This window comes from Photobacterium ganghwense, assembly GCF_017329545.1.
Taxonomy (GTDB): Bacteria; Pseudomonadota; Gammaproteobacteria; order Enterobacterales; family Vibrionaceae; genus Photobacterium; species Photobacterium ganghwense.
Map to the genome: position 1 here is coordinate 2,417,875 of NZ_CP071325.1, position 115,343 is coordinate 2,533,217.

The window sequence follows — 115,343 nt, forward strand, 5'->3', positions numbered from 1 at the left end:
GACGATTTACTGTATATTAATACAGTAGTTTTTATCTAACAAATTTATTCTTGATTTATTGCCTATACTGATATGGCGATCAGTAGTCATGGCCTCGGCGCACTCTAATAATTCGAATGCTATGGTGTTGTGACATGCATCAATTCCCATACATCACTGACCATAGTTGGCATATCTATAGTTCTAATCCGCCATATTTGGCGAGTAGTGACGGAGTTTTATGCCTGAAAAAAACCGACATACCGACCCTATCATGTTGTTTTTCATACAAGAACGACTACAACAACGGAAAACCCAAAAGGTACTTGCCCGTTTATCTGGCATCGAATACCGCATGTTGCAACGTTTGGAACAAGGCGAACGACCCATAGATATTCGCCAAATGCGGTTACTTTGCGCGGCGCTCAACGTTCCTTTCTCCCATGTTGCATTGCACGAGACGCTCACAACGTATCGACACGAACTCATCCAATCGCTTCCGGCCAGCATTCGCAATGAGCTGCTAGACCTCATCCACTCGATTCACCAGGAACTGGAAAAGAAACGAGCTTGATACCTACGTTATGATGAGTTGCTAAACGCGCAACCCCTAAAAATGTAGATTGCATGAAAATAATTGAGTTGTGTATGTCGAGGTTGCGACATTGCCAACGATTGGAAGGTATGTTAGCGCCAGTGGTTCTGGCGCTGCATCAACATAAAAATGTTATGAATAGTGTCGTGAAGTGGCCCATTGGAGCGTTATTGTGATTCTGTCTTTACCTTTGGTATTAAACTACTCCAAAAAGAAAAGAGATTATTTCTCAATTCCTCAAATGCATCACGTATATTCCTTAGGTCATGAATATACAAGCGAGCACCTTCAGATGGATTACGAGGATCAGCTATAAACATTCTTCTCGTCTCATTATCGTTAAAGCGACCATAATAGACAGTGTTATGAGCTAATTGATTTCTACGACGTGATTTCTTTGAAGACTCTTTGTAGAGCTTATTCCACAACTCTCTATCACACTCTTCGACCTTTGAAGAATTTTTCACAATAGCGTCCACTAAGTCTAGTTTGATGCGAAACCCATTAGTCGAGTAAAAAGCTGCAGAGGCTGCATGATAATCATCGACTTGAAGTAAGAGCATATATAAAGATAAAAGGCTACTTTCCACACCAGACCAACATGCCATACATTCAGCATAAAGAGTGTAAAACTCTGTATAGTCTTGAATCTCTGGTCTCATAGTATGGGCTTCATCACGTTCAGAAGTCGAACCTAACGGCATAAAGTACATTCAATTTCTCCTCATTTTCACAACACGCATGTCTTACACTACCGGGTGACATATTGGTACCTGGAAATGGCTTAGACTACGTAAGTCGTAAAGAAACTTAAGTTAGGCAATCAGTATCACACAAAGCCAACTGGCAAACGAGATTTATGGGCATCCTAATGTTGTTCTTATGCTAACGGCCAATCGCTTTCCAACTCAGGGAAGAACGAAAGGTCTGGTTGTTGGTATTCATCTTTTACTTGCTCAGGTTGGGTAAATAGTTGGTCCCACCCCTCAAAATCCATCCATTTCAGATCATCTGCAGGTGCACGGCTGACTTCGACAAGCTGTGCTGGGCGTTTATTGCCGTGTTCATCTACCTCCGCAGGGCGGATTTGAAGACTTGTCTCGTTATCTACTTTTAGTGAGCTGCCTTTTAGCAATGCAGTTAAGGCAAACTCATCAATATTTGGTGGGCTACTCGCCAATATTTCATTTGGAGCTAATAACCTGGTTAGCTGATCGCAGACCTGTACTTTCTCGGGCTCCGTACAGTTATTGACAGAACTCCGAGAGGAGCCAGAGGCTCCAGAAAGAACAAGAGCCCCCGCTTCAGCTTCTTCGTCAACCTTGGATTTCTTCTTAATCGTCCAGACCTTGAGGCGTGTTTTAACCACTTCATCTGGTGTTTTGAACCCTTCCAACTTGCGAACGGTTTCGCCGTGTGGAGAGGCAAAAGGAAGCTCTTGATATACGTTCACGATCAGCAAATCTTCACGCTTAACGAATGGGCCTCCTTGCCCCATGATGTAACCTTGCCAGTTACCATGGTCGGCAGCTATTAGAGTGTCGGTTATGCTTGCATCATCGGTCTTGATGCGTGATTGGTAGCTGTTTCCGATCACTTCCATCAATTCTTTATTGGTAATCAGCTTACTAGGCTTAATTGGGCCTACTAAATCGCGCTGCAGCATTGAATAGATAGTGAGTAGATCAGAACGCTCCTGCATGAAGAGGTATTCCATGAAGGCTTTTTTGTTCTGATTGGCAAAGCGGCGCAGCTCCCGGTAAGTGGTAACAGGTGCACCACCAAAGAACTGAAACTGGCGAATGTTCCAGCGGCTTTTCCATGCGCTGACATTCTTCGCCATATCCTTCACGGCTTTGCCAGTTTCGTCCGACACTTCGCCGTCCATGGCATAGCCGTCGATATTCTTTGAAATGTATTTGGCAATGTACCCGGTGGCTGTCCCTCTTTCAGGATCGATTTCACCCACATCGCAACGGGCTTTGTGGTCAAATACACCTGCTTTATTGAATAGCTCTTGCTTGTCTTCTTTGGTGGCGTAATCAATAAAAATCTGTGTCACTTTCGCTTTGTCTTCTGGCTTTACCCAAAGCAACAAATGCCAGTGCGGAGTACCATCATGATGAGGCTCAGCCACGCGCACCCCAAACCAGCGGATTTCATCACGGCCAAGCTTGGCGCGAATTCGCTGCCACACATTGTTTAGGTACGATTGCGCTTCACGCGGGCTGGCACCATTCCAATGGTCAATGAAGCCGCCTTTCTTATAGCTATTGTGATACTTGGCTGGCGTGGTCAACGTCAGGAACAATCCCTGCAGCCCCAGCTCATTACCAATGTCTTCACATCCACGACAACGCACCATCAACTCATGGCGACGAATAGCCGGGTTCGCCACGCTTTTTAGCACCATGTCTTTCAGCTCAGCTTCTTCCCCGGTCTCTTCATCAAACAAAATGGTATTTTGAATTGCATCCCAGTTACGCTTTTGCTGTTCTTTATATTCACGGACACAATCCCACGAACAGTAAGGTGATGCCTTGCTGGACACTTGCCCCATCGCAATGGCGAGATGTTCACGCATAATTTTGCGCAATTTAACCAAGCGGCCTAACCACCACTTTTCACTGATCATCTTGGAAATGTCTTGCAGAGCAGATAGCTCGGTTTGATTTTTGTATTTACGGGGAGCCTTTACACCAAACTGAGTGACAAACTCAGCAAGCAACTCATAGCCGGCTACTACCGCATCTTCTACTTTTTCATGAGCTTCGCCTTGCTGCTTGGCAAAGAACTGGTAACGGCTGTTCATGATCTGGGATATTTTGAACGCCATTTCTCTTAATTCATCTTGCTCCAGTTCTGCCAGAATCCGGCTTTTCACTGGTTTGCGGTTGCGCTCTGCCTTGTCAAAGTCAAAACGCATCTGCTCTTTTTTGTGCTCTGGGTTCATGTGTGCAAAGTCGTTGTGCTCAGTGTCGTCGTGTTCGTCACTCAGCAAAGCAACCTTTTGGGTTGTCGGTAACTTTTTGTATTTAGCAAGCACCATGCGCACACGCTCACTCGCAGGACGCATTTTTTCACGCAGGAAGGTGTTAGCCTCTGCTCGGCCACCGCCTTTACCTTTTTTATTGAAAATATTGATGTAGCGAGTAGCAAAGTATTTCGTCAGGTAATCTGGCAGATCAGCAAAATACCCCTGGCGCCATGCATGGTCGTCTGGGTTTACATCGTATAACTTGCGCTCAGTGACGCTCATGCCTTCCGGTTCGTGTTCGAATACTGGTGGTTCTGGGGCAACCTCGACTACCTTTGGCTTTTGCGGATAAACGTGCAAATCCCCCCATCGCTGACAAGCAAGGGAGGCTGCACGTTTTTGTTCTGTGGTGAAAGTGATTTGCTCAGCCATTAAGACTTAATACCTTCAGGAGTCCAACCGTGAATATCACGTTGGGTTCCAAGCGCTTCGGCCTTAGTTTCTCCTGCTAGCAAGCCCTCAATTGTGCTTTGGCAGTACAAGCAACCGCAGAAATCTCCACCACATTCGCACTGTTCTTCGCTGTTGTGGCGTGCATCGGTATAAGGTTTCAGCTTTAGGCAGTCTTGGCAAAGGACGTGTTTTGGATTGCTCATGCTGCCACCTCATGACCAATTGAAACGATATGGCTCAAACCTTGCGGAATATCGAAGCGGTTGCCGTTGTCCCAGATAAACCAAGCGTATTCGCAAGAATCAGAACCGCCACCCACAAAACGGGGACGAGGCACAATGATTGGGCACTTTGGTGGAAAGCCGATTTCGAACCAAAAAGGCAGGCGCTTTTTAGAGCCGAGGTAATTAACACGCTGCAAGTAAGCCATCGTTCCATTTGGTGCCAACTCGCTCAGACTTTTGCGAATGAACTCCTCCGTTAGTGAAAACGGAGGGTTGGTTATGATCACGTCCTGAGAACCAAAGTCTGTGGTCAGGTAATCAATACCTTTTGCAATTTCAGCAAATAACTTTTGGCTATCTGGCAACTCAATCTTGTCAAAGATCGCACCTGTACCGTAGCAAGGCTCTAAAAACTTATCAGTTGGGCGAAGCGTTAACTTCGCCAATAGAGCGTCGACCACTTCCGGTGGTGTTGGATAGAGTTCGCGTGGTTGCACTTTTCCGTTGGTAGAGCTCATTTGTCACCCTCCCCAATAGTGCTAAGATATGTGTTGGCTTCTTCGATAAAGACACGACCACCTTCGACGGTCAGTTGACTGTCTCCGATAGTGTGACCAGAAGATCGGATAATGTCATAGCCCGCTTCAATGCAATCGCAGGTTTCTTCCAGGCGATCACGCAGGTACTCAATCAATTGCTTCGCTTTGCTATGAGTGGCGTTTTTGAGTGAGAGAACACACCAACCTTCTTCCAGACCGTACTGACCACCATGAAGTACATGACAGATTTGGGTGTTCATCTCCTGTCCGGTGTAATGGCCGTTTTCATCGATTTCACGCAGGTTCAAGCAGTCACCAACCTGGTAGTTGCGGTCGTTAAATCGAACTTCGTGTGTTTTGCGTCCGGCCAACACTTCGGTGAAATGAACAGATTGAATCTTCAGTTCGTGGAGAGTGAAATTGCTCATGCTTCCACCTCTACTTTTGCTTCGGCTTCTTCACGCGCTTCAATGATCAGATCTGTTAGCTGGCCTTCGATAAATAGAAGTTGTTCTAGTGCATCTTTGCTTTCTAAACGGACTTCCTCATCTAGTACCTTGCTATCGCGGCGGTAGTCATTTGATTGGTAATCTGTGTTAGCGGGATTCGCATAGACTCGTAATTTATTCACATGCCCAGAAAAGTTCGTGAATACATGAATCACATCCACATTCGCCATAGCCAACGCGTTGATAGCGTTCACAATGTCAAATACTTCTCTATCTGTATTCAATCCACTAAGTAGCTTCTGTTTACTTGCCAGTGCTTCGGCAGGTAAATCGGTGTGACCAATTGAACCAACATTTCGGTTAATCACTTGGTCTATTAGGTTTCGTGCTTCGGTTAGTTTTTCAAATGAATTCATCTTCTATGCTCCTACGCTAAGACGAAAAAAAGCCCCCTGTTACAGGGGCAAGGCTGGCTAGGTTGTTAATGGGTACTACTGAACTGGTAGTGTTTTAGGCGGCGAACATCACCAAGCTTGTTATCAAATCCGACTGTCATTTCTTTCAGGTACTTCATACCCTTACGGATTTTCTGCAGCTCTAAATCATCAAAAGACTCAAACTTACGCTGATAGTCTCGAGCTGGCAGGCCCCCTGCGATAAGCACCAAACCACGGCTCTTTTCTGGCAGCCGATTGAACATTTCACGCAGTTTGTTTCGCGTAGCTTGACCGTTAAAGTGAGCCCTACACGCGGTAATGCTTTCTTGTGCACTAGGGGCTTTAAGTTGGTGCTGCTGTTGTTGGGTAGCTAACTGGTTCATGATGGCTCCTTAGGCTAAGCCTGGAATAGGTGCACCATTAGCCAGAAAATCTGTGCCAAATTGCATGAGTGGCTGCAGGCCTGTGGTGCGGTGTTCAAGGTCATTGATAAGCAAAACCAGATTGCCCAAAGCGGCTTGCGCCTTGGCTAAGGTTTTGCGTTTAGTAGATCGCGGTAAACGCTCTGCGGTGCACATGGCTAACGCATCGCTAGAAAGCTCACCAGAATGGGCGTTTAGCTGAAGAACCCTTTCAAGCAAGTTCAGTTCATCTTCATCTTTTGGAAGTGGAATGGTTACAACACCATCATTGGCAAATAACGTGTTTACGATTGAGTAGTCGCCAGAAACGCGGCTGATTAACGCCAACTCAACCGGCTTAAGAACATGCGGTTGATTTGGGTTCAGCTTGTTGCGAAGCATTGTGCCATTTAGCTCTAACTTTCGGGCTATCGCTTCAACATCGTGATTGACGACAAAATCACAACAAGCTGCATCAAAAGTTTGTTGTTTGAGCTCGCGTAATACACACATTGAGTTATTTGCGTCCATAACCAATACTCATTTAAAGAAGAAAGGAACGAGAACGAATGACCAGCCGATGATATTCAGCCAAAGCGGACATTTGTTTGGGTAGTTTTCTTCCCAAGACTCACTCATTGCACTTTGCTGAGTGAGTTTGGTTTTAGGTGGGATAGCAGGGCTCATACTTGTTGCTCCGCTGCACGTTGGTAGAGTTTGACTAGGTTGATAAGAACGCTGCCGCTTCTTCCTTTCTTCTCCAGAACTGGGATTTCACCTGCAGTGATAGCGCGGTCTAAGGAAGATGAAGACCAGCCAGTGCGACGGATAAACTCTTTTTTAGTACAAAAAGGTGCGTCTACCGCTATTTGAATAGTTGCCATAAGTGGTATCCTACTTGTTTGTGTTTATTTGATGGCGATTGAGTGAGATTGATTAGCCATCATTGGTGTTTGAGTAATTATTTGATCAAATTTACGCATTAAACAAGATTTATTTATACTTTTGCGTAAATCATCTTCGAAATTTGATCTGGATTACTGTTTTAAGCCATTTGAGCTATAAGGAATTGACCCAATGAGCAGAATCCCTGCAAAAATTCCGCCATTTGACTACCTAAAAGGCAGAGAATTTACTGAAAAGCTAAAAAAAGTTACGGGATGTAAGACTTATGAGTTAATGAGTGACTACTTTGGCGTGCCAAACTCAACATTCTCAACTTGGCATACTCATAACCGAACTGGTTGGGAGCTAATTATTAGGACACACCTAGCAACTGGTGCATCTGTTCGATATATGGCTCTTGGTGAAGGCGAACCATTTGATGACGGGGCATCGAGTACGCTTACATCTCAAGAAATGCAAATATTCAATCTGGTTGATGGGACGTTAGTTGAAGCAGGAATAACTGCATTAGATCTAGTCACGCTTGACCGATTTGGTCTAAAACCGTCTTTCACTCAAGTAATTGAGGACGACTCAGGTATCTATTACATAAACAAAGAGTCAACAGATCCCGTAGCAGGTGACTACCTCATAGACATTGATGGCCGTCTATCAATTAATTACTTACAGAGACTACCTGGTAAAAAGCTAGCAATTGCTTTTGGAGCTTCAACTATTGAAGTTGCAGAGGAAGATATAAAGGTACTTGGGCGAGTCTCAATGGAAATGAAGAAAAAATAAGAACGTATAGGGTAGCCAAGAAAATATGAAGTACATTTTGCTTGCGTCAATAATTGCATTTTCAGCAACAACAAATGCTGAAGATAGCTCTCTAGAGAGTTTGAGTGATTGCCAATACTCACAGAAAATGCTCACTGAAGTCTCTCCATATATAGATAAAGCTACAACATTGCTTACACAGAATTCAGATTACCGCCAAGTAGCCCAATGGAGAGTATCCACATTCAACCCCGCGTTTTCGGATATCAAAGAAAAATACAATCTACCTCCATCTGCATATACCACCGACCAAAACCGCAAGATTTCAGGAGTTGTATACACCGAATTTGTAGGAAGATTAAGTCTGTTTGTTCAAGAGATTTATAACCATGCTCGTAATGGTGGCGATAAAAGCAAAATCAAAGAACAGTGGGGGTTTATGAAAGAAGCAGCAACTACGTACGCGAAAACTTGTGAATCTAACTCGTAGTAGAACAGATCATGACAGTTCGAAAGTTAGAAGACGGTAACAAGAAACCATGGATGTGCGATGTCCGTCCAAATGGCCGTAATGGTAAACGTGTAAGAAAACGCTTTGCGACTAAAGGTGAAGCACTTGCGTATGAGAAGTTTGTTTTAAAAGAAACCGACGACAAACCGTGGTTAGGTGAGAAAAGCCAAACTCGTAGCTTGTTGGATATGATCGACTTATGGCAAGAACGCCACGGCCAATCACTTGCTCATTCCAAATACACTTACAATAAGTTGAAGGTTATGGGCTTGGCATTAGGCGACCCGCTTTATCATAAGCTCACGGCAACGATGTTTACTGAATACCGCACTCGCCGCCTTGCAGGTGAAGTGGCAGATTTGAATGGCCGAAAGGTTGAAGTGTCTTTTCGTACTTGCAACAACGAACAAGATCTTCTGAACGCTGTGATTGTAGAGCTGCAGCGCATGGGAGAATGGAAAGGTGAAAATCCTTTGAAAGCTGTCCGCCAATTCAAACTGCATGAACCTGAAATGGAATTTCTCACCGTTGAGGAAATGCAGAACCTTATCACTAAGGCAGAAGCACACGAATTCCATGATGACATGCATAAGATTATTAAACTTTGTTTGGCTACAGGTGGTCGCTTTCGCGAAGCATCCCGACTAACGGGCGCTCAAATCACAAAATACAAAGTAACGTTCACTCAAACGAAAGGTAAAAAGAATCGCTCGGTACCGATCAGCCCCGAACTTTATGAAGAGATTTACAAGGAAGGCTCTGGCCCATTGTTTAGCATTGGCTATTCGACCGTTTACCGATTCATTGTGAGAAACGTTCCACGACTAAAACAGCAAGCGGCCCACGTTCTGCGCCACACTTTTGCGTCTTACTACATGATGAACGGTGGCAACATCATCGCCCTGCAACGAATCCTTGGTCATAGCGATATTAAGCAGACCATGCGATACGCGCACCTCGCCCCAGATCACCTAGAAGATGTGGTTACAAAGAACCCGTTAGTGAATGTTTGGAATTCTCGACCCCATTGAATATTACATGGTTTCGAGGTTCAGAATTAGCACTAACATGGCATTAAATGAAAAATCAAGTTAACTAAAAGAAGGCATTTATCAGTGTTTAATTCATTAGCTAAGAAGGAAAATGGCATGTTAAGCAGTCTCGGTGGCCCCGCAATTCTAATTTTTGCTGGTGCACTCATAAGTGCAACTGGTGCAATATGGGCATCCATTGAACAAACTAAAAATGAACAGGCTCTTAGAAAAAAGAGTGAAGAAATTGCCGATCTAAACAAGGAAATTTCTAAATCTATTACAGGTGGCGATAGCTTTCCTTATTTATTACCTTCATCTCAATCTGGGACTAGCTATCCTGAATCATTAATGATAATTAATGAAGGCAAACATCCTCTCTACGATGTAAATTTACATGTTGTCGATATTGATGAGCTTGAAACCGAACTAGCTAAGCCTAAGGGGCAATCAAACTTATTGAATGTTGGTATTAATGTGGAAGTAGGTAATGTTTCACCAGGTGTAGCTGTGTTTTCTGGGATATCAATGCACGAGAAAGACTATACAAGATTAACCATTCAATTCAGCGCTAGAAATGGCCACTTTTCACAAGCTCTGCGGATTATAAAGGTCGGTAGTGAGTACAAGACAGCATTCAATGTAACAAAAGATGGAGCATCTATAGAGACAATCTTTGAAAAAATAGGCGAAGGTTACCCCCTTAATGATAACGGTGAAGTTAATTGGTAAAACAAGCAAGCCATTTATAGTTCTCCCTCTGTTATATAGCTTTATTTCAGTTCCTTCCCCCCCCATGCGTGGACACTTTAGTGTCCACATTGTGTCCACAAACTTTCAGAATATAGATAAATATTGATGATTATTGATTAACAAGCCTTTGATAAAGCCCCGCCAATCCTGATACGGCCTAGCCCCTGCTGGGATGGTTCAAAATGTGGTCTTCCCAGTCAATCACATCAATTTCATACACCACTTTATCTCGCACAGACTCATTGGCTGCATGCATCGCGTCTTTAGAGCCGGTCAGCAATGGATGCCACTCCGGTAGCTCCTTACCTTCAGCAAGCAGACGATAGGCGCACGTGTCCGGCAACCACACGAACTCATCGATGCGCTCTCGGGTCAGTTTCAGGCACTCTTCGCCGGATTCAAAACGATTCGGGTAATCACGACATGAGCAGGTTTTATCATCCAGCAGGCTGCACGCTACATTGGTGTAGTAGATTTCGTCGGTATCGTCATCGATCAGTTTATGCAGACAGCACTTACCACAGCCATCACACAGGGCTTCCCACTCCTGATCGGTCATGTCCTTTAAATCTTTTTCTTGCCAATAGTGTGTCATCACGAAGCCTTTTTCTTGCCTTTAGTTGCCTTGCCAGTTCAACCTTGCACTTGGTTTTACCCAAGCGGTTATTCTGAACCCGATAGACATAAGTTGAACGCGGTTTTATAGCCCCCGAGCCAACAAAGTTCAAGCAATTCCGTTCCGCAAAGGGTTTTCTGATGCTGTAATAATAGTCATTATTATTTATCAGCAAGATCGCTTCCCAATTCGTGATAATTTTTGATCCGTCACGCTGGGGGTGGTAAGTTGCGCAGCCGTTTTACTAATTGTAGGTGTGTGATGGAGTGTCGTTTAGGATGTGGGGCATGTTGTATTGCGCCGAGTATTTCATCTCCGATACCAGGAATGCCAAAGGGAAAGCCTGCGGGCGTACGCTGTGTTCAGCTCAATGACGATAACCTGTGCAAGCTGTTTGGCAAGCCGGAGCGTCCGGCCGTTTGCCACCAGTTCAAACCGTGCCCTTCACTTTGCGGTACCACAAATGCCCAGGCACTGGCTAACATCACAGAACTGGAAAGCATGACTTAATGTCATGCTTTCCCTGTGCATTATCGCTCTCAGAGTACTCAACGATGTACTCAACTATCCATTTTGCCGGTCAGAATTCGTAATGCCTGCTTGGCATGCTCAACGGCCTGATGGCCAGAGTAAGTCAGATAGCCTCCGTCCGGTTGCGTCACCAATCCTTTGTCAAACAGCCGCTGTGCCGCTTCAACCATCTCCAGCGGTGCATCACTGTGGACTTTGATCCCTTCCAAATCCGAATGCATCGGGAACTTAATTAACAGGTTCATTTCACTAACCAATTCTGTTGTATATGCCATACGCTGCACTCTATGTTTTGTTTACCTGATATAAATACTAGTGGCTGACGGCGAGAAAAGTAGGTGAATAGATCAATGCTGATTCATTTAATGCCTGATTCAACTTAAAAAACGCGACCGTGTCACACCTTGTTCGCACACATATTGTGCGCAATTGTTTTATAAACAAAAAATCGCAGACAGAAAAAATCAGGCATAAAAAAACCGCCTCAGGGGCGGTTTTTATAGATTGAGTGATTGATTAAGCCTGGATGCCAACAATCAGCCAAGGTGCATTTGGCGTTTGCAGATCGCGCTCTAGGTGCCAGACATCGGTGATGTCTTCTTCCACACCTTCGATACGATCTTTATAACGTCCTGAGAATTTAATACTCAGGTGGGCCATATTCGCATCGTAGTCAGCGCGAACCAGCTCAGCATCCACGTACATCACTTCTGTGTGTTGCTCACCGTCCAGCTTTGCACGTTCCGCAGCCAGATCGTCAAACAGTGCCGGACTGACGTATTCACGAATTTTCTCCAGGCGATTCAGGTTCCACGCTTCTTGCAGAGTGCGGTAATGTTCGCGAGAGCCATTCAGGAATGCCTGCATGTTAAAGCCAGGAGGCAGGTTAAACGGCACATCGCTGTCGGTTGATGCGTATTCAGGTTGAGCCGCACCACCAAATGGTGCATTTTGCTGACGGTATTGTGCCGTTTGCTGTGGCTGCTGAGGTGAGTTCCCCGCATACGCTTCACGATGCCCCATCGGCGTCGATTTGGCGCCACGCATCGCTTTAAACAGTTTAAAGATCACGAAGGCAATCAGGCCGATAATCAGAATATCCATGAACTGGATACCGTCAAACGCACCACCGAAGAATGCTGCCAGCAGGCCGCCGGCCAGCAGACCACCGAGAAGCCCGCCCATCAGGCCTTTCTTGGTACTGGATTTTGTAGTTTGGTTCGAAGCAGGCTGTTGCTGCTTCAGCGTGTCCGTTTGCTGCGGTTGCTGCTGTTTCACCGGTGCTGTTTTATAGCTTTTACCGATTGACTTACCGCCACCAAACTTCTTTGCCTCAACATGCGGTGCAGCGAATGACACCGTCAGAATCAGGGCAAATACTGTAAAGATGCGTTTCATATTAATGAATACCTTTGCCTTTAGTGGAGACTGCATCGTAAACGGCTGTATTGGAAAGTCAATAAAACCCTGCCGGCAAATTGTTACTAATATTGATCAAAGGATGTAGCACATAAGGATGGCATGAGACATTAGGAGACTTTGAGCATACTCGACTGTAATATGCTAATAATGAAAACAATTTAGGATTTTTCCTGCATTTGTTCATAACCAAAGCGGCTTTTAGCCTTCTTTTAACCGGCCTTTAATAAGGAAACAACATGCAAGATACACATAGTAAGCTGATTGGCTACCTACTCTGGATTTTCGGATTCCTGGGTGCACACCGCTTTTACTACGGCCGTCCGGTAACCGGGACAATCTGGTTTTTCACTCTGGGTCTGCTGGGTATTGGCTGGCTGATTGACCTGTTCCTGATCCCTTCCATGGACCGTGAGGCTGATCTACGTTACCAGAGCGGTGATATTGACTACTCCGTAGCCTGGCTGCTGCTGACTTTCCTGGGCGTGTTCGGCGTGCACCGTATGTACATGGGTAAATGGCTGACCGGTATACTGTATTTCCTGACTTTCGGCTTCTTCCTGATTGGCGTACTGGTGGATTTTTGGACGCTGAACGAGCAGATTTCTGTGAAGAACCGTGAAAAACAGCTTGCCTGATTACTAGACAGGTCGCAAAGCCTGAAGAAAGTATTTGTTGATTGTGCTGTAAAGCAGGATGATTTTCTTCACAAACTGTCACTATCTTAACCGATTATTAACAGATGACAGTACAGATGCTTGACCTGAAAGGTTGATTCAAACTAAAATATCGAACATCGTTCTATAATTAAAATATACTTCCGCGCGGTCGACTAGACGGAGTTATCGCTACCGCGCAGTGGGTTCTTACACAACAAGATTTATTCGAGAAGAGTAACATTTCAATGGCAAGACGAAACGACCATACTCGCGAAGAGTTGGTAAGCATGACACTGGAGCAAGTCAAAAACTTTCTCGCTGAACACCCGCACCATGAACTGAGCCTGCGCAAAGTCGCGGCTATGATTGGTTACGTGCCGAGTACCTTGGTCAATGTTTTTGGGAACTACAACCTGCTGCTGTTGCACGCTGTAGCCCAAACGCTTGATGAGCTTTTTGCGGAAGCGGAAGCGGAAATGAAAAAAGCGACTTCACCGGAAGAAGCGCTGCAAAAACTCGCCTATTGTTACCTCGATTTTGCTTCTCGAAACCCATATCGCTGGCAACTGATTTTCCAGCACACCATGAATGGTGAAGAACTGCCAGAATGGCAATCGGCCCGGATCAATAATATGACCGGTATGCTGGAATCACTGATTAGCCAAATCAACCCGGAGCAAAGTGCAGAAGATGTACTCGCAAACAGCCGCGTGCTGTGGTCCGGTGTTCACGGTATTACCCTGCTGACCGTCGATGACAAGCTGTTCACCTCAACGCCTGTTGACGGCAAAGCCTTGATTGACAATCTGCTGACCACGTATCTTAATGCCTGGAAAGCTTAAACGGAGTTAAGCATGTCAGGAAAGTCCCAATCTCGCCTGCTGACGCAACGGCGATTTCTTCCGTATTTCCTTACCCAGGCATTTGGGGCTTTCAATGACAATGTCTACAAGAATGTCCTGCTGATCCTCATTGCCTTTGCACCGGCTGGTACGCTTCCTGTGAGCTCAGATTTGATCATCAATCTGGCTGCCGGTTTATTCATCCTGCCTTTCTTTCTGTTTTCAGCCTCTGCCGGAGTCCTGACCGACAAATATGACAAAGCCACGATCATGCGAATCGTTAAAATGGCTGAAATAGTCATTATGTCGCTGGCCGCTATCGCTTTTATCAGCGAACAGTACATGATTTTGCTGGTACTGCTGTTTTTGATGGGCACCCAGTCTGCCTTCTTTGGCCCGGCCAAATACGCACTGTTGCCACAGCACTTACAAAAAGAAGAATTAGTATCGGGTAACGCCTTGGTGGAAACCGGTACATTTCTCGCCATATTGATGGGAACACTGCTCGCTGGTGTCATCGCGAACCAGGCTGGCGCTACTTACATTGCCGCTGTCAGTGTGGTCGCCTTTGCCATCATCGGTTACTTTTGTTCACGCTGGATACCGTCTGCCAAACCCAGTAACCCGGATATGGTCTTTACCTGGCGGCCGATCTATCACACCCGCCATACCCTGGCGATAGCCCGCAAAGACAAGACCGTTTTTCAGTGCGTACTAGGAATTAGCTGGTTCTGGTTTCTCGGAGCCTGTTACCTCACCCAATTTCCAAATTTTGCCAAACTGCACCTCGGTGGTAGCGCAGCCGCAGTCTCTATCCTGCTGACCCTGTTTTCTGTCGGCATTGCCATTGGTTCACTACTGTGTGACAAGCTCTCCGGTCACCGGATTGAGCCGGGTATTGTGCCACTGGGCAGTCTGGGGATTACAGTATTCGGTGCAGGACTAATGTTTGCCACACCAGATACCCTGCCTGATTCACTCAGTGTGATGGAGTTTATTACCCACCCGGAACTGATCAGTGTTTTTGTGAACCTGACCCTGCTGGGTGTCTCTGGCGGCATTTTCATCGTACCTTTGTATGCCATGATGCAGCACCGTGCCCTGGAGCAAGAGCGGGCTCAGATCATTGCGGCTAACAATATCTGGAACGCCATTTTTATGGTGGCCAGTGCAATTTTCGCTATCCTCTGCCTATCTGTCCTGACGTTCTCCATTCCGGAATTTTTCCTGATTCTGGCTGTACTCAATCTGTTAGTGATGGCTTACATTTATACCCAGACACCGGACTTCTTCTGGCGCTTTCTGGTGTGGCTGGTCAGCCACACTATGTATCGGGTAAAACATCAGGATTTGGCTAACATTCCGGCCAAAGGTGGCGTGCTGATTGTCGCAAACCATGTCAGCTATATGGATGCGCTGTTACTGGCCGGAGCATGTCCGCGGCCGATTCGTTTTCTGATGGATCAAGATATCTACAACATTCCGTTCATCAAAACCTTCTGCAAAGCCTGTAAGGTGATTCCGATTGACGCGACCGATCGTCGCTCAGTCATGAAAGCCTTTATCGAAGTCAATAAGCGGCTTGAAGACGGCGACGTAGTCTGTGTTTTCCCGGAAGGTCGCCTGACTCACGACGGTGAAATCGGCCCGTTCATGCGCGGAATTGATTTGATCACCAAGCGCTCTCCGGTACCAGTCGTGCCCGTGGCATTACAGGGATTGTGGGGCAGTATTTTCAGCCGTGAAGGCGGGCGGGCGTTGCTCAAGTTGCCGAAACGATTTTGGTCAAAGGTCAATATCATTGTCGGCACACCGGTTGCAGGTGAAGACGCAAGCAGTACCAATCTGCGTGAAACGATTCTGGCTTTGCGCGGCGAACGCCGTTAATACTGGGTTAAAGGCTCAGGCTCAGGCTTGATGATTGACGGCAGAAATAAAAAAGCGAGGCTCCCTCTTTGTGGAGCCTCGCTTTTTACTGGTTAAATACGATAGCCAAAACCGATACTGGATATCTCCTCTCACAGAAAAAATCCCTGCATCAGAAGTCCATACCGAAAGCCCGCCTCCAATAGCGATCGTCAAATAGCCGCTTTTATTTTAATAGACGCTTTTATCGAGCCTCTAAACAGCATATCTCGAGAAGCAAGACGAGGCTCAGACCAAGCAGTCCTGATAGACCGCCCTTTCACTTTCCAGCCACGCTTTCAATGCCACGCGCGACAGCTTTATCCCACTGCCGGACAAATGCGCCGGAATAGCCAAATACTCGACCGGACGACGAAACGCCGTTACCTGCTGCGCCATATACGCTCGCAATTGTTGTTTTCGTTCCTCGTCTAGCGGGCCAACAGTTCGAATCAGCGCCAGCGGGCGGTGTCCAAATTCCGCATCTTCGACAGGTAAGACGACCGCTTGTGTCACATCAGGATGTTGCAGCAACACTTTTTCAATGTCTTCCGGCTGGATATTTTCACCGCCGGAGATAAACATGTTATCGGCACGACCCAGAATATGCAGTTCACCGTCTTTCCAGCAGGCCAAATCGCGAGTCGCAAACCACTCGTCTTCGGCAATCGGGAAAATGGTTTGCTGGCGGTAATAGCCCAGACACAGCGTCTCACCTTTGACCATCACCTCACCGTCCACCAGCGTCAATTCCCGGTTAGGCAATACCGTGCCGACACCGCTGCTGTCATCTGCGGGTTTGGCAGTCACTGTAGACGCCATTTCCGTCATACCATAGCCACACCAGCACTCTATCCCTGCCTGACGGGCTTGCTGAGTCAGGCTTACCGGAATCATCGTTCCTCCCAGAAGGACTTGTTTTAACGCCAACGACGTCGTCTCAGCAGCATCCAACAAGCGCTGAAGCTGTGTCGGCACCAGAGATGCATGAGTGACCTGCGCCAGCGCAGCATCCAGCCTTTCCGGTGCACAGACATCCAACCGGGCTCCCCGCGCCAGCCAGCGCCAGATAATGGCCATCCCGGAGATATGAAACAATGGCAACGAGAGTAACCAGCTGTCTTCCGCATCAAAAGGCAGCCAGGCCAGCAATCCTTCTGCACTCGCCAGATGCGTTTGGGCAGAATGAACAACGGCTTTAGGGAAACCGGTCGAGCCGGAGGTCAGCGTCAGCGTGGCGGGACGATGCAATTGCCAGGTAACCGGCACCATTCGTGAAGCATCCGGCGGTAACAACTGAAGGCGGGTATACCCCGAGAGATCCAGCACTGATTTAGCGGGATACCACACAAAGTCACAGTGCAAAGCTGCAAGCTGAGCATCCAGCTCAGCCTGACTCAGGCGCGGATTAATACCGACGAAGCGTGCCCCGACCCGCAATACCGCCAAAAGCAGCCAGACTGCCTGTAAGGAGTTCGGCGAAACCACGGCAACCAGCTGATCCCGTTTGAGGCCCTGCTCAATCAGCCCCTGTGCGTACTCATCAACCCGCTTGGCGGTTTCATGCCAGCTGAACTGCTGCCCTTCACAATGTATTGCCACAGCCGCCGGGCGCTCAGTCGCCCAATGCTGCCACGGCCAGGTTGGAAACGTTTCAGTTGTTGCCGCTGCCATGATGCGTTCTCTCTATTGGTGCCAGGCAACCGGACAGGCATTCAGTGGTGTCACCGGCAGTTCACAGCCAGGCCAGGCCACTTCCAGTTGCATCTGGAATAATTGCATGGTGTCCAGTCCCGGAATAACATCAGGCGTCTGCCAGGCAGCCAGACGAGCCAGTTGATTCAGTCCCAGGCTGGACTCTAAACTTGAGCTAATCACTGCGGTCAGGCCAACTGCATGGGCCTGCTCAATCAGCGACAAACATTTTTGCACGGAACCCACCAGCGTGGGTTTGATGATAATCGCGGCGACGCCAGGCTCGGCTTTTACTTCAAAGCCCGGATCACGCACGGTTTCATCCCAGGCGATATCAATACCGGTTTCATGAGCGAAAGCCAGACTTTCTTCCTGTGTCTGACACGGCTCTTCCAGAAAGGCAATTTGCGCACGATGTGCTGGTGCCACATACTTGGCAAACTGCCGAGCTTTCAGCGGGGTCCACTGCCGATTGGCATCAAGTCGCAGACGCAGTCCGGGAATGGCCTCGATAAACATATTCGCCACCATGCCATCTCGTACCGCTTCATACAGCCCGACTTTAATCTTAGCGATCTTCTCGCCCGGCATCTGATTTAATGCCACCACCAATTCATCCGGGTCACCACTGCAAAGCGGCGCCACTTGGTAGTTACCCTCATCCGGCAACATCCCCATCAGTTCCATCTCCGCCATACTCAGGCCAAAAGCGACCGATGGTAATGCGTCGGACAGGCACAATGCTTTCCCGCTCACCCAATCAGCCAGTAATGCCTGAGCCTGCTGGCCGGCTTCTTCGGAACTTTCCAGACTGAATTCAGGCAACGGCGCAATTTCACCGTAGCCCGTTTTATCTCCGTCTTTCATTTCCACGATCCAGCCGTCACGGGTAACCAGACGCTGGTTACGTAAAATAACACCGGAGTCCATAGGGAGTTGGTACTGATAGAGTTTCGCGCTACGCATCGTTTCCTTCCACTTGTCGAATCTGATTGAGGATTTGCCTGATTGCCGTAGCGACGCTGTCGGGTTGTTCGGCATGGGCATTGTGCCCGGCCTGTTGAATCACCGTCAGAGATAATGCCGTTTGTCTCGCCAATTGCCGGAATTTGTCGTCCTGCTCACCGCACAGGTAATGAACCGGAACGGATAATCTCATCAGGTCAGACAATAACTGGGGTTGTTTTGCCAGCGATGTTGCCAGCATCATATGTGCTACAGCTAAACCAAGGTTATCACTGCGTTTAGCAATTAAACTTTGTCTTTGGTCATGATTTAATGAGGAAAACACCGGCTGCTGATACCAGTCAGCCAGTGCCTGTTCAATCGGCTCTTGGGTAAAACGTTTTGCCCAGCGCTGATCATTGTGCCAGCGTGCTGCCCGCTCGGATTCCGGCAAGCCGAAATGCCCGCCTTCCAGGATGATCCCCGCCAGCTGCCCGTGACACTTGACGTCGCCGGACTCCGCCCCATTGCGTGAATCGGCGACGAGGCTGTCAGAAGGACACATGGCAAGTTGGCTCTGACAAGCATGATACATCGCCAAACGCGCGCCCAGCGAGTAGCCCACCAGCACATAGCGACCAATTCCGCGCGCAGCCAACGTCTCGTTAAGCTGTGCATTGGCCTCAGCAAAGTCTGCAACCTGAATAAATCGACTGTGACCGTGGCCTGGCAGGTCAACGGTCACACAGGAGTAGAAAGGGGAAACGGCATCGACGACCCGACGCCAGTCCCGCCCGTTTCCCAGCAGCCCATGCAGGAAAACGAGCGTTGGGGTGGCTGATGGTTCAGCGCCCCCGGCCTGAAAGGTTTCAGAGTAGAGCGGCATCACGCACCTCAGCAAACAGCGCTTTTACCAGCGCCCCGCTTTCGCCCGGTGGCGTTTGTACTTCAATCAGGGTTGCCCCCTGAGTCGTCAGTCCTTGGCGGCAGGCCTGCTCTGCTTCTGCCAACGTGGTAGGACTGGCATAGTCAAGCCCGAACATGGCAGCCGCGTGACGAAACGACAGGCCGTGTGGCATCCGGTACAAGCTCTCTTTCTCACTTTCCGGTACCGGCAACAAATCGAAAATTGCCCCGCCATCATTGTTGGTCACCAGCACAACCACAGGTGCCGTGGCTTTGGCAAGCAACGCCAGCGAGTTGAGGTCGTACAGCAGTGACGTATCCCCAATCAGGCACAGTAACGGAGCCTTTCTTCCTCGCTGTACGCCTGCTGCCGTGGCAATCAGCCCGTCAATACCGGAAGCCCCGCGGTTAGCAAAGGTGGCGATATCCGACATTTTGGCACACATATCCAGCAGACGAACAATCATGCTGTTACCAAGGAAAAGCTCGGCACCTTCCGGCAGCCAACGGGTCACATTCGCCGCCAGACTAAGCTCATTTAATGCATTCTGCTGGCCGATAATCCGATGGAGCCGCTCTGATGCCCCCTTGAGAGCATCAGCCCAGCCGTGATGCTGAGGATCACAGTCGGCCCGCAACACCGCCTGGCTGAATGCCGAAATATCCGCCTGAATGCGACGGGTGCAGCGATAGCTTGGGTCAAGCGGTACCGCTAATGGGTCCACCAGCCAGTAATGCTGCCACTGATGCAGGTCAATCCAGTGCGCCAACCGTTTCGAGACCAGGCGACCGCCAAACTGCAGCACAACTTCCGCTTGTGACAACAACGCCGAACAGTCTGCGTTTTGCAGCCAGACATCAAAACCAGCCCACTCACTGTCGCCACAGGCCTGCGGGTCAGCCAGAAGAGGCCATCCCAGTTGCTGCGCCAAAGTCTGAACTAGCGCATATTCACCCGGGGCGAGCCGACCGGCAATCACAACGCCTTTTTGGTTCGCGCATGCCTGCCATGACAGCGCAATATCATCGCCGCGGAAAACCTGGTTGTTTTGGTATTGTGTGTAAGGCTCTGCCGACGTCTGCCAGAAAGAGAGCGGTGCCAGATAGGCAGAAAAATCCTCTGAACCACCATACAGCGGTTCCGGATAATGACAGTTGAAGTGCACCGCCCCCGCACGCAGTGCCTGCTGATACATCACTTTATCAATGGTCGTCAGCAGCCAGGCAGGATTGATTTCCAGTGATGGGGTCGGCAGCTCCTGAAATTCGGTGACATGACTGGAGAAAATGCCGTGCTGGCGAATCGCCTGATTAGCTCCACATTCGATCAGCTCTTCAGGCCGATCGGAGGTGAGCAGCACCAGCTTTTCACCGGTCAGTCCGCTTTCAGCCACTGCCGGCAACAAATTAGCGACCGCGGTTCCCGAAGTCACAATCACTGCGACCGGCTCTAAAGTCGCTTTAGCCAGCCCCAGTGCCATAAACCCGAGTCCCCGCTCATCAAAATGCGTGTGCAGGGTGAGTTTGTCATTGGCCGCGGCGGCCAGCGTCAGAGGGGTGGAACGCGATCCCGGAGCAATACACACGTGGCGTACGCCAAGACGGGTCAGTTCTTCAAGCAGCAAGCCAGCCCAAAGCTGATTGAGGGCGGCACGATATGCCGGAGGTTGATTCATGCCGTTTTCCGCTCTTTTTCCAGACATTGTACTGAGGGTATTGATGTCGCATCACAGTCATCCGACGCCTGCAGCAAGCTGCACAGGGTCGAGGTTTTTCTGTCCAGCTCCTGCCACTCACTGTCAGCGGTCGAGCCCGGCACAATGCCGGCACCGGCAAACAGGTGCAGGTCATCCCCCATGATCAGGGCGCTGCGGATCGCCACACAGAACTCAGTACGTTCACGACTCAGAAAACCGACCGAGCCACTGTACCAGCCGCGGGCAAACGGCTCATGATCCTGAATAAACGACAGGGCCTTATCGCGCGGCAAGCCGGCGATAGCGGCGGTCGGCTGCAGGCTTTCCAGCAGATCCGCGTTATCAACACTGGCTTTCAGGCGGGCATCAATCCCCCGCTTCAGGTGCTGCACCTGACGCAGCCGAATCAACTCCGGGGTTTGAGCGACCGTCATGCTCTGGCAGCAATCGCGCAGGCGACTGACAATGTCATCAACCACCAAGCTGTTTTCATAACGGTTTTTGCTGTCTTCCAGCAGCCAGCGGGCCAGTTGGTTATCTTCCGACGGACTCTGTCCCCGCCCGATGGTGCCGGCCAGAGCTTCCGTGTGCAGGGCTTCCCCCTGACGCAGAAACAGACGTTCCGGTGTCGAGCCGACAAAACAGTGTTTGGCGTCCAGCGCCATCAGGAAATGAAAACAGTGTCGGTTATTGGCACGACTGGCTTTCAGAAGCTGAGCCGGCGCAACCGGCCGATCCAACGTCAGTGTGGTTTTACGTGCCAGCACGACTTTTTCGAATTCACGCTGGGTAATGGCGTCGAGAGCCTGATCAATCATGGCAGACCAGCCATTAAAATCAGGCGTAAACGTACGCGCCAGAATTTTACTCTGGATATCGGCGACCGGTGTCGCTTCTGTACGGATCTTACTCAGCGTAGCAAGAACGGTTTCTTCCTGCTCAGGCGTCACATTGACAGCCAGTTGCCAGGTGTCATCCTGACGGCTGAGCTCAAGCACCGGCAAAAAGAAAAAAGAAGATAAACAACGCTGATTCCGGGAGGTACGTCCGTCAAAAGACCGACCGCCCCAAATTCGCTGCTGGGAAGCCAGTACCTTTTCTGCCGCTTTAGGATCGGTAAAGGTCTTGATCTGGCCCAGAGCCACAACCTCTTCCCGGCTGTCACGCGATTGCCAATAAAACTTCGGAAACAGTGGCTGAGATTCCAGCCAGTCAATCAGATCAGTCTCAGCCGGCAGATCCAGCTGTACTGTAAAACGTTGGGCGTGATCAGCATTGTGTCGAATTTTCTGCTGCAACAACGCAACGGCATGTTGTAACGCGGTCAAGGTAACCTCACTCAGCTCGCAAGCGCTTGTAAAGGCTCATCCATGGCTGATAGTAACACGGCTAATTGATTAGCATAATTATCCCGGAATGGGTGGCGGGGTATCCCTGTTAAGCCCGTCATTTTTCCCTATCCTGAATCACGTATTCTACCCCAGATAACCTATTCTGACTAATAAAGTCATGATTTAACACGTTCCTTCACATTCCGTCACAACGTTAACATTGGTGACGAAAAATCCAGCGATTCCTTTCTTTGTAACATAATATTCTGCCGACAGAGGGAAAGCAGCGTCATTTTTGACTTCAGGCAGGGTATTCCACCTATTCGACCAGAATTTAATTATATGAAACTCTATATTTCGCTATTTTTACCTGTAGGGTATTTATTTTCTGCTTCTTCATAGTGTAATTTGTGGATATTCACATTATCAAACAGGGTACCTATCAATGCACAATATTGGGATGTCATCCAAACTCAATAATGTCTGTTACGACATCAGAGGGCCTGTCCTCAAGCATGCCAAACGTATGGAAGAGGAAGGACACAAAATCCTCAAACTAAACATTGGCAACCCGGCCCCGTTTGGTTTTGACGCCCCGGATGAAATCCTGGTTGATGTGATCCGTAACCTGCCGACATCGCAGGGTTACTGTGACTCAAAAGGTATCTACTCTGCCCGTAAAGCCGTCGTGCAACACTACCAGAAGCGTGGTCTACTGGATCTGGATGTAGAAGACGTTTATATCGGTAATGGTGTTTCAGAGCTGATCGTGATGGCCATGCAGGCTCTGCTCAACAACAGTGACGAAGTTCTGGTGCCGGCACCGGATTACCCGCTGTGGACAGCCGCTGTCTCATTGTCAGGGGGGAAAGCCGTTCACTATATCTGTGACGAAGAATCAGACTGGTACCCGGACCTGGACGACATTCGCAGTAAAATCACGCCCAATACCCGTGGTATTGTGCTGATTAACCCGAATAACCCGACGGGTGCCGTTTACAGCCGTGACTTCCTGCTGGAAGTGGTGGAAATTGCCCGCCAGAATAAGCTGATCATCTTTGCCGATGAGATTTACGACAAAATCCTGTACGAAGGGGCTCAGCATACTTCTATCGCCCCGCTGGCTCCGGACGTGTTCTGTGTGACGTTCAACGGCCTGTCTAAATCCTACCGCGTCTGTGGTTTCCGGGCGGGTTGGATGGTGCTGTCCGGTCCGAAACACCTGGCAAAAGGCTATATTGAGGGGCTGGAAATGCTGTCCTCGATGCGTCTGTGTGCTAACGTACCGATGCAGCACGCGATTCAGACGGCACTCGGTGGCTATCAGAGCATTAATGAACTGATCCTGCCGGGAGGCCGCCTGTTAGAGCAGCGCGACAAAGCGTACGATCTGCTGACCTCAATTCCGGGTGTGTCGTGTGTGAAACCTAAAGGCGCCCTCTATCTGTTCCCGAAACTGGATCAGAAGAAGTTCAACATTATTGACGACCAGCGCATGGCGCTCGACTTCCTCACGCAGGAGAAAGTTCTGATTGTCCACGGCACCGGTTTTAACTGGCCGAAGCCAGACCACTTCCGTCTGGTGACACTGCCGCGGGTTGATGACCTGGAAATGGCGATGGGTCGCCTCGAACGCTTCCTGCACGGTTATCGTCAGTAACCGGATCATCCGAGCTTTCCGCCGGTTTATACGTAGCGTTTGATCTCACAGTGAAGCCCCGATTATCGGGGCTTCACTGTATGTCCTTCGGGATCATACGCAACGCGACCCCCATCACCGCGCATATCAGGAAGAATTCTGTTCCTCTGGTGAATATTTCTGTTACTTTTAAAACGTTAGCCTGAATTCCCCAAGAAGTACCGATATGAAACAAAGTCACTTTTTTGCCCACCTTGCCCGCATGAAACTGATCCAACGCTGGCCACTGATGCGTTGCGTTGAAACAGAGAACATTTCAGAGCACAGCCTGCAAGTTGCTTTTGTCGCCCATGCCCTGGCACTGATTAAAAACCGTAAGTTCGGCGGGCAGACCAACCCGGAGCGTATTGCGCTGCTTGGCATGTTTCACGACTGCAGTGAAGTACTGACCGGTGACATGCCCACTCCTATCAAGTACTACAACCCGGCCATTGCCGAGGAATACAAAAAAATTGAGCTGGCCGCCGAGAAAAAACTGCTGTCGATGCTGCCGGAAGAATTTCGCGACGACTATGCGCCGCTGCTCGACAGTCAAAAAGTCTGTCAGGAAGATTATGCGATCGTGAAACAGGCTGACAGCCTGTGCGCCTACCTGAAATGCCTGGAAGAGCTGAATGTCGGCAACCATGAGTTTGCGTCAGCGAAAAAGAACCTGGAGCAGACCCTTGCTACTCGCTCAACGCCGGAGATGCAATACTTTTTAGAAACCTTCGTGGAAAGCTTTAACCTCACCTTGGACGAGATCAGCTGATGACCCCGATTACCCTCAATTCGGCTTTCAAGGATATCTGGGAAGCGCGCAAGAGCAACGAACAAAAGATGCGCCGTAATGACCATCGTTCAGCCTACCAGCGTGACCGCGCCCGGATTCTGCATTCCGCCGCGTTTCGGCGCCTGCAAGCGAAAACCCAGGTGCATGGTGCCGGCCACCATGACTTTTACCGCACCCGCCTGACTCACTCACTGGAAGCTTCGCAAATTGGCACCGGTATTGTGGCTCAGCTCAAAATCAAACAGCCGGACTTTCGTCACCTGTTGCCTTCCAACAGCCTGATGGAAAGTCTGTGCCTTGCGCATGATATTGGCCATCCGCCCTTCGGGCACGGTGGCGAAGTTGCCCTGAATTATATGATGCGTGAACATGGCGGGTTTGAAGGCAATGCCCAGACGTTTCGCATTGTCACCCTGCTGGAACCTTACACCGAACACAACGGGATGAACCTCTCGCGTCGTACCCTGCTGGGACTGCTGAAATATCCGGCATTTATCAGCCAGACCCGGGCCACGGAGTTGCCTGCGGATGTGCACCATTTTCGTCACCTGAAAGCCAAAGACTGGTATCCGGCCAAAGGTATCTACAACGACGACAGCGAATTACTGCACTGGGTACTGGAGCCGCTTTCGACTCATGACCGCGAACTGTTCAGCCTGATGCGGGCAGAGCGCGGCCATCCCCGGGAGCACCTGAAAACCCGGTTCAAGTCGCTGGACTGCTCCATCATGGAACTGGCCGATGATATCGCATATGGCGTACATGATCTGGAAGATGCCATTGTGATGGGAATTGTCACTCGAGAACAATGGCAGGAAGCCGTTGCCAGTCGATTGGCCGATTGCGGCGAACCCTGGCTGGAAGAGCGAATTGGTTTACTCAGCGAGCAGCTGTTCGGCACTCATCACCAGCGTAAAGATGCCATTGGTGCCATGGTCAATGCGTTGCTGACGTCCATCCATATCGCGCCTGCGATTCAAAATGGCATCGACAGTTTTGAAAACCCGCTGCTACAGTGGAATGCCTTTTTGTCTGAGCCAATGGAGTCTGTGCTGGATGTGCTCAAGCAATTTGTCAGCCAGTACGTGGTGCACAAGCCGGATATCCAGTTACTGGAGTACAAAGGTCAGCAACTGGTAATGGAGTTGTTTGAAGCCTTTGCGTCCGACCCTGAGCGGCTGCTCCCGGAAAACACCCGCGAGCGTTGGCGCCAAGCCTACGATCTTGGCCTCAATGATCACCGTATCATCGCCGACTACATTTCCGGTATGACGGATGGATTTGCCCAGCGCCTGTACAGCACCCTGTTCCAGCCAACCTCGGCCGGAAACCTGATTGGAATGGACGGTCAGGGTTTCTGATCCTCCGTTACACATGGACAGGCTAATTCAATAGCAAAAAAACAGGCGCCACAAAACGGTGCCTGTTTTTATGTTGGCCCATTACATAAACCTGCTCGTTACCGCCATTTACCGGAATCTCAATGGGTGTCTTCGTGTTGGCCTTTACCAGTGTCATGCCGACTGTTTTTACAACTGCCTGTGCAAGTATCAGAGCCAGTCTCTTTATCTGTCACTGTGCCCGAGTAATTACACTCAAACACACCTTCAGGCATTTGGCGGATCTGGAAATCAATCATCCGGTTAAACACATCGAGCAGCGGAGTGAACTTCTCAGGATCATTTTCAAGTGCCGACAGCGCCAGATATCCGGCTTCTACGGTTGAGACCCCCTGATCTTTCGGGGACTTGCGAATACGGTAGTTGCCTTCCGCCGCCATATCGAGCGCCACCGTTGGCAGCTGGCGTAAATTCGCAGAAAGCTGCCACATCTTATACGCTTTCTTCCAAGTACCATCCAATAAGATCAAGGTGCGGCGCTTAGGGCTAACCGATGATTCTGGCTGAGACGCCAGTTGGCTGATTGGCCAAGCCCCTTCCCCTGGGTAGACAACCCAGGCTTCCCGATCCGGCTCTGCCAGCAGAGCATTGATTTCAGCGTGTCCGGAAAAGTCTTCGCCAACCCAAAGCCGGGCATTAGGCAGTGACAAGGTCAGAATGCGCGCCGTACCAATTGCCCGTTTTACTTCAGACGGGTGTTGTAATATCCACAACTCAGTTTTAGCATCAAGGACTTGAATCCAGCGGCAGATACAGGCCTTTCTGGCTTTACCGCACTGTTCACAATATCGACTCATAGGGGTTAACTTGTCTGTTCGTTTTTTTATCATCCTTGCGATCAGTTTCCTGGCATTGGCACAACTGCCAGTGATTCAGCCTATCCTTGACTGGCAACGCAATGCTATCGACCACGGTGAGATTTGGCGACTGATTACGGGAAATCTGACTCATACTAACTGGCCACACATGATAATGAACAGTCTGGCGTTGGCAATTATAACTTTCATTTTCCGCCGCCATCTCACCCCAGCCATTCTGCTGAAACTGATTCTGGGGCTGTCCTGCTGTGTCGGATTATCACTGCTTTGGTCTGACATGAACCGATACGCAGGATTATCCGGTGTGTTACACGGGCTGTTCGCTTGGGGGGCTATCCGAGATATTGAGCAGGAAGACAAAAGCGGTTGGTTACTGCTTGCTGGAGTCACCGCTAAAGTACTGTGGGAACAATGGTTTGGTGGTTCAGCCAGTTCAGCAGCCCTCATCAATGCCCGGGTTGCAGTAGAAGCACACCTTGCTGGAGCTGTGGCAGGCACAATCTGGGGGACTTGCCACGTATGGACCAAAAGGCACTGGCTTCGCCGTTCCTGAAGCCATCTGCATAAAGATAACTGCACTTTCGGCATAGCCAGTACCTGATTTGATTAAAGACAGCCGTTAACTACACAAAGCAATATGTTGTCTGCGGAGTCGAGAAGCCTACTGATCTACGGAGAAGCTCACGGCTCTATACCGTAATTCAGATACACCATGTTAAAGCTGAATACGGTCACGATTTTTGTCCACCGTCGCCGGCCCAATCCCCTTCACTTCAGAGAGTTGCTCAATCGATTCAAACTGACCATGTGTATCACGGTATTCGATGATACTGACAGCTTTCTCAGGCCCTACACCCAGCAAGAGTTTGTCCAGCTCTTCGGCATTCGCCGTATTGATGTTGACCGTAATTTCAATGCCTTCATGCTTGTTGTCATTGGCTTGTGCCATACCCAGCGGCAGACCGGCAACAACTACGGCCAGTACCAGTGCTTTCAACGTCGTTTTCATTATGATCTCCTAAAAGAACAGTCGTAGCAGGATTTGCTCTGCATAAAATGAAAAACTCTCGCCGCACCGTAAATCGAAATGCGTTTCCACCAGTCCAAAAAACGACGGGCCGCACAAGGCGGCCCGTCGATGAACTTATTAGTTACAATTAGTTTGCAGTTGAATCAACCGCGCTGTAACTCACTTCTGAGGTATCACGCAGCACTTGCAGGGTTGCCATCACATCTTGTTGTGCCAGCATCTGCTCAAGCTGTGTTGCCAGCTGGTTGTCAGTCGCGACCGAAGACACATCAGCTTCAATGACTTTATCCAACGCAATCAGCAGGATGTTGCCTTCTGCATCACGGGTAACACCGTAAACAGATTTGCCGTCCTGAGGTTTTGCCAGTGCAAACGCTTCCTGAGCAATCATGCGATCTTCGCCCATGCGTGAAATAGTCTTGGACGCGGAGAACGCCAGACCGTCTTCAGCCAGCATCTCTGTCTTACCGTCACGCAGAGAAGCAAGCAATGCATCGGCTTTGGCCTGTGCCTGCTCTTCGCCTTTCTGTACGGCCAGTTGCTGCTTCACTTTTTCAGAAACATCTTCAAACGGCAGCACCATCTCATCGCGGGAATCATTCACACGAACAACCACGATATGTTCAGGGCCGACTTCAATCACATCTGAGTTCAGACCGTCTTCACGCACTTCAGGGCTGAACAGCGCCTGCAGCACGGCAGGATTTGCCAGAACGCCCGGGGCGTCAGACTGAGAAATGAAATCCGTGGTCTGTACTTTGGCATTAACCGCTTCTGCAGCGTCTTCCAGCGAATCAGGCATTTCAAACGCTTTTTCTGCCAGTGCAGTTTGCAGATCGTAGAAAGCTTCCGCGGCACGCTGTTCACGTACTTCCGCCAGAATTTCATCACGAACATCTGCAAAGGCTTTCACCTGCGGAGCCTTGATATCGTCCAGCTTGATGATGTGGTAACCGAAGTCAGACTCCACAACGTCAGAGATATCGCCTTTCTGCAGGGCAAATGCGGCTTCCTCGAAAGCAGGATCCATCACACCGCGCTCAAACCAATCCAGCTTACCACCTTCCTGACCGCTGAAGGTGTCATCAGAAGATGTCTTTGCCAGCTCAGCAAAGTCAGCACCTGATTTCAACTGTGCCAGCAGTTGCTCCGCTTTTGCTTTCGCTTCGCTGCCTTTACCCTGAACCAGGATGTGACGAGCCAGGCGCTGCTCAGCAGTACCAAACTTACTCTTATGTTCTTCGTAGTAAGCTTTGGCATCTTCATCAGAAACTGTCAGCGTGTTTTTCAGGTTGTCACCAGACAGCTCAATGTACGCTGCTTTCACCTGATCCGGACGCATGTACATTTGAGGATTCTGCTCGTAGAACGCTTTCGCTTCGTCATCGCTGACGTCTACGTTTTTAGTAAATTCCGCAACGTTCAGAGTCAGCGTACGAATATCACGCTGTTGCTGCTCAAGCTTGGTCAGCGCAGTCAGTTCATTGCTCAATGCAAAGTCACTGCCCTGAATCGCAATCAGGAACTGCTGACGCAGCAGATCCGTACGCATGGACTCAGCAAACATATCCGGAGTCATACCGGCGCGACGCAGCAGCATGTTGTACTGTTCGTTATCAAACGCACCGTCACGCTGGAATTCAGGCATGGACAAAATGGTCTGACGTACCTGCGTATCAGAAATACGCATACCCAGTTCTTCCGCACGCTGCTGAATCAGCAGGTCATTGACCATACGGTCCAGCACGTTGCGACGGAACTGCTGTACGTAAGCCGGGTCGCCCATCAGAGTTGAAAAGTAATCACCCAGTTGCGATTGCATGCGATTACGTTCGTTCTGGTAAGCCGTCTCGAATTCGCGCTGGCTGATTTCCTGACCATCAACTTTAGCGGCAAATTGGTTACCGCTGCCAGCCAGGTAGCTTCCCACCCCTGCAAACACAAAAGAAAGAATAATCAGACCAAGAATAATCTTAACCCAAATGCTGTTTGCGCCTTCGCGCATTCGCTCCATCATAATTTGCCGTATCTCCTACTGATTCGATCTGGCATGTTACACCAACCGGAATAAGCCCAACACAGTTTGCCGGTGTTTCCACCCAGGCTTACCCGTTGAGTGATGAGTAAAGAATGCAAACAGGCCAGAGCCTGAATATCACACCACTTAAAGTAAAAAAGCGCATCGACCCGATGCGCCTTTAGCTTTTACCAAGTTGCCAGCTTTGACAACCAGGAATTTTGTTTGTTCCTACAAACTTGGGTCTGCCCCTTAGTTTACAGAATCTTTCAGCGCTTTACCTGCTTTGAAGCCAGGAACTTTAGCCGCAGCGATCTGGATTTCTGCGCCAGTTTGCGGGTTACGGCCAGTACGAGCAGCGCGCTCACGTACAGAGAATGTACCAAAGCCAACCAGAGAAACCTGATCGCCTGATTTCAGGCTTTCAGACACTGCTTCAATGAAGGCATCCAGCGCACGGCCTGCAGACGCTTTTGAGATATCCGCATTTTCGGCGATTTTGTCAACTAGTTGTGTTTTGTTCACGATCTCATCCCCTCTATGAACATTTCCGCTTGCAGCCTTTTGGCAAACAGTGCATCACGGATAAAAAATACCAGGTCTAATTATATCAAGTCATCGCCCAAATTGGCGCGGAAGCATTGATATTATTGAGCTAACGGCAAATTAGACTTAACTTATAGCCACACAAAAAAACGCTGACAAGGCTTTTTCTCCCTGAAAGCGTTTTTTCATTACTTAACTTTGCTGCATGTCACTGTTTTGAACGTTTACCAGCTCGATGCCTGATGGATTATTCTGAAGCGCCACATTCAGCACTTCATCAATCCAGCGTACCGGACGCACTTCCAAATCCGCAATCACGTTATCAGGAATCTCTTCCAAATCACGCTCATTTTCTTTCGGAATCAGAACGGTCTTGATGCCGCCACGGTGTGCCGCCAGCAGTTTTTCTTTCAAACCACCAATCGGCAACACTTCACCACGCAAGGTAATTTCACCGGTCATTGCCACATCACCACGTACCGGGTTGCCGGTCAGGCTGGATACCAGTGCCGTACACATTGCAATACCAGCACTTGGGCCATCCTTCGGTGTAGCCCCTTCCGGAACGTGAACGTGAATATCACGCTTCTCGTAGAAGTCAGGTGAAATGCCCAGACGCTCTGCTCGAGTACGAACTACGGTCATTGCCGCCTGAATCGACTCTTGCATCACATCGCCCAGTGAACCCGTGTAAGTCAGTTTGCCTTTACCCGGCATAGATTCGGTTTCAATGGTCAGCAAATCACCGCCCACTTCCGTCCACGCCAGACCAGTAACCTGGCCAACACGATTGTTTTCTTCCGCTTTACCGTAGTCAAAACGCTGAACGCCCAGGTAATCTTTCAGGTTAGCCTGATTGATAACCACTTTCTTGGTTTGCGGATTCAGCAGAATCTCTTTCACGGCCTTCCGGCACAGTTTGGAGATTTCGCGCTCCAGACTACGCACACCCGCTTCTCGGGTATAGTAGCGGATAATACCGACCAGCGCCGAATCATCCACTTCCACTTCACCCGGCTTCAAGCCATTACGCTTGATTTGCTTATCCAGCAGGTGACGTTTGGCAATGTTCAGTTTTTCGTCTTCGGTGTAGCCCGACAGGCGAATCACTTCCATACGGTCCAACAACGGGCCTGGAATATTCATGGAGTTAGACGTTGCCACAAACATGACGTCTGACAGGTCGTAGTCCACTTCCAGGTAGTGGTCGTTAAACGCATTGTTCTGTTCCGGATCCAGAACCTCCAGCAGAGCGGAAGCCGGATCGCCGCGCATGTCAGATGACATTTTGTCAATCTCATCCAGCAGGAACAGTGGGTTTTTCACCCCAACCTTGGCCATTTTCTGAATCAGCTTACCCGGCATCGAGCCGATGTAGGTCCGACGGTGACCGCGAATTTCCGCTTCATCACGTACGCCGCCCAGCGCCATACGCACATACTGACGGCCGGTTGCAGCCGCAATAGACTGACCCAGCGAGGTTTTACCAACACCCGGAGGCCCCACCAGACACAGAATCGGTCCTTTCAGCTTATTGATACGGGTCTGAACAGCGAGGTACTCAAGGATACGCTCTTTCACACGCTCCAGACCGTAGTGGTCAGCGTTCAGAATTTCCTCAGCCTTCGCCAGGTTTTTCTTCACTTTAGAGCGCTTGTGCCATGGCACGCTAAGCATCCAATCGATGTAGCCACGAACCACGGTTGCTTCCGCTGACATCGGCGACATCATTTTCAGCTTCTGCAGTTCCTGCTCTGTTTTCTCACGAGCTTCGGCTGGCATCTTCGACTCTTCGATTTTCTTCTTGAGCGTTTCGAATTCATCCGGTGCGTCATCCAGCTCACCCAGTTCTTTCTGGATCGCTTTCATCTGCTCGTTGAGGTAGTACTCGCGCTGGCTCTTTTCCATCTGCTTCTTCACGCGGCCGCGGATGCGTTTTTCCACTTGCAGCAGATCGATTTCCGATTCCATCATCGCCATCAGGAACTCAAGGCGTTCCGTGACATCAACGATTTCCAGCACTTTTTGTTTGTCAGCCAGCTTCAATGGCATGTGAGCTGCGATGGTATCCGCAAGGCGCGCAGCTTCATCGATCCCGTTAAGTGAGGTCAGGACCTCCGGCGGGATCTTCTTGTTCAGTTTAATGAAACCTTCAAACTGGCTGATAGCGGTACGAACCAGGACTTCCTGCTCGCGCTCGTCCATCTCTTCCGTTACCAGGAACTCAGCATCTGCCACGAAGAATTCGTCATCACGCAGATTTTCAACACGGGCGCGCTGCTGGCCTTCTACCAGTACTTTTACCGTGCCGTCTGGCAGTTTAAGCAGCTGCAGGATCGTGGCAACTGTACCCACGTTGTACAAGTCAGTGATCGAAGGTTCGTCAGTCGCCGCTTCTTTTTGGGCCACCAACAGAATTTGTTTGTTGTCTTCCATTGCCGCTTCAAGGCAACGAATAGATTTATCCCGGCCTACGAACAATGGAATGACCATGTGCGGGTAGACCACCACATCTCGCAGTGGCAGAACGGGGATCTCAAGGCGTTCCGAACGCTCCAGGTTCATATTATTCTCTCTTCCGTTCAATCTCTTTACTGAGTATATGGGGGCAAGGGAGCAAGATTCAACGGGATAACGTGCAGAAAATAAAAAAGGAGGCGAAAGCCTCCTTTTTTTATCCAGACTGGACAGAAATCACTCAGCACCTGCTGCCTGACTTTCTGTGTTCTCATAAATCAGCAGAGGCTCAGATTCGCCCTTAATCACTGATTCATCAATCACAACCTTGCTGACGCCTTCCGCAGACGGCAGTTCGTACATGGTATCCAGCAGTACCGCTTCCACGATTGAACGCAGACCACGCGCACCGGTTTTACGTTCCATCGCTTTACGTGCGATAGCCACCAGCGCATCCTCACGGAACTCAAGCTCAACGTTTTCCAGCTCAAGCAGTGCGGCGTATTGTTTGGTCAGGGCATTCTTCGGCTCACGCAGAATCTGAACCAGTGCATCTTCATCCAGCTCGTTCAGGATCGCAGTGACCGGCAGACGACCGATGAATTCCGGGATCAGACCGTATTTCACCAAATCTTCCGGCTCAACCTGCTCGAACAAGTCGCTCAGAGTACGGGTTTCGTCTTTCGAGCGGACATCCGCGCCGAAACCGATACCGGTGCCGGTTGCCACACGCTGCTCAACCACTTTATCCAGGCCAGCAAACGCACCACCACAGATAAACAGAATCTTGGATGTATCAACCTGCAGGAATTCCTGCTGCGGGTGCTTACGACCACCTTGTGGCGGTACAGAAGCCACCGTGCCTTCGATCAGCTTCAGCAGAGCCTGCTGAACGCCTTCACCCGACACGTCGCGTGTAATCGACGGGTTATCGGACTTACGGGAAATCTTGTCAATTTCATCAATGTAAACAATACCGCGCTCTGCTTTAGCAACATCGTAGTCACATTTTTGCAGAAGCTTCTGAATGATATTCTCTACATCTTCGCCCACATACCCTGCTTCCGTCAGAGTGGTGGCGTCAGCCATTGTAAATGGCACGTCAAGCATGCGTGCGAGGGTCTCAGCCAGCAGTGTCTTACCACTACCCGTTGGACCAATCAGCAAAATGTTACTTTTGCCAAGCTCAACCCCTTCACTGTTGGTGTCACCATTGCGCAGGCGTTTGTAGTGGTTATATACCGCTACCGCCAGTACTTTTTTCGCATGGTCCTGACCAATCACGTATTCATCCAGGTTTGCACGAATTTGCTGTGGTGTCGGCAGTTCGCTACCTTCTCGCTTAGGCATCACTTCTTTGATTTCTTCGCGAATAATGTCGTTGCACAAATCAACGCACTCATCACAAATATAAACAGAAGGGCCTGCAATCAGCTTGCGAACTTCATGCTGACTTTTACCGCAGAAAGAGCAGTACAGCAGTTTTCCACTACCGCTCTCTTTTCGCTTATCTGTCATTCGCTAACCTCTTTTCGGGTTTTACCCCATCATTGCCTTGTTTTGAGTGTATAACAACTCAGGTTGTTTTGCTCCGTAAGGAAACATTTCCCACCGGAGCAAATCATCAGTTGTTACGCTGGCTCAAAACAGCATCGACCAAGCCGTATTCCACCGCTTGCTCAGCCGACATAAAGTTATCACGATCTGTGTCTCGTTCAACCACTTCCAGCGGCTGACCCGTATGGTCGGCCAGCAGGTTGTTAAGACGATTCTTGATCGTCAGGATTTCCTGAGCATGGATCTGAATATCGGATGCCTGACCCTGGAAACCGCCCAGAGGCTGGTGAATCATGACACGAGAATTCGGCAGGCAGTAACGTTTCCCTTTAGCACCGCCAGCCAGCAGGAAGGCACCCATAGAGCAAGCCTGACCCATACATACTGTGCTCACGTTTGGCTTGATGTACTGCATGGTGTCATAAATAGACATACCTGCAGTTACTGAACCACCTGGTGAGTTAATGTATAGGAAGATATCTTTATCCGGGTTCTCGGATTCCAGGAACAGAAGCTGGGCAACAACCAGATTAGCCATATGATCTTCAACCTGGCCGGTCAAGAAGATCACACGCTCTTTTAACAGTCGGGAATAGATGTCGTAGGAACGTTCACCACGTGAAGTCTGCTCGACCACCATAGGAACCAGCGCATCCAAAATCGGCGACATAGCGTTTTTGTCTTGGTAGCTCATAACGTTATTTCCCTAAAATAAATGGCCCGAATGAAATTACTCTCACACGGACCATTGTTAGCAGAAGATTTGAAGTAAAGTCAAATCTCTACAGTAATTTCAGCAAATTAAGCAGCTGGTTGGTTCATCAGCTCGTTAAAGCCAACTTCTTTCTCAGAAACCTGAGCTTTCGCCAGCAGCGCGTCGATTGCTTGCTCTTCCAGAGCAACGTTACGCATGTTGTTCATCATTTGCTCGTTTTGCTCGTAGTAAGCAACAACTTCTGATGGATCTTCGTATGCAGAAGCCATTTCAGCGATGATTGCTTTAACGCGCTCTTCATCAACTTTCAGCTCTTCAGACTTGATCACTTCACCCAGCAGCAGGCCAACAACTACGCGGCGCTTAGCTTGCTCTTCGAACAGCTCACGTGGCAGTTCAGGTGCGTTCTGAGCGTTGCCGCCGAAACGTTGAACAGCTTGCTGACGCAGAACATTGATTTCCTGATCGATCAGAGCAGCAGGAACAGTGATGTCGTTTTGCTCAACCAGACCGTTCAGCACCTGATCTTTGATGCGAGCTTTAACAGCTTGCTTCATTTCACGTTCCATGTTCTTGCGAACTTCTGCTTTCAGACCGTCAACAGAACCGTCTTCGATACCGAATTTAGCAACGAACTCTTCAGTCATTTCTGGCAGTTCCTGCGCTTCAACTTTGTGCAGTTTGATAGCGAAAGATGCTGCTTTACCTTTCAGGTTTTCAGCGTGGTATTCTTCTGGGAAAGTCACTTCTACAGTGAACTCTTCGCCAGCTTTCTTACCAACGATACCGTCTTCGAAACCTGGGATCATGCGGCCCTGGCCCATTGCCAGTGCAAAACCTTCAGCTTTACCGCCTTCGAACTCTTCGCCGTCGATAGAGCCAGTGAAGTCGATAGTTACGCGGCTGTCTTCAACTGCTGCTGCGTCAACTTCTTTCCAAGTTGCCTGCTGCTTACGCAGAGTATCCAGCATCGCTTCAACGTCTTCGTCTTTCACGTTTACAGTTGGTTTTTCAACTGCGATTTTGTCCAGACCAGACAGTTCGATTTCTGGGAATACTTCGAAAGACGCTTTGAATACCAGGTCTTTACCTTCAGCGATTTCTACTGGAGTGAAAGTTGGTGCGCCTGCTGGGTTAATTTTTTCTTTTACGATTGCTTCGATGTAGTGACGCTGCATCACTTCACCCAGAATGTCCTGACGTACAGATGCGCCGAACATACGAGCAACCATTTTCAGCGGAGCTTTACCTGGACGGAAACCATCGAAACGACGATTCTTCGCGATTTTCTTCAGTTCAGCGGCTACTGCATCTTCGATGTTAGCAGCTGGTACTGTGATAGTTAGTTGGCGTTCTAGACCTTCAGTGGTTTCAACGGTAACTTGCATTTTATATAACCTCAAAACTTACTCAGTTTGTCTGAGTGATGTTGCCGATCAGCGGCGCTGACGGTGGCATCCTTTCGTGTTATGGCTGACGCTCGTCAAAACCATAACGCCTGAATTCTGATAATTTCTGTTCTGCCGGCCTAAACGCCAATGAGCCAGAAATTAAAAACGCGGTATTATAGCGATCCTGTGCCTGCTCGTCGAGACAGCTACACCGCACCGCAATTTGACCATTCACACAAGATAGGGGCAAAAATTCCATTTACAAGAGAAAAGCGTAAAAAAATCGCGCCTAATTAAGATTTTTTGAGCACGTCCTGAAATATTCGTACTAAACACCATCCAAACGCTGCAATTTACACCACCTGTTTTTGTCTTCCACCCTGACCGGTTGCTGAACTTTTATACATCTGAGTACGTATGATTTCTCAAATCGTGGTTGTTCATAGTGCTCCACCAGCAGCTCTTAAGATTGAGAACTGTTAGGCCACCGCTTAACCAAGTCGACAGACACTAATAAAATTGCACCTAAGGCCAATGCGAACAAGAGGTAAAGCCATGACCAGGCCAAAAACCAAACTAAACGTTAATGACCCTCAACGCTTTCAGACAGGGTCTGGCAGATAAGTTATTGTAAATAAAAACGTATGAATCAATGAATACCAATCAGGTTTTGTAAATGAGTGCCACAATGGGATTCAGAACGTTCAAAAAGTAAGGATGGACACATGAGCCGGCGGGCTGATGCGGTGAAGAAGGTGATGATTGTCGGCAGTAGCGGTGGAATCGGTATGGCCTTGGTGCGTTATTGTCTCGAAATCGGCTGCCAGGTTGCCGCCCTTACCCGCTCCCCATCACCGGCTTTGGCTGCATTGCAACAGGCTGTACCCAACAGATTGGCGATTGTTGAGTGCGATTTGCTTGATCATCAACCGCAAGTAGAAGCACGCCTGTCACTACTTTTTGCCCGATACGGATACCCTGACTGGATCATTAACGCTGCTGGTTTCCTGCATGCTGGCACCACATCGCATTCTGATTTGCACAAAGGGCTAAAGGATGGGCTAAACAAAGGTGCCAGTGTTGCCCACATTAAGAGAGAACCACTTAACCAAAGCCGAATTCCCACAGCTTCTACTCAGCCTCAGATATCACAATGCCAGATGCCGGAAAAACGCTTGTCAGAGATCACGCCAGCTTTCTTAGAGCACAATCTTCGCGCCAACCTTTACCTCAGTATCGCGCTTGCTCAGTGTTGTGATAATCTGCTTCCCCGCTGTACACCGTTCCGGTTTGCCTGTTTATCAGCGATGGTGGGATCAATCGCCGATAACCATTCGGGAGGCTGGTACAGTTACCGCATCAGCAAAGCTGCGCTCAACATGTTTCTCAAAACACTGAGCCTCGAATGGCAACGCCAGTTTCCTAATGCCTGTGTGGCGGCCATTCATCCGGGTACGACCGACACCCAGTTGTCGGCTCCCTTTCAATCGCGTATTACGGCAAGCAAATTGTATTCGTCGGACATTTCGGCCCGGCGGATCGTCAGTGTGATCGAGTCACTGACACCGGAGCAAAGCGGGCGCTTCTATCACTGGGACGGGTCAGTACTTTCCTGGTAATCCCGTTGCGGCAATGAACAATATCCACCTATCAACACAGACGCTTAGTGCTTGTAAATCAAAAACTCGCCTTTTCCTACCGGAACCAGTGCTGTGTCAAATCCGGTCTCCTGTATGAAGTAATTCATAAAAGGTTGCAGCTCTTGTTGATGGGAAATGGCGTTGTCGCACACCAGAAGGCCCCCGGATGCCAGCAACCGTGTCAGGTCCGGCAGCATGGTCATATATGCACTGCGATCCGCATCCAGGAAAATAAAATCAAACGGTGTGGTCAGAATGGTGAGCAGCGCCGTGGCATCCCCTTGCATGATGTCAATGCGTTCCGCCAAACCCGCCTGCAGAAAATAGTGCTGTGCCTCTTCGATCTTATGCGGATTATGCTCCAGCGTTGTTACCATGCCCGATGGCCCTAATGCATTCGCCAACCACAGTGTCGAGTATCCATTGGATGTCCCGATTTCTAATACCCGCCGAGCACCGCTGGTTTTAACCAATACCTGCAACAGCTCTCCTGTGTCCTTGGTGATATTAAGATATTTTCGCGCACGCTCGGTTTCCGCAGCGTCGTTTTCAAGTCCTTTGCGTTCAATATCCGTCAGCAATGATTGTAAATCCCTAGCCATCATCCGTATCCTTTTTAAGCAACCTGCTCAGCCGTGTTTATAACCAAACCTCGGCACCAAACACTATTCGAGCGCCCGGTGCGCCCCGCAGCAAGAATAGCCTCCGATTTCCTGGCTCCTGTAAAAATTCCTTCAGGTTGAGACCCTAGCCACACATTCCACCAAAACAATCACTCCCCCTCACACCCAATGAATAAGCGTGTTGAAAAATATATTGATTAACAAAATGTTACACATGCCGAGCGCGCCACTTTAACGGGTGACCGACCCAAAAATATCAAAAAGAGAATAAAAGGTGACGAGAAGTAACGGAATGGCCAAAGGACACATGCCAGTAACACAGGAGACAGAAAAAGCGATGGCAGTGAAATACGACTTTCGAGTTGCTTCCCGGAGCTGGAGATATAGAGGGGAGGAAAAGACTATACAGGGCAGCCGCATGACAAGGCAGTCGCATAACGATGATGCCCCGGAAGAAATGAAAAAGCCGCAGCAGGAAAACCTGCTGCGGCTCGAAATGCATGGCGCGCCCTGCAGGATTCGAACCTGCGACCACATGCTTAGAAGGCACGTGCTCTATCCAACTGAGCTAAGGGCGCACACTGCGTAACGCTGAGTTACGGGTCGGGATTATACGTTGCCGAAAATTAACGTCAACGTCTTTCCCCCTATTTTACGAGTATTTGCCATCAAGTGTTTAAACAAAGAGCAATGTGTCGGGGAAATGGTAATCTAATACGACACATCGTTTAGGTAGGCCACACCATAGATTAATCACCAGGATAAGTTCGTAGTGGCAAGCAAACAGAACAGGCTTGTAACAAAATCGTTAAACAAAGTACAAAACACCAAAAGCAAACGTTTGCGCTATAGATCTTACTCACATTCTCTGCGACAATAGCGCCCAGATACACGATTGGTTATCACCGCTCAATGCAGAAACTGCTTTCCTTTCACTCTGCAGTGTTAGTTATGCTGTCGATACCCAATTGTTCAATCAATTACCGACCAAAGGAAAAACATGGCCGCTCAAATTATTGATGGAAAACTAATCTCACAAACGGTTCGTCAAGAAGTTGCCGCTCGCGTTAAGGCTCGTGTCGCTGCTGGACTGCGTGCACCTGGTTTAGCTGTTGTGCTGGTAGGTAATGACCCTGCATCGCAGGTTTATGTCGGCAGCAAGCGTAAAGCCTGCGATGAAGTCGGCTTTCTTTCCAAGTCTTTCGACCTGCCGGCGACGACCACGGAAGCTGAGCTGCTCACTCTGATTGATGAGCTGAACAGAGACAAGGATATTGACGGGATTCTGGTGCAGTTGCCTCTGCCTGCCGGTATCGACAGCACCAAAGTCCTGGAGCACATTGTGCCTGAAAAGGATGTGGATGGCTTCCACCCTTACAACGTCGGCCGTCTGTGTCAGCGCATCCCGAAACTGCGCTCTTGTACCCCGAAAGGGATCATGACGCTGATGGAGCGCTACAATATTCCGGTACGCGGTAAACATGCCGTCATCGTGGGTGCCTCAAACATCGTAGGCCGTCCAATGACACTGGAGCTGCTGCTGGCCGGTGCCACCACCACAACTTGCCACCGCTTCACTCAGGATCTGGAAAATCATGTTCGCCAGGCTGACATTCTAGTCGTTGCCGTCGGTAAACCTAACTTCATTCCGGGTGACTGGATTAAGGAAGGCGCGACAGTGATCGATGTGGGCATTAACCGTCTTGATGACGGTAAGCTGATTGGCGATGTGGAATACGATGTTGCGCGTGAAAAAGCCCGCCACATTACCCCGGTACCAGGCGGTGTCGGCCCGATGACCGTTGCCACGCTGATTGAAAACACGCTACTGGCTTGCGAACAATACCACGGCGACTAAAAGCGCTGGAAAGACCGAAACCGGACGCTTAAACCTGATGCAGTTGTACCCGCCCCAAGTACGGGATCTTCAACTGGTTCAAACATTAGCCGGATCAAACATTAACTGGATCAAAAAAAGCGAGAGGCATCTGCCCCTCGCTTTTTTATGTAATCTGAATCAACAATAACCTGACGGGCGTTTTGTCTGCGCGCTACCCGCAGACGACAGTCTTACAGTTCAGTCTTCAGAGATTGCAGATAAGCTTTGAAATCTTCACCTAGCACATCATGGCGCAGGCCGTATTCCACAAACGCCTTCATGTAACCCAGCTTGCTGCCACAGTCGTGGCTCTTACCAGACATATGGAAAGCATTGACCTGCTGCTTTTCCATCAGCATATCAATCGCATCTGTCAGCTGAATTTCATCACCAGCGCCAACTGGTGTGCGTGACAACAATGGCCAGATCTCTGCCGGCAGGATATAACGACCAACAATAGCCAGGTTAGACGGTGCTTCTTCAAGAGCCGGTTTTTCAACCACTTTGCTCATCGCTGCACTTTCACCCGGTTTCAGCTCTGCCCCGCCCACATCGGCGACACCGTAGCTGGACACCTCTGACATCGGCACAGGTTCAACCATGACCTGGCTGATCCGCGTTTCATTAAAGGCATTCACCATCGCAGCCATATTCTCACGGCGCAGATCGCTGGCAGCATCATCCAGAATGACATCCGGCAGTACCACAGCAAACGGCTCGTCACCGACCAGCGGATAAGCACACAGTACAGCGTGACCCAGGCCTTTCGCCTGCCCCTGACGCACATGCATAATGGTTACGTCTGGCGGACAAATCTTCTGAACTTCATCCAGCAGCTGACGCTTCACACGTTTTTCCAGCGTGGCTTCCAGCTCGAACGAGGTGTCGAAGTGGTTTTCAATGGAGTTCTTCGACGAATGGGTTACCAGAACAATTTCCTTGATACCTGCCGCCACACACTCGTTAACCACATATTGAATCAGTGGCTTATCAACGATAGGCAACATTTCTTTCGGAATGGCCTTTGTTGCAGGAAGCATTCGTGTACCTAGACCAGCAACAGGGATCACCGCCTTACGAACAGAGGAAGTTTTATGCATTATGTTGTTCCATATTTCAATTGTCCCGGCAACTATATCAAAGACTCACGCGCTTACCGAGTCCGGAACTAAAGTTTAATTAAATCTTCGTTCTGAACACTCACCTTCACTGGACGGCCTAACAAGTTGATCAGCATAAAAGAACGCTTCTCTCCGTCCGGTTCCTGGTAAATGGCTTCAATGCCTTTAAATTGTCCCTGGGTCAGTTTCAGCGTGTCGCCCGGTTTAGGCAGGTTGGTCAATTTGGCTTGCTGCTCTTCCGAATCCTCGTTCATCATCAGGCCGTAAATCAGGTCCGGTGACACCACCTGAGGCTTCGCTCCCTGACGAATAAAGTCAGCCACGCCACGTGTTGAACGTACTGTGGTATAGCTGATCGCCTCGGGATCAAAGTACACAAACATGTAGCTCGGAAACAAAGGTTCAAAATCGGTTATCCGCTTGCCACGGATGATTTTTTCTACCGTAACCTGAGGGTAGTAGCACTCAACCCCTTGACGATCCAGATTGATCACCGCTCGTTCTTGTTCACTCCGCTTACAATACAAAAGGTACCAATCTTTCATGCTCGTCTCTGTCCATTCTCAAATTTTTCCGAGCTGCCATTATAGTTTTTACAACCTAAACGACAAACAAATAGTCATTCACCTGCCTCAAATCGGCTAAAAACCGCCCTTTTCACACCAAATTTGTAACAATAATGAATAAAACATCATTCACAACACATAAAACTAAAAATAATCAAAAAATCGAAATTTAATAAATAAATAACCGTTTATTACGAGATTTGTAACAAATGTCGATAGGGAAATCTGAAATTTCAGTTTTGACCGGTTTTCATACAAGCTCTTTTGTATCAATATGTTATCTCGTTTAGATTTTGTTTTGATTTTGTAAAGATTTGCAGTTTATTAATTTGTCATTTATAAATAGCTCCGCATTTGCAAACACAAATCCAACCATTCTTAGAGAATAATTATGAGCAATCTTAAAAGTGGGACCCTGTTGGGCCATCCAAAAGGTTTGTTCTTGCTGTTTGGAACCGAACTGTGGGAACGCTTTTCATACTATGCTATGCGTGCCATCTTGGTACTATACCTCACAGATAAAACCATCAATGGTGGTTTAGGCTGGACAACGCAGGACGCACTGAATCTATATGGTATTTATACTGGCCTGGTTTACATCACTCCTTTAATCGGTGGCTGGATTGCCGATAACTTCCTGGGCCAACGCCGCTCTATCATCATTGGCGGCCTGTTAATGGCACTGGGTCAGTTTACCCTGGCACTACCAAATGACATGGTAGGCACTCACTCTGTTTCGGCCTTCTATCTGGGTCTTGCCCTTCTGATTGTGGGTAACGGTCTGTTCAAGCCGAATATCTCGACTATGGTAGGTGACCTGTATCAGGAAGGCGATCACCGCCGTGACGGTGCCTTCACCATTTTCTACATGGGCATCAACCTGGGCTCACTGCTGGCTGGTATCATTGCGGGTTCTGCATCTGCTGCTTACGGCTGGAAAGCAGGCTTCCTGACTGCCGGTATCGGTATGCTGATCAGCCTGGTGACTCAAATGGTATTTGCTGAGCGCCTGCTGGGTAACATCGGTAAAGTGCCTGCTGCAAAGCGCGCTGCTGAAATGAATGAGTCTGGCAAAAAAGAGCCACTGACCAGGAAAGAACGCGACCGCCTGAAAGTGATTATGATCATGGGTATGTTCGTGGTAATTTTCTGGGCAGGTTTCGAGCAGGCCGGTGGTCTGATGAATATCTTCTCGCAGCAGTACACTGACCGTATGCTGGGTGACTTCGAAGTTCCGGCTGCCTGGTTCCAGTCACTGAACCCGTTCTTTGTTATTACTCTGGCTCCAATCATCGCGTCTATCTGGGTGAAAATGGGTTCTAAAGAGCCAGCGTCACCGGTGAAATTTGCTCTGGGTCTGTTCTTCCTGGCTGCTGGCTTCCTGTGTATGGTTGGCGCGGTACTGGAGCAAGGCGGTGATTTGACCGTGAAGACCTCTATGATGTGGCTGGTCGGTGCATACTTCTTCCATACTCTGGGTGAACTGTGCCTGTCTCCAATCGGTCTGTCTCTGGTCACGAAACTGGCTCCGCTTCGCCTGGCTTCTCTGATGATGGGTGCCTGGTTTGGTTTCAACGCAGTGGCAAACTACGTAGCAGGTATTATCGGTGCCCACGTAGGCGAAGCCGGTCCGATGGCTATCTTCAGTGGTATCGCGATCGCAGCTACTCTGTCTGGTATCCTGCTGCTGATGTGCTCGAACAAACTGATTAGCTGGATGCACGGTGCAGAAGGCTACGTTGAGAAAGACGAGTTGGCAGACGCGAAACCTGTCGAAGCCTAAGCTCAGATATCGATTCAGACGTCCCATCGCCACTGGCCAATACTTTCCGGCACAAAACGTGGCTTAAGATGAGGATAGGATTGAGAATAAAAAAGCGAGAGCCGGGCTCTCGCTTTTTGCTATGTGTGTTTTACGTTGTGATTTGTACTTTGTTTTGTGAATCCAGCAGGGAAAACGACCTACATCACCACCCAACCATCACTATCAAGCCATCACCATCCAGCCATTACTATCAAGCCATTCCTCGGCGTTTCAGAGTCAAACTGAAACTGGTGGTGCCGGTTTCGCACAGAGATAGACGCCCCCCGGAATCGGCCAGTTGGAGCGTCACACTGGCGTTTCGCCGGGCATTATTTCCCAACCATGAACGGGCTTGGATGAGCTGATCACCATCACTGGTTTGCAACATGGCAGCCAGACCCGTCGATACAATAGTGAGAGTCCTGTCGGTGGCATCAAACTGACCGAAAATCGCCCTGATCGGTGAGGCATAGCCTGAATTGAGCATGCCCTTCTCTATCAGCTTGATCAAATCACTCAGATCATACCCTTCCGCCATCCGTGTGCGGAGAAAGTCATTAAAAAAGGCACGAATCAGCAACGTGGTTGCGGTACCGTTATCATCGCCCGAGGCTGAATCCACCACATAGAAAGCCAATCGCCCGTCCATCAGCCAGGTATAATCAAGCAGCACAGGCTGTACATCAGCGGGTTGCAACACACAGTAATTGAGCTGCCAGTCACCCTGTACAGACTCTGTATCCGGCATCAGCCCCAGCAGCAATTCACGGGCTGCGCGAGGATTGGTTTTCAGCTCCTCAATGTGCCACTCCAGCTCTTCATCAATGATGGCTTCGTCATCAACACTCACCCACTGGCTTGAAAATCCGGACGCCCCGGTGATGGAATCCTGCGACTTCAGCACAGAAAGAATCGCTGACTTCAACACCATGATGTTATCCAGCGGTTTAATCAGAAAATCTTTGACCCCGTGGCGCAATGCTGTTGCCACATCCGACATATTCCCGGTACCGGAAATCACGATGATAGGCACCATCGGGTACTGCAACGATACTTCTTCCACAAACTCCATACCGGTGACGACCGGCATTGCCAAATCACACAACAGGACATCAGGCATCCCTTCGCGGAGCGCACGCAAACCTTCCAGGCCATCTTCCGCTTCCCGAACCCGGCAACCTTCATTATTTAAAAACCCAGTCAGCATCATTCTGAAAACCGGGTCGTCCTCGACGATAAGCACGTCTTTACCTTCAAGCAACTTTGACTCCCCTGACGATCTGTACCGATGACTGTCCATTGTGTTGGCTAAATCAGGATGCAATGAATAGCTACTCATAACACTTCGCTACGCAGTGAACTTAACAAAAGCATAGGCCTGATTCTGCCAATAGTCAGTCAATTACAGTTATATAAATAACCAACAATTCTTTTTGTTAAATTCATCAAAATTCAACACCTCCAATCGTTCCAACGTGAAATACTGGAACTTGAGGCAGCTTTTATTCGATAACTATCCGTTTATTGACCCATTCCAGTGTGTTATCTCGCAACCAGATAACTTAGGTCTGCGACTCTACGGGTATGCCTGTGAAGCTTGACCTGATACCCAAGTATTCTGGTCTTTTCGGGAAACCGCCAAAGAGTCAATGGCATATCGAGAAAATTATCGATATCTTGATTTATAGCAAAACTTGTAATGATAACGACATCTTTTGACACATTTTGTTATACAATTCTCGATTATTAAGTTTTCAGTGATGTAGAGTGATGAAGCTTGACGATTTGAATTTATTCCGCATGGTTGTGGAAAACGGGAGTTATACCGCAGCATCTCGCAAAACTCAGGTTCCCGTAGCCACTCTGACGCGGCGTATTCAGGCACTGGAAGAATGCCTGAACATTCGCCTGCTGAACCGTCATGCACGGAAACTCTCCCTGACGGAAGCCGGTCAAAAATTTTACGATGACTGCAGCCCGCTGCTTCAGCGTCTGGTGGATACCGCCGAGCATATCAGCGAAGAATGTAAAGGCGCTGCTGGTAAGCTGAAAATTGCGGCACCATCAAACCTAACCAAGGTTATGCTGCAGCCGCTGTTTAATGCGTTTATGCGTGAGCATCCGGCCATCAATATTGAGCTTTCCATGAGCAATGATCCGGAACTGCTGGATCCAACCGACTGGGATGTCATTTTTCGGGTCGGGCCGCAGCGTGACTCCACCCTGATCGCTCGTAAAGTCAATGCAGTGAAAGACATTCTGGTGGTTAGCCCGGAATACCTGAAACATCACCCGGAGCCAAAGCATGCGCAGGATCTCCACCAGCACCCGTTGCTGAAAGGCAAACCTCTGCTGCGATGGCGCCTGACTGACTGCAATGGCGAAACCATCACCGTCAGTGACCGTGGCCGTTTCGAAGCTAACGAGCTCAATGTTGTCCGCGAGGCATGCATTGCCGGGCTGGGCATTACCCTGATGCCCGATGTCATGCTGGAACAATACATTCAGACTGGCGAATTAGTGCAGATCCTGGATAACTGGTCATCCAATCCGCGGGATGTTTACCTGATGTACAACCACCGCGATTACCAACCAGAAAAGCTGCGCCTCTTTATTGAGTTCGCCAGCGACTACTTCAAGCTGTAGCCCCCCTTTTGCAGCAGGTTTAATCTCAAACCTGCTGCATGCCATTTCTTGCCAAGCCCTCCAACCCCGACTAAATGTTATTAATACTGGCATGATAACGCCTTCAGGCCGCTACCTGTTCGTTGCAACTTGCAACGATAGCCAAGGTGAATTGAGCAATAAACTGAATTGTTCAATAGGCGTTTTCAAGAACAGACGGAGAAGAACACTAAAGATTGGGGAGCGTGTTCTTTGATAGTGGAAATGTGCAGCATGCACAGCACAACGAGGAAACGTTATGATTCTGGGACATTTATTCGGATTGTATACCCATCCCAAGCAGGAATGGCGGGCCATTGACAAGGAGCATGAAGGGATTCAGGGCAGTTTGAGCCACATTATGCTGATTGCTTTGCTGCCACCGATTTTTGCTTTCATCTCCAGTGTGTTTATCGGCTGGCGAATTGGTGTTGGGGAACCTATTTACCTGACCCAAGGCAGTGCGCTCGGCATGTCTGTCGCGATGTATTTTGCGCTGATTGCCGGTGTGTTTGCGCTGGCTTACCTGACTCACTGGATGAGCCACACTTTTGGTTCTACCCCGACATTTACTCAGTCTTTAGAACTGGCAGCTTACACCGCCACCCCACTCTTTATGGTAAGCATCGCTGCTATCTACCCACAGCTTTGGTTTTTGATGCTGGCCGGATTGATTGGCGTAGCCTACTCGGTTTACCTGCTTTATACCGGTGTGCCAATTCTGATGCACATTCCGGAAGAGCGAGGATTTATCTACTCCAGCTCTATTGTCACCTGTGGCTTGGTACTGCTGGTATCAATCATCGCCGGCTCTGTCATCCTGTGGAATATGGGACTCGGCCCGCAGTTTAGCTCTTAGCTCGACATTTTTCCGCAGGCAATGACTTGCGAGCAATAAAAAACGGGAGACACTGAGTCTCCCGTTTTTATTCGTTGCAGCAAGCATGTACTTATCTTTACACGCCTTCGTTGTGCAATTCCAGATTCGCCAGATCCTGCTGGATCTCGCGCTGGGTTTTCGCATCTTCACTGCGCAGTGACTGCAGGTAGTCCAGATACGCCTGATCGATATCGCCGGTTACATAAGTGCCACTGAACACGGACGCTTCAAACTGCTGGATGTCCGGATTTCCTTCGGCAACAGCAGCCACCAGATCGTCCAAGTCCTGGAAAATCAGGCCATCGGCACCAATCATCTTACAGATTTCGTCCACTTCACGACCGTGCGCAATCAGTTCATTGGCACTTGGCATATCGATGCCGTATACGTTCGGGAAACGAACTTCTGGTGCTGCCGAGGCCAGGTACACTTTGCGTGCGCCCGCTTCACGAGCCATCTCAATGATCTGCTCTGATGTGGTACCACGAACAATGGAGTCATCCACCAGCAGAACATTTTTATCTTTGAACTCAGAACGGATCGCATTCAGTTTACGACGAACTGACTTACGACGCATTTGCTGCCCTGGCATGATAAACGTCCGGCCGACATAACGGTTTTTCACAAAGCCCTGGCGGTAAGGCTTATCCAGCGTCTGTGCAATTTCCAGCGCACTGTCACACGAGGTTTCAGGGATTGGAATCACCACATCGATATCCAGGTCGCCCCACTCGCGCTTGATTTTCTCACCCAATTTCTGCCCCATACACACACGGGCACTGTAAACGGACACTTTATCAATGAACGAATCAGGACGGGCAAAGTACACAAACTCGAACACACAAGGGTTCAGAGCCGGGTTATCGGCACACTGTTCAGTAAACAGCTGACCATCAAAAGTCACAAATATGGCTTCACCCGGGGCAACGTCACGCATGAAGTCAAAACCTACAGCATCCAGTGCCACAGATTCCGATGCCACCATGTATTCAATCTGGCCATTCACTTCACGCTTGCCCAGACACAACGGACGAATGCCGTTGGGATCGCGGAATGCCAGCATGCCGTGACCGATAATCATAGACACCACCGCATAGGCACCGGCGACGGTACGGTGTACTTCACGGACAGCTTCAAAAATCTCAGCCGGAGAAATTGGGTATGATTTAGCACCTTCCAGCTGGTAAGCCAGAACGTTCAGCAGAACTTCGGAGTCGGAGGTGGTGTTGACATGGCGGCGGGCTATTTCGAACAGTTTCTCTTTCACTTCGGCAGCATTGGTCAGGTTGCCATTGTGCGCCAGTGAGATACCGTAAGGGGAGTTGACATAAAACGGCTGCGCTTCAGACGCGCTAGAGCTGCCTGCGGTCGGGTAACGGACATGGCCAATCCCGACATTGCCCTGCAAACGCTGCATGTGTTTAGCTTCAAACACATCGCGTACCAGGCCATTTGCTTTTCTCAGACGGAAACGATTGCTTTCCAGGGTAACAATACCAGCCGCATCCTGGCCACGGTGCTGCAGCACGGTCAGTGCATCATAGATAGACTGGTTTACCGGGGTAGAACCCACGATTCCGACAATACCACACATGTCCTAAATCCTCGTCACGCTTTCATAGTCGCTTAGTTAAATTTCAGCGGGTATCCCGCGCCTGCCGGATCCCCGCTGAAACCTGTGTCCTTGTAACTATCAGTGGCCTTTGCCAATCTGATCCCTAATCTTGGACCAGACGCTGTCAGATAGCGCCTGGTAAAAAGCTTGATGTGTCCTTGAGGTAACTGAAGAACCATTCAATGACGACTTTGAACTGAGGGATCAACTGTGACTGTTGCATCCAGTCAGCCTTAGCAAACCCGGTGAAGGCGTCAATGAAAAACAGTATCGCAGCAACAATCAAAACGCCGCGTACCCCACCAAACACAATACCCAGTACCCGATCAGTTCCGGACAGGCCGGTTTTCTGAACCAGTTGGCCGATCACGTAGTTGACGACCGCGCCGACAATCAACGTGGCAATAAACAGGGCGGCGATAGCGCTACCGTTACGCAACATTTCATCCTGAATGTTGGTGAAGTAGGCAGCCAGCTGGGTATAAAAGTTACTCGCGACAAAAAAGGCTGCAAACCAAATCACGAGCGATAAGGCTTCTTTCACAAACCCTCGGATCAAACTGACCAGAGCAGAGAAGCCAATTACGCCTAAAATTACGTAATCAATCCAGATCATCATTTATTGTATTCTTCTTGTTGGAGCGTATTCTAACAGAAAAAATGCTAACGCAAACGTTTTCCTAAGGGTTTAGTGGATTAAATCTGAGCAATCGACCTTTTAATCCGGTTAAATTTTCTAACTCATTGAGCTGGCCGGATAACTTCTCTTTCGAGACATCAGGCCCCACTACGACCCGAGCCAAATCGCCCTTCTTAGGCTGTTTCGGGAAAACATGCGCCTGAAAACCGGCTTCACGTAAACGGCCTACCAGCGAATGGGCGTTATCAAAATTGCGGAACACACCGAGCTGAACGACCCAGCCGCTGTCCTGGTTACCCACTTGCGGTGCCGTCTCCGGCACGGGTGCCACCTTTACCGGTTGCTCTGCGACCTTAGCCGTTACCTTCTCCGTTACCTTTGGTGCCTCAGTTTTTACGGCCGGTCTGGCTTCCGGTTTTGCTTGAGAAACTTCAACCGCCGCTTCCCCATCGTCAATCACAACGGTCACCGGCTCATCCGGCAGAGAAACGTCTGCGAATTCCGGTTCAGGTATGGTTTCAAACTCTACCTCCTCGCTCATCTCAGGTTGCAGAGGAATGCTGGCAAACTGCTCCTGATAATGTTGCTTTTTGCCGTCAAACAAATCCGGCAGGAAGATAACGCCAATAGCAACAAGGATAATAGTGCCTATCAGGCGGCTCTGAAATTTACTTGCCACAATCACTCCTGTTTGTTTACTTCTATGTGACTGGAAATCTGTCCGACAGTGTAAAAGGAGCCAAATACAATTACCACATCCTGAGGCTCCGCCTCTGTCAATGCTTTGTCATAAGCCGCTTCCGGTGAATCGAAGCCCACCGTCTCTGCCGGTAGATGAGCCAGAATCTCAGACGCCGAAGCCGCGCGAGGTCCCGTCAGTGATGCCGGATACCAGCAATCAACCACCCCTTTCATTTCAGCAACCGTAGACGCAATGTCTTTGTCATGCAGCATAGCAACCACAGCGTGAATACGCCCTTTCGCTTCTTTTTGCTTGATCACCGTCAGTTGACGGGCAAAGTACTCTGCAGAATGCGGGTTATGTGCCACATCCATAATGATCAATGGGTGCTCGCCCACTCGCTGCATACGGCCCGGCAGAGACGCACTCGCCAGCCCTTCGACAATGTGTTGGTCAGCAATATCCAGCTCAGCAACAGCAAGGGCCATCAGCGCGGTGGCGGCATTGGGTAACGGCAGTGACGGAACCGGCAGGTTTTCCAGCGTAAATCCGCCGCTGTGCCACGTCCAGCTGTCCTCTGTCAGCGCGTAGTCAAACTGGTAGCCCACCTGATACAGCTTGGCTCCAATGTCGTCAGCATGCGCCGGAACCGTCGCCGGTGGATTAGGCTGGCCACAAATCGCCGGTTTTCCGCTCCGGAAAATGCCGGCTTTTTCATAACCAATCACATTGATGTCATCGCCCAGCCAGTCAACGTGATCAACGGCAAGACTAGTGATCACAGAGACATCATGTTCTGCGATATTGGTGGCATCCAGACGACCTCCCAGCCCGACTTCCAGAACCACAACGTCAACCTTGTTGGTCTGGAACAACCGTAAAGCGGCCAGTGTGCCGAACTCAAATAGGCTGAGGCTGATATCGCCACGCTGCTGCTCAACAAAAGCAAACGCCTCGCTGTGGGCTGCATCCGGCAGTTCGCTGCCGTTAATACGCACGCGTTCGTTGTAACGAACCAGATGCGGCGAGCTGTATACGCCGACCGAGTAACCGGCTTTAAGGAGAATGGATTCCAGAATGGCGCAGGTTGAGCCTTTGCCATTGGTCCCGGCGACCGTGATCACCCGGTTAGCCGGTTTCGTCAGCGCCGCTTTTTGCGCGACGGCCTGCACCCGGTCTAATCCCAGATCAATCGCACTGGTATGGAGCTTTTCGAGATAAGAAAGCCATTCGGCTAAAGGAGAGGTTGCTAGAGGTGCTGTCAATCCGGACATTCTTCTTTATGTTCAGTCAAACCAAAAATATGGGCTCTAATTTAACACCTTATGCGCAGATGCCAAACTGCTGAACCGACATCGGGGAAGAAAAGCCCGTAAATGTCCGTACAGATACAACAAACGGGGCATTCGCCCCGTTTGAATATACGTTGTCAACCAACAAAGAAAAAGGGTGCTCAGAATTACTCTTGAGAGCCTTCCGCTGGTTTCGGCTCTTCTTCTGCCACTTCGATGACAGGAGCAATGACCGGCACCACCATCGGTGATTCTGCATTAGTGAGTTTAGCCACCATGCCACCGATACGCTGGCGCATTTCACGACGGTCAACAATCATGTCAATGGCACCGTGTTCCAGCAGGAACTCACTACGCTGGAAGCCTTCAGGCAGCTTTTCGCGTACCGTTTGCTCGATAACACGCTGGCCGGCAAAACCAATCAGTGCTTTAGGCTCACCAATATTGATATCACCCAGCATCGCCAGACTTGCTGATACACCGCCCATCGTCGGGTCAGTCAGTACAGAAATGAACGGCAAACCTTTTGATGACAAACGCTCCAGTGCAGCACTGGTTTTCGCCATTTGCATCAGAGACATCAGGGCTTCCTGCATGCGGGCACCGCCACTGGCAGAGAAACACACTAGTGCACAGTTGTTTGCAATGGCTTCGTCAACCGCACGCACAAATTTCGCACCAACGACAGAACCCATCGAACCACCCATGAAGGAGAATTCAAATGCACAGGCGACCAGTGGCTGGCCCAGCAGTGTTCCTTTCATGGCGATCAGAGCGTCTTTCTCACCGCTACTCTTCTGCGCGGCAGATAGACGATCTTTATATTTCTTCGAGTCACGGAACTTCAGCTTGTCTTTTGGCTCCAGCTCCGCCGCAATTTCTTCCTGGCCTTCTGTATCGAGGAAGGTTTCCAGACGCTTACGCGCCTTCATGCGCATGTGGTGGTCACACTTCGGGCATACGTCGAGGTTACGCTCCAGATCAGCGTGATAAAGCACTTGTTCGCAAGAAGTACATTTGGTCCATACCCCTTCAGGGATAGACGCTTTGCGGGAAGAAACAATATTGCTTTTTGTAAGGATCTTTTCCAGCCAGCTCATGAATGACCTTTTATGTTCTTAATTTCCCTGCCAATCAGGTGATATACCATAAGCCAATGCGGCAGAGAATTACAAATTCGTTAAATTTCCGAGGTGGAATTAAAGCATAAACTTGTCAGTCTGTAGATAAAAAACTGGTATTACAAGTTGACTCCGACACACCCACCCCAAGGCTGTTGACGCCCTGTTGCAACCTTTTTGTGATTAATCCGGCAGAAATAGCGGACCAATCGGTGCTCGTGGCAACTCAAACTCCGCCGGATAATCGACATCAACCAGATAAAGACCTTCCGCCTTTGCTGTTGCCCCTGCCAAGGTACGATCTTTTTGTTCCAGCAGCCATTTGATCCACTCAGGTTTTTCTTCACCTTTGCCGACTTTGATCAGGCTGCCGGTAATGTTACGTACCATATGGTGGACAAATGCATTGGCTTTAATGTCAATAATCACAAAGTTGCCCTGTCGGCTGACGTTGAGATGCATCAGGTTTCGCCATGGGCTTAATGACTGACAATGCACGGCGCGAAAAGAGGTGAAATCATTTTCACCGAGCAGATACTGACCGGCCTCGTGCATCAGTTTTTCGTCCAGCTCACCATGGTAATGGCTGACACCCTTGCCCAGAATTGCAGGACGCAATGCATGGTTGTAAATAATATAGCGGTAACGTCGCGCCGTCGCACTGAATCGGGCATGGAAATCGTCATTGACCTCCTTTGCCCAACGAACCGCAATGTCTCCCGGCAAGTGGGCATTTGCTCCCATGCTCCAGGCCACCAGCTTACGGTTTACATTGGTATCAAAATGTACCACTTGTCCGGTGCCATGCACCCCGGCATCCGTCCGTCCGGCACACTGTACTTCAATCGGGTGGTTGGCAATTTTACTCAGCGCCTTTTCCAAACGCTCCTGAACACTGTCTACTTCGCGCTGGCGCTGCCAGCCGTAGTATTTTGCTCCGTCGTATTCAATACCTAACGCAATTCGCATAATTTACTTCGTTCTGTCGGACGGCTCTCAGCCGGTGTTACAAAGGGAGGGATTATAGGGAAAAAACCGCTATGTAGCGAGGGGCGAGATACAGCCGATTACAATTAACGTCGCGAATACAGCCCATCCATTCAGCCCTAAGGCGCAATGTAGCGGCCACAGAGACGGCCACAGATAAAAAACAGCCCCTGCACGGCAACGGGCTGGCCCCATCAGTATCGGACGCCTCAACAATAAAAAAACGGGCTCTGTCTTGCAGAGCCCGTTTGCAGATTATTCAATGTCTTACATCGTTTCTGGCAGAGTATGCTGTCAGGCCGAAATGCGAGCCAGTAGGGCTTTGGCTTCCTGCTGCAGCGCGCTGTCAGCACGAACTGCGATTTCCTCCAGCAGCCCCATCGCCCCTTCCTGATCGTTCATTTCCAGATAAGCTTTCGCCAGATCCAGTTTGCTGGCGTATTCGCCACCACTGTCGACATCATAATCGCCAACATTCGCCAGAACATCCGGGAATTCGTCCAGTCCCACCTCAAGGTTCAGCGGTGCATCATCCAAATCAGCTTCCGACTCCGCGATATCCAGATCTTTCATCAATTCATCAATGCTGATATAGCCCTGACGGTTGAAAGACGCTGCGTCGTTTTCGCTGACCGTGTTTACTCCATTCGCGGCAGACTGAGACTCCGGTTCTTGCCCTGCAGAATCTGATGGTTCAGAGACCAGTTCGCTGTCCGCTTCGCTTTCTCCCCAGCTTGCGGCCAACGCTTCGGATTCAGAAATCAGAAGCGATGCTTCGTCATCATCCAGCAGTGTGGTTTCATCAAACGCTGCCACATCCTGATCATCCATTGGCGGCTGCACACCCCAATCTTCGCTTTCCAGCTCAGGATCCGGATTACTCGCCGTCCAAATAGCTTGATCTTCTTCGTTCCAGTCCGGTTCAACGTTATCGACCGTGGTATCTGCGGCAAAATCGGCAAACAGCTGCTCACGTTCCAACTCGGCTTCACTGACCTCTGGCAGAGTAATGTGAGTATCAGGTTGGGCCACATCCGCGAGGCTAACATCTGGCTGGCTTTCAGCCCTCATTCCTGAGTCAGGTGCTGGCTGATGTTCCTGAGCAGAACTGGCGTCGGCTTTTTCTGACATCATCGCAGCGGGCTGCGCCACATTATGTGCTTCCGCCAACGGGTCAAACAGCAAAGCATCCATATCAAGACCAGCGGTATCGACCAGCTCTTCATCGAGCGGAGGCATCGCCGATGCGGTTTGAGCCTTTCCTGACACCGCCATTGCTTCTTCAGCCCCCGGATCCCGCATCACTGTGTCATGCGACAACTCGGTGGCCGTCTGAGTGATATCCCGCAAACCGCTTTCCAGCTCGAATTGCTCCAGCTCATGCTGCTCATCAAACGAAGCCTGCAATGCGTCATCTTCACCAAACTCAGGCAGTGACGCCGGATCCAGCGTTTCAAACTCAATATCCTGACGACCATGGATAGAGTACGACTCTTCCAGACGTTCTGATAATTTTTCTGCCGCTTCAGAGCCAACAATCGCAGCCGTGGCCTCTTCCGTTACGTCAGCGGTAACCTCTTTGGCAATCTCTGGTTGCGGTTGCTGATGTGCCGCGGGCTCAACCGCTTCCGCAGCTTGCTGCAGCTGACGCACGATATTATCGAGTACGGCCTGCTCTTCTTCATCACTGATATCCGGGGTTGCCAGCAACTCTGTTTCAGCTTCCGGATCATTCCACGCGGCTTCTTCGTCAAACTCTGGCAAATCATCCAGATTCAACGGTTCAGTGGTGCCAAAGGCAGCAGGTGCTTCAGACTTCCGGCCAGGTTCATCAGACGCCAGAGCCTGCTGCTCTACGTCAGCCAGGGCTGTTTCTTCATCGAAAATCGGGAAGGCATCGTAGTCATCGCCGGTAAGCACAGGTTCATCAGCAGCACGCTCTGCGATGTCCATCGCTTCCTGCTCATCCAGAGACTCAAGCAGCTGATCGACAGTTTGGCCTAAAGTTTCAACGTCAGCCCCTGCTGTCTCGCTCGCTACAGAACTGTCCAGCAGCGCTTCAATGTCTGCCAGATCCTGCTCAAACGCCTTTGTTTCGACCGTATGCGGCTGAGACATATGTGATTGAGACAGATCTGATTGCGGCAAACTCGAAGAAAGCTGTTCATCCGGCAACGCGTTCGAATCTACGTCATTCGTCGCAGTCTCTTGAGCGGCTAAACCGTCAAGATCCAAACCTTGAATATCCAGACCTTTATGAGCGAGACCTTCACTATCTACATCTTGAACATCTGCGTCTTTTTGACGGACGGCATCTTTAGCATCAACGCTTTCAGCATAAACAGCTTCATCATCGGCGATTCCTTGATCCGCGCCATCTTCATCAGCGCCAGTTACCGCTTGCGTCTCTTCTTTAATGTCATCGGCTTCAGGTTCTACAGCAACGGATTCAATAGCTACAGGTTCAGCCGTGTCAGATTCCGGCGCAAAACCGTCGGACTTCTTAGCTTCCGGTTCAAGTTCCGGCTCAAACAGTAATTCCGACTCAGTTGCATTGAGTTCGGCTGCGCTGTTCTCGTGCGCCCAATCATCGGATTGAGAATCGGCCAGAGCGGCCAGTTCCTGATCCAGCCAGGCTTCTTCATCATCAATGTCCAGCTCAGGAACAGGGCCATCAATCAGTTCATCCAGCAGCGCGGTGCTGTTTTCATCCAGTTCAATATCCGGTACGTCGAGCGGATCCTCGTTATCGATCAGTTCATCCAGCAGTGCGGTACTGTCTTCTTCCAGTTCAATGTCGGCAGACAGCCCGTCATCTTCATCCTCGACCAACTCATCGAGCAGTGACACACTGTTAGCGTCCAGCAAATCATCAATATCGTCCTGAGCCGTGGCCGTCAGTAATTCTGCATCTGCCAGCGCCTGATCAATGGCAGACTGCTGCTTTTCTTCCTCTGCCAGAGTGAAAATAGCGTCTTCTTGGGCGGCTTTACTCTCAGTATCAATGTTGGCCAGGCTGGTATCCGCAAGATCAGCATCACTGCTAAACCCGGCAAACAGTGCATCCAGATCATCCTGATTGATAACATCATCTTTATCGGCACGGAGCGTCGCACTGTTTTGTTCTGCCACTGAGTCAGCATCTTCCAGCAGATCGTCCAGCATTGACTGATTCAACAATTCGTCACTGTTGTCGTCGGTGTCCAGAGAGAGATCAAAGCTGTCTTCATCATCGTCATCGGATCGCAGCGATTGCTCCCACATTGCTGCAAGAGCTTCATCTGAGCTACTGTCCGCTTTCTGATCTAGTTCATCCAGCGCTCGCTCCATGTCCTGCAGGCCAATGGCTTCATCATCCCCTTTCACAGAAATGCTGCTGGCGGCAAGGCTCGATTCAAAATCCAGATCGTTGTCGTTGTTAAAGCTGTCTTCCACCGATTTTGCAGCTTTATCCTCTGCGGCAAACAGGCTGTCTTCCGGATCATCAAATAAGCTGTCATCACCGAACAAGTCATTAATCGGGTCGTGCTCTTCCTCCGGATCCGCCACCGGTTTTTTCGTCCTCAATGGCAGCCAGAGGTGGCGCCATCACCGGGTCAGACGCATCTGGGGTGTTATTTGAAGAGCTCTCGTCCTGCTCTTCTTCTTTACGACGACCGAGCAGGAAATACGCCAGCAGCGCCGCGATAAGCCCGCCAGGAATCAACCCCATTGCCGCCAGCGCCCACGGATTGTCGATCATACGATCGAACCAGTTAGGCTCCGGTGTCGCAGGCTGAACGTTCTGCACCTGATGGCGCTGCTGCTCAATAAAGCCTTTGATTTCGCTGCGAAGCGCCTCGTCCTGTGTGATCTGCTCTTTCATTGCCGCAACTTCATGCTGCATTTCAGCCAGCCTGACACGCAGCAGGTGGTTGCTTTCCATCAGCTTCGCAACTTGCTCATCAGATGCTTGCAACTGTGCCTGAAGCGCCGTTGGTTTAGACGGAATCAGTGCTTGCGCTGCTGTTTGCTGTGCTTCTTGTGTGTCCACAGCCGACGACGATTGAGGCGTGGTGGCTTCTGTCACTGCTGGCTGAGGAGCGATCGGGGTTGCCACAACCTTTGGCGCAGGGTTCGACTGCTGAGCCGACTTTGGCGTTGGTTTAGGTTGCGGCTTAGGCTGAGCCGTTGTGGTCTGAACCTGAGGTGTCTGGGCAGACCTGGTTTGAACTGAGGTTGTTTGAACAGACGAAGTCTGGGCTGGCGACGGTGTCGACGTACGCTGAGCTGTCCGCTTATCCGTTTCCAGGCGTTGCTTGACACGGTCAGTGTTTTCCTGACGCATTTGCTGATGAGTCGGTACAGCGAGGATACTGCCCGGAATCAGACGGTGAAGATTTCCGTTTTCAAAGGCCTGCGGATTCTGGCTATAGAACGCCCCAATCACCTGATAAATGGATACCTGATCATTCGGCCGGTAACGGGACGCAATTGACCACAGCGTTTCCTGATTTGTTGTCGGCCCGTAACGATGTACAGAACGCGCTGCCTGACTTGAAACCGGTTGGGATACCGTGGTTTGGGCAGCAGGCTGATCTTCAGATGACGGGCCAATAATGCGAATGGTATTCGCCTGTACCGGTAAATGAATGGCGGTTGCGGAGAAAAGCACCGGAATTATAAGGCGTTTTATCATCTTCACTTTCTCAGTCACTGCCTGTTGTCCTCGCTGGCAGAAATAATCACAAATCAGGCACCTGGAGTGGCTCACCTGGTTTCTCTGGTTAATGATACAAGAATAATGATTATCGGCCTACGCCCCTGAAACTAAAGAGCGAGTTTGTGAGCAAGGTTCAGGAATGTTTCTGGTATCAGTATGTTCAGCCAATAAAAAAGTCCATGCCGCCTGGCATGGACTCTTAACAAAAATGCATCACAATGCGTAATCACGACGAGGAATACTTCCCCGTGAGTAAACCTGACTTACAGGTATTCTTCGATCAGCTTTTCTGCAATCTGGACACTGTTCGTCGCCGCGCCTTTTCGCACGTTATCGGCAACAACCCACATGTTCAGGCCGCAAGGATGGCTGATATCTTCACGGACACGGGCCACCATGACGTGATCTTTGCCAGTCGCATCGCTAACCTGCGTCGGGTAGTCATTGCCGTGGAACAGTTCGATACCTTCAGCGTTTTCCAGCAGGTGAAGCGCTTCTTCCACATTGACCGGCTGACGGGTTTCCACGTGCACGGCCTCAGCATGGCCGTAAAACACCGGCACTCGAACACAGGTCGGGTTAACACGGATGGTTTCATCACCCAGGATTTTCTGGGTTTCCCACACCATTTTCATTTCTTCTTTGGTGTAGCCGTTATCCATAAACTGGTCGATATGCGGCAGGCAGTTAAACGCGATCTGCTTGTCGTATACTTTGTTTTCCGCCGGCAGACCGTTTAGCAGGCGTGCCGTCTGGCCAGCCAGCTCATCGACGCCTTTCTTACCCGTGCCGGAAACGGACTGGTAAGTCGCAACGTTAATGCGCTCAATACCGTACGCATCATGGATAGGCTTTAGCGCCACCAGCATCTGGATCGTCGAGCAGTTCGGGTTGGCGATAATATTGCGGTTACGGTAATCCGCCAGGGCGTGCGGGTTGACTTCCGGCACCACCAGTGGAATATCGTAGTCATAACGGAAGCGGGAGGTATTGTCGATTACAACCACACCTTGGTCAGCCGCAATCGGTGCCCAATAGTCTGACGCTTCCGCACCGGCAGAGAAAATAGCAAGTTGCACCTGTCCCCAGTCAAAGTCTTCAACATTGGTCACACGTACATTTTTGCCTTTGAAGCGCACGGTTTTACCCGCGCTGCGCTCAGAGGCAAGCAAATAGAGATTGCGAACAGGGAATTTGCGTTCCTCAAGAACTTCAACAATGGTTTCACCGACAGCACCGGTCGCACCCAATACCGCGATATCAAATTCCTGGCTCATGGCCTTTCCTCTACTGTAAAACCTAAATCAGCCAGCGACTCTAACCCAAAATGGGGCTCGCCCGCTACTGTAATCGCACTGTATTCCCGTCGATCCCAGTAATTTTTACGCATTCTGTCAAAAGCGGATGCCATTTCAGGACTTCCGGCTTGCGTGGCGCACATTTCACGACGGAAAAGGCCATCATCACGACGCACATCATAGACAAGCTGAGTCAGGCTGAATAACGTTGGCTCATCCCATTTGCCGCTCAGGGTCACATACGGAACCGGAGCGGTCGGCAACAGGCTCGCCGCTTCCACTTGCTTGTCGACACCCAGAAACTCGCAAAAGCTGTTGTACACCATGGTTGTGCCACGCGCTTTTCCTTCCAGGCCATACCCGGCGACATGCGGGGTAGCAAATGCCAGCAGCGGCAGCAAGTCCAGATCGACCTGCGGTTCGTGCTCAAACACATCCAATACTGCTGTGAGATGCTTGCCTTCACCGATCTGGCTGGCTTGCAGCGCGCGTTTTAGGGCCTGATTATCAACTACAGGTCCGCGGGCAGCATTAATCAGAATCGCTCCCGGCTTCAGCGCAGCAAGAAATGCCTCATCCACCAGATGATGAGTCGGGTAACGGCCTTCCCGGGTAATGGGGGTGTGCGTCGTGATGACATCACACTGCGCCTGCAGCTCTTCGATACTATGAAACGATCGGGGATCACCCTGCTCCGCTTTCAGCGGGTCATTAAGCAGATAGCGAACTCCCAGTGCATCCAGGCACTTGGCCAGATAACTACCGACATTACCGGCGCCGATAATTCCGACGGTTTTGTCGAACAGAGAGAAGCCTTGTTGCTGCCCCAGCACCATCAGGCTGCTCAGCACATATTCAGCCACACCCACTTTGTTACAGCCCGGTGCCGCCGTGAAGAAAATCCCCCGGTCTGCCAGCAGCGCATCATTAACATGATCCTGACCCGCAGTGGCTGTACCGACAAATTTCAGTTTATTGGCCTTTGCCAGCAACGCTTCATTCACTTTGGTGACAGAGCGGATCATCAGGGCATCTACATCCACCAGATCCTCCGCGGTCATGGTGCGTCCCGGCTTGCTGATCACCTCACCCAATTCGCTGAAAAGCGCTTCGGCGTAAGGCATGTTCTCGTCTATGAGGATTTTCATGAATCGATCCTAGTGTTATTCGGTGTGTCGAGTGTCGAGTGTCGAGTGTCGAGTGTCGAGTGTCGAGTGTCGAGTGTCGAGATAATTCAAAAACGTGGCAGGCGTGTCAAGCGGTAGTACCCGGAAAACGATGAACAGAGAGAAGAAGAACGGGTTACGATCGGTAACAGTGATACAAACAAAAAAGCCCGACAATAGCCTGTCGGGCAAATATCTAGGTTTAAAACACCAGAATAGATCATAGACAGCCCCCGCAAAAGAACATACCATGCCTTGTTCTGATGTCGCGTCTGTTTCAGGCACTGGCAAGCATTCGCTTTACATGATTCAGTCTCCGCAAAAGCCTGTCAGTTAAGCCGCTCGCCAGTGCCGTCTCCTGGAAAAATCCTTTTATTGCACTGATTCATTTTCGAAAAGGCACATGACATCATGCGCCTCCCCGATATTTCTCAGGCTACTCAGCCTTCGTATTTTTTGATCACCAGTGTCGCGTTCGTACCGCCAAAGCCAAAGCTGTTAGACATAACGGTCTTCAGTTCCTGCTCGCGGGTTTCCGTCACGATATCCAGGCCTTCTGCAGCCGGATCCAGGTTATCAATGTTGATGCTTGGTGCGATAAAGCCGTGATTCAACATCAGCGTCGAGTAGATCGCCTCATGCACACCAGCCGCACCCAGGGCGTGACCCGTCATGGCTTTAGTCGCAGAAATCGCCGGGCTGTTTGAACCAAACAGTTCCTGAATCGCACCCAGTTCTTTCACGTCGCCTACTGGGGTAGAAGTACCGTGAGTGTTGATGTAGTCAACCGGGGCATCCAGATCCGCCATGGCCATCTTCATACAACGCACCGCACCTTCGCCAGATGGCGCAACCATATCGTAGCCATCGGAGGTCGCGCCGTAACCGACGATTTCGCCGTAAATTTTGGCACCACGCGCCAGAGCATGCTCCAGCTCTTCAACCACCAGCATGCCGCCGCCACCAGAGATAACAAAACCGTCACGGTCTGCATCGTAAGTACGGGATGCTTTGCTTGGGTCGTCGTTGTATTTAGTCGACAGGGCACCCATGGCGTCAAACATCATGGTCAGGGTCCAGTCCAGCTCTTCACCGCCACCGGCAAAAACGATGTCTTGTTTACCCAGTTGGATCAGCTCCAGGGCGTGACCGATACAGTGTGCCGATGTTGCACACGCTGAACTCATGGTGTAGTTCACACCACGGATCTTGAATGGCGTCGCCAGACAAGCCGAAACTGTGGAAGACATGGTACGTGGCACCATGTAAGGGCCAACACGCTTCACGCCTTTTTCGCGCAGAATGTCCACCGCAGCAACCTGATTTTGAGACGAAGCGCCACCAGAACCTGCAACCAAACCGGTACGGTCATTCGATACCTGGTCTTCTGTCAGGCCAGCATCTTCAATCGCTTGCTCCATAGACAGATACGCAAAGGCTGCGGCATCGCCCATGAAACGCATTTTTTTACGGTCGATATGCTCTGACGGGTTCATTTTCAAGTCGCCCCAAACATTGCTGCGCAGTTTCATCTCTGCGAACTGTTCGGAGAAATTAATACCGGATTTACCCGTTTTCAAAGACTCCAGCACTTCCTTAACGTTGTTACCAATGCTGGATACAATACCCATGCCTGTAATTACGGCTCGTTTCATGATGAATTCCTACTGTCATTTAACGCTGACGATAATAGCGGGTTTAATTGCCAAAAGTGGTCAGCTTTCCTCTTGATCGGGTACAATCACCGACAATTTGACCCGATTCACCCAAAAGGTGCTGATTCGCCAGCTCAATTTACCATCAGGCGCGTTATCACCTGTTTGACCAACCATGAGGTTTCTCCCTTGTCTGACACAGCAAAAACATCAGTCTCATCCGTGCCACGCATCGAAAATGCGGTACTGGACTGGAACGACGCCGGTACCCCGGTCTCTAACGACTTTGATGATGTCTATTTTTCCAATGCAAATGGCCTGGAAGAAACCCGTTACGTCTTTCTCCGACAAAACGGCCTGCCTGAGCGCTGGACGGAATTCGACCGTCGCCGCTTTGTAATCGCTGAAACCGGCTTCGGCACCGGGCTGAACTTTCTGGCCGCCTGGCAGTGGTTCAAGGCTTTTCGACAAGCGAACCCTAATGCCACTCTCAAAGAGATGCATTTCATCAGCTTTGAGAAGTTCCCGGTCACCCGCGACGACCTAATAAAAGCGCACCAGTCCTGGCCCGAGCTGGCTGACTTGGCTAAGCAGCTTCACGTCCACTATCCACCAGCTGTTGCCGACTGCCACCGAATCGTTCTGGAAGACGGCATGATCACGCTGGATCTGTGGTTCGGCGATATCAAAGACTGTATGCCTCAAGTATGGACGAATGATGAAGGTATCGTCGATGCCTGGTTCCTTGATGGCTTTGCGCCAAGCAAAAACCCGGAGATGTGGAACCAGAATCTGTTTGACGGCATGGCCAAACTGGCTCGGGTTGGCTGTACTACGGCGACGTTTACCGCTGCCAGTTTTGTTCGCCGCGGCCTGATCGACGCCGGTTTTGACATGCAAAAAGTCAAAGGCTTTGGCACCAAACGTGACATGCTGGCCGGTAAGGTTTCTGAACGTAAATACCGCGGTAATACCAAACCGTGGTTTGCCCGTCGCGCGGCATCCGCTAATCGGGATTCAGGCAGTCTGGATATTGCCATTATCGGCGGTGGAATCGGCTCCGCCACCACGGCGATTGCGCTTGCCCGTCGCGGTATTCACACCACACTGTACTGCGCCGAAGCACTTCCTGCGGAAGGCGCATCTGGCAACCGTCAGGGGGCGGTTTATCCGTTGCTCAATGGTTCGAACGACGACCTGTCGCGCTTCTTTGCACCGGCTTTCCTGTATGCCCGCCAGTTTGTCGAACAGGCGGCCACGGAAATGGCCTTTCCCCACAGCTGGTGTGGCGTCACTCAGCTGGCATGGAATGACAATGCCACCGACAAACTCGATAAGATGATCAGTGGCGGCTTCCCAACCGAGCTGATTCGTGCACTGGACGAAGAGGAAACGGCGCGGGTTACCGGCGTACCAAGCGGTCATCGCAGTGTTCATTATCCGTTAGGAGGCTGGCTGTGCCCGCAGGCTTTGACCCGCGCCCTGTTGAATCAAGCAGAAGCCTCCGGATTGTTAACCTTGAAACCGGAAACGGACATTCAGGATCTGACATTCGACGCTGACAATGAGCGCTGGACATTGACCGACCAGCACAACCACCGCTATGAGCATCAGTGTGTCATCGTCGCAAACGGTCATCGATTTGCTGAGTTTGCCCAGACCCAGGCCATTCCAGCCTATTCAGTGCGGGGACAAGTCAGTCATGTACCGACAAATCCGTCACTGGGTAAGCTGAAAACGGTGCTGTGCTATGACGGCTATCTGACCCCGGCTCACGATGATAACCACTGCATCGGCGCCAGTTACCGCCGTGGCAGCACGGATCTGACATTCTCTGCCGAAGAACATGCCGACAACAAACAGCGACTGGTTGACTGCCTACCGGAAGCTGACTGGCCAACTGCGATTGATATGTCAGACGATAACGCCCGGGTTGGCGTACGTTGCGCCAGCCGTGACCATTTGCCCTTCGTGGGCGATGTCTGTCGCTATGACGATGTGCTCAGCCAATACGCCGACCTGAGAGAGAAACAGGATTGCGCGGAAGCCGTCCCGGTCTACCCGAACCTGTATGCCATGGTAGGTCTGGGATCGCGCGGGTTAAGTTCTTCACCGCTACTGGGCGAAGTGCTGGCATCACAAATTTGTGGCGACCCATTACCGCTGCCTAACAGCGTGCTGGAAGCCCTGCACCCGGGACGGATGTGGGTCAGAAAGCTGGTCAAAGGCAAGAAAGTGGACTGAGTTAGGTTGATTGAACTAAGCCTACTGAGCCGTTATCACAGCTGACTGTCGCCCAAACCAAAAAAGCGAGAAGCATTGCCTCTCGCTTTTTTTACCGGTTTATACCTGATTTTCAACCAATCGGCCCAGCACTGGGAATGCGTCAGGTTACTCCGCCTGCACCGTTACCGGTGGAGCCGGATCATCACCGCCTCCACTGTCAGACAAGGCGACCCCGATGACTACCGCCGCAGCACCAACCGCCAGTACCGTCGCGGTAATGCCCCCCGCCGAAGCGGCCAGTGCCGTATCAATGCCAGCGGCCTTACCACTGGAACTCGCCGCTGATTGACTCGTCGTCACAGATTGGCTTGAGGTGGCAGAACTCGACGTCGTTGAAGCTGACGTAGGCGCAGGCGGTGCTGTTCTCGGCGGCGTGGCACTGGCGGATCCATACGTAGAGGTTCCCGGCGAAACATCCGCCGCAAGAGCTGACAGACTCAGTATGCCTGATGCGATCATCGCAATAATTGAGCATTTCATAGACATCCCCAAACAACACTTATTGCTTTATTGATATGACAGTAAGTATAGATGGGATAACAGGTTCAGCCGCTCAAATCCCTTGTCCTGACGCACTTTCACGGCTCAATAATGAGAAATCCCCGTCAAACTCAAGCGGGATTTCTTTGCACGCCAAGAAAACAAAAGACTTTTAAAATCACAAAAAAATAACCCGTGTTTATCTTTCCGTCAGAAGAAAAGAAACACGGGTTGCTCAGGGTATCGATTGAGCCGTGCTTATTCAGACCCAGAGCAGAGTCTCAAGGCTCAACGACTCACCGCTCATAGATTCAGTCAGAACCAAATAAATCCCGGGTGTAGACCTTATCCGCCACATCCTCCAGCTCTTCCGCCATGCGGTTAGACACAATCACATCAGCACGTTGCTTGAACTCGGCCAGATCGGTGATCACTTCCGAGTTAAAGAATTCGCCTTCTTTCAAGACCGGTTCATACACGACCACCGGAATCCCTTTCGCTTTGATCCGCTTCATGATGCCCTGAATAGACGAAGCGCGGAAATTATCCGATCCGGCCTTCATGATGAGGCGGTAGACCCCAACCACTTTTGGTCGCTTGGCGAGAATGGAATCGGCGATGAAATCTTTACGGGTACGATTAGCTTCCACAATGGCACCGATAATGTTGTTTGGCACCTTGGAATAGTTCGCCAGCAGCTGCTTGGTATCTTTTGGCAAGCAGTAACCACCATAACCAAACGACGGGTTGTTGTAGTGGTTGCCAATACGTGGATCGAGCCCGACCCCTTCAATAATCTGACGGCTGTCTAGCCCATGCGCTTCGGCGTAAGAATCCAACTCATTGAAATAAGCAACGCGCATTGCCAGATAGGTATTGGAGAACAGTTTTACCGCTTCCGCTTCAGTAGAATCGGTAAACAATACCGGGATATCCGTTTTAATGGCACCCTGTACCAGTAAACCCGCAAATGTTTCAGCACGCTCAGAACGTTCACCGACAATGATTCGGGAAGGATAAAGATTGTCGTACAGCGCACGCCCTTCTCGTAAAAACTCAGGCGAAAAGATGACGTTTTCTGCCCCAAGCTCCGTTTTCACCCGCTGAGTATAACCAACCGGCACCGTCGATTTGATGACCATCACCGCATCCGGATTGATCGCCATTACATCACGGATGACAGCTTCAACCGATGAGGTATTAAAGTAGTTAGTGACCGGATCGTAATCCGTCGGGGTCGCAATGATGACAAAATCCGCCCCTTGGTACGCAAGTTGTTTATCTGTCGTCGCTGTCAACTTCAGTGGTTTCGTCGACAGATACTCTGAAATTTCCTTGTCTTCAATTGGCGACACCGAACGGTTAATCAGATCGACTTTTTCCTGCACGATATCCAGTGCCGTCACGTCGTTATGCTGTGCCAGCAGCACAGCATTGGAAAGGCCTACATACCCTGTACCCGCAACAGTAATTTTCATTGTACTCATCCAAACTCACAAAGATGACAGCCAAGAAAGCTGAAAAATCAATAATTCACAAATCATTATAGGAAACTTTATTCTATAGCTCGACAAAGTATGTCAATAACCGCATAGAAATAACAACGCTTATTGCCGCAGCACAATCAAAAGTAGCGAAATATATGATTTAAACACGGAAATACCGATGGCTTTGTATGTTTCAAGGCCTTAAGAAAGCAACAAAATCCGGCGACACCCAATTCCACCTTCATTTGATACCTGGTGTCAAAAAATCAAGTCAAAAACCAATACTAAAACAGACCGGCACCTCCAGCATATCATCAAGAGATGACAGCGGTATGGCTTGCTTTTTCCGTCGTATCAGCGGTAATGATGATGTCACAGCCAGGTAACAATGGCCTGAGTTCATCAGCCAGAGCGTGCTGAGCATCCGCATCACCATGCACCAGTCTGATGACGGAGGGCGGCGTCTCCATGGCTGTCACAAACGCCAGTAAATCTTTCTGATCAGCATGGGCTGAATACCCTGATAACTCATGAACAGATGCATTAACGGGCACCTGCTGTTTGTTGATCTCGACTGATTCGACGCCGGACAACAATGTTTTACCCAGCGTACCTTTGGCCTGGTAACCGACGAGTACGACATCAGTCCGGGAATCCGGCAGCAGCGCTTCAAGATAGTTAACGACTCTGCCGCCAGTGCACATCCCACTGGCCGCAATCACTATCGCAGGCTCACCGCTTTGTTTCAGCCGGTTTACCAAGGCTTCATGCTCGTCATGAGAATCGATGGTGACAAACTGACGGAACGACATGGGATGTCGCCCCAGCATCACCTTCTCTTTGGCTTCTTTTGCCCATAAGCGCTGAAACAGCGTGTATTGTTCCGTCACTTTATCTGCCAGTGGTGAATCAAGAATGACAGGCAGACGCGACCAGTCTACAGGCGGAAGCCCATTGGCTTTCTGATGTTGAGTCAGCTCACTCAATATCGCTTCAATATCAAACAACAACTCTTGCGTGCGGCCGACACTGAAAGCAGGAATAATAATCGCCCCACCATCTTTTAATGACCGTTCAATGACCGCCGCCAAACGGTGTGACCTGTCCTGAATACGATCATGCCGGCGGTTCCCATAGGTTGTTTCAAGCACAAGGGTATCGGCACGATTAGGCGGACATGGGTCAACAAGCAAAGGCGTATTAGAGGGACCTAAATCTCCTGAAAACACCACCACATGTCCATCAGTAAGGGTCATTTCAATGTAAGCAGAACCCAGGATATGCCCAGCCTGACGGAATACAGCAGTGAGTTTTTCACCGTCAGGAAATGTTATTGATGCTCGGCAATCAAACGGGACTGGTCTCAGCAATGAAGATACCAGATTAATAAACTGGGCCCGTTGTTCCTGGTTCAGATTCAGCTGAATTTTTAAGCTGTCATCCAACATCAACGGTAGCAACGCAGCTGTGGCTTCTGTGGCATAAATATGACCGCGAAATCCGGCAGCAAGCAACCAGGGAATGCGCCCGATATGGTCAATGTGGCAATGCGTCAGCAACAGCGCACGGATATGACTGATAGGGAAATCAATATCCAGAGAACGAGTCGCCTCCTCGCCCTGAAAAATTCCGCAATCCACCAGTAAGCCGTAGTTCCCTACCCTCAATTCATGGCAGGAACCGGTTACCCCAGAATAAGCACCATGATGAATGATTTGCACGGTTCAACCCTCTTATAAATATGAGGAAATAATGACAAACGCACACCAAAACAACATACGGAAGAAAAGGTTACACGATGCACTTCACGAAATAAGTATCGTTAAAAATCAGAATATTACTTCTTCGCACATTTTAAATATTTGCAGGCATAAAAATGAAAGCCAAAATGTCAAAACTTTGGCTATAGTGACAATAATAACAAAATTAACAATAAAAATTCTATTGAGCAGTTGAATGACACTAAGAGCATATGTGTCAGGCAACGCCATAGTTCACCTGTAGGTCGTTATGGACGTTTTGCCCTTTTTTATTTTTGCCATCGCACTGTGCAACTTGCTGATTTTTAGAAAAATTGCGCTAAGACTCCAATGGGTTGATATTCCATCAGCAAGAAAACTGCATTCCGGCACTCCACCTCTTTGTGGTGGGGCTTCAATTTTTCTCACTCTACTTATTGCACTGTTGATACACCCCATTTCTATTCCTGAACTGCATACGGTACTGGCATGCGCCTGTATTCTTTTTGTTACAGGATTAGCTGACGATAAGTACAACGTTGAGGTAAAACTGCGATTATTGATTCAATGTGGTGTGGCATATGTGATGGTAAATTATGGTGATTGCCGCATTACAGAGCTCGGTTCCCTGACAGGATCTGAAAAAGTAGTTCTGTCTCACTCTCAAAGCACTATCATCAGTTTGCTGGCTATCGTTGGCGGGATCAATGCGTTCAATATGATTGATGGTGTCGACGGGCTGCTAGGGGGGATGACTATTGTCTGTTTTACCGCACTAGGTTATCTGTTTTATATCCATGACGTAAGTGAAATGGTTTTCCTCTGCTCAATTATCGTCGTTGCGACTGTGCCCTTTCTTCTGCTCAACACGGGCATATTTTGTCGCCCTAAACACAAAGTGTTTATGGGAGATGCCGGTAGCACTTTGCTGGGCTTTATCCTGGTATGGCTCCTTATCCTCAGCAGTCAGCCGCTGGATTACTCAGCTTCCGTTTACTTTAACACTATCTCGGCTAACACTATCTCGGCTGACACTATCTCGACTGAAATTGATGCCATTCTGAAACCCGTCACCGCACTTTGGATTATTGCTATACCCTTGATGGATATGGTTGCCGTTATGGTTCAACGCACACGTCGAGGATCTTCGCCTTTTCTGCCTGACCGAACCCATCTCCATCATACTCTGCTTCGGCTAGGGCTAAATGCACAGCTCACTTCGCTACTTATTTGTAGTATCGGAGCAATACTAGCCATTTTGGGTATTTACTTTGAAGTAAATGGTATTTCAGAAGAAATACAATTGGTCATATTTATGGTTGTGTTCCTATTCTACTTTCTAATTACTCAGTATATTTTCCAGATTAAATACAACCTGCGAAAAGCATATCGACTCATTTACAAACTATAGCCAAGCAACATGTAAAGCATTACATAGTTCTCATTATTTGCACCTTTGCCAATGACCTATTTTCATGAATTGACCCCGTTTTATCACATAAATGACATATGACTATGCATTTATTCACACAGTGCCAACTTTCTGACTATACTGAAATTATGGTTTTACCCTCTTTATAATTCAAAGCTTTAGGAGGTTCACATGCAAAACCATTTTCTTACACCCTCTCAAAAACATCATGGCAGTTTTATTACCACGAAGGTATTTAATAGCACATTGTATTTTCTGATTACTATTTCAAATTTTTTAGATGAACTTGAAAAATATGATCAGATGGCTAAAGAAATGCGAAGACAGGATCGTACAAACAGTATATGAACACTTCAACTCATGAGTACGTTTTATAGGTAAGCGGTTCTTAAATAAATCGCCGCTTACCTATTGAACCACATTGAACTACAGCTTCTTTACCCACGCTTTCGCTGCATCATCTATTAACTGATATGCAAAATCAAAAGCTTCTCGGCTTTGCCGATAAGGATCAGGAATATCTTTTTGGCCAATCCACTGCCCAAACAACATTGTTTTGCCTCGGGCCTCCGGTGCAATCTTGGTCACAGCTTCGATATGCCCCTTTTCCATAACCAGAATAAGATCATAATCGCGGCATAAATCACTGGTCAGTTGTTGAGCCTCATGGCCCTCCAGGCTGATACCGTGCTCCAATGCAACCTCTGCTGCCATTTTATCAGCAGGCTTTCCGACTAACGCACCTACACCCGCTGATGAAATCTGCTTTTCCGGAAGTAAGTGCTTTAACAAGTATTCACCTGAAGGTGAACGACAGATGTTTCCAACACAAACGACCAATATTTTATTAAACATTGCGTATATCCTGTTTACGTAATGACATACTATTTTAAGAGAACAGATATTAAATCAGCTCCGTCTGTTTTATTCAAAATAATATGCCTTATTTCTCATTCCATTTTAGGATGAAAAGAAACAAAAAAGCGGAATCCCCTTACGAAGATTCCGCTTTTCTTTAGTACTGTTCTTTATGCTGCTTTCACAGCGTCAGCAATGTGGTTTGCCCATTGCTCTGCCAGTTCAACACAATTTGCTTCTGCCATGACGCGAATCAGCGGTTCTGTACCTGACTTACGCAACAGAATACGACCTACCGGGTTGTCAGTGCCCACTTTCAACGCCGCTTCAGCATCTTTCACAGCATCCATCACAGCCTGACTTTCAAGCGGAGCAGATTCACTGTTGAAACGCACATTCACCAACGTCTGAGGCATCATCGGCATTTCCGATACCAGCTCGTCAATGGTTTTACCAGTTTCAGATACCACACTCAGTACTTGAAGCGCAGCAACAATTGCATCACCCGTTGTCACAAGGTTACGACAGATTACATGGCCTGAATTCTCACCGCCCAGCCACCAATCTTTCTCCAGCAATTGCTCCATTACATAACGGTCGCCGACTTTGGCACGTACAAACGGGATACCCAGTTTACCCAGAGCGACTTCAAGGCCCATGTTAGACATCAGGGTACCTACCACGCCGCCTTTCAGGTTGCCGTTAATGAGCGCCTGTTTAGCCAGAATAAATAAAATCTGATCGCCATCAATCACGTTGCCTTTGCTGTCAACCATCATGATGCGATCACTGTCGCCATCGAGCGCAATCCCCATATCGGCCTGGCATTCAACCACTGTTTTTTGCAGTAAGGCCATTGAGGTTGCACCACAATTTTCATTGATGTTCACGCCGTTTGGCTGATTACCAATGACAGTAACGTCAGCACCCAGCTCACTGAGTACGTTTGGCGCAATGTGGTAAGCCGCGCCATTCGCACAGTCAACTACCAACTTCAAACCAGCCAGTGAATATTGAGACGGGAAGGTGCCTTTGCAGAACTCAATATAACGTCCTGCCGCATCTTCCATGCGCTTTGCTTTACCCAGCAGGTGAGAATCTACACACTCAATGTCTTTATCAAGCTCAGCTTCTATCGCTAACTCAACATCATCAGGTAACTTTTCACCAGCTGCGGAGAAGAACTTAATGCCGTTGTCATAAAACGGGTTGTGTGACGCACTGATCACAATACCGGCTTCTGCACGGAATGTTTTGGTCAGGTACGCTACCGCAGGTGTGGGTAGTGGTCCGGTCAGAATCGCATTAATCCCTGCCGCTGACAGGCCAGCTTCCAGCGCAGACTCGAGCATGTAGCCTGAGATACGAGTGTCTTTGCCGATAATTACTTTTTTCGTGCCAAGACGTGATAATACACGCCCTGCCGCCCATCCCAGTTTCAGGGCAAAATCAGGAGTGATCGGGTATTCTCCGACTTTGCCGCGAACGCCGTCGGTACCAAAATATTTTCTTGTCATCGTTATGTAGTTCTGAATGAATGGAATGTTGGAAAGATTTTATCTGAGGGGAATGCAAAGCGCCACTCTACACGAAGTGAAGTTAACGTATCAATAGACGATTCTACTTCTTACAACTAGGGTAGTTCAGAAGACTACCAATCAAAGGCTATAAGGGAATGCTACAACAAACAATAAAACGACATAGGTTGTTATAATTATATTTCGTTTTATGAGGTGTTGATTGAGGGGCTGACCTAGAATCTCCATTAGAATCGCTGAGATTACATGCCACTTACTATGACGGTAAATCATTATGGATCTTTAAAATTGAATAACAAGAGAAGTGACCGCCACAATATTAACTACAATGACTTGCAAATACCCCATAACATGAGAATGTGCTGCACCTGTAAAACTTTGGTACAGCACATTCGAAACAAGCTACCGCGCTAATCTCTGCCTCATCACTTTTCTAAATTTGACTGACCCATTTCAAGGTTTAGCTCGGCAGATTTGGTACTACCGACTAGCTTATGAATAAACGTAGTAATACGCCAAATGTAGCTGATTGCCAGGAAGTAACCGACAAAAACGGCAAGGAAACTAAAGAACATCACCGACTCACTGACTTTATTGACATCCGACCAAATGCCAATGCCTGCCAACACTGAAGCCAACGTACAGATAACCACCAACGACATCCCAGAAGACAAACCAATACGCTGACAGATGTGATGGAGATGCTCACGGTCCGGCTTAAACGGAGACTGTCCTTTACGGATACGACGAATCATAATCGTGGCCATATCCATAAGAGGAACCGCAATAACCCAAAGCGCTGTAACAGGACGAATGTGAGTAGTCTTCACACCCTGGGTGGCTTCAATCAGCAGCCAGATCACAGTAAAACCAATAAAGATACTGCCAGCGTCACCCATGAAGACCTTAAATCGGCGACCTAATGGAAAGCCCAGGTTCAACATGATATACGGCACCATAGCAGTAACAATCAAACCGCAAACCGCAGCTAATGCTTCATTGCCATCAATGAAGAACATATAACCCAATGCAGCAAAGGTGACAGAGGCCAAGCCGCCAAGCAGACCATCTATGCCATCAACCATGTTGAACGCATTAATCGCACCGATAACGCCAAAAATGGTAATCAGATAGCTCATGGCTAGCGGCAATTCAATCGCTTCACTGCCCATCAAGTAGCCCAGATTATGAAGGCTTTTACCAGCAATCTGGATCATCGCCAAAGAAACAGCAGCCTGAATAACAAGTCTGACCTTAAAGCTAATATCATACCTATCATCAATTACACCGGTAATCACCAAAATCGCTGCACTAATTAAGAACAAAACCGTGTCGCTATCGACAGGAGTAAATAGAAGAAAGGCGATAACAAGAGTGCTAAATATAGACACTCCTCCCACTAGAGGAATTACCCCCTGATGTAGTTTACGGGCATTAGGCTTATCCACTAAGCCGATTCTTTTTGCCACTTTACGAAAAACAAATAGGCTGCAAAAAGACATCACAAAGACAAAAATAAATGCGGTAGCTGTCATAATAAACTCTTACTTGAGCAATAAATTAAAAGGGGTTGGTCAGTTCAACAATTAACAGCTCACTCGTTAACCGACTAATTTTAGCGGAGTACCAGCCCCCATCAAGGATTTTAAATACTGTGTAAAATCATCACCCAGTGCTTCATGGCGAAGGCCATACTCAACAAACGCTTTTAAATAACCAAGCTTGTCGCCACAGTCATGAGATTTGCCGGACATATGGAAAGCTTCAACTCTTTCGTCCTCCATCATCATCGCAATGGCATCAGTCAGCTGAATTTCATCACCCGCCCCCGGAGGGGTAATAGCCAACTTGTCCCAAATGGTGGAAGACAAAATATAACGTCCTACAACTGCGAGGTTTGAAGGTGCTTCTTCGACTGCTGGCTTTTCAACCATAGCTTTCAGCGCTTGTGATTCACCCGGACCGAAAGTTACTCCATCACAATCAACCACACCGTACTTTGATACATCTTGCATTGGAACAGGCTCAACCATAATCTGGCTTGCCTGCGTCGTTTCAAAGCGTTTCAGCATGGCGGCCATGTTTTCAGTAGACTGATCTGCTGTGTACTCATCAAGAATAACATCCGGCAGCACAACCGCAAAAGGCGCGTCCCCAACCAAAGGTTTAGCACACAAAACGGCATGCCCCAACCCTTTGGCTTGGCCCTGACGAACATGCATAATAGTCACGCCCGGCGGACAGATAGACTGTACTTCATCTAACAACTGACGTTTAACGCGCTTCTCTAGCGTCGCTTCGAGTTCAAAGGAGGTATCAAAGTGGTTTTCAATTGCATTTTTTGAGGAATGCGTCACCAGCACAATCTCTTTAATACCAGCCTGAACACACTCATTAACGATATATTGAATAAGTGGTTTATCAACTAATGGCAGCATCTCCTTTGGAATCGCCTTAGTCGCAGGAAGCATTCGTGTTCCTAGCCCCGCCACTGGAATGACGGCTTTTGTTATTTTTTTCATAATTACCCTTAATCATTAAGCAAAACAGCCGCCATATACAATATGGCGGCAATGCTAAAGTTTAATGATGCCATAGCGGGCAGCATCATTTAACAATAAAAAAAATGAACGAATATCGCTTTTTAAATTCGCTGAATTAATCACTGCCGAATAGGTCACGGGTGTACACTTTCGATTCAACATCGAGCAACTCTTCTGCCATCCGGTTTGAAACGATAACGTCTGACACGGATTTGAATTCTTCTAGATCAGAAATAACCGCAGAGTGAAAGAACTCTTTCTCTTCCAGTACCGGCTCATAAATCACGACATCAATACCTTTGGCTTTGATGCGCTTCATAATGCCCTGAATGCTGGATGCTCGGAAGTTATCAGAGCCAGATTTCATGATCAGACGATAGATGCCTACAGTCTTAGGCTTGCGACTAATGATAGAGTCAGCAATAAAGTCTTTACGCGTAGTGTTAGCATCAACAATCGCGCCAATTAGGCAGTTCGGCACATCCTGATAGTTGGCACGAAGTTGCTTGGTGTCTTTTGGCAGGCAGTAACCACCGTAACCAAATGATGGGTTGTTGTAGTGGCTACCGATACGAGGATCTAAGCCAACACCTTCGATGATTTGTCGAGCATCAAGTCCGTGAGACTCAGCATAAGAATCCAGCTCGTTGAAATAAGCAACACGCATAGCAAGGTAAGTGTTAGAGAACAACTTAACGGCTTCTGCTTCCGTAGAATCAGTAAATAGCACTTCGATATTTTCTTTGATAGCACCTTCAACCAGCAAGTTAGCAAAAGTCTGTGCACGTGCACTTTGTTCACCAACAATAATTCGGGATGGGTGAAGGTTATCGTAAAGCGCTCGTCCTTCACGCAAAAACTCAGGGGAGAAAATGATATTCTCGCAGCCGAATTGCTCTTTGATTTGTTTAGTGTAACCAACAGGAATGGTCGACTTAATCACCATTACTGCATTTGGGTTAATCTCCATCACATCTTTAATAACCGCCTCAACAGATGAAGTGTTGAAGTAGTGATTAACAACGTCATAATCGGTTGGTGTTGCAATGATGACAAACTCTGCATCTTTGTATGCTAGTTGTTTATCAAGCGTTGCTTTGAGGTTCAGGTCTTTATTTGCTAGGAAATCTTCAATTTCTGCATCAGCAATTGGTGAAACACGATCATTAATCATGTTCACTTTTTCTTCGACGATATCAACGGCGACAACTTCATGGTGCTGCGCCAAAAGAACAGCATTAGACAGGCCAACATATCCTGTACCAGCGACAGAAATTTTCATAACTAATACCTTTATTTTCTAAAAACAGCACGAAGTGCATAATAAACAAAATTATGAAATGAGTTTATATAATCTAACCCTTCAACTTCCCGATATATTTGCCATTGGCGTTTGGCTTTTTTGAGTTTATTTCTAGATATTGAACCGGCAGTTATTCTATAACTAGTTAACACTTCGTTTAGACAGTAAGCCTTGTTTCCTTGTCTTAATAACATCAGCCAACATGCATAGTCTTGCCCTGTGCGCAAATTAGGCATTTGTAGATTAGAAAAACGTTCTAAATCTAGCATGACTGTGGAACAACCTAATGTTGCCTCTTTTTTAAGCATATCTTTGTAACCCACAAAAGATACATTATCTTTATCCACAACCTTACCTAGGAATGTATCGTTTTCAGATATAATTTGATATGGGGTGAATGAAAAAACAACCTCATCAGACATAAAATCAATTTGCAGCTCAAGCTTTTTGGGATGCCAAACATCATCACTATCAATAAATGCGAGATAACGACCTTTAGCAGAAGAGATTGATTTATTTCTACTTACAGCTGCTCCAGAATTTACCTCATTTTTAAATACTTTTATTCGACAGTCCTTTTCTGCTAATAACAACAGTTTTTCATAAGTTCCATCAAAAGAACAGTCATCTGTTATTAGCCATTCCCAGTTTGTATACGATTGATCAAGAATACTTTGGTAAGTTCTATCAATGAAATCAATAGAATTATAAGTTGCTGTTATAATTGATATTAACATTAAAAAACCTTACTTAAAACATAACGTTTGAAATAATTCAGGTGTAGTACTCTATTACCGCTTTTGACTAAATTATAAAAAAGACTAAGACCTGTAGTTGGGTTAATTTTAATGATCTCATAAATCAGCGGCAATGGTGAAATACAATATTGACTTTCACCCATAGAAGACAAACTTGCATTATATTTTAGTAGTACATGAACTCTTGACAGCAGCTTATCGATAGATTTTGATGTTGTTAATGAGCCTTCACCCTCTGTAACAACATAAATTTGATTAGCTTTACAATCAATCGAATTTGCAGCACTTCCGACCTGTAATGAAAAGGAGACATCATTGGAAGCTATTACCTCATCAAAAAGTATTCCATTATCCTTAACAAGTTTAGTTGATATCAACTTTGACCATGGAACATGAAATCTATATCGAATTGAAGCATCATTATTTTCAATAAAGTTATGAACAAGTTTTACATACCTTAAGTGCCTGGTGGGTTTTCTACCAGATAATGAAATACATGCTGGAGAAAAATAAATTACATCATAGCTGTTATTAATTAAATGTTCAGATATAATACTGAACCAATCATCGGCTAAAAAATCATCTGCATCAGCAAATAACAAATAATCTCCAGTTACATGTTTGAGGCCAATATTTCTAGCTGCACCAGCACCTCTAACACCACTATTATTAGATAAAAAAACCACAGATGGATAATTATCCTTCCAACTCTTAAAAGTATTTTCATCAAGAGAATTGTCATCAACAACAATTATCTCAATCATTTCCAATTGATGCTCAGATAATGAACATAGTATTGAATCTAATAATTTGGCAAGACCGACTTCACAATTAAAATGAGGAATTATAATTGACAGCAATTTATTCACGCTAATGGTTCCTGGTTTCTGGTAGCGTAATAAGCTACAAGCAAATAAACAAATGGGGCTGGTTCCCAAGGGCTGGCTAATGATAACCCCATAAACAAGAATGGAACAAAAAACAAAATTACCAATTTAAAAGAGTAACAATAGCAAAGGTAGATTATCAACATTAGATATAATGTCGTTCCCAGTAAACCAACTTGTCCCAGAGTAAGAGCAAACAAAATATGTGCATAATAATTCTCTCCAGGACTATAAACGTAATTTCCATGGTCAATTCCGAAGCCAAATATTAATTCTTTTAAGTTGACGAAACCAACTTTCGATAAACTTGCTAAAATATCAAACTTTGTAGTTAAACTACCATCGTTAAAAGACGTTATTGAAATAATCATCAAATAAAAAGCAACTAAAGACAATGAAGAAAACACTAATAACAATGAAATCTTTAAACTTGCTTTTAAACTGGAGTTAAAAAACAACAAATATATGAAAAATGTAAGAAAGGCTCCTAAATAAGCAGAACGGCTTAATGTTAAAAATATCAAGACACAGGAAAATATTGACAATATTCTAAACTTTAAAACTAAAGTTAAAGCAAGTAAAGAAACAAGAATTATTGCCAACCCATTGGAGTCAGTAAACATAAAACTTGCATATTTAAAGGAATAGAAGTTACTAGTAGATAACCCCATACTTATTCCACTTTCAACTCTGTCTATGTCATAACCGCCTTTCAAAACCAATATTTTAGATGATTCAAAAAAACGAAAATAAGTTTCAATTCCTGCCAATATCAAGCTTGTTAACAAAGACCCAAAAGCAACTTTTTTAAAATCACTAATTCCAATATTAAAATCTGACTTATTAAAGCTATATGCGATATAAAACGGGGAGATAAAGAATAAAAAATGCAAGAAATACCTAATAACATCCAATATTCCGCCATCCAAATAATCTACCCAAACAACTGACATTATAACAGAATAAGACATTGCTAATAACAGCATAATTAATGCTTTTCTAGGCACACCTTTTAAAAAAAGTTGGTAGAGTACAACAATGAATAATGTAATTAAGTATATCCTAAATATAATTGTTCTATTTGCTCCAAAGATAGCTTCAAAACGCAAAAAAACAGCTGTAATCAACAAGTATAAAAGAAATAGCTTTGAATTTAAAAAACTTATGGTTTTAACCAACACAAACCCACCACGTTAATATGCCAGACACAAAAACCATTACTTTAACTTATTAATAACACTTGAAAAGAAATTCTTATAATAGGTTATAAGCACTAAGTTATCTATATACATGTTATAGGTACCAACTTCTCCCTTTATGAACTTTAGTAAATTAGAAAAGTTTTTAGACAATATTGAATACGTTGACTTCAAAACAATCTTAAACAGCATGAAATAACTAGCATCTATATCTTTATTATTAACTCTTTCGTTACCTTGGATAGTAGCTCTTTCTATGAAGTATTCTATACATTGCTTACTCTTGGGAACAAAATGAAAAATAAGAATATCCGGAACGAAATATACCTTAAAACCTAAATCTTTAGCTTTAGTTTGGAAGTAAGTTTCTTCACCGTAAGAGCGATTATAACCATTCATTCCCTTATCAATGTCAAAGGACAGCTTCTCTAGTACATTACGGTTAATAATCATATTCCCACCGCTTACGGATTTATCAAGTAGTCTAGTTGTTTTATTAAAGGGCAACCACATTCTATTTGAGCCATATATATCCTTATACCAAGACTCTTTACCATCTTTATACCAAGGGTCATATGGACCACCAAATATATCAAAGTTATTGTTTTCAATAACATTAAGAATATTATTAACCCAATCACTTGATGCATATGCATCATCATCTAAAAAAGCAAGCCATTCTCCATGATATTCTTTTTTAGCACGGTTTCTAGCATGACTAAGCCCTTGGTTTTTTTCTAAAAAACACCTAATATTTTTGTTATCTAGAGCTAAGTTTTGACAGTATGATTCAGTCTCATCAGTAGAGTTATTATTGATAATAATAAGCTCCACTTCCTCTAAGCCATTAATTTGCTTCAAGACCGAATCAACACAAGTATTTAGAAATTCAAGCCGGTTATATGTACAAATACAGATTGATAATTTTAGACGTGTCATTTTGAAAAAGCCTTTATTTTTGAGAAAAAAAATCTAACTTCATAATCCAAAGCAAATAAAATAGGATTAATGATTTACTTCCCAAAGAAAAAATATTTTTGTTAACATCATCAAATGTAGTGATAGACAATTTTTTATTGGCAGTTGTTGCATACTTAAGAATTGTTTGTTTTGTTCTTATTTTTAATAAAACAAGCTCTTTTTTATACTTATCATGTGACCCAGAGTTCAATAAGAAACTTTCAGTCATTGAAACTATAGAAGCCAAATCATTTAATGACTTACTTGAATAAATAGATGTTAGAGAGCTTTCATTCGTTCTATTATAATAATAAAGCCCCTTTGGAAGATAAGATATTTTCTTAGCATTAAATAAAAGTCTCATCGTAACATAAAAATCTTCTCCCATGTCAAACCCACTATGAAAGTTAATTTCATTTTTTATATAGAGTTCTCTCTTGACTAGCTTATTACAATTAGAGTTACTTACATTACCAATAAGTAATTGTCTAAACCAATTATCATTACCTCCTTCAATTTTTTCTTTTTTTAATATTAATCGATCACTTTCATATACATTATAAAAGTCACATATAACGATATCACTTTCTTGATTACGAGCCATTTCTAACAAACCAATCAACCAATCTTTATGGACCCAATCATCACTATCCATAAAAATTACGTATTCTCCACTTGACAAGTTAATACCTTCGGCTCGACTAAAAGCAACCCCCCGGTTATCTCGAGAAATAATTCTGATATGATTTTTTCTGTGAGGATAAAAATCAATCAAAGACTTTATTGTCGATAGAGAATTATCTGTTGAACCATCATCAATTATTACAATTTCGAAACAATCTAAAGTCTGTTCAAATAGACTAGATAATGATTTTTTTAAATAAGCATCGGAATTGAATAAAGTCATAATGACTGAAATTGGGTAATCTTTACTCATAATACAACTTTAGTTAAGTGATGAATTTATAAGTTTGCTTGCCTTTATACGCTCTTTATCTAAGATTTCATTGACAATCTTGTAATCAATTTGAGTTGATAAGTCAACTTTTTCTAAACCTTCTACGGAATGGATTAGTCTATTCTCTAGGTTAAAAAGTTTCAGTATCGACAAAAATCTTGCTAATCCTCTTCCCTTATTTCCAATTGCGATGAATTGTTTATTAAATAGAATAGAGAAGGCAACTCCATGGAATGAGTCAGTTATAACAAACTTTGAGTCTGAAAACCCTTTCAACCATTTTGTAACTGGCGGAAAAACGTCATTTTCAGAATGGGCCATTACTGTAAAAGGGCTAAGAGAAAGACGATTCGATATAGTATCAATAATTAATTTTTTTGATTCACTTTTATCAAGAACGTAAACCATTAGGTCACCTTCATTTTCAGAAAGGTTCAATGAATCTTTATTAATCAATTCCTGATAATCATTCTGACTTAATAAAAGTGTCGGATCAATTACATGATGAGCCTTTACTTTAAATACATCATTACATAGATTTACCGCAGAATCTTCGCGCACAGAAACTAAATCAAACTTCTCTAGTAATCGAGAATACTTAATAATTTCTTCCTGTGAATACTCATTACAATGATCTACCCCAAAAGATGCTGCGTATGATATTCTTTTTGTATCAGTATCATTCTCATCTAAAAAGTCCAAGAAAAATGTAGACAAGCTTGAATTATAAGCTGGACGCCAAACTTGATCACTGCCAACAACAAATGCATCAAAGTTATAATATTTAATAAATGACAAATGATCTTTGTGATTTATTTTTTGAGTTGTTTGAATATTTTCTAGAATAAAACGCTCTGTATGTTGTGATCGATTCTGATACAAAAATTTTTATCATCAGTTGTAATTGGTTGTCCAGCCTTACCAAACATATACTTTTGTATTATGTTTTTTAGTATGCCCCTTATACCGAACAACTTAGGTTGTTTTATTTCCTCAAAATCAATGGTATATACATCATACCCAGAAGCTTTTAAATATTTTTGTAATGCAAATGCTTGCAACAAACCGCCATAATTAGTTTTTAAAGGTTGAGTTAAAATACCAATTTTCATTCTATTTCCAAAACTAAGACATTAAATAATATTAGATAAAAGCACAATTAGTTCTAATCAATACTTTTTCAACACACTAAAAATTTTACTTGATATAAATTTCTTCTCTGTTCTATTCAAACCAAAGATAAAAATACAAACACTATTAATTAAACCCACAATCACTATATTTAGAAAACCAAAACCTCCAACCTTATTCAAAACAAACAAGTTGGCAGAAATAGAAATCAGTATTGTAACAATGCTTTTTATTACTACATTTAAATAAAAGTCTCTTATACCTAAACCTATTAAACTCCTTGTGAAAAATAAGCGAGCATTAAATGCTATAAATGACAACGCTATCGTAACTAGCAGAGGGATTAATGGATTAGAGTACTTAATAAGTAAGAAATAAGATATAGGAATATTCAGCAATAGAAGACCACCAACAATTATTTGATAGTATTTTATTTTTCCAGTTGCTTGAACTGACGTCATTAAAGGTGCAGAAAAGCCACAAACTAAACTATCAATTATAATTAACTGAATGAAACTAACCGTATATTCTGGAACTTCTGTTAACCAAATTGATAAAATATACTCTGTATTAAACAAAATAGGAATACTAATAAATCCTATCACTAGAAAAGAATACTTAGACCCGTTTTTTACGAGACCTAACATTGACTCTAGCTCATTCGAAGAATATCTTTTTATTATTTGTGGATTAATTGCTGTATTTATATTCGTAGTAAATCCTAATATAGCAGAGTTTACTTGAACTGCTAAGCCTCTAGCTGCATTAACCGTGGGTCCAAAGAATATATTAATTAAAATATTTACCCCTTGATTAAAACCTACTGCTGATAAGCTTCCAAATAAATTCCATCCACTATAACTTAATAACTCGTTAAACCTTTTTCTAGACCATACAATCTTGAACTTAACATCTTTTATTTGCTTCTTGCAAAAATAAAAAGGAAGCAAGAAACTAATAAATGATAAAAACAATGAAATAATTGAATATACAATTAATTTATCAGCATCTATATATATCAAAGAAATGACTAACAACAATCTAATAATAACGATTGTTATTCCAATTAATGAATATAGCTTCATCTTCTCATAAGAAATTAGCAAGGCATTAAAAGGAGCAGCCATTATTGATATAATAAATGTTAAAACAGATACTTGATAAACCGTTATAGCAGCACTAAATCTAACTGATGGAATATTTATCTTTTCGTAAATAAACCACAAACCGATTGTTTGACTTATGATAACTAAGACTATAGACAAAATAAAGTATACAATCATCGTCATACTAAAGTAATTGCTTATATTACCATTGTTTTTTCCTAACTCATATGAAAAAAATCTCTGCGATGAAGAAGCTAATGCTCCTGTTAAAAAAGATAGAAGAGATACAATCCCTCCTACAATGTTGTAAATCCCGAAGTCCTCAATACCTAGCTCTTGTAACAGCACTCTGGAGCAATAGAGCGTCACAAATAAAGTAATTAACAACTTAAAAAGCAGAAAAAATGAGTTTTTTATCATTCTATATTTTCAGGTAACATTATCTTAAGGTTAAATAACTAGACTATTGTGCTATCTTCATTTATAGAATAAAAATTGTCTAAATTAAGTCTTGGTGAACAGGCATTTTTACTATCACTTTTTGCATATCCAAATGCTATAAGCATAATAATAGACTCATTCTTTTCAATACCTGAAACCTTGTACATTTTTTCATTATTTTCTTTGCTCGTGCACCAATTTAAAGCACAAGAGGAAGCACCTATAGAGTGAAGCGCATAAATAAAACTCATAGCGAACATACCGCCATCAGTGAACGGCTGCGTCCTTTCATCTGGCATATAAAAGGATCTTAGATCACTGGTTATAACACCTAAATATGGAATGTTTTTATTAAACCCTAAATTTCCATTTTGTAGTTTTAATATTTCCCCCATAACTTCCCCTTCAAAAACATGAAGTTTCCAGTGCTGGCGGTTACAAACAGACGGTGTTTTAGCTGTTATTTTCATAATTTTCTCAAGTTGCTCACGAGAAATATTCTTTTCCATATCATAATTTCTACAACTCTGTCTTGATAGTGCAAAACTCTCAAAGAAATCTGATGTATCTTCTATTTTTTTATAATTAACAACGCCTACTGTATTACATATTTTATTATTAAAATCTTCGTGATTAAGTCTATTAATGTGAGATTGAATGGTATCTAATATATGAACGTTGTTTTTTTTGTGAAAATCTACGTATGCTTTTATCGAACCAACAGCAATATAATAGACTTCATTTTTACAGAAATTATTCTCATACTGATTCAGATTTTGTATCAGCCTTTCGATAACTTTTTCTCCAAAGTTATATCTTGGCTTTGGAAGACTTAAAGCTTTTTCTATTCTATGTTTATCTTGTAGAAGCCAACTTTCTAGACTCTTCTGATCATCTTTATTTAAGGCATTTGTAGTGTAATGTAGCTTGAATCTTTTAAAGTCATAATAAAAAACACTCACTAAACTTAATTTCTCAGACAAATTTCTCTTTATTTTCTTCAAAGCTAAATAAATTTTAGATTTTCTTATCAAATTTTTCATCAACATTTACCAATACAAAACTATTTCGCCTTGTAATTATTAATAAGTAATAACGAGACTCTCGTTATTACTTAATTAATAATATTACCGATTTAAGGTTATATTTTTAGTTAACCTTCATTTCATGGTAGAATTACTTTGATTCATAACTGTAATTATAATAACCATAATTACCTCCATAATAACTACTCGCCTTACGAATTACAGCATTTAGAATGAATCCTTTTACTTCTATACCATTTTGTTCAAAACGTTGTTTAGTCACTTCAATTTCTTTAACTGAGTTTTGCCCAAAACGCCCCACAAGCAAGGTCGTCCCAGCATGTGCTCCAACAATCGCTGGATCAGTAACGGCGAGAATAGGCGGCGTATCTACAATCACGATATCGTAATTTTCAGATGCCCAGTCCATCAGTTGTTTAAAACGTGGATGCATCAAGAGTTCAGATGGATTGGGTGGTACGTCACCTCGACCGATAAAATCCATCCCCTCAACACCTGGTTTTTTTAATAGGCTTTCGATGTCAGTTTGACCACTTAAGAAATCAGACAAGCCCGGCTTTGGATTAACAGCCATCTGGTTTTCCATGCGGCCTTTGCGCATATCAGCATCAATCACTAGAACCTTAGAGCCTGATTTGGCAACCACGGCAGCCATATTGGCTGAAACAAATGATTTACCAATGCCAGGACTTGGACCGGAAATCATTATTATATTATTCTTTGCTTCCATCATCGCAAAATGCAGGCTGGTTCGCAGGCTACGCAGAGCTTCAATAGATAAGTCCGCTGGATTGGATACCGCTAGCAAGGTTTCATTTACAGTCAGTTGCTTTTTACCCTTTTGTTTTTTCTCAAGTTCAATTTGCCAGTCCGACATCGGTACACTGGCATATACCGGTAAGCCAATCGCTTCGATTTCATCCGGGTTTTCAACGCCACGATGGAATGCTGCCCGCAACAATGCAATAGCGACAGCCAGCATACCGCCCAGTAGCGTTGCCAATACCACAATTAACGGTTTCTTCGGTTTAACCGCTCGCGAATATGATTGGGCAGCATCCAGAATACGTACATTACCCACCGTACTGGCTTTGACAATATTGAGTTCCTGAACCTTGTTAAGCAGCTGAACATAAATCTGCTGGTTTACTTCCACATCGCGGGTCATGCGCAGCACTTCACGCTGGGTTTTTGGCAATTTCTGAATCTGTCGATTGAGCCTTTCACGCTCCCCCAATAATGTGCGACGCTTGTCAAGCAAAGCCACATAGGCAGGGTGCTCTCTGGTAAAGCGTTGTGAAATTTCGCTTTCCTTGAATGTTAATTCATTGAGCTGAGCTTCAATGGTTACCATGACATCAAGCGTCGATTTCGCCTCAAGTCCAAGGTCAATCGACTCATTTTCCTGGCGGAATTTATTCAGCGTATCTTCAGATGCCGTCAGCTGCGCTTTGATATCTGGCAGGTGTGTGCGTAAAAACTGTAAGCTGTTCTCCGCCTCGGCCGAGTTGCGTGCTACGTTTTGCAAGAAGTAATTCTGGCTGATGTCGTTCAGGATTTCTTCAATTTCATTACGGTTTTCACCGGTAAAACTGAGCTGCAAAATCCCTGTTTGCTTACCGCGTTCACTCACACTCAGGTTTTGCTGAAGCCATTCGATAGCGCCCAATCGCGAGCGCTTGGCCAACGTAAATGCAGCATCGTTTTCGGCAGACAGTGCGGTGACAAATAATTTAAAATCCCCCTGTTGCGCTAGTTCACCGACACGGCCATCAAGTACTGTTTTTTCATTCGCATCGATAAGCGCAAATGTCCCAGCCTCACCATCCATCACCTTGAGCTCAAATACTGGCTCGGTAATGTATTCAGGCACTTCAAAGCGCGAAATCACAATATCACGTTTGTTACCCTGAATACGGGCCAAGCCTTTACCAACAATCGGCAAGTAGTTTGGAGTAGCTACCGTAGTCAGATTCAGTGCATCGACCGTTTTTCCTAAAATCATTCGTGACTTGATGATTTCAATTTCGGTCGTGGCTGAAGATTCGCTGGCAAACAATTCTCCCATATCACCCAGGGCTGGCATGCCAGAGCTTTTCTGCTCAACCTGGATTAAGGCATCCGCCTTATAAATAGGTGTCGCCATCAAGGCATAGGCAATACCGACAACGGCAAATATAAATGTAACCGCAATGATCATCCATCGGTTATCAATCAAGATGCCAAACAGTTTGCCCAAATCAATCTCGGCTGAGTCCTGCTTGACTTGTGTATTATGTGGAACGCTCATAATTTCTCAATAACTAATTTTAATAAAAGTAAGTACTTAAACTCGTAATTTATTTACGGCCAATTACGAACGCGAAGTGCGCCTTCTGTTAGGTTGTTAAAGCCATTGATCGTCGGCAATAGTTGTGTAATCACACGGTTCCAACGACTAATCGGTGCGGCTGTGACATATACAATATCGTATGGCTGAAGCTCAAATTCGGTACCAATCACAAGCGCTGAGGCATCTTGAATATCGAGCTGGTAAAGGTCTGCAATTACATCACTTTGCTGATCTTTTGCTTCCATATTACTACGGATCACAAAAACACCGGTTGCATCTGCAGAAAGTTGGTTGATGCCTCCCACATTGCTTAGAGCTTCTGTCAAACTCATACCAGCACGATCAATCTTGAGTAGTTTGGGTTCATTTACTTCACCCATCACAAACACTTTCTGCGCATCATTACGAGGTACATGTATAATATCACCTGGACGCAATAGGCGATTCTGTGTTAAATCACCACGCTGCATGAGTGCATAGAGTGAAATACTTTCTTCTTTACCATTACGTGTTAGCATGACATTTCGCCAGTCCGCATCTGCAGCAAGACCGCCGGCTTGGTTAATGGCATCTAGGATAGTTAACGGTACGTTGGTAATAGGCTGTTTGCCTGGCTTATTTATTTCACCGGTTACATAGGCCTTTTGTGAACGAAATGAGGCCACATTAACATCTACCTGCGGGCTTTCTATATATGCTGCCAGTCGACGCGCAATTTCCGTTCTGACTTCTGTCACTGTTTTGCCTTCAACTTTTACCTGGCCGATATACGGATAAAAAATCGTGCCATCAGCGTGAACCCAGTTACCGGCTTCAGTAGAACTTCTGTATGAACCAGCAGGAATGGTCAGTTCAGGATGATCCCAAATGGTGATATTCAGGATATCACCCGGGCCAATGCGGTATTGATAACGAGCAATCTCAGCATCCAGCGCGGTATTCGATTTGGCAGATACGTAAGGCTTACTAAACTCTTTGACTTTTCTTGCAGTTAACGGGTAGACGTTTACTTGCTTTGAAATATCAACATTATTATCTGAATTATCAGCAACAATATTTTTGTTCTCAACATTTAGGTGCGAACCAGGCAACGAACATCCTGTTAACAATGCTGAGATTGTCGCTGATATTAAAAGCTTCTTTGAGACGTGCATAAGTGATTTTATCGCTAAGGTAAGTTCAGAAAACTAATGTTGTTGGTACTCATGTAACCACCTGAATATCAACAACATATTTTAAAATGCTATCTTTGGGTTTCGTCCACAAACAGATGTGATGCCCGTTGAAAATCAGCATCGTGATAATGACTAAGACCATATTTCCCGCCTGACTGGCCAGAAGTTACAATCTACCGGCAATGCAAGTTACTTCGGCTATTACGAATAAAGATATGGGTCTTCTTGTCTAAATTAGCCTTTAATAGGCTTTAGACTCGTACTAAAAGTACCTTCATTAGAGCACTTATATGAGAGTGCAATCCTTTGCTATCCAGCAAAGAGTCGACAGGCAAGAACTTGCAAGCATCCAAAAATTAATCTGGGACATCCATCAAAAACATGTAATCGGTAGTAAAATCAATTATACCTTTAACATGCCTACTAAGAATCTTGGGTGTGGGTGTGGGTGTGGAGCAGAAATCCGAACACACTCCATGCAGAGGATTTCAGATACGCTACCGCCCTTGGGTGTGGTTCCCAATAACCAGTATCGTTACCCTTGTTTTGTAAAGCTTTGTGACTTCGTTAAAAAGTGCTAAGACACACCCTCTTTCAAAAACAATAAGATAGGTGTTACTAGCACTTTAAAAAACGGTAATTTTCGCACAAACATTGTCATCATACCTAGTCTGAAGCAGGTATCAATGGTTCAATCATAAAAATTCGCCACAAATTCTACACATTTTCTGTCATGATAGGAATATGAATTTTGTGGCTTATTAACAAATTTGACCGTTCTGATCTTTTAGATTCTGGCGAACACATATTTTCCGTGAAGAAAAAATACATATCTGTCATTAAGTTACACAAGTACTGAATGTGTGTAATTGAGTGTTTTTTGTTCACGGATCTTTTTTATGGGAGTAATATCTAAAAATCGCATGTCATTCACATGACAACATTGGCATTCTTTTGTAACAGCTTTTCTGACGCATTGCGCATTGCTCTCATTCACCATATCATTGCATAGAAGGCGGTTATCGCTTTTGCTTCTTAGAAAAGCATTTTGTTTAGCTAGCTTAATAACAATAAGGGAATAGGATGAAAAAAACTACAATTGCTCTTTTCGCTGCGATGGCAATGACAAGCAGTGTTTTTGCTGCGACTGAAACAGGTTCAACGGCAAGCACAACCGGTACTACAGCCTCTGGCACTACCGCTTCAACAGCAGGTACTACAACTGCAGCATCAACAGGTGCTGCAGCCGGTACAGCGGGTGCAACTGCTGCTGCTGCTGGCGGTATCACTGCTACAGCTGTTGCCGTTGGTGCGGCTGTTGCTGTTGGTGCTGTTGCTGTTGCTGATTCAAGCAACAATAACAACAATTCGACATCTGTCTCTGCAGCTCAAGGTTAATGCTTTAATATCTGCATTAACTTTTGTTGTTTATCGAATAACCGCACTTTGTTGCGGTTATTTTTCACTCATTTCTGTTAAATTTAGTCGATGTTTGACTTTGTTAAATTGCTGATTGAAGCCGGGATGCCTTATATGCAGCGTTTCTTTCTTTTATTCATTTTAATACTCAGTTCCCTTTCTATTTCTGGCTGTAGCCAAAAATTTCAAGATGTAAATGACACATTAAATCTAGCCTTGTTTGGCAATGAGGACACTGTATTGTCTCAATCAGAGATCAAAGCGCTCCCTTATGCCAGTATGTATGCTCAAATTGATGGTGGGCCACAGGCTTTTCTGGTATTGGGGTTAGTTGAACCCACCAATCAATTTAAAACTCATCCATCAACCAAAAAACAGTTTCACTCAACAGAATCTCAAACCTCATCTTTGACCACAGAGAAACAGCAATTAAAGTGGTTGTCTTCTGATAAAGGGATGTTGGTAACTCAATCTGGCCGACTGGTGAAAACGCTGAATCTCCCCCATGGAAATCTATCGTATATTTCGAATCTCGATCACGATCCAGTTGCTATCGGTTTGCACCAGTCAAATGCTCCCCAAGAGTGGACTCGATTTATTGACTGGCAGCCGGGATACCATTTTGGTTACACCTTAAGCTCACGCTTTGCTCCCGGGGAAAAACAAACAATTCGCGTTAACGAACAATTAATTGATGTTCTTTACATTATCGAACATGTAATTGTTCGGGAACTTGACCTTGAGTTTGAAAATGAGTTTTGGATTGATTCCAATACTGGTCAGGTCATTAAGTCTCGCCAGAAGATAGCGCCTGGATTGCCGTATATAAGTACTACCATTCTCAAACCTTTTGCTTAATCTACAGGGATTGTTAATGAACACGTTTCAACAAAAAAGTAGTTTATTAAAAAAAGCTCAATTTCTTGCCAGTTCCGGGGTTGTTTTATGCCTAATGGCTTATAACTCTGCTTTTGCATCTACAGTATCTACATCAAGTATCATTTCGACGTCTTCTATTTCTGATTCATCGATTCCTGCTCAGCAAAAGCCAAAAGTTCTCCTTTTTAGTGGATTGGCTCAGTCATCACTTGAGGATAGAGACAGCCAGCATATTGAATTGAATTATTCAAACCCTATCCGTTTATCTCAACTACTCAAAGATAGCGCAGATAACCTCAATAAGTTTCACATTGATGCTTTATTGGCAGATACCTCCGCCTACTGGGCCGGCGCTGGGCTTTTTGAATATTTCCCACACCCAATAAAAGCAGAAGTATTATCGCAAATAAAATCATTATCTCTGTCCCGACCGGAAACACTGGGCTTATCCACTCAACAGGAGATTGTTCAATCTCTTGCCATTGGTAAACGTGTTTTTACGCCTTTGGACGTAGACCTTGTTCGCATTGACAAAAAGCACAATCCTCTTTTATCTCGAAACTTCACGTTCGTTTTACCGCCACGCCCAAATCATGTGCTTGTTTTGGGCGCTGTAGGTAAACCGGGTCAACAACGCTGGCAATCAAGATCAGGTGCTGATACCTATATTCAGCAGGCTCTCCCACTAAATCTCGCTGACAATAGCTATGCGACTGTTATCCAACCAGATGGTGTCATCGAGACACATAGCATCGCCTACTGGAATAGGAACCACAAAGATATCGCACCAGGAGCGGCCATTTATCTCGGCTTCAGCCGCTTGCCATCAGAGCTTTCGTCTTTTAATGCCAATATGATTGAACTTCTTCGGAACAAGGCCTTGTGATGCAACCAGTTATGAAAATATCGTTATCGGCCATCACACTGGCCATGTTACCCATTTATCAAAGTTACGCTGACGAATTCAGCTATCCGCTTAACCAACCCTCTCAAACAGATTTTGGGGGAGTTGGCTTAATACAAATGCCATCAGCACGCATGGCTCCAGAAGGTGAACTGACACTCGGAGCAACTTATAACGATGAATATCATCATTACAACGTCTCTCTTCAGCTATTGCCATGGCTAGAAACCACCATTCGTTACACTTTGGTTCAGGATCTTCTGTACAGTAATGATCCTAACTTTAGTGATGATACAAAATACACAGATAAAGGCATCGATGTAAAAGTCAGGCTTTTAAAAGAAAGTTATTGGATACCTGAAACTGCCATTGGTGTGCGAGATTTTGGTGGTACAGGGCTGTTTGACGGCGAGTTTATTGCCGCCAGCAAACATGTAGGCCCATTCGATTTCACCATTGGTGTTGGCTGGGGTTACATAGGTAACAGCGGCAATTTAACCGGTGATAAGCGTAGTAGTGACGATTGTGGGCGTGGTACTGACTATAAAGGAAAGGGCGGTAGCTTCGATATTGATCGTATGTTCACTGGTTGTAGTGCCTTGTTCGGTGGTGTTGAATACCAAAGTCCTTGGTCACCACTCCGACTGAAGCTTGAATATGACGGTAACGACTATAAAAGCGACTTCCCTGTTACACGTGGCAACATTACCATGCCGCAAGACAGTAAATTTAACTATGGTGTACTTTACAGGCTTGGGGACTGGGGGGATCTTCGCCTGAGTTATGAGCGAGGAAACACCTGGACATTTGGTTTTAATCTAAACACCAACTTTAATGACTTAAAATCAACCTGGTTGGACGATCCTGCACCAGATTATCATCCAGGGAAAAATCATGCCTCGTATAAACTTTCAGATGAGGCTTGGGAGCAACTAGCACAAGATCTCCATCAAATCGCAGGGTATGAAGATCCGAGTATTTATGCCGATAACGATTCAATTACGGTTGTCTCTCCGCAAACTAAATACCGTGAGAGAAATGAAGCTCTGCTGCGAGCAAGTACACTTTTAGCCAATCAAGGGCCTCAAGCCTCTGAATATAGAATTGTTGAAACGTCAAACTACCAGCCGGTTACCGAAACTCGCATTAACGCTGAACAGTTCGCCAAAGTAGCGAACCATGAAGAGATCAACACCTCGGTTGCTGATGTCGCCCAAAACCAAAACCCAACGACACCACAAGGGACTCTGTACGCCAGATCAGAGAAGCAGTGGGATTACAGTTTTTCCCCTACCCTACAGCAATCTTTTGGGGGTTCAGAAAATTTTTACATGTTTAACATTGGGGTCAATGCTGGCGCAAATTACTGGTTTACCAAGCATGTAGAATTTGGCGGTTCAGTCTATTTCAACATTTACGATAATTACGATAAATTCTTATACGAAGTGCCACCAGATGGCACAGACTTGAAACGTGTTCGAACGTTAGTACGCCAATACATAAATGATAACCCTGTTCGCATGAATAACTTACAGTTGACCTGGATGGACCAAGTCAGCAGTAACTGGTATGCACAGGCATATGGTGGGTATCTGGAAATGATGTTCGGTGGCATCGGTGGCGAAATCCTTTACCGTCCTTTAGGTAGTAATTGGGCTGTAGGATTCGATGCCAACTACGTTGTTCAACGAGATCCTGACTCACAGTTTGGTTTCTTTAAGGAGGAGGTTCAATTTGATCCTCTGACCAACCGTAACTACCGCGTTCAAACGGGCGGGTTAACCGGACACGCAACCCTGTACTATCAGCCTCAATGGAACTGGATTCCTAATACTTTGTTAAAGCTCAGTGCTGGTCAGTATCTTACTGAAGACAAGGGCTTAACTATTGATTTTTCAAAACAGTTTGACAGTGGTGTTATTGCCGGGGCCTTCGCGGCTTTCACCGATCTTTCTTCAGAGGAGTTTGGTGAAGGTAGTTTCAACAAAGGCTTCTACATATCCATTCCCTTTGATGTCATGACAGTTAAGCCTAGTACCAATCGAGCGACAATATCTTGGTTACCACTTTCTAGAGATGGTGGCCAAATGCTCAACCGCAAATATCAACTGTTTAACGTCACTGATGCCCGTTCCCCATGGTATGGTAGGAACGCAATTAATTAACATTTAGCTATCGTATCAAAACACTAGCGCCATTACGTTAAGTCAAAGTAATGGCGCTATTTTTATATAAGTGATTGTTTTATTGTCATAACATACATTTAATTAAATATTTTTACATTTTTTAAAAAACATACAAATAAAACTCGTCACTATACCAGTTTGGAATATGAAACAATCAAACTAAACAGCCACAAATTTAAAAAAAATAAAAGTCGAAAAATTAAGCCCGTATCAGATCTGTGACATCTTGCCTAATTAATTTATATTTGTGATTTTCTTATCTATAAATAGACTATTATATGTAGTAATAACATTGTCAATAAAATGACAAGCACATCAAATAAAAGTCATATAAATGACGAACATAAGAGGTATTCATAATGTTTAGGGCCTATGCTCGCTTTACGCTTAATCACCCTATTCTTCACTCTATAAACTTATTGATAGTGCTATTTATTTTTATTTTCAGTAGCTATCAACTACTTGCTAATGAAAACATAATATATGCAACTGGTTTTTTATTAACCATTTTTCCGACGATCATCTTTGCTAAATCCTCTGATTATCGAAGAAAGTATTTAAGCACAGATAATTAGACAATAGTGGATATAAAAAAGGCATCTAGTATAGATGCCTTTTTTTCATCAATGATCTGCAGACATCTTAAGATTTTCCCACATCTGCTTCACTATCACTTGATCAACAGGTGAGAGTTCTGATTGGGCAGTGGCGATACTCTCATCGACTTTCGTATTCATAGCATCGACAGAAAATTGTTCTTCTTGCTCACACTGCGCTGCAGATAACGAGATGTGACCACGAATGTAACCACCTGCAAACAACTCATCATCAGAAGCTGTTTCGACCATCTCATCAATCAAACTCAGCAGTTTTTCTTCATATTGCTGGATCATTTTACTCTCAATAACGGTTTAATATGCAAAGAGTTAAGCCACAACACTATTATTTATGGCTGGAAAATCAGATGTTTCAAGAGGCCCTATCTGATAGAAATCTCTCAGAGCATCAGAAAGGCTTTGTACTCGCTCAGATAGACCACTAGTTAAATATTCAAAAACCTGCTCACGTACTTTATTGGTAAATGCGACACGATCAGGCTCACAGCTTCCGCTCAGGTTATCACAGCTAACCTGAAATCGAAAACCACAGCTGGCCGACAATATCCATTCAATAGCCTGAGGCTTAATTTCGACCTTTTCAAACGCGGCCTGAACCTCTGCCGTACGACCATCCGGCTCATACCAATAACCGTAGTCTTCCAGCAGGCGACGCTTGGGACCTGCAATACACCAATGAGCAATCTCATGCAGTGCCGAGGCAAAATAACCTCGGGCAAAGATCACTCTATGGTGGGGATTGTCCGCATCGGCCGGGAGATAAATGGGCTCGTCGCCTCCGAGGATCAATTCGGTGTTGTAGCTTTCGAGAAAGCAGCGATTGAAAATCGCAATAATGTCATCATTTTTATGGTCGTCGATATGAACATTATTATTAAGGTTCTTAGTCATGATGCATTCATGTCATGGAGAATAATTGTAATTGATGGTTCAGCGATTACGACTCTTGACCCGGTCTCCTGCTCCGCGGCCAATAGCCGTTTGCAGAATGTAGGCAAAATAAGCTTTTAGGTTGAAAGTTTGGATCATCTCACGATCCATGTCCGCCAGTTCTACTGGCGTCGACATGTCGACCCCGTTGATCTGGGCCAGGCCGGTGATCCCCGGCAGGACATCAAGCACGCCGCGCTGCTGGCGCGCTTCAATCAGTTCCACTTGGTTGAACAGGCAAGGACGAGGCCCCACCAAGCTCATTTCCCCTTTGACCACATTGATCAGCTGCGGCAGTTCATCCAGCTTGGTTTTGCGCAAGAAAGCGCCCAGTTTAGTCACCGAACTAGCATCGACCAAGTGAGTGGCAACCGATGCGGTTTCAACCGGCATGGTACGGAACTTCACCAGCGTAAAAGGCTGCTGATTTTTACCGACCCGCTCCTGGCGAAAAATCGGCTGCCCGGTATCTCGCTTGCCGAGGAGATAAACAATAACAAATACCGGCGATAGGCAGATAAGCCCACACAAGGCGAAAAAACGATCGAGGAAGCGGATTAAAGGCGATTGCATATTACTTCTGTTGGCTGGGTTCAGATACTGTCTGCTTCAGGCCTTCGGCGACGCTATATGGCGGCGTCCAACCCAAACAGGATTTGGTCTCACTAATATCAAGCTGAAGATTACCACACAAACGCTCACCAATGGCAGGCTTGCCCAGCAATTTCGTCACCGTCATTAGCCATGAAGCGGGTACTGGAATCAAACGGCTCGGTTTGCCCATAGCTTTTGCAAGGGCAGATAGTAGCTGTGTTGTTGATAAATCATCATTATCAGAGACTAAGAAGGTTTTGTTGGCGGCCTTTGGGCTACTGATACAATTAATAATCAAGTCAATCAGGTTACCCACATACACCATACTGCGCTGATTATGAATTGCCCCCAGTGGCAAAGGTAACCCTTTAGACGCTAATTTAATCAATGAGGCAAAATTGGCTTTAACCCCTGGGCCGTAAATCAATGGAGGGCGAATTATCACCATTTCCATACCCGTTTGTTCGGCAAGCTCTCGCAGCCCCAACTCGGCTTCGTACTTACTCAGAGCATAGAGATCATGAGGAGCACGCTCCACATCTGGGGTAAAAGGCTTGCCTGACTCGGTCGATTCGCCATTGACCTTAATACTGCTGATGAAGATAAAACGCTTTACGCCAGCCTCAGCGGCCTGTTGTGCCAACTGTAATGTACTCGCGGTGTTTATTTTACGGTATTCAGCGAGTGGATTATCGGCAAATTCATTCATCACATGGGCACGACCTGCACAGTGGATGATGGCCTCGCAGCCTTTCAATTCGTCGATCAAATCAAAGGTTGCCCCTAAATCGAAAAACACATCACTGTCATATTGAACCTTCCTAACCGCACAAATCACTTCGAATTCAGAACGTGAATTCAGGCTGTCGACCAGTTGTTTCCCGACAAAGCCTGTGCTACCTGTAACAAATACTTTCAAACTTAAGTCTCTTTAACGCTATTTCATAAAAAAAAGAGTATCATACGCCTAGCTTCAACCATATAAGAAGCGCATCACATCCAAGACAACGATTCTTCATTTGAAGTATGTTAACGAAGCACCAATCTATGTTAAAACCAGTAAGAGCCCTATTTTCAACACAAAGAAAAAATAAAAGAATAATTACAATGGCTTATGATGCGATAGCAATCATGTTATCACTCTACATTGCAATGAGTCTGCGACTAAACAATTGGATGTTTGAGATCAGCCACAAGGAAGTCTTAAGCTTTGTTGTCACGATTTGTGTAACCCTCTATAGCTTTGTTCGTCTTGGCATGTACAGAGCTGTATTACGGTACATGATGTTACCCGCACTGGGGCATATCATGTTAGCCATAATCCTGTCCGCCATTACTCTAGCGCTTAGTGGCTTTTTCTTTCAGTCATTTGTACCCCGTAGTGTACCAATGATTTACAGTGGTATTGCTATCTTACTGCTTGGTGGACCTCGTATTTTAATACGAACAATGTATTACCACTACTACAAGCGAAAAAAACCTAATGTTTTCATATATGGCGCAGGTTCCACTGGCCGTGAGCTAGCCTACGCACTGATCAGCGGTGGAGAGTATCACCCTGTTGTCATCCTAGATGACGACCCAGCAAAAGTTGGACAAATCATCGTTGGCCTGCGTGTTCATCATAGTTCAGAATTCGAGGAACTTCAGTCTCTTTATCAACCAGTTAAACTGTTGCTGGCCATAAATAACATTGGTAAAGGGCAGCGACTACGACTTGTAAACAAACTATCTGAGTTACCAATCGCAGTACAATCCGTACCATCCGTTGAGGATATTGCCACAGGCAAGGCTACTTTGGGTGAAATACAAGATCTAGATATTGGTGATTTATTAGGTCGAGCACCAGTAGAACCAGATCAAGAATTGCTGTCGAAAAACATTAAAAATAAAGCGGTGATGGTAACTGGTGCAGGAGGTTCTATCGGCTCTGAGCTCTGTCGACAGATAATTTTGAAAAAGCCCAGTAAATTGATTCTTTTTGAGCTTAACGAATATAACCTGTACAGCATTGACAGAGAACTAAGGAAAATAATCGCTAATATATCGGCAGAAACAGAAATCGTCTCTGCACTCGGAAGCGTACAAAAACAGAACCGAATGGCCAAGTTAATGCAAGGTCATAACGTAGAGACTGTTTTTCACGCTGCTGCCTACAAGCATGTACCCATTGTTGAAGATAATGTAATTGAAGGCATTCGCAATAATGTTTTCGGGACTCTCGCTGCTGCTGAAGCAGCTATTTCGGCTAATGTGAAAAACTTTACCCTTATCTCAACCGACAAGGCTGTTCGTCCGACCAATGTGATGGGAGCCAGTAAGCGCCTTGCTGAGTTAGTATTACAAGCATTAGCAGAACGACAGTCGGACACCACTTTCACAATGGTACGTTTTGGCAACGTACTAGGTTCATCAGGTTCAGTTGTGCCTTTATTCAAAGAGCAAATCCGCAATGGAGGCCCTGTTACCGTTACACACCCAGATATCACACGATACTTCATGCTTATCCCTGAAGCTGCCCAACTTGTTATTCAAGCCAGTGCAATGGCACACAGCGGACAAGTTTTTGTTCTAGATATGGGTGAGCCGGTAAAGATTTTGGATTTAGCCAAACGCATGATCCATTTAATGGGTATGAGTGAAAGCAATATTAATGAAGGGATTGATGGAGATATCGAAATTCGATTTACTGGCTTAAGACCCGGAGAAAAGCTATATGAAGAATTACTTATTGGCGAAAATGTCGAGGGTACATCGCACAGTAAAATCATGACAGCAAGAGAAGTCATGCTATCTTGGTCAGAAATGGCAACACTTTTAAACTCCCTCGATGAGGCTTGCCACAATTTTGATGAGGACAAAATCGTCCAACTCCTTTTAGACACTCCTCTTGGCTACTTAAACAATAAATCATCATGATATTTCTCAGTATTATCAATCATAATCATGACAAAATGCTGGCTAGTAATCCATATTTAGCCGAAATAGCAAAAAAATATAATGTATTGATTAAATCTAATACACCAGTAACAGAAGAGCTATTACTATTTTCCCAAAGAAACAACATTACTTTGATCGATAAAAAATATGGTCGAGGATTTAGCGAAAACAATAATATTGTTTTTGATTACCTGAGTAAAAACAACATTATTAATGATGATGACTTCTTTCTAGTAATTAATCCTGATGTATTAATTGATATATCTCAATTAATACAATTAGAAAAAGAAACTCATAAAGTTAAGTCAGATATTTACACCATTAATTTATTTAAAGACAGTGACTTATCAATCCATGAATACTCAATTAAGCGTTTCCCGAGATTGACTGGACCACTACAAGGATTATTTTTAAAAGAAAAACGAACTGATTCATATGATAAAGAAAACATATGCGAACCCATTGAGGTTGATTGGGCAGCAGGTTCTTTCTTAATGTTTAAGAAAAAATGTTATGACGAGTTAAAAGGCTTTAATCAAAAATTTTTCATGTACTTTGAAGATGTTGATGTTTGCCGTAGAGCCCAAAAAAAAGGAATGGTTCTGACATATTTACCAAACATAAAAGCCATTCATAAAGGAGCATTTAATAACAGGAATATTTTTTCCAAACACTTCATATGGTATTTAAGAAGTTACCTACGATATCATTTTAATTTTTAGAGTTACACGGTTCAAGCAATGACTATTGCTTGAACCGTGTAGTTGAAAGCTATCGATTACAATTTATTATTTTGAGCTAAATAAACCTCTTTCTTTTCGTTTAGCTTACTCTCACTAGCTTTAATCATCTCAGTATATGTTTGGTTACTAAATCCCCAAAGAGTAGAGTCTAACTCCTCCTTATGGCCAACAAGAAACTTACTAGTTGTTATAACATTACAATCGTTATTACTTTCAATATATCTATCAATTGTATTTGTTTCAGCACAACGATTACTATCATCCCACGCTAGAAGTAGATCATAAAATGAACTTGAATATATATTCAATACAGTGCTAGTCATTTTATCGATATGCAGAAACTCTTCTTCGCTAGAAAAATCAACTTTCGATACTTTTGTATCTTTATTCAAGTCAGCAATCAGACCTGAGAAAAGTTGCCAGTTATTTTGATGCGATAAATAACTACGAATTTTTTCTAAACGACTTTCAAAATCTTCTGGAAACTCAACATCATCTTCACATATCGTAACTGTTTCAAAACCAAGCTCTTTGGCTTTTTTCACAATGAATTTATAGCTCAACCCACAGCCAACCCAGCCTAGATTGTGTCGTAAACCAGGGAAGTATTCAAAGCCATAGGCATTGTCTTTTTCAAAATCTTTATGGCGTTCTACAGATTCCGGTAAACCCAGACAAATATTTGTTGACTCAAAGGAAATATTTCCACCAGCTATATCATAGAACTGTTCAAATGTTATCCAATCATTTGCTAGCATAAATCGCATAAAGTAATATTCGAATAAATCAGGCAACAAACTCAATTTCTGCGCATTCTGGCTTAATTTCTCCTGAAGACGATCAGGAGAGTTAACCCAAAAATTGACCCTTTCGACCATTTGATCAATATCACCAATCTCTACAAACTCAACAATATCGTTAAGTGTCGTATGAGCACTTTGATCTGCACTTTTCTCTGAAATGACAAGTTTGTTATTACTTAAGCACTCATAAATTCTAGTCGTCTCTAATAACGCACCTTCATAATAATGAATGTTAACAATAACCTTTGCCTTTTCAAATTCCTTAATAAGATCATCACCAAATAAGTTGTTTACAATTTTTACATTAAACTTCTCTTTCAGTTTAGAAATATACTCTTTGCGACGTTTGTTATTGATATCACCATAAAACAACACATCATAGGCGTAGTTAGTGTCATTTTTGCAGTTAGATTTTAATTTTTGTCCAATAGGTACGTAATATAGCTGTTTCAATGATATATCATTTTTTTGCAAAACGTCTAAGTTGTACTCAGAGTAATCAAAAATTGCGTAAGATGAACGCAAAATATCAAAGTAGCTATCAGTAAACCAGCGCGAACTTACAGCCTGCTCCATTTGATATGCAATATATAATGGTGGCAGTTCATCAAAAATCTGTGGGCAAATTACAAAATGAAGATTAGAACTAAACCCATTTTCTGGCTTAGAATAAATAATTTCACTTTTTATTGATAGTTTTTCAAGATTAATTTGAATTAGTTCAGCAATATACTGGCAATGATGCGTTGATAATATATAAACCGTCTCTTGTGCATTAATATCAAACCAAGCATGATTAAACGTTGGGGAGTTTGGTGTAGTTGCAGCAAACTTTAGACGGTTAATAGTCTGTTTAACCCCATGTTTTTTTGCATAATTAACAGCTTTAATACAAATTTTAGGGTTATTTAGAAACAGGTTTATTAATCGGCTTAATTTATCAAACATTTCGCCACTATAAATTCGGGACGATTGTGTTTTTATTACACGTAATGGAGATGTTAAGCGCCAAGAAGTACTTGATTTTAGTTCAGATATATCACTGTATAATCCATTGATTTGACGTTCTTTTTGCTCAAGTTCTAATTTTAATTGGTCAAAATCTTCAATTAACTTTTCATTTTCTTGTTTTAAATTTATATTCTCTTCAGCGGAAATTTTGCTTAATCTATCAACAGAAGATTTTATTTCCTCAATATCAATTTTAAACTTATCACGAGTTAGCATGAAAGAATAGTCATCTCTGATTACACGCACGCCATGCTTAATACCCCAAAAGTACAGATCGCATGTTTTAGGATTTACAGAGAACTCAAACTTAGAAAAAAGTTGATTGATATCACCAAAAACATCTTTAATATCATCTTCAGTTAAGTTTTTATAATAATCACTCCACTCCGTAAACCCTTGTAACAGAGGAGCATCTTCAGGAGTTGTTCTTCTTGTTCCATGCTCAGGTCTACCTGTTGTTGCACATGTAAACAAAAACAATCCACCTGGTTTTAGCATTCGATAAATATTCTTTATTGTTTCTGGATAATATTGATCATGCTCAAAACACTCAGTAGATATAATCGTATCAAATGTTTCATCAGGCAAGCCAAGTTCATGACCTTTTGAAACAATATCTACATTTCGCCCGAGAGCTACATCTAAGCCTAAATAATGAGACTCTTCAAATAAAACTTTATTATTACCGTTTATATCCAAAGCACCAATATCTAGGACAAAAACATTGCTAAAGAAAGATGGATGAAGTTCTTTGACTGAGTTACAGAAAACTTGCTGTTCAATATGAGCCACTTTGCTCTCCTAGATAATATTAATTTTTATATTTTTCATTGGTATGCCAACCAATCCAGTACTAGCTGAAGTAGCTGTGGACTTAAATAATAAAGCATCATTAATCCAATGATGTTGCACATGATTGTTTTGGTCCCCATCTGCAACTGCAACTGTTACAGAATAATCACCATTCAATAAAACAGGCATTTGAAAATCAAAATCTACAACTATCTTATTTCCTGCATTGCACAATAAATTATCAGAAATTGTGTGAAGAAATGTGTTATCACCAAAAACAGGCTGTCCCAATTTATCCCTAATTGAGAAACCAACAATTGGATTTTTTATTTCTTCATTAACTTCAACCTCAACCCTTAAAGTTACACCCTCACCACCAACAAACCAATTTAAAGCGTTACCATCTTCATCCATGATGAATACATCACTAATTTTGGCACCACCCTTACCAAAATTATTATTTTCAATATCATCAAATTGAAATATCTGTATATCGTTTCTCAAGTTTGAAGAGTTAATAAAATCTTGCCTAAAATCTCTAAAAACTTTTACTTCTTTTTTCTCAGTTTCAACAACTTTCTTATCATTTTTTGTTACTTTCGACTGATACAAATCGGCCATATATTTTTCAGAGACGATTTTTGCACTATCAAAGCTTTCAACTTTACCGTTTTTAAGCCAAACGGCTTTATCACATAAATTAGTAACGGCTGATGTATCATGACTAACAAAGAGAAGAACACCATTTTTCTTAAACTCTCTCAAAAAGCGCATGCACTTTTGAGTAAATAAAGCATCTCCAACAGCAAGAGCCTCATCTATTATAAGAATATCAGCATCGACATGAGCAATGACTGCAAATGCAAGCCTTACATACATACCGCTTGAATAAGTTTTGACTGGCTGATTGATGAAATCTCCGATGTCAGCAAAATTAGCTATCATCTCATATCGCTCATCAATTTGCTCTTTAGTCATTCCATACAAAGATGCACATAGGTAGACATTATCTCTCCCCGAAAATTCAGGGTTAAATCCTGCCCCCAGTTCTAATAAAGCAGCAACCTTACCTTGAATTTTCGTTTGCCCATCTGTAGGAGATAATGTATTACATATAATTTGTAATAATGTGGATTTACCAGCACCATTTCTGCCTATGATACCGACTGACTCTCCACGTTTAACTTTAAAGCTAATGTCATTTAATGCCCAAAACTCTTTGTAAAGCTTTTTATTTTTAAAAAACATTTGCCATAATCTATGAGATGGTTTTTCATAGATTTCAAAGCATTTACTTATATTATCAACTGACAATATATAGTCATTACAAGACATCACTAAAACCTTTACTTGTTTTATTAAACCACATAAAGCCCAAACAATAAATTGCAATAGAGGATGATGTATAAACAGCTAACATCTTAATACTTGGCATTTCGCCATAAATAGCTAAACTTCTAAATAACTCAACGACTGTAGTAATTGGACTTAAGTGCAAATAAAACTGATATTGTTCTGGTAGAGCTGTTATTGGGTAAAATATTGGTGTCATAAACATTAACGCACTAACAACAAGTGTGACCAATTGACTAACATCTCTTATATAGACCCCAATTGAGCTTAAAATCCATGCAAGTCCATTACACATTAAAATAAATGGAATCATGAGTAAAGGTACAAACACGATATATATTGATGGCAAGCCAATAAGGGTTATGTAGAATACTAACCAAATAATAAAAGACAAGATAAAGTTAAATATCGCACTTATTGTAATAACAAAAGGTAGTATTTCAATTGGGAAAATAACCTTTGTTACATAGCTTGCATAGTTTATAATTAAGGTCGGTGCTCTTGAAATAATATCTGAAAAGCAATTAAATATAATTAAGCCAGAAAACAATAACATTGAAAACTGAAACTTATCATCTACACCACCCCACTTCGCCTTAAATACAACACTAAAGATAAAGGTGTATATTGCCAACATAATTAGCGGAGTCAGCAATGTCCATAACAAGCCAAATAAAGAGCCTTGATATCTTTGAAGTATATCCCTCCTTGATAGACTCATTATCAATGATTTATTTTTCAAGAAACAAGTAAATGACAACTTTACTTGATTTACTATTTTATGCATTTTATTTCAAACCTACCGTAGCTTTCAATAAATCACCAATTTTATCTTTTTCAGACAAAATTGGCTCTTGATCTAATGGCCAATCAATTGATAGCTCCGGATCATTCCAGAGAATCGAATGCTCAGCCTCTGGATTGTAATAATCTGTACATTTATAAACAAATTCTGCCTCATCACTGGTTACATAAAAACCATGAGCAAAACCTTCTGGCACCCAAAGTTGACGCTTATTTTCTGCTGACAGAAGAACACCTACCCATTGCCCGAATGTTGGTGAACTTTTTCGAATATCTACTGCGACATCATATACTTCACCTGAGACTACTCGTACTAACTTACCTTGAGTATTCTCTGTTTGGTAATGTAGACCTCTTAAGATACCTTTTTTAGACTTCGAGTGGTTATCCTGAACAAAAGTTCGGTTTGCTACTAACTCACAGAATTTTTCCTGTTGCCAAGTTTCCATAAAGAAGCCACGCTCATCACCGAACACAGCAGGCTCAATGATTTTTACATCCGGGATAGCAGTATCAATAACTTTCATTTATTAATCTCTCACAAGTACCCGGCATCGTTTGACATCACAATCAACCATCCCAGGCACTTTTTGATTCATCATTTTCCGTAAGGGCGAATATCGTTGAGTGCCGATTTCCAGTCACTCGCAGGGATACCAAACGCGGTGTGGATTTTATCCATGATCAGACGGGAGTTAGCCGGGCGTTTTGCCGGTGTCGGATAGTCTGAGGTAGTGATACTCTTGAGCGCCGGTGACTTGTCCAAAACGCCCTGAGACTGCGCCTGCTCAAAAATGAAGCAGGCGAACTCGAACCAGCTGACACTTGGCAGACCTGAGTAATGGTAGATCCCCCAAGCGACATCTTGACCAGAATGAAAGCGCTCTGCTATCGCGATCAGTGTTGCAGCAATGTCGCCCGCATAGGTTGGACCACCAAACTGATCACCGACAATACCCAGTTGATCACGATCACGACCAAGACGAATCATGGTTTTAACGAAGTTGTTGCCCGTTTCACCAAAGACCCAAGCGGTACGAAGAATAATATGACGCGGACACGCGGCAATAACAGCTTGCTCACCCGCCAGTTTACTTGCTCCGTACACGCCTTGTGGGTCTGTCGGGTCAGTTTCGCTGTACGCCCCTACTTTATCACCCGCAAAGACATAATCTGTCGAAATATGCAAAATGGCAGCACCGATTTTCTCTGCTGCCTGCGCTAAGTAACGCGGGCCATCACGGTTAATAAGGTAGGACAGTTCAACTTCGTTTTCTGCTTTATCGACAGCGGTGTGTGCCGCTGCATTGATAATCACATCAGGTTGGAAGGTTTCCACCATATCCATCACTGACTGTTCATCGGTGATATCCAGCTTGTCGCGATCTACCGCCAGAACCTCTGCTTTCTCGCTCAGCTGTTGAACCAATAGGCTACCCACCTGGCCATTACTTCCGGTAATTAGTACTTTCAGCATACAAATTTCAACCTAGATGTTGTGACTGTTTATGTTTTTCGGCAACCAGTGATTGAAGATAACGACCATATTCGTTCTTCAGCATTGGTTCTGCTTTATCCAAAAGCTGTGCATCGGTCAGCCAACCGTTTCGCCATGCTACCTCTTCAAGGCAAGCAACTTTCAGGCCTTGAACGTGCTCGATAGTCTGCACGAACGACGAAGCTTCATGCAGGCTTTCATGTGTACCGGTATCCAACCAGGCAAAACCGCGACCCAGCAGTTCAACATTCAATGAACCATCTTCCAGGTACATCTGATTGATACTGGTAATTTCCAGCTCACCGCGTTCAGACGGCTCTACTCGTTTGGCAAAGTCCACAACACGGTTGTCGTAAAAGTACAATCCGGTAACGGCATAATTGGATTTCGGCTGAACGGGTTTCTCTTCGATCGAAACAGCTTTCATATTTTGGTCAAACTCGACCACACCAAAACGCTCAGGGTCTTTAACCTGATAACCAAACACAGTTGCACCATTTTCTCGTCCAGCCGCGTTACGTAGCGTGCGCGAGAAAGACTGGCCGTAGAAAATGTTATCGCCCAGGATAAGGCAGCAGCTATCCCCCGCCAGGAACTCTTCACCAATAATGAAAGCCTGGGCTAAACCATCAGGACTCGGTTGGATCGCATATTGCAGATTGATACCGAAATCTGAACCATCTCCCAGCAGTCGTTTAAACGACTCGTTATCCTCTGGCGTAGTAATAACCAGTACTTCACGAATACCCGCCAGCATCAATGTTGCTAACGGGTAGTAAATCATCGGCTTGTCATAAACAGGCAACAACTGCTTTGATACGCCACGAGTAATTGGATAAAGGCGAGTACCTGAGCCGCCCGCAAGAATAATACCTTTCATTACACTGCCCTTATACGTTACTGCCTAGACGTTCCATGCTGTAAGAGCCATCCAATACACGGCTCCACCATGTTTTATTGTTCAGGTACCACTCAACAGTTTTACGGATACCGGTTTCAAATGTTTCTTCCGGTGTCCAGCCAAGCTCCTGACCAATCTTGGTCGCGTCAATCGCGTAACGAACATCATGCCCTGGGCGATCGGTAACGTAAGTGATTAGATCTTCATAGTTTGCGACGCCTTCCGGCTTCGCAGGTACCAGCTCTTCCAGAAGGCGACAGATAGTTTTTACTACCTCAATATTAGCTTTCTCGTTATGGCCACCGATGTTATAGGTTTCACCCACTTCTCCCTTGGTGACGACTGTATAAAGAGCACGCGCATGATCTTCTACAAACAGCCAATCTCGAATCTGCATGCCATTGCCGTACACTGGCAGTGGCTTACCGTCTAAGGCGTTCAGAATCATCAGTGGGATCAATTTTTCCGGGAAATGGAAAGGGCCGTAGTTGTTCGAGCAGTTTGTCACAACCGTTGGCAAGCCGTAAGTACGCAGCCAAGCACGAACCAGATGATCGCTAGATGCTTTCGACGCAGAATACGGACTGCTTGGTGCATAAGACGTGGTTTCGGTAAACAGATCATCTGTCCCTTCCAGATCGCCATACACTTCATCAGTTGAAATATGGTGGAAACGAAATGCCGCTTTAGCCTCTTCATCAAGGCTATTCCAGTAAGCACGTGCTGACTCTAGCAGTGTGTACGTACCAACAATATTCGTTTCAATAAACGCTGCAGGGCCGTCAATAGAGCGATCTACATGGCTTTCAGCCGCCAGGTGCATCACAGCATCAGGCTGATGCTCAGCGAATACGCGATCAAGAGCCGCACGATCACAGATATCAACCTGCTCAAACATATAGCGCTCGTGTCCTTCCACACTGACCAACGAATCCAGATTGCCTGCGTAAGTCAGTTTATCGACATTTACGACATAATCATGAGTATTTTCAATAATATGGCGAACAACAGCTGAGCCAATAAAGCCCGCACCACCAGTTACTAAGATCTTCATATCAAAACCAAACAAGCACTATTACGCCTTAAAGTTAGACAAACTCCTAAAGCGTTAATCTTAAAAAAGTTAATAAAGAGCGGAATACTATCAGAAACTAATCATTCAAGCTAAGAATCGCTTTACATATTCTACCCAAAGTCGATTTTAATTAATCAGCAAATAATGCAAAAACACTTTTATAATTAATATTCATCAATCTCATCCATGAAGTCATCCAGAAACTCTTCGTTCACAGGTGTTTCAGGTTCTGCATTTTCACCCTGAGCACGGAAGTTCTGGTTCTGGATGTAGGCATCACGGGCAAAGACATATGGATCTGGTGAGTCGTTCAACATCGCTTCCGATGACACCAGCGCCGCACGGTCTTCCATCCCGTCAAATGCCCACTTACCCAAGCTCTGCCAGAATGTCAGCAGATTTAACGGGAAGTACAGGCTATCAACGATATCACCACTGCCTTCGCGCAATGTCACCGGACCGTAAACTGGGAACATAAAGTACGGACCGTTATTTACACCGTAGTAGCCCATTGTGTCTCCAAAGGCTTTATCGCGCGGTTTGCGGATGTCGGCACGGGAGGCAACATCAATAAGGCCTGCCAGACCAAAGGTCGAGTTAATCCAGAAGCGGTTAAAGTGAGTCACTGCCTGCTCACCTTCCAGTCGCAGCAAGCTGTTAAGCATGCTGGCAGGCTCTTCCAGATTCGAGAGGAAGTTACGGATACCACCTCGAACCGGTGAGGGTACATAGTCTACATAAGCAAGTGATACCGGGCGTGCGATATACGGATCCAGGTAGTTATAGTTGATGTTCCACATGGCACGGTTAAACCCTTCAAACGGGTCGTAGACGCCTGGAACCGCATATTCACCACCCTGCTGATCCAGTTCGGCAAAAATCTCTGCTTGTAACTCACTGTCCGTTTCATCGCTGATGGTTTCGTCTGATGTGGCTTCGCCTGACGTGACGTTGCCCCCAGCTCTGTCGACAGAGGCTTCAGCGTCTGCTGCTACTTCAGCCATGGCATCAGCATCTTCCCCGGATACGCCAGTGCTGTTTCCAGGTGACTGCGCATCTGATTCAGTCGCGTCAATGACCGCGGAACTGTTTTCGACAGTGTCTGATGAAGCGCTTTTTGATGAAGTGGCGTAGTCAGCCGTGCTTTTGGGCGTTTCTGCACAGGCTGTCAGGGCTAACAGAATTGCGGTTGCAAGGAGATGTTTGCTTTTCAAAATGTTATCCATTGTCTCAGGGCTTATAACGTTCCGGTATCATACACGAACATTTCTGAATCATAGGTGTCCATAACAGGGAAACCATGCACTCAGTTGCTTTTATACGGCATAACTGACAAAAAAATAAGGCCAGATATTACCTACCTGGCCTTTTGGATTATATACGTTGTTGAACGGAGATGATAATTACTCGTACTGCTGACTGATTACCACTTTGGTTGTGCCACCCAGCGGAATCACTTCGCTTAGTCCGTACCAGTCCCCTTTTTTCGTCATCACATTGCCGTCGCTGTCGATACGAGCTTTGATGATCATTTCCGGCAGTGACGTCAGTGGTCGCTCAGGAATCATGCTGTCCTGATTGTCCAGTGTCAGTGTGATAGGAAATGCAGAAAGCGGTAACCGTTTTGCTGCTACGGGCATTGGAGCACCATCCGCCGAGTGCGCTGAAATAATCACGATACCTTGCTCAGGACGGATAACGCTCGGGTCCAGTTCCACCGTGACAGATACCGAAGTCGCAGTATTGCCGGCCTGATTCATTTGGTCTTCCGCCCGGGCGATGCTGCGATCCAGCATGGCGGCACGTGGGTCATCAGCACCAATCAGCTCTTTCATCATGCTCCAGTATGCCACAGCCTGATCGTATTCCTCGCGTTCAAACGCATCAAATGCCAGCAACGACATCGCACGCAGATTGGTGTGATCCTGTTTAATCACGCTCATCAGCAAACGGCGGGCACGTTCAGATTGTCCCGGGTCGCCAATCAGCATCAGCGCCTGCGCATAGCTAAGCTGCACTTCCGGATTACTTGGTTCGAGTCGATACGCACGGTCCAGCGCGCTTTGCGCTGTTTCCGCATCACGGTTCGCCATACCAATCCGTCCTAACAGCAACCAACCGGTTGCATCATCAGGTGTCTCATGCAGACGGGTACGGAGCGCCAAAGTCAGATCTTCCATCTCCTGATCCGACATCGGCTCACCCGACTCCTGCATCAGTCGTTGTGATAGTTCAGGAAGACGCGCAGCCGTCTCATGCCATTGCATAACCTTATCCAGACTACCGGTTTTCAGGTACATACCGTAGCAGACAGCCACCAGCAGCAAAACGCCCGGAATCAGCAGCGCAGTGCTGACCTTGCTTTGATGCGCCTTGGCATTGGCCGGAACATCGTCCAATAAGGACTGTTGCAGCTCAACGACCAGCTCATCGGTGTTTTCCACCAGTCCTTCGCTACTTTCTTCCTTCAGCTCGCTCATGCGATCTTTGAAGAACGCCTTATTCAGTTCGTCCCGGCTGGCGACATGATCTTGCTCTTTACCGAAATACATCGGCAGCACAAACAACAGCATGGCGATAAGTACCAGGAAGACTGTAATCAACCAAAACAACGTCATTTTTTCACCTTCCCGCCTGCCGCATTGCTGTTACCAGATGCCGCTTCTGTGTCTGAAGCCATATCCTGTCCCATTTCAGCCATCAGGGCCTGCAAACGGGCTTGCTCTTTTTCATCCAACAGCTGACCTTTCGCTGGTTTACTGACACTGTTTTTGCGAGAGCGCAGCACCAATACCGTAAAGCCAATCACGATAAACAGAAGTGGGCCAGCCCACAGAATCAGTGTCGAGGCCATGATCGGCGGATTGTAGGTCACGAAATTGCCGTAACGCGCCACCATGTAATCAATGACATCCTGCTTGCTTTTCCCTTCGCTGAGCATTTCATAGGTTTTCTGGCGCATGTCTTTAGCCAGCTCGGCATTAGAGTCTGCAATGCTGTTGTTCTGACACTTAGGGCAACGCAGGGTCGCCGTCAGTTCGTGGAACTCTTTCTCTTTTTGCTGTGATTTGAATTCATAAACGTCAATAGCAGCAGTCGCTGTCGCCGGCAGCGTGAAAGCCGCTACAGTGCCCAGCCACAGAGACACTGACAGTACTGCGCTGAATGCAAATCCGATCAGGTTAAGTGAGCGTCCCTTCATCCTTTCGCCTCCTTCAGCAAGGCGTCATACATTGGCTTGAGGGTATCGTTCCAGTTACGATCATTCACATCTCCGACATGGCGGTATCGAATGATACCTTCGCCATCGATCAGAAACGTTTCAGGTGCCCCGTAAACGCCCAGATCCATACCCAGCATGCCATTACCATCAAACAGACTGTGAATGTAAGGGTTACCCAGCTCATTCAGCCAACGTACCGCTTTTAGACGGTCATCTTTGTAATTGAGGCCGATAATCTTCACGCCTTCACTGGCCAGCTGATTTAAGTAGGTGTGTTCGGCGTAACAGGTCGGACACCAGGTGGCCCAAACATTGAGCAGTAATGGCTCACCTTTAAAGATGTCCTGCTCATAGAGTCTGCCGGCTTCAACCAGATCTTCCAGCTTGAACTGCGGAACCGGTTTTCCCACCAAAACGGATTCCAGTTTGGTCGGGTCATCGCCCTCCGCATTACGGCTGAGCTGGTTCATAAACATAACCACCAGCCCCAGAAACAGTACCAGAGGAATGAAAAGTAGTTTCTTGTTCATCAGTTAGCTTCTGCCTCTCTTTCGGCCAGCACCGGCTGTTCCTGCTGTGCTTTTTTGCGGAACCGGTAACGCTTGTCACTGATTGCCATCGCGCCACCCAGCGCCATCAGCACGGCACCGAACCAGATCCAGTTCACAAACGGTTTAAAGTAAATACGTACAGCCCAGGCTTCACCGCCCAGTCGCTCACCCATCGCCACATATAGGTCACGGGTCACACCACTGTTGATCGCCGCTTCGGTCATCATTGAACCCGCCACGCTGTAAAAACGCTTTTCAGCATGCAGTGTTGTGACAGCTTTGCCGTTACGGGTGATGTTGAAGTCAGCGATATAACCGTCATAGTTCGGACCATCTGCATCACGCAGGCCAACAAACTTAAAGTCGTAACCTTTAACGTTCACGCTCTCGCCCGGTGCCAGACGCACATCGCGCTCCAGATCATAATTAGACACCAGCGTAATCCCAATCACAGTGACCGCCATACCGATGTGACCCAGAACCATCGCCCAATGACTGCGTCCTAGTTTGCCAAGACCTGTCCACAGGCTGTGACGGTGAGTGGCACGCTCGTAAAGCTCAAAGCCATGCATCATGATGATCCAGACGGCCATCGTCATGCCCAGAACCGCCATTGGCTCCAGGATATCGGTGAACAGCCAGATTGACAGAAATGCAACCGGCAGCGTCACAATAGCTGACACAATCATTTGCTTACGGATGTTAGACAAATTGTCACGCTTCCAGCGCACCAGTGGCCCAATACCCAGAATGAAAGCAAATGGGATCATCAGCCAGGTAAACAGCGTATTGAAGAACGGTACCCCGATGGAAACCGAGCCCAGTCCAATTTGCTTGTGGATCAGCGGTAGCAGTGTACCAATCAACACCACCAGCAGACCGGCAACCAGCAGCAGGTTGTTCGCCAGCAGCAGGTTTTCGCGGGAAAACAGAGCAAAGTTACCGTGTGAACGTACCTGACCACCTCGCAGCGCGTACAGCAGCAGCGAACCACCAATCACAACGACCAGGAAGCCCAGAATAAACATGCCGCGGGCAGGATCGGAGGCGAACGCGTGTACCGAAACCAGCACGCCGGAACGAACCAAGAATGTACCCAGCAGACTGAGTGAGAAAGCCGAAATCGCCAGCAGTACCGTCCAGGCTTTGAACGTACCGCGTTTTTCGGTTACAGCCAGTGAGTGCATCAGTGCCGTACCTGCGAGCCATGGCATGAAAGAAGCGTTCTCAACCGGGTCCCAGAACCACCAACCGCCCCAGCCCAGCTCGTAATAAGCCCACCAGGAGCCCAGCGCGATACCCAGTGTCAGGAAAGACCAGGCAGCGATAGTCCACGGACGTGACCAGCGAGCCCAGGCCGTATCCAATCGTCCGGTCATCAGCGACGCGATAGCAAACGCAAACGCCACCGAGAACCCCACGTAACCCATGTACAGCAGTGGTGGGTGAATAATCAGTCCCGGATCCTGCAGCAGCGGGTTCAGGTCACGGCCATCTACCGGAAAATACGGCAGCGTACGCAGGAACGGGTTGGAGGTTGCGATGATAAACAGCAGGAAGCCAATGGAGATCATCCCCATCACAGACAACACCCGCGCCAGCGATTCCAGCGGCATGCCACGGCTGAAAATAGCAACGGCGACAGCCCAGGTTGCCTGGATCAGTACCCACAGCAACAGGGAACCTTCATGCCCACCCCAGACAGCTGACAAGCGGTAGTACCACGGCAGCAAGGAGTTTGAGTTTGTCGCAACGTAAGTAACGGTAAAATCGTTGGTGTAAAACGCCCAGCTCAGGATGATGAATGACATCATAATCATGCCGAACACCCCGTATGTGAGCGGACGCGCCATGCGCATCAGAGCCTGATTGCCCACCGATGCGCCATAAAGCGGATAGATGCTGAGCAGGATCGACAGACCCAGCGCCACTATCAGGCTAAAGTTGCCGAGTTCAACAATCATTGGTCAGTACTGCCCTGTAGTTGGGTCTCGCTGTATTTCAGCGGTTCATGCGTTTTCTTCATCGCTTCAGCGATTTCCGGCGGCATGTACTCTTCATCGTGCTTGGCCAGCACTTCGTGGGCCTCAACGGTGTTTGCATCGATCAGTACACCCTGCGCCACAATGCCCTGCCCTTCGCGGAACAGGTCAGGCAGGATGCCTTCATAATTCACCGTAACCGCCGGACCGACATCGGCCACTTTAAAGCTGACTTTCAGCGACTGGGGATCACGTTCTACCGAACCCGTTACCACCATGCCCCCGATACGCAGACGCTGACCGACTTCCGGTTTTGTCCCGTCAGGCTTACCATTTACCAATTCCGTTGGTGTGTAGAACAGATCCATATTCTGGTTCAGGGCATAGAGCAGCAACCCAACTGTTGCGCCGAGGCCTACCACCAGCGCCAGTACCAGCGACAGGCGTTTTTTACGTCTCGGGTTCATAGTGTGTTCTCCAGTTTTTCCGCTTCTTTGATGCGTTTCTCACGCGCCATTTTATTTTTAATCTCTGCCGCCAGCTGGCGCTTGGTGCGCAAGCTGGAAACTAAAATCCAAATCAGGGCTGCCATTGAAATACCGTACGAACTCCAGACATACGAGGCATAGCCACCCATCGCTAAAAAATCACTGAAAGAGTCAAAATGCATAGCGGCCTCACTTCATCAGTTCACGCACCCAAGGGCGGTGGCTTTCACGGGCAATAATCTCATTACGCAGGCGAATCATCGTCAGCGCCCCAAAGAAACAGGCAAAGCCCACAATGTTGAGCAGCAACGGCCACAACATGCTGGCATCGATAGACGGTTTCGCGAACTTGGTGATGGTGGCGCCCTGGTGCAGGGTGTTCCACCACTCTACTGAGAAATGGATGATCGGCAGATTGATCACGCCGACAATCGCCAGAATACCGGCCGCTTTCGCCGCGGTTTTCTGATCGTCAAACGCGTTATACAGCGCGATAACACCCAGGTAGAGGAACAGCAAAATCAGTTCAGAAGTCAGTCGAGCATCCCACACCCACCAGGCACCCCACATCGGTTTGCCCCAGATCGCACCGGTCAGCAGCGCAATCACGGTAAACACCGCACCGATAGGTGCCATCGCCAGCGCCGCCATATCCGACAGGCGTACCTGCCAGACCAGACCAATGAAGGCAGCA

At 46.3% G+C, this 115,343-nt stretch carries 105 protein-coding genes and 1 tRNA gene (1 of these 106 running past the window's edge); 27 read left to right on the top strand and 79 right to left on the bottom strand.

The features are described 5' to 3' along the window. Nucleotides 1–220: 220 nt before the first annotated feature. Nucleotides 221–553 (top strand): helix-turn-helix domain-containing protein, encoded by a 333-nt coding sequence (locus tag FH974_RS10960; RefSeq protein ID WP_207103273.1) that lies wholly within the window; start codon nt 221–223, stop codon nt 551–553. 188 nt (nt 554–741) lie between these two features. Here the strand turns inward: FH974_RS10960 and FH974_RS10965 are convergent, their stop codons facing one another. From FH974_RS10965 to FH974_RS11005, 9 genes are all read right to left on the bottom strand, one after another. Continuing rightward, nucleotides 742–1,287 (bottom strand): hypothetical protein, encoded by a 546-nt coding sequence (locus FH974_RS10965; protein WP_140276640.1) that lies wholly within the window; start codon nt 1,285–1,287, stop codon nt 742–744. Between the two features lie 167 nt (nt 1,288–1,454). After that, a complete protein-coding gene (locus FH974_RS10970; RefSeq protein ID WP_140276638.1) occupies nt 1,455–3,983 on the bottom strand; it encodes a replication endonuclease in 2,529 nt (842 codons plus the stop codon). Beyond that, complete coding sequence (locus tag FH974_RS10975; RefSeq protein WP_207103274.1) at nt 3,983–4,207, bottom strand: hypothetical protein; 225 nt, start codon at nt 4,205–4,207, stop codon at nt 3,983–3,985. The genes FH974_RS10970 and FH974_RS10975 overlap by 1 nt, the downstream gene beginning before the upstream one ends. Then, nucleotides 4,204–4,746, bottom strand: a complete 543-nt coding sequence (locus FH974_RS10980; protein ID WP_140276634.1) for a DNA methyltransferase family protein — start codon at nt 4,744–4,746, stop codon at nt 4,204–4,206. The genes FH974_RS10975 and FH974_RS10980 overlap by 4 nt, the downstream gene beginning before the upstream one ends. Then, on the bottom strand, nt 4,743–5,195 hold the full coding sequence (locus FH974_RS10985; protein WP_207103275.1) for a DUF3850 domain-containing protein: 453 nt from the start codon (nt 5,193–5,195) through the stop codon (nt 4,743–4,745). Before FH974_RS10985 ends, FH974_RS10980 begins: the two co-directional genes overlap by 4 nt. Next, complete coding sequence (locus tag FH974_RS10990; RefSeq protein ID WP_140276631.1) at nt 5,192–5,632, bottom strand: hypothetical protein; 441 nt, start codon at nt 5,630–5,632, stop codon at nt 5,192–5,194. The genes FH974_RS10985 and FH974_RS10990 overlap by 4 nt, the downstream gene beginning before the upstream one ends. A 65-nt stretch (nt 5,633–5,697) precedes the next feature. Beyond that, a complete protein-coding gene (locus tag FH974_RS10995; RefSeq protein ID WP_140276629.1) occupies nt 5,698–6,036 on the bottom strand; it encodes a hypothetical protein in 339 nt (112 codons plus the stop codon). A 9-nt stretch (nt 6,037–6,045) separates the two neighbouring features. Then, nucleotides 6,046–6,585 carry a phage regulatory CII family protein gene (locus FH974_RS11000; protein WP_072859696.1) on the bottom strand — a complete coding sequence of 180 codons (540 nt, stop codon included), beginning with the start codon at nt 6,583–6,585 and terminating at the stop codon, nt 6,046–6,048. Nucleotides 6,586–6,737: 152 nt separating this feature from the next. Beyond that, complete coding sequence (locus tag FH974_RS11005; protein ID WP_032552218.1) at nt 6,738–6,938, bottom strand: hypothetical protein; 201 nt, start codon at nt 6,936–6,938, stop codon at nt 6,738–6,740. 193 nt (nt 6,939–7,131) lie between these two features. Between FH974_RS11005 and FH974_RS11010 the strand changes: the two genes are divergently transcribed. From FH974_RS11010 to FH974_RS11025, 4 genes are all read left to right on the top strand, one after another. After that, the gene (locus FH974_RS11010) at nt 7,132–7,740 is read left to right on the top strand and encodes a phage repressor protein CI (protein WP_207103276.1); all 609 of its coding nucleotides are present in this window, start codon (nt 7,132–7,134) and stop codon (nt 7,738–7,740) included. 25 nt (nt 7,741–7,765) lie between these two features. After that, entirely contained in the window at nt 7,766–8,209 is a 444-nt protein-coding gene (locus FH974_RS11015) for a hypothetical protein (protein WP_140276627.1), read from the top strand. Between the two features lie 11 nt (nt 8,210–8,220). Further along, nucleotides 8,221–9,261: a phage integrase gene (locus tag FH974_RS11020; RefSeq protein ID WP_140276625.1), complete on the top strand. Its 1,041-nt coding sequence runs from the start codon at nt 8,221–8,223 to the stop codon at nt 9,259–9,261. A gap of 117 nt (nt 9,262–9,378) precedes the next feature. Further along, on the top strand, nt 9,379–9,993 hold the full coding sequence (locus FH974_RS11025; protein ID WP_140276623.1) for a hypothetical protein: 615 nt from the start codon (nt 9,379–9,381) through the stop codon (nt 9,991–9,993). A 178-nt stretch (nt 9,994–10,171) separates the two neighbouring features. On the opposite strand, the gene FH974_RS11030 is transcribed toward FH974_RS11025, so the two are convergent. Then, nucleotides 10,172–10,609 (bottom strand): YcgN family cysteine cluster protein, encoded by a 438-nt coding sequence (locus FH974_RS11030; protein ID WP_207103277.1) that lies wholly within the window; start codon nt 10,607–10,609, stop codon nt 10,172–10,174. Nucleotides 10,610–10,891: 282 nt separating this feature from the next. On the opposite strand from FH974_RS11030, the gene FH974_RS11035 reads away from it, so the two are divergent. Further along, nucleotides 10,892–11,140 carry a YkgJ family cysteine cluster protein gene (locus tag FH974_RS11035; protein WP_047887578.1) on the top strand — a complete coding sequence of 83 codons (249 nt, stop codon included), beginning with the start codon at nt 10,892–10,894 and terminating at the stop codon, nt 11,138–11,140. 50 nt (nt 11,141–11,190) lie between these two features. Here FH974_RS11035 and FH974_RS11040 read toward each other — a convergent pair whose 3' ends face one another. Beyond that, nucleotides 11,191–11,436 (bottom strand): TIGR02647 family protein, encoded by a 246-nt coding sequence (locus FH974_RS11040; protein WP_047887577.1) that lies wholly within the window; start codon nt 11,434–11,436, stop codon nt 11,191–11,193. A 241-nt stretch (nt 11,437–11,677) separates the two neighbouring features. Further along, nucleotides 11,678–12,559 carry a Tim44 domain-containing protein gene (locus FH974_RS11045; RefSeq protein ID WP_047887576.1) on the bottom strand — a complete coding sequence of 294 codons (882 nt, stop codon included), beginning with the start codon at nt 12,557–12,559 and terminating at the stop codon, nt 11,678–11,680. A gap of 260 nt (nt 12,560–12,819) precedes the next feature. Between FH974_RS11045 and FH974_RS11050 the strand changes: the two genes are divergently transcribed. The 3 genes from FH974_RS11050 (at nt 12,820) to FH974_RS11060 (ending at nt 15,968) form a co-directional block, all read left to right on the top strand. Continuing rightward, nucleotides 12,820–13,218, top strand: a complete 399-nt coding sequence (locus FH974_RS11050) for an NINE protein (RefSeq protein WP_047887575.1) — start codon at nt 12,820–12,822, stop codon at nt 13,216–13,218. Between the two features lie 266 nt (nt 13,219–13,484). Then, nucleotides 13,485–14,081: a TetR/AcrR family transcriptional regulator gene (locus FH974_RS11055; RefSeq protein ID WP_047887574.1), complete on the top strand. Its 597-nt coding sequence runs from the start codon at nt 13,485–13,487 to the stop codon at nt 14,079–14,081. A 12-nt stretch (nt 14,082–14,093) separates the two neighbouring features. Next, a complete protein-coding gene (locus FH974_RS11060) occupies nt 14,094–15,968 on the top strand; it encodes an MFS transporter (RefSeq protein WP_047887573.1) in 1,875 nt (624 codons plus the stop codon). Between the two features lie 267 nt (nt 15,969–16,235). On the opposite strand, the gene menE is transcribed toward FH974_RS11060, so the two are convergent. Genes menE through FH974_RS11085 form a run of 5 tightly spaced genes read right to left on the bottom strand, consistent with a single transcriptional unit; the run spans nt 16,236 to nt 22,557 of the window. Beyond that, the gene (menE, locus tag FH974_RS11065) at nt 16,236–17,660 is read right to left on the bottom strand and encodes an o-succinylbenzoate--CoA ligase (RefSeq protein ID WP_047887572.1); all 1,425 of its coding nucleotides are present in this window, start codon (nt 17,658–17,660) and stop codon (nt 16,236–16,238) included. 12 nt (nt 17,661–17,672) lie between these two features. Next, nucleotides 17,673–18,647 (bottom strand): o-succinylbenzoate synthase, encoded by a 975-nt coding sequence (gene menC, locus FH974_RS11070; protein WP_047887571.1) that lies wholly within the window; start codon nt 18,645–18,647, stop codon nt 17,673–17,675. Beyond that, nucleotides 18,640–19,512: a 2-succinyl-6-hydroxy-2,4-cyclohexadiene-1-carboxylate synthase gene (gene menH, locus FH974_RS11075; RefSeq protein WP_047887570.1), complete on the bottom strand. Its 873-nt coding sequence runs from the start codon at nt 19,510–19,512 to the stop codon at nt 18,640–18,642. The genes menC and menH overlap by 8 nt, the downstream gene beginning before the upstream one ends. After that, the gene (menD, locus tag FH974_RS11080) at nt 19,496–21,208 is read right to left on the bottom strand and encodes a 2-succinyl-5-enolpyruvyl-6-hydroxy-3-cyclohexene-1-carboxylic-acid synthase (protein WP_047887569.1); all 1,713 of its coding nucleotides are present in this window, start codon (nt 21,206–21,208) and stop codon (nt 19,496–19,498) included. Before menD ends, menH begins: the two co-directional genes overlap by 17 nt. Further along, nucleotides 21,205–22,557, bottom strand: a complete 1,353-nt coding sequence (locus FH974_RS11085) for an isochorismate synthase (protein WP_207103278.1) — start codon at nt 22,555–22,557, stop codon at nt 21,205–21,207. Before FH974_RS11085 ends, menD begins: the two co-directional genes overlap by 4 nt. A gap of 448 nt (nt 22,558–23,005) precedes the next feature. Between FH974_RS11085 and FH974_RS11090 the strand changes: the two genes are divergently transcribed. The 3 genes from FH974_RS11090 to FH974_RS11100 all read left to right on the top strand — a co-directional run bounded on the left by FH974_RS11090 (nt 23,006) and on the right by FH974_RS11100 (nt 26,392). Next, nucleotides 23,006–24,220 carry a pyridoxal phosphate-dependent aminotransferase gene (locus FH974_RS11090; protein WP_047887567.1) on the top strand — a complete coding sequence of 405 codons (1,215 nt, stop codon included), beginning with the start codon at nt 23,006–23,008 and terminating at the stop codon, nt 24,218–24,220. Between the two features lie 205 nt (nt 24,221–24,425). Further along, nucleotides 24,426–25,010, top strand: a complete 585-nt coding sequence (gene yfbR, locus FH974_RS11095) for a 5'-deoxynucleotidase (RefSeq protein WP_047887566.1) — start codon at nt 24,426–24,428, stop codon at nt 25,008–25,010. Next, on the top strand, nt 25,010–26,392 hold the full coding sequence (locus FH974_RS11100) for an anti-phage deoxyguanosine triphosphatase (RefSeq protein WP_047887565.1): 1,383 nt from the start codon (nt 25,010–25,012) through the stop codon (nt 26,390–26,392). The genes yfbR and FH974_RS11100 overlap by 1 nt, the downstream gene beginning before the upstream one ends. A 119-nt stretch (nt 26,393–26,511) precedes the next feature. On the opposite strand, the gene FH974_RS11105 is transcribed toward FH974_RS11100, so the two are convergent. Further along, the gene (locus FH974_RS11105) at nt 26,512–27,228 is read right to left on the bottom strand and encodes a tRNA-uridine aminocarboxypropyltransferase (protein WP_084712692.1); all 717 of its coding nucleotides are present in this window, start codon (nt 27,226–27,228) and stop codon (nt 26,512–26,514) included. Between the two features lie 10 nt (nt 27,229–27,238). On the opposite strand from FH974_RS11105, the gene rrtA reads away from it, so the two are divergent. Continuing rightward, nucleotides 27,239–27,802: a rhombosortase gene (gene rrtA, locus FH974_RS11110; RefSeq protein ID WP_047887564.1), complete on the top strand. Its 564-nt coding sequence runs from the start codon at nt 27,239–27,241 to the stop codon at nt 27,800–27,802. 162 nt (nt 27,803–27,964) lie between these two features. On the opposite strand, the gene FH974_RS11115 is transcribed toward rrtA, so the two are convergent. The 7 genes from FH974_RS11115 to tig all read right to left on the bottom strand — a co-directional run bounded on the left by FH974_RS11115 (nt 27,965) and on the right by tig (nt 36,959). Further along, nucleotides 27,965–28,258 carry a ComEA family DNA-binding protein gene (locus FH974_RS11115; RefSeq protein ID WP_047887563.1) on the bottom strand — a complete coding sequence of 98 codons (294 nt, stop codon included), beginning with the start codon at nt 28,256–28,258 and terminating at the stop codon, nt 27,965–27,967. Nucleotides 28,259–28,406: 148 nt separating this feature from the next. Next, the gene (gene ppiD, locus FH974_RS11120; protein WP_047887562.1) at nt 28,407–30,296 is read right to left on the bottom strand and encodes a peptidylprolyl isomerase; all 1,890 of its coding nucleotides are present in this window, start codon (nt 30,294–30,296) and stop codon (nt 28,407–28,409) included. A 252-nt stretch (nt 30,297–30,548) separates the two neighbouring features. After that, nucleotides 30,549–30,821, bottom strand: coding sequence for a nucleoid-associated protein HU-beta (hupB, locus tag FH974_RS11125; protein ID WP_047887561.1), 273 nt, complete (start codon nt 30,819–30,821; stop codon nt 30,549–30,551). A 213-nt stretch (nt 30,822–31,034) separates the two neighbouring features. Beyond that, on the bottom strand, nt 31,035–33,407 hold the full coding sequence (gene lon, locus FH974_RS11130) for an endopeptidase La (RefSeq protein ID WP_047887560.1): 2,373 nt from the start codon (nt 33,405–33,407) through the stop codon (nt 31,035–31,037). A 129-nt stretch (nt 33,408–33,536) separates the two neighbouring features. Further along, entirely contained in the window at nt 33,537–34,817 is a 1,281-nt protein-coding gene (gene clpX, locus FH974_RS11135; protein ID WP_047887559.1) for an ATP-dependent protease ATP-binding subunit ClpX, read from the bottom strand. Nucleotides 34,818–34,923: 106 nt separating this feature from the next. Then, nucleotides 34,924–35,550 (bottom strand): ATP-dependent Clp endopeptidase proteolytic subunit ClpP, encoded by a 627-nt coding sequence (gene clpP / locus FH974_RS11140; RefSeq protein WP_047887558.1) that lies wholly within the window; start codon nt 35,548–35,550, stop codon nt 34,924–34,926. 107 nt (nt 35,551–35,657) lie between these two features. Next, the gene (gene tig, locus FH974_RS11145; protein ID WP_047887557.1) at nt 35,658–36,959 is read right to left on the bottom strand and encodes a trigger factor; all 1,302 of its coding nucleotides are present in this window, start codon (nt 36,957–36,959) and stop codon (nt 35,658–35,660) included. A gap of 728 nt (nt 36,960–37,687) precedes the next feature. Between tig and FH974_RS11150 the strand changes: the two genes are divergently transcribed. Beyond that, a complete protein-coding gene (locus FH974_RS11150) occupies nt 37,688–38,581 on the top strand; it encodes an SDR family NAD(P)-dependent oxidoreductase (RefSeq protein ID WP_053061941.1) in 894 nt (297 codons plus the stop codon). Nucleotides 38,582–38,625: 44 nt separating this feature from the next. Here the strand turns inward: FH974_RS11150 and FH974_RS11155 are convergent, their stop codons facing one another. Together FH974_RS11155 and FH974_RS11160 are read right to left on the bottom strand one after the other, a co-directional pair. Further along, nucleotides 38,626–39,204, bottom strand: coding sequence for an O-methyltransferase (locus tag FH974_RS11155; RefSeq protein WP_047887556.1), 579 nt, complete (start codon nt 39,202–39,204; stop codon nt 38,626–38,628). Nucleotides 39,205–39,726: 522 nt separating this feature from the next. Next, nucleotides 39,727–39,803, bottom strand: a tRNA-Arg gene (locus tag FH974_RS11160). A 422-nt stretch (nt 39,804–40,225) separates the two neighbouring features. Between FH974_RS11160 and folD the strand changes: the two genes are divergently transcribed. Further along, complete coding sequence (folD, locus tag FH974_RS11165) at nt 40,226–41,083, top strand: bifunctional methylenetetrahydrofolate dehydrogenase/methenyltetrahydrofolate cyclohydrolase FolD (RefSeq protein ID WP_047887555.1); 858 nt, start codon at nt 40,226–40,228, stop codon at nt 41,081–41,083. Nucleotides 41,084–41,295: 212 nt separating this feature from the next. On the opposite strand, the gene galU (FH974_RS11170) is transcribed toward folD, so the two are convergent. Beyond that, entirely contained in the window at nt 41,296–42,204 is a 909-nt protein-coding gene (galU, locus tag FH974_RS11170) for a UTP--glucose-1-phosphate uridylyltransferase GalU (RefSeq protein WP_047887554.1), read from the bottom strand. Between the two features lie 68 nt (nt 42,205–42,272). Then, the gene (rfaH, locus tag FH974_RS11175; RefSeq protein WP_047887553.1) at nt 42,273–42,770 is read right to left on the bottom strand and encodes a transcription/translation regulatory transformer protein RfaH; all 498 of its coding nucleotides are present in this window, start codon (nt 42,768–42,770) and stop codon (nt 42,273–42,275) included. Between the two features lie 412 nt (nt 42,771–43,182). On the opposite strand from rfaH, the gene FH974_RS11180 reads away from it, so the two are divergent. After that, nucleotides 43,183–44,574, top strand: coding sequence for a peptide MFS transporter (locus FH974_RS11180; RefSeq protein ID WP_047887552.1), 1,392 nt, complete (start codon nt 43,183–43,185; stop codon nt 44,572–44,574). Nucleotides 44,575–44,806: 232 nt separating this feature from the next. Here the strand turns inward: FH974_RS11180 and FH974_RS11185 are convergent, their stop codons facing one another. Then, nucleotides 44,807–45,856 carry a response regulator gene (locus tag FH974_RS11185; protein WP_047887551.1) on the bottom strand — a complete coding sequence of 350 codons (1,050 nt, stop codon included), beginning with the start codon at nt 45,854–45,856 and terminating at the stop codon, nt 44,807–44,809. Nucleotides 45,857–46,365: 509 nt separating this feature from the next. Between FH974_RS11185 and FH974_RS11190 the strand changes: the two genes are divergently transcribed. After that, nucleotides 46,366–47,241: a LysR family transcriptional regulator gene (locus tag FH974_RS11190; RefSeq protein ID WP_047887550.1), complete on the top strand. Its 876-nt coding sequence runs from the start codon at nt 46,366–46,368 to the stop codon at nt 47,239–47,241. A 277-nt stretch (nt 47,242–47,518) separates the two neighbouring features. Continuing rightward, a complete protein-coding gene (locus FH974_RS11195; protein ID WP_047887549.1) occupies nt 47,519–48,118 on the top strand; it encodes a Yip1 family protein in 600 nt (199 codons plus the stop codon). Nucleotides 48,119–48,215: 97 nt separating this feature from the next. On the opposite strand, the gene purF is transcribed toward FH974_RS11195, so the two are convergent. The 11 genes from purF to fabB form a co-directional block, all read right to left on the bottom strand. Beyond that, complete coding sequence (gene purF / locus FH974_RS11200) at nt 48,216–49,733, bottom strand: amidophosphoribosyltransferase (RefSeq protein WP_047887548.1); 1,518 nt, start codon at nt 49,731–49,733, stop codon at nt 48,216–48,218. Between the two features lie 145 nt (nt 49,734–49,878). After that, the gene (gene cvpA, locus FH974_RS11205; RefSeq protein ID WP_047887580.1) at nt 49,879–50,370 is read right to left on the bottom strand and encodes a colicin V production protein; all 492 of its coding nucleotides are present in this window, start codon (nt 50,368–50,370) and stop codon (nt 49,879–49,881) included. A gap of 64 nt (nt 50,371–50,434) precedes the next feature. Then, nucleotides 50,435–51,073, bottom strand: coding sequence for a cell division protein DedD (dedD, locus tag FH974_RS11210; protein ID WP_047887547.1), 639 nt, complete (start codon nt 51,071–51,073; stop codon nt 50,435–50,437). A gap of 2 nt (nt 51,074–51,075) precedes the next feature. Further along, on the bottom strand, nt 51,076–52,350 hold the full coding sequence (folC, locus tag FH974_RS11215; protein ID WP_207103279.1) for a bifunctional tetrahydrofolate synthase/dihydrofolate synthase: 1,275 nt from the start codon (nt 52,348–52,350) through the stop codon (nt 51,076–51,078). 185 nt (nt 52,351–52,535) lie between these two features. Next, the gene (gene accD / locus FH974_RS11220) at nt 52,536–53,468 is read right to left on the bottom strand and encodes an acetyl-CoA carboxylase, carboxyltransferase subunit beta (RefSeq protein WP_047887545.1); all 933 of its coding nucleotides are present in this window, start codon (nt 53,466–53,468) and stop codon (nt 52,536–52,538) included. A 204-nt stretch (nt 53,469–53,672) separates the two neighbouring features. Next, on the bottom strand, nt 53,673–54,458 hold the full coding sequence (gene truA, locus FH974_RS11225; RefSeq protein WP_047887544.1) for a tRNA pseudouridine(38-40) synthase TruA: 786 nt from the start codon (nt 54,456–54,458) through the stop codon (nt 53,673–53,675). A gap of 312 nt (nt 54,459–54,770) precedes the next feature. Beyond that, the gene (locus tag FH974_RS11230) at nt 54,771–58,025 is read right to left on the bottom strand and encodes a FimV/HubP family polar landmark protein (RefSeq protein ID WP_207103280.1); all 3,255 of its coding nucleotides are present in this window, start codon (nt 58,023–58,025) and stop codon (nt 54,771–54,773) included. Next, nucleotides 57,991–59,154 (bottom strand): FimV/HubP family polar landmark protein, encoded by a 1,164-nt coding sequence (locus FH974_RS11235; RefSeq protein ID WP_207103281.1) that lies wholly within the window; start codon nt 59,152–59,154, stop codon nt 57,991–57,993. The genes FH974_RS11230 and FH974_RS11235 overlap by 35 nt, the downstream gene beginning before the upstream one ends. A 287-nt stretch (nt 59,155–59,441) precedes the next feature. After that, entirely contained in the window at nt 59,442–60,455 is a 1,014-nt protein-coding gene (locus FH974_RS11240) for an aspartate-semialdehyde dehydrogenase (RefSeq protein WP_047887542.1), read from the bottom strand. Beyond that, nucleotides 60,452–61,624 carry a 4-phosphoerythronate dehydrogenase gene (locus tag FH974_RS11245; RefSeq protein WP_207103282.1) on the bottom strand — a complete coding sequence of 391 codons (1,173 nt, stop codon included), beginning with the start codon at nt 61,622–61,624 and terminating at the stop codon, nt 60,452–60,454. The genes FH974_RS11240 and FH974_RS11245 overlap by 4 nt, the downstream gene beginning before the upstream one ends. A gap of 458 nt (nt 61,625–62,082) precedes the next feature. Then, a complete protein-coding gene (gene fabB, locus FH974_RS11250; protein WP_047883770.1) occupies nt 62,083–63,297 on the bottom strand; it encodes a beta-ketoacyl-ACP synthase I in 1,215 nt (404 codons plus the stop codon). A gap of 222 nt (nt 63,298–63,519) precedes the next feature. On the opposite strand from fabB, the gene mnmC reads away from it, so the two are divergent. After that, nucleotides 63,520–65,541, top strand: coding sequence for a bifunctional tRNA (5-methylaminomethyl-2-thiouridine)(34)-methyltransferase MnmC2/FAD-dependent 5-carboxymethylaminomethyl-2-thiouridine(34) oxidoreductase MnmC1 (gene mnmC, locus FH974_RS11255; RefSeq protein WP_207103715.1), 2,022 nt, complete (start codon nt 63,520–63,522; stop codon nt 65,539–65,541). Between the two features lie 147 nt (nt 65,542–65,688). On the opposite strand, the gene FH974_RS11260 is transcribed toward mnmC, so the two are convergent. From FH974_RS11260 to FH974_RS11270, 3 genes are all read right to left on the bottom strand, one after another. Then, on the bottom strand, nt 65,689–66,063 hold the full coding sequence (locus FH974_RS11260) for a hypothetical protein (RefSeq protein ID WP_047883772.1): 375 nt from the start codon (nt 66,061–66,063) through the stop codon (nt 65,689–65,691). 311 nt (nt 66,064–66,374) lie between these two features. After that, entirely contained in the window at nt 66,375–67,541 is a 1,167-nt protein-coding gene (locus FH974_RS11265) for a nucleotide sugar dehydrogenase (protein WP_047883773.1), read from the bottom strand. 323 nt (nt 67,542–67,864) lie between these two features. Continuing rightward, on the bottom strand, nt 67,865–69,271 hold the full coding sequence (locus tag FH974_RS11270; protein ID WP_047883774.1) for an MBL fold metallo-hydrolase: 1,407 nt from the start codon (nt 69,269–69,271) through the stop codon (nt 67,865–67,867). 289 nt (nt 69,272–69,560) lie between these two features. Between FH974_RS11270 and wecA (FH974_RS11275) the strand changes: the two genes are divergently transcribed. Together wecA (FH974_RS11275) and FH974_RS11280 are read left to right on the top strand one after the other, a co-directional pair. Further along, nucleotides 69,561–70,700 carry a UDP-N-acetylglucosamine--undecaprenyl-phosphate N-acetylglucosaminephosphotransferase gene (gene wecA, locus FH974_RS11275; RefSeq protein WP_047883776.1) on the top strand — a complete coding sequence of 380 codons (1,140 nt, stop codon included), beginning with the start codon at nt 69,561–69,563 and terminating at the stop codon, nt 70,698–70,700. Between the two features lie 192 nt (nt 70,701–70,892). Then, nucleotides 70,893–71,069 carry a hypothetical protein gene (locus tag FH974_RS11280; RefSeq protein WP_157038303.1) on the top strand — a complete coding sequence of 59 codons (177 nt, stop codon included), beginning with the start codon at nt 70,893–70,895 and terminating at the stop codon, nt 71,067–71,069. Nucleotides 71,070–71,147: 78 nt separating this feature from the next. On the opposite strand, the gene FH974_RS11285 is transcribed toward FH974_RS11280, so the two are convergent. The 16 genes from FH974_RS11285 to FH974_RS11360 form a co-directional block, all read right to left on the bottom strand. Continuing rightward, on the bottom strand, nt 71,148–71,576 hold the full coding sequence (locus FH974_RS11285) for an arsenate reductase/protein-tyrosine-phosphatase family protein (protein ID WP_047883777.1): 429 nt from the start codon (nt 71,574–71,576) through the stop codon (nt 71,148–71,150). Between the two features lie 173 nt (nt 71,577–71,749). After that, nucleotides 71,750–73,102, bottom strand: coding sequence for a phosphoglucosamine mutase (gene glmM / locus FH974_RS11290; protein WP_107193806.1), 1,353 nt, complete (start codon nt 73,100–73,102; stop codon nt 71,750–71,752). A 440-nt stretch (nt 73,103–73,542) separates the two neighbouring features. Next, entirely contained in the window at nt 73,543–74,652 is a 1,110-nt protein-coding gene (gene wecA, locus FH974_RS11295; RefSeq protein WP_047883779.1) for a UDP-N-acetylglucosamine--undecaprenyl-phosphate N-acetylglucosaminephosphotransferase, read from the bottom strand. Between the two features lie 66 nt (nt 74,653–74,718). After that, the gene (gene galU / locus FH974_RS11300; protein WP_047883780.1) at nt 74,719–75,639 is read right to left on the bottom strand and encodes a UTP--glucose-1-phosphate uridylyltransferase GalU; all 921 of its coding nucleotides are present in this window, start codon (nt 75,637–75,639) and stop codon (nt 74,719–74,721) included. Nucleotides 75,640–75,775: 136 nt separating this feature from the next. Further along, entirely contained in the window at nt 75,776–76,942 is a 1,167-nt protein-coding gene (locus FH974_RS11305; RefSeq protein ID WP_047883781.1) for a nucleotide sugar dehydrogenase, read from the bottom strand. 11 nt (nt 76,943–76,953) lie between these two features. Next, a complete protein-coding gene (locus FH974_RS11310; protein ID WP_047883782.1) occupies nt 76,954–77,700 on the bottom strand; it encodes a glycosyltransferase family 2 protein in 747 nt (248 codons plus the stop codon). Beyond that, entirely contained in the window at nt 77,700–78,590 is an 891-nt protein-coding gene (locus FH974_RS11315; RefSeq protein ID WP_047883783.1) for a glycosyltransferase family 2 protein, read from the bottom strand. The genes FH974_RS11310 and FH974_RS11315 overlap by 1 nt, the downstream gene beginning before the upstream one ends. Continuing rightward, nucleotides 78,587–79,789: a hypothetical protein gene (locus tag FH974_RS11320; protein WP_047883784.1), complete on the bottom strand. Its 1,203-nt coding sequence runs from the start codon at nt 79,787–79,789 to the stop codon at nt 78,587–78,589. Before FH974_RS11320 ends, FH974_RS11315 begins: the two co-directional genes overlap by 4 nt. A 36-nt stretch (nt 79,790–79,825) precedes the next feature. Continuing rightward, nucleotides 79,826–80,746: a glycosyltransferase family 2 protein gene (locus tag FH974_RS11325; protein ID WP_053061720.1), complete on the bottom strand. Its 921-nt coding sequence runs from the start codon at nt 80,744–80,746 to the stop codon at nt 79,826–79,828. Nucleotides 80,747–80,759: 13 nt separating this feature from the next. Beyond that, the gene (locus tag FH974_RS11330) at nt 80,760–81,704 is read right to left on the bottom strand and encodes a glycosyltransferase family 2 protein (protein ID WP_047883785.1); all 945 of its coding nucleotides are present in this window, start codon (nt 81,702–81,704) and stop codon (nt 80,760–80,762) included. Nucleotides 81,705–81,713: 9 nt separating this feature from the next. Then, on the bottom strand, nt 81,714–82,607 hold the full coding sequence (locus tag FH974_RS11335; protein WP_207103283.1) for a polysaccharide pyruvyl transferase family protein: 894 nt from the start codon (nt 82,605–82,607) through the stop codon (nt 81,714–81,716). After that, nucleotides 82,565–82,837, bottom strand: a complete 273-nt coding sequence (locus FH974_RS11340) for a hypothetical protein (protein ID WP_207103284.1) — start codon at nt 82,835–82,837, stop codon at nt 82,565–82,567. Before FH974_RS11340 ends, FH974_RS11335 begins: the two co-directional genes overlap by 43 nt. Nucleotides 82,838–82,894: 57 nt before the next feature. Continuing rightward, nucleotides 82,895–84,382, bottom strand: coding sequence for an oligosaccharide flippase family protein (locus FH974_RS11345; protein ID WP_047883787.1), 1,488 nt, complete (start codon nt 84,380–84,382; stop codon nt 82,895–82,897). A 38-nt stretch (nt 84,383–84,420) separates the two neighbouring features. Then, complete coding sequence (locus FH974_RS11350; protein WP_169776008.1) at nt 84,421–85,446, bottom strand: nitroreductase family protein; 1,026 nt, start codon at nt 85,444–85,446, stop codon at nt 84,421–84,423. 133 nt (nt 85,447–85,579) lie between these two features. Continuing rightward, complete coding sequence (locus tag FH974_RS11355) at nt 85,580–87,739, bottom strand: polysaccharide biosynthesis tyrosine autokinase (RefSeq protein ID WP_047883788.1); 2,160 nt, start codon at nt 87,737–87,739, stop codon at nt 85,580–85,582. Nucleotides 87,740–87,792: 53 nt separating this feature from the next. Then, nucleotides 87,793–88,935 (bottom strand): polysaccharide export protein, encoded by a 1,143-nt coding sequence (locus FH974_RS11360; protein WP_047883789.1) that lies wholly within the window; start codon nt 88,933–88,935, stop codon nt 87,793–87,795. A gap of 1,104 nt (nt 88,936–90,039) precedes the next feature. Here FH974_RS11360 and FH974_RS11365 point away from each other — a divergent pair. From FH974_RS11365 to FH974_RS11380, 4 genes are all read left to right on the top strand, one after another. After that, complete coding sequence (locus FH974_RS11365; RefSeq protein ID WP_084712451.1) at nt 90,040–90,354, top strand: hypothetical protein; 315 nt, start codon at nt 90,040–90,042, stop codon at nt 90,352–90,354. A gap of 90 nt (nt 90,355–90,444) precedes the next feature. Then, the gene (locus FH974_RS11370; protein ID WP_242551826.1) at nt 90,445–91,233 is read left to right on the top strand and encodes a YjbF family lipoprotein; all 789 of its coding nucleotides are present in this window, start codon (nt 90,445–90,447) and stop codon (nt 91,231–91,233) included. A gap of 16 nt (nt 91,234–91,249) precedes the next feature. Then, nucleotides 91,250–92,140 (top strand): capsule biosynthesis GfcC family protein, encoded by an 891-nt coding sequence (locus FH974_RS11375; protein ID WP_053061722.1) that lies wholly within the window; start codon nt 91,250–91,252, stop codon nt 92,138–92,140. An 11-nt stretch (nt 92,141–92,151) separates the two neighbouring features. Next, entirely contained in the window at nt 92,152–94,323 is a 2,172-nt protein-coding gene (locus FH974_RS11380) for a YjbH domain-containing protein (RefSeq protein ID WP_047883975.1), read from the top strand. 644 nt (nt 94,324–94,967) lie between these two features. Here the strand turns inward: FH974_RS11380 and FH974_RS11385 are convergent. Genes FH974_RS11385 through FH974_RS11400 form a run of 4 tightly spaced genes read right to left on the bottom strand, consistent with a single transcriptional unit; the run spans nt 94,968 to nt 97,404 of the window. Beyond that, nucleotides 94,968–95,237 carry a YfcL family protein gene (locus FH974_RS11385; protein ID WP_047883792.1) on the bottom strand — a complete coding sequence of 90 codons (270 nt, stop codon included), beginning with the start codon at nt 95,235–95,237 and terminating at the stop codon, nt 94,968–94,970. Nucleotides 95,238–95,270: 33 nt separating this feature from the next. Continuing rightward, nucleotides 95,271–95,852: an elongation factor P hydroxylase gene (locus FH974_RS11390; RefSeq protein ID WP_207103285.1), complete on the bottom strand. Its 582-nt coding sequence runs from the start codon at nt 95,850–95,852 to the stop codon at nt 95,271–95,273. Nucleotides 95,853–95,891: 39 nt separating this feature from the next. Next, nucleotides 95,892–96,464, bottom strand: a complete 573-nt coding sequence (locus FH974_RS11395; RefSeq protein WP_047883800.1) for a sugar transferase — start codon at nt 96,462–96,464, stop codon at nt 95,892–95,894. A 1-nt stretch (nt 96,465) separates the two neighbouring features. Next, nucleotides 96,466–97,404 carry a UDP-glucose 4-epimerase family protein gene (locus FH974_RS11400; RefSeq protein WP_047883801.1) on the bottom strand — a complete coding sequence of 313 codons (939 nt, stop codon included), beginning with the start codon at nt 97,402–97,404 and terminating at the stop codon, nt 96,466–96,468. 128 nt (nt 97,405–97,532) lie between these two features. On the opposite strand from FH974_RS11400, the gene FH974_RS11405 reads away from it, so the two are divergent. Together FH974_RS11405 and FH974_RS11410 are read left to right on the top strand one after the other, a co-directional pair. After that, nucleotides 97,533–99,404, top strand: coding sequence for a nucleoside-diphosphate sugar epimerase/dehydratase (locus FH974_RS11405; RefSeq protein ID WP_207103286.1), 1,872 nt, complete (start codon nt 97,533–97,535; stop codon nt 99,402–99,404). Continuing rightward, nucleotides 99,401–100,147, top strand: coding sequence for a glycosyltransferase family protein (locus tag FH974_RS11410; RefSeq protein ID WP_084712457.1), 747 nt, complete (start codon nt 99,401–99,403; stop codon nt 100,145–100,147). The genes FH974_RS11405 and FH974_RS11410 overlap by 4 nt, the downstream gene beginning before the upstream one ends. Before the next feature lie 56 nt (nt 100,148–100,203). Here FH974_RS11410 and FH974_RS11415 read toward each other — a convergent pair whose 3' ends face one another. The 15 genes from FH974_RS11415 to FH974_RS11485 all read right to left on the bottom strand — a co-directional run. After that, on the bottom strand, nt 100,204–102,774 hold the full coding sequence (locus tag FH974_RS11415) for a methyltransferase domain-containing protein (protein WP_053061723.1): 2,571 nt from the start codon (nt 102,772–102,774) through the stop codon (nt 100,204–100,206). A 9-nt stretch (nt 102,775–102,783) separates the two neighbouring features. After that, nucleotides 102,784–104,109, bottom strand: coding sequence for an ABC transporter ATP-binding protein (locus FH974_RS11420; protein WP_047883804.1), 1,326 nt, complete (start codon nt 104,107–104,109; stop codon nt 102,784–102,786). Next, the gene (locus tag FH974_RS11425; protein ID WP_047883805.1) at nt 104,099–104,914 is read right to left on the bottom strand and encodes an ABC transporter permease; all 816 of its coding nucleotides are present in this window, start codon (nt 104,912–104,914) and stop codon (nt 104,099–104,101) included. The genes FH974_RS11420 and FH974_RS11425 overlap by 11 nt, the downstream gene beginning before the upstream one ends. A 1-nt stretch (nt 104,915) precedes the next feature. Continuing rightward, nucleotides 104,916–105,458, bottom strand: a complete 543-nt coding sequence (gene rfbC, locus FH974_RS11430) for a dTDP-4-dehydrorhamnose 3,5-epimerase (RefSeq protein WP_047883806.1) — start codon at nt 105,456–105,458, stop codon at nt 104,916–104,918. 71 nt (nt 105,459–105,529) lie between these two features. Continuing rightward, entirely contained in the window at nt 105,530–106,408 is an 879-nt protein-coding gene (gene rfbD / locus FH974_RS11435; RefSeq protein ID WP_047883807.1) for a dTDP-4-dehydrorhamnose reductase, read from the bottom strand. A 7-nt stretch (nt 106,409–106,415) separates the two neighbouring features. Next, nucleotides 106,416–107,309: a glucose-1-phosphate thymidylyltransferase RfbA gene (rfbA, locus tag FH974_RS11440; protein WP_047883808.1), complete on the bottom strand. Its 894-nt coding sequence runs from the start codon at nt 107,307–107,309 to the stop codon at nt 106,416–106,418. Between the two features lie 10 nt (nt 107,310–107,319). Then, nucleotides 107,320–108,384 carry a dTDP-glucose 4,6-dehydratase gene (gene rffG / locus FH974_RS11445; RefSeq protein ID WP_047883982.1) on the bottom strand — a complete coding sequence of 355 codons (1,065 nt, stop codon included), beginning with the start codon at nt 108,382–108,384 and terminating at the stop codon, nt 107,320–107,322. 185 nt (nt 108,385–108,569) lie between these two features. Then, a complete protein-coding gene (locus FH974_RS11450; RefSeq protein WP_242551890.1) occupies nt 108,570–109,322 on the bottom strand; it encodes an MlaA family lipoprotein in 753 nt (250 codons plus the stop codon). 486 nt (nt 109,323–109,808) lie between these two features. Beyond that, entirely contained in the window at nt 109,809–111,023 is a 1,215-nt protein-coding gene (gene ccmI, locus FH974_RS11455; RefSeq protein WP_047883809.1) for a c-type cytochrome biogenesis protein CcmI, read from the bottom strand. Next, nucleotides 111,020–111,553, bottom strand: coding sequence for a cytochrome c-type biogenesis protein (locus FH974_RS11460; RefSeq protein ID WP_047883984.1), 534 nt, complete (start codon nt 111,551–111,553; stop codon nt 111,020–111,022). Before FH974_RS11460 ends, ccmI begins: the two co-directional genes overlap by 4 nt. A gap of 50 nt (nt 111,554–111,603) precedes the next feature. After that, complete coding sequence (locus FH974_RS11465) at nt 111,604–112,158, bottom strand: DsbE family thiol:disulfide interchange protein (protein ID WP_047883810.1); 555 nt, start codon at nt 112,156–112,158, stop codon at nt 111,604–111,606. Next, complete coding sequence (locus tag FH974_RS11470; protein WP_047883811.1) at nt 112,158–114,143, bottom strand: heme lyase CcmF/NrfE family subunit; 1,986 nt, start codon at nt 114,141–114,143, stop codon at nt 112,158–112,160. Before FH974_RS11470 ends, FH974_RS11465 begins: the two co-directional genes overlap by 1 nt. Continuing rightward, nucleotides 114,140–114,628 (bottom strand): cytochrome c maturation protein CcmE, encoded by a 489-nt coding sequence (gene ccmE / locus FH974_RS11475; protein ID WP_047883812.1) that lies wholly within the window; start codon nt 114,626–114,628, stop codon nt 114,140–114,142. Before ccmE ends, FH974_RS11470 begins: the two co-directional genes overlap by 4 nt. Next, nucleotides 114,625–114,831 carry a heme exporter protein CcmD gene (ccmD, locus tag FH974_RS11480; RefSeq protein ID WP_047883813.1) on the bottom strand — a complete coding sequence of 69 codons (207 nt, stop codon included), beginning with the start codon at nt 114,829–114,831 and terminating at the stop codon, nt 114,625–114,627. Before ccmD ends, ccmE begins: the two co-directional genes overlap by 4 nt. A gap of 7 nt (nt 114,832–114,838) precedes the next feature. After that, a protein-coding gene (locus tag FH974_RS11485; RefSeq protein ID WP_047883814.1) for a heme ABC transporter permease crosses the window boundary here: on the bottom strand, nt 114,839–115,343 show its 3' portion. Its footprint extends 227 nt past the window's final position; 505 of the gene's 732 nt are visible here — the last part of the coding sequence; the start codon falls outside the window, past its right edge; the stop codon is at nt 114,839–114,841.

Excerpts from the sequence above, each read along its gene's own strand:
- FH974_RS10960 (WP_207103273.1), top strand. The coding sequence starts at position 221 with ATGCCTGAAAAAAACCGACATACCGACCCTATCATGTTGTTTTTCATA.
- FH974_RS10965 (WP_140276640.1), bottom strand. The coding sequence starts at position 1,287 with ATGTACTTTATGCCGTTAGGTTCGACTTCTGAACGTGATGAAGCCCAT.
- FH974_RS10970 (WP_140276638.1), bottom strand. The coding sequence starts at position 3,983 with ATGGCTGAGCAAATCACTTTCACCACAGAACAAAAACGTGCAGCCTCC.
- FH974_RS10975 (WP_207103274.1), bottom strand. The coding sequence starts at position 4,207 with ATGAGCAATCCAAAACACGTCCTTTGCCAAGACTGCCTAAAGCTGAAA.
- FH974_RS10980 (WP_140276634.1), bottom strand. The coding sequence starts at position 4,746 with ATGAGCTCTACCAACGGAAAAGTGCAACCACGCGAACTCTATCCAACA.
- FH974_RS10985 (WP_207103275.1), bottom strand. The coding sequence starts at position 5,195 with ATGAGCAATTTCACTCTCCACGAACTGAAGATTCAATCTGTTCATTTC.
- FH974_RS10990 (WP_140276631.1), bottom strand. The coding sequence starts at position 5,632 with ATGAATTCATTTGAAAAACTAACCGAAGCACGAAACCTAATAGACCAA.
- FH974_RS10995 (WP_140276629.1), bottom strand. The coding sequence starts at position 6,036 with ATGAACCAGTTAGCTACCCAACAACAGCAGCACCAACTTAAAGCCCCT.
- FH974_RS11000 (WP_072859696.1), bottom strand. The coding sequence starts at position 6,585 with ATGGACGCAAATAACTCAATGTGTGTATTACGCGAGCTCAAACAACAA.
- FH974_RS11005 (WP_032552218.1), bottom strand. The coding sequence starts at position 6,938 with ATGGCAACTATTCAAATAGCGGTAGACGCACCTTTTTGTACTAAAAAA.
- FH974_RS11010 (WP_207103276.1), top strand. The coding sequence starts at position 7,132 with ATGAGCAGAATCCCTGCAAAAATTCCGCCATTTGACTACCTAAAAGGC.
- FH974_RS11015 (WP_140276627.1), top strand. The coding sequence starts at position 7,766 with ATGAAGTACATTTTGCTTGCGTCAATAATTGCATTTTCAGCAACAACA.
- FH974_RS11020 (WP_140276625.1), top strand. The coding sequence starts at position 8,221 with ATGACAGTTCGAAAGTTAGAAGACGGTAACAAGAAACCATGGATGTGC.
- FH974_RS11025 (WP_140276623.1), top strand. The coding sequence starts at position 9,379 with ATGTTAAGCAGTCTCGGTGGCCCCGCAATTCTAATTTTTGCTGGTGCA.
- FH974_RS11030 (WP_207103277.1), bottom strand. The coding sequence starts at position 10,609 with ATGACACACTATTGGCAAGAAAAAGATTTAAAGGACATGACCGATCAG.
- FH974_RS11035 (WP_047887578.1), top strand. The coding sequence starts at position 10,892 with ATGGAGTGTCGTTTAGGATGTGGGGCATGTTGTATTGCGCCGAGTATT.
- FH974_RS11040 (WP_047887577.1), bottom strand. The coding sequence starts at position 11,436 with ATGGCATATACAACAGAATTGGTTAGTGAAATGAACCTGTTAATTAAG.
- FH974_RS11045 (WP_047887576.1), bottom strand. The coding sequence starts at position 12,559 with ATGAAACGCATCTTTACAGTATTTGCCCTGATTCTGACGGTGTCATTC.
- FH974_RS11050 (WP_047887575.1), top strand. The coding sequence starts at position 12,820 with ATGCAAGATACACATAGTAAGCTGATTGGCTACCTACTCTGGATTTTC.
- FH974_RS11055 (WP_047887574.1), top strand. The coding sequence starts at position 13,485 with ATGGCAAGACGAAACGACCATACTCGCGAAGAGTTGGTAAGCATGACA.
- FH974_RS11060 (WP_047887573.1), top strand. The coding sequence starts at position 14,094 with ATGTCAGGAAAGTCCCAATCTCGCCTGCTGACGCAACGGCGATTTCTT.
- menE (WP_047887572.1), bottom strand. The coding sequence starts at position 17,660 with ATGGCAGCGGCAACAACTGAAACGTTTCCAACCTGGCCGTGGCAGCAT.
- menC (WP_047887571.1), bottom strand. The coding sequence starts at position 18,647 with ATGCGTAGCGCGAAACTCTATCAGTACCAACTCCCTATGGACTCCGGT.
- menH (WP_047887570.1), bottom strand. The coding sequence starts at position 19,512 with ATGCCGCTCTACTCTGAAACCTTTCAGGCCGGGGGCGCTGAACCATCA.
- menD (WP_047887569.1), bottom strand. The coding sequence starts at position 21,208 with ATGAATCAACCTCCGGCATATCGTGCCGCCCTCAATCAGCTTTGGGCT.
- FH974_RS11090 (WP_047887567.1), top strand. The coding sequence starts at position 23,006 with ATGCACAATATTGGGATGTCATCCAAACTCAATAATGTCTGTTACGAC.
- yfbR (WP_047887566.1), top strand. The coding sequence starts at position 24,426 with ATGAAACAAAGTCACTTTTTTGCCCACCTTGCCCGCATGAAACTGATC.
- FH974_RS11100 (WP_047887565.1), top strand. The coding sequence starts at position 25,010 with ATGACCCCGATTACCCTCAATTCGGCTTTCAAGGATATCTGGGAAGCG.
- FH974_RS11105 (WP_084712692.1), bottom strand. The coding sequence starts at position 27,228 with ATGAGTCGATATTGTGAACAGTGCGGTAAAGCCAGAAAGGCCTGTATC.
- FH974_RS11115 (WP_047887563.1), bottom strand. The coding sequence starts at position 28,258 with ATGAAAACGACGTTGAAAGCACTGGTACTGGCCGTAGTTGTTGCCGGT.
- ppiD (WP_047887562.1), bottom strand. The coding sequence starts at position 30,296 with ATGATGGAGCGAATGCGCGAAGGCGCAAACAGCATTTGGGTTAAGATT.
- lon (WP_047887560.1), bottom strand. The coding sequence starts at position 33,407 with ATGAACCTGGAGCGTTCGGAACGCCTTGAGATCCCCGTTCTGCCACTG.
- clpX (WP_047887559.1), bottom strand. The coding sequence starts at position 34,817 with ATGACAGATAAGCGAAAAGAGAGCGGTAGTGGAAAACTGCTGTACTGC.
- clpP (WP_047887558.1), bottom strand. The coding sequence starts at position 35,550 with ATGAGCTACCAAGACAAAAACGCTATGTCGCCGATTTTGGATGCGCTG.
- tig (WP_047887557.1), bottom strand. The coding sequence starts at position 36,959 with ATGCAAGTTACCGTTGAAACCACTGAAGGTCTAGAACGCCAACTAACT.
- FH974_RS11150 (WP_053061941.1), top strand. The coding sequence starts at position 37,688 with ATGAGCCGGCGGGCTGATGCGGTGAAGAAGGTGATGATTGTCGGCAGT.
- FH974_RS11155 (WP_047887556.1), bottom strand. The coding sequence starts at position 39,204 with ATGGCTAGGGATTTACAATCATTGCTGACGGATATTGAACGCAAAGGA.
- folD (WP_047887555.1), top strand. The coding sequence starts at position 40,226 with ATGGCCGCTCAAATTATTGATGGAAAACTAATCTCACAAACGGTTCGT.
- galU (WP_047887554.1), bottom strand. The coding sequence starts at position 42,204 with ATGCATAAAACTTCCTCTGTTCGTAAGGCGGTGATCCCTGTTGCTGGT.
- rfaH (WP_047887553.1), bottom strand. The coding sequence starts at position 42,770 with ATGAAAGATTGGTACCTTTTGTATTGTAAGCGGAGTGAACAAGAACGA.
- FH974_RS11180 (WP_047887552.1), top strand. The coding sequence starts at position 43,183 with ATGAGCAATCTTAAAAGTGGGACCCTGTTGGGCCATCCAAAAGGTTTG.
- FH974_RS11190 (WP_047887550.1), top strand. The coding sequence starts at position 46,366 with ATGAAGCTTGACGATTTGAATTTATTCCGCATGGTTGTGGAAAACGGG.
- FH974_RS11195 (WP_047887549.1), top strand. The coding sequence starts at position 47,519 with ATGATTCTGGGACATTTATTCGGATTGTATACCCATCCCAAGCAGGAA.
- purF (WP_047887548.1), bottom strand. The coding sequence starts at position 49,733 with ATGTGTGGTATTGTCGGAATCGTGGGTTCTACCCCGGTAAACCAGTCT.
- cvpA (WP_047887580.1), bottom strand. The coding sequence starts at position 50,370 with ATGATCTGGATTGATTACGTAATTTTAGGCGTAATTGGCTTCTCTGCT.
- folC (WP_207103279.1), bottom strand. The coding sequence starts at position 52,350 with ATGTCCGGATTGACAGCACCTCTAGCAACCTCTCCTTTAGCCGAATGG.
- accD (WP_047887545.1), bottom strand. The coding sequence starts at position 53,468 with ATGAGCTGGCTGGAAAAGATCCTTACAAAAAGCAATATTGTTTCTTCC.
- truA (WP_047887544.1), bottom strand. The coding sequence starts at position 54,458 with ATGCGAATTGCGTTAGGTATTGAATACGACGGAGCAAAATACTACGGC.
- FH974_RS11235 (WP_207103281.1), bottom strand. The coding sequence starts at position 59,154 with ATGATAAAACGCCTTATAATTCCGGTGCTTTTCTCCGCAACCGCCATT.
- FH974_RS11240 (WP_047887542.1), bottom strand. The coding sequence starts at position 60,455 with ATGAGCCAGGAATTTGATATCGCGGTATTGGGTGCGACCGGTGCTGTC.
- FH974_RS11245 (WP_207103282.1), bottom strand. The coding sequence starts at position 61,624 with ATGAAAATCCTCATAGACGAGAACATGCCTTACGCCGAAGCGCTTTTC.
- fabB (WP_047883770.1), bottom strand. The coding sequence starts at position 63,297 with ATGAAACGAGCCGTAATTACAGGCATGGGTATTGTATCCAGCATTGGT.
- FH974_RS11260 (WP_047883772.1), bottom strand. The coding sequence starts at position 66,063 with ATGAAATGCTCAATTATTGCGATGATCGCATCAGGCATACTGAGTCTG.
- FH974_RS11265 (WP_047883773.1), bottom strand. The coding sequence starts at position 67,541 with ATGAAAATTACTGTTGCGGGTACAGGGTATGTAGGCCTTTCCAATGCT.
- wecA (WP_047883776.1), top strand. The coding sequence starts at position 69,561 with ATGGACGTTTTGCCCTTTTTTATTTTTGCCATCGCACTGTGCAACTTG.
- FH974_RS11280 (WP_157038303.1), top strand. The coding sequence starts at position 70,893 with ATGCAAAACCATTTTCTTACACCCTCTCAAAAACATCATGGCAGTTTT.
- FH974_RS11285 (WP_047883777.1), bottom strand. The coding sequence starts at position 71,576 with ATGTTTAATAAAATATTGGTCGTTTGTGTTGGAAACATCTGTCGTTCA.
- wecA (WP_047883779.1), bottom strand. The coding sequence starts at position 74,652 with ATGACAGCTACCGCATTTATTTTTGTCTTTGTGATGTCTTTTTGCAGC.
- galU (WP_047883780.1), bottom strand. The coding sequence starts at position 75,639 with ATGAAAAAAATAACAAAAGCCGTCATTCCAGTGGCGGGGCTAGGAACA.
- FH974_RS11305 (WP_047883781.1), bottom strand. The coding sequence starts at position 76,942 with ATGAAAATTTCTGTCGCTGGTACAGGATATGTTGGCCTGTCTAATGCT.
- FH974_RS11310 (WP_047883782.1), bottom strand. The coding sequence starts at position 77,700 with ATGTTAATATCAATTATAACAGCAACTTATAATTCTATTGATTTCATT.
- FH974_RS11325 (WP_053061720.1), bottom strand. The coding sequence starts at position 80,746 with ATGACACGTCTAAAATTATCAATCTGTATTTGTACATATAACCGGCTT.
- FH974_RS11330 (WP_047883785.1), bottom strand. The coding sequence starts at position 81,704 with ATGAGTAAAGATTACCCAATTTCAGTCATTATGACTTTATTCAATTCC.
- FH974_RS11340 (WP_207103284.1), bottom strand. The coding sequence starts at position 82,837 with ATGAAAATTGGTATTTTAACTCAACCTTTAAAAACTAATTATGGCGGT.
- FH974_RS11345 (WP_047883787.1), bottom strand. The coding sequence starts at position 84,382 with ATGATAAAAAACTCATTTTTTCTGCTTTTTAAGTTGTTAATTACTTTA.
- FH974_RS11350 (WP_169776008.1), bottom strand. The coding sequence starts at position 85,446 with ATGAAAAATTTGATAAGAAAATCTAAAATTTATTTAGCTTTGAAGAAA.
- FH974_RS11355 (WP_047883788.1), bottom strand. The coding sequence starts at position 87,739 with ATGAGCGTTCCACATAATACACAAGTCAAGCAGGACTCAGCCGAGATT.
- FH974_RS11360 (WP_047883789.1), bottom strand. The coding sequence starts at position 88,935 with ATGCACGTCTCAAAGAAGCTTTTAATATCAGCGACAATCTCAGCATTG.
- FH974_RS11365 (WP_084712451.1), top strand. The coding sequence starts at position 90,040 with ATGAAAAAAACTACAATTGCTCTTTTCGCTGCGATGGCAATGACAAGC.
- FH974_RS11370 (WP_242551826.1), top strand. The coding sequence starts at position 90,445 with ATGTTTGACTTTGTTAAATTGCTGATTGAAGCCGGGATGCCTTATATG.
- FH974_RS11375 (WP_053061722.1), top strand. The coding sequence starts at position 91,250 with ATGAACACGTTTCAACAAAAAAGTAGTTTATTAAAAAAAGCTCAATTT.
- FH974_RS11380 (WP_047883975.1), top strand. The coding sequence starts at position 92,152 with ATGAAAATATCGTTATCGGCCATCACACTGGCCATGTTACCCATTTAT.
- FH974_RS11385 (WP_047883792.1), bottom strand. The coding sequence starts at position 95,237 with ATGATCCAGCAATATGAAGAAAAACTGCTGAGTTTGATTGATGAGATG.
- FH974_RS11390 (WP_207103285.1), bottom strand. The coding sequence starts at position 95,852 with ATGACTAAGAACCTTAATAATAATGTTCATATCGACGACCATAAAAAT.
- FH974_RS11395 (WP_047883800.1), bottom strand. The coding sequence starts at position 96,464 with ATGCAATCGCCTTTAATCCGCTTCCTCGATCGTTTTTTCGCCTTGTGT.
- FH974_RS11405 (WP_207103286.1), top strand. The coding sequence starts at position 97,533 with ATGTTAAAACCAGTAAGAGCCCTATTTTCAACACAAAGAAAAAATAAA.
- FH974_RS11410 (WP_084712457.1), top strand. The coding sequence starts at position 99,401 with ATGATATTTCTCAGTATTATCAATCATAATCATGACAAAATGCTGGCT.
- FH974_RS11420 (WP_047883804.1), bottom strand. The coding sequence starts at position 104,109 with ATGTCTTGTAATGACTATATATTGTCAGTTGATAATATAAGTAAATGC.
- FH974_RS11425 (WP_047883805.1), bottom strand. The coding sequence starts at position 104,914 with ATGCATAAAATAGTAAATCAAGTAAAGTTGTCATTTACTTGTTTCTTG.
- rfbC (WP_047883806.1), bottom strand. The coding sequence starts at position 105,458 with ATGAAAGTTATTGATACTGCTATCCCGGATGTAAAAATCATTGAGCCT.
- rfbD (WP_047883807.1), bottom strand. The coding sequence starts at position 106,408 with ATGCTGAAAGTACTAATTACCGGAAGTAATGGCCAGGTGGGTAGCCTA.
- rfbA (WP_047883808.1), bottom strand. The coding sequence starts at position 107,309 with ATGAAAGGTATTATTCTTGCGGGCGGCTCAGGTACTCGCCTTTATCCA.
- rffG (WP_047883982.1), bottom strand. The coding sequence starts at position 108,384 with ATGAAGATCTTAGTAACTGGTGGTGCGGGCTTTATTGGCTCAGCTGTT.
- ccmI (WP_047883809.1), bottom strand. The coding sequence starts at position 111,023 with ATGACGTTGTTTTGGTTGATTACAGTCTTCCTGGTACTTATCGCCATG.
- FH974_RS11465 (WP_047883810.1), bottom strand. The coding sequence starts at position 112,158 with ATGAACAAGAAACTACTTTTCATTCCTCTGGTACTGTTTCTGGGGCTG.
- FH974_RS11470 (WP_047883811.1), bottom strand. The coding sequence starts at position 114,143 with ATGATTGTTGAACTCGGCAACTTTAGCCTGATAGTGGCGCTGGGTCTG.
- ccmE (WP_047883812.1), bottom strand. The coding sequence starts at position 114,628 with ATGAACCCGAGACGTAAAAAACGCCTGTCGCTGGTACTGGCGCTGGTG.
- ccmD (WP_047883813.1), bottom strand. The coding sequence starts at position 114,831 with ATGCATTTTGACTCTTTCAGTGATTTTTTAGCGATGGGTGGCTATGCC.